Consider the following 112971-nt stretch of genomic DNA (forward strand, 5'->3'; position numbering starts at 1 on the left):
CACGCTCCGCACGGGCAAATCGGGCCTCATCGGCCTCACCGTGACCACGTACGGGGATGAACCTTTCACCTTCACCGAGTTCGCCTACTTCGCCGAGATGGCCAGAGCCGCCACCTCGGCCGCCCTGGCCCGTGGCTACGCCCTGGTCATCCTGCCCGCCACCTCACGCCATGACGTGTGGTCCAACGTCGCCCTCGACGGCACCGTCGTCGTGGACCCCTCCGATCACGACCCGGTCGTCTCCGACCTGGTCCGCCAGGGCATCCCGGTCGTCTCCGACGGCCGACCCGCCGGCACCCTGCCGGTGACCGCCTGGGTGGACAACGACCACGAGGCCGCCGTCCTGGGCATCCTCGACCACCTCGCCGCGGCCGGCGCCCGCCGCATCGGCCTGCTGACGGGCAACACCACCGACACGTACACCCGGCTCTCCACCCACGCCTACCTGCACTGGTGCGAGCGGGTGGGCCAGGACCCGGTCTACGAGAAATACCCCGCGCACGACCCCTGCGCGGGCGCGGTGGCCGCCGACCGCCTCCTCGCCCGGCCCGACCGGCCCGACGCGGTGTACGGCCTGTTCGACCCCAACGGCACGGACCTGCTGGCCGCCGCCCGCCGCTACGGCCTGCGCGTCCCCGACGACCTGCTGCTGGTGTGCTGCAGCGAGTCCATGGTCTACGCCACCACCGAACCGCCGATCACCACCCTCTCCCTGAAGCCGCGGCGCATCGGCACCGCGGTCGTCCAGCTCCTCATCGACGCCATCGAGGGGCTCGACACCGGACGACCGGTCGAACAGGTGATACCGACCGAACTGATCGTCCGGACCTCCTCGCAGCGCCGCCCGCCACGCGTCACGGTGAGCCCGCCGCGCGGCCCGGCGATCTGAGACCCCGGCGAGCCACGGGCCGGCCCGCCCCGGGTCAACCCGCCGTTCCGCACCGTCGTGTCTTCGGCGCGTCCCTCACCAGGTCGCGCGGAGGGCGCACGGGGCGCGGAGACCAGGGGGCGAACGAGTCAATTAGGGAGAAATAACCGCCGTACGCGCCCTCCCGCACCGATTCGCGGCCCCTGGTGCGTCACAAGGCGCGACGGTCATTCCTATGATGGGCGCACGACACCACGGACCGCCGTCGACCAGGCAAGGTCCACAAGGTGCACGGCGGCGCGATGGTGGAGGGGTCGATGACTCAGGGGGCCGGTCAAGGACCCGCGGCACGGCACACGGCGGCGATCCCGCCCTTCCCCGGGTACGCCGCGCCTCCCCCCATGCCTCCTTACGGTCAGGCCGCTCCCCCGGTGCAGCCGCCCATGGAGGCCCCGGAGGGCTACACCCCGACCGAGCGCGACCTTCCGGTGATCGGCCGCCCGGCCGTTCCGGAGGACATGCCGACGGTCGAGCTGACCCCGATCACCGAGCACCACGCCCATGTCCCGGCGCCCCCGCCCGGCCCCGGGCCGCTCTTCGTCGTGGGCGACGTCCACGGCTATCTGGACGAACTGCGGGCCGCGCTCGCCGCCCAGGGGCTCATCGACGCGAACGGCAGCTGGTGCGCGGGCAACACCCGCCTGTGGTTCCTCGGCGACTTCACCGACCGGGGCCCGGACGGCGTGGGCGTGATCGACCTGGTCATGCGGCTGTCCGCCGAGGCCGCGGCCGCCGGGGGCTACTGCAAGGCCCTCATGGGCAACCACGAGCTGCTCCTCATCGGCGCCAAGCGGTTCTCCGACACGCCGGTCAACTCCGGCGCCGGCACCGCCTCCTTCCAGGCGGCCTGGCTGCTCAACGGCGGCCAGCGCACCGACATGGAGCGCCTGGAGGACCACCACCTCCAGTGGATGTCCCGGCTCGACGCCATGGCGCACGAGGACGGGCACCTGCTGGTCCACTCCGACACCACGGCCTACCTCGACTTCGGCGACTCCATCGAGGCCGTCAACGACGCGGTCACCGAGGCCCTCCAGCGCAACGACCCCGACGAGGTCTGGGACCTCTTCAGGAAGTTCACCAAGCGGTTCGCCTTCCGCGACGAGGCGGGCGCGATGGCCGCCCGTGAGCTCCTGGACACCTACGGCGGCGGCCGCCTGGTCCACGGGCACAGCCCGATTCCGTATCTGCTCGGCGAGGTCGGCACCGAGGAAGCGGACGACGAGGAGCGCGGCACACCCGTGATCGACGGCCCGCATCTCTACGCGGACGGGCTCGCCCTGGCGATGGACGGTGGCGTCACGATGGCCGGAAAACTGCTGGTGGTGCAACTTCCGCTGACTGGCTGAGGGTTCAGCGGGCAGACGTCCGGGCAGGTAGGGAGTCCACCGGCGCAGGGGCAATTCGGGAAACACACTGTCACCGTGCGCCGGTACGGCTCTACCATCGGGCTTATCCGTAGCAGGCTCTCCTCCGTTTCCGCCCACTGCCCGGTGCAAGCCGGCAACAAGGCCCTACGGAGCATCGGGGGATGCACATGAACAGCGCTCCGCATCTGCTGGACGAAGACCGCCCGGAATTCGAGCGGGTACTCGACCAGGCGTTGCGTACCGCCGACCATGACCCGGAACTGGCCGCCGCGATAGGACAGCGGCTCAATGCAGAACAGCTGCGCGCCATGGCCAGGAGCGCCATGTCCGCCATCTCGGCCTGCGCGGCAGTCGAATACCAGACCTACGTAAAGGCGCGCGGCGCACTGCGGGCGCTCTCCGCCAACGCCCGGCCCCAGCCGGTGAGCGCCGGGGGCGCGCACGGCGATGAAGGCTCCCTCGAAGAGGGTCCGGATTCGGCCACCGCCGACCATGAGCCCATAGGATCCGCGGGCGCGGGTGCGGGCGCGGTCCTCGCCGTGCTCGCCCCGGTGCTCGCCGGGATCGCCGCGCTCCTCTTCCTCGTGATCGGCTATGTGCTGCGCACGCTCGACACGGAGCCGGCCGTCGCCGACCCGATGGTGACGATCGGCTGGTGGTTCGCCGGCCTCACCGCCGCCGGGGCGTTCGTCGCCATGGTCGGCATGGTCGTCACCGCGTTGCGCAACGGCGTCGGTGAGGGAAGTGATGCGCGAGGCGTCGGTCTGACCGAGGAGGCCGAGCGGGCCCGCGAGGCATGGCGCCAGGCGCTGCTGCACCGCGGCATACTGCCCTTCCTCCGGGAGGCGCTCGCCGATGCCCCGCCCGCCCCACCGGCTCCACCGGCTTCGGTCGTCCCGAGACGCCCCGAGGGCCACAGCCGCACCCCGCAGCTGGGGTACTCCCGCCCCGGTTTCTCCAGCCCCGACAGCGAGTCGACCCCCGGCACCCGCCCCAGCTACACCAGTCCCGACTTCACCAGTCCGGACTACGGCGCGGCGCGGGACCGCCCCGAGTGATCGGAACCGAGTGACGGGAGGCCCCGCGTCCGCCGGGGCCTCCCGGCCGCCCCGGCGTGGATCAGAGGATGCCCGCCCGCCGGGCGGCCGCCATCCAGTCCGGGAACTCCGAGAGCAGCCGGTCGTAGAGCTCCGTGTCCGGGACGGCGCCGATGTCGTCGACGGCGAAGAACCCCACATTGTCGACACGGCGGCCCGGCATGGTGTCGAAGCGCTCCAGTCGGTCGGGCAGCTCGCCCAGCCGCAGGTCCGGCAGCCGGGCCGGGTGCGAGGCGAACGTCCATGCCCGCATCTCGCCGTCGTCGTCGAGCTGGGCGGCGACGCGGGCGGGTAACCCGCCGTCAGGGCCGCGGGCGGCGGGGTCCCGGTGTGCCCGGGGCCCCGCCGCCCGCGCGGCCTCAGTCGGCCAGCGGCAGATAGACGCGGTTGCCCGCGGCCGCGAACTCCTTGGACTTCTCCGCCATGCCCGCGACCGGGTCGAGGGCGAGGTCGCCGCCGTGCTCACGGCGGATGTCCTGGGAGATCTTCATGGAGCAGAGCATGAACAGACAACACATACGCTAGCGTCGTCCTGTCAGCCGGTTCACGGACCCATTGGGGGACTACGTGGCACAGCGAGAAGAGATCGTCAGCAAGCTTCGGGGCACGCCGGAAGGCTTACCTTCAGCCGAAGAAGTACGGGCCATGCTGGCCGCAGACCCCACGCTTCGATGCGTGGTCTGCTACGCCCGGATCTCTTTCGACGGGCGAGTGAAAGACGCTCACGGCGTCGAGGACCAGCACCGGGACATGACCAGCGACGCAGGCAAACTGAACTGGTTGGTCGTCTACCGGTACACGGACAACGACAAGAGCGCCAGCAAAGAGAACGTCATCCGCGACGACTTCGAACAGTTGATCAATGACCTCGGTGCCGGCACCACGCCCGAGGGGTACCCCATCCACGGTGTGATGGCTGCGAACGACGACCGGCTCTACCGGCGGCCCAGTGACTGGGAACGCTACCTGAAGGCGTTCACCAAGCACGAAGGGCGCGTTTATCACGACTCGAACGGCGTCCAGGATCTCTACGCTGAGGGCTTCGAGATCAAAGGACTGGTGGGAGTCGCGATGTCCCTCAGCGAGACACGCAAGAAGCAGCGCCGTAGCAGGAACAGCCACCGCAGCCGCGCGATCCGTGGTCAGTCCGTCTCGGCATGGCGCCCCTTTGGCTGGGAGGACGACAAGGTCGCTCTCAGGACGAAGGAGGCCGATGCGATCCGGAAGGCCGTGGACGACATCCTTGCCGGGGCATCCATCTCCGAGATCACCCGCCAGTGGAAGGAAGCCGAGTTCGTCACGAGTCGCGGCAACGCCTTCCAGTACCAGACAGTGAAGCAGCTGCTCATGAACGCTCGGTTGTGCGGCTACCGCGAGATCAACGGCGAGCTGGTCCGCGACGGAGATGATCAACCCATTGTGGGTGAGTGGGAAGCGATCGTCACACCGAAGAAGTGGTACGCGCTGACTGCCAAGATCCGGGAACGCGGTCGAGGCACGGGCATGCCGCGAGGGGGGCTGGTCCACAAGTACCTACTGACCGGCATCCTTCGGTGCGGCCACGTACTTGACGACGGCACCGTCTGCAACAACAAGATGATCGGCATCAAGGCCAACGACTGGTTGAAGTACCAGCACGCCTACATGTGCAAGAAGACCGTGGATGGTGGGTGCAACAAAACCTACAAACGCGGCGACAAGACAGACAAGCACATCGAGCGACTAGTGATCGCCAAGCTCAAGGCAGAGGCTGAAGCCGCCGCGAGTGAGGTCCCGGAGTGGGGCAAGACCGAGGACCTGGAACGCGCCGTCCAGAGCCGAAAGGCGCTTGAGAAGCGTTGGCAGGACGGCGAGGTAGACGATGAGATGTTCTTCCGCAACCTTCCGGCACTCGAAGGCAAGATCAAGGAGCTGCGCGCCGATCAAGCCCAGCACATGGCGAAGGCAGCAGCCGCCGAAGCCGCGCGGGAGGACATCGCCGCCTCATGGAAGTCCAAGACCCTTGCCCAGCGACGCGAACTGATCAAAAAGGCCGTACACGCGATCACGGCTCTCCCCGGAGGCAAGGGCAACAAAGACTTCGACGTCGAGCTCCTCAAGCCCGTATGGAAGTCTTCTTCGTGAGTCTCAACCCCAGGATCTCACCCATGAGACGTAGTTGATCTGCTGAGAGCGGCGGTGACTCGCGGACGTGACGCTCGATCCACTCCCTCACCGCCGCCTCTTCGCGTCTCTCCCTCTCTTCGTCCGCCCGTCTCGCCTTGGGGTCGATCACACCGGCTCCCCGCGTGCGTAGAACCGGGCCTCACGAGCAATCTCCCGGTTACGGGCCAAGTCCTCTGCTGTGCCGGTGGCGATGAGGGCGGCGCCGGGGGTATGGCCGGAGCCGCTGTAGCGCCAGTACGCATCAGTGGTCGCGGTGTCCGGGTGGACGGTCACAGCCATGCCGAGCTGGTGTTCGGTGCGTTGGGTGCGGAGTGCGGTGTAGGTGGTGGAGTAGGTGCGGGATTTGGTGAGGATGTGGCCGCGGTAGCCGAGGGTGTGGGTCCAGGGGCGGAGGCGGAGGGGTGTGTATTCGGGGAGGCCGCCGAGGTTCCAGCAGGTGCGCATCAGGGTGCGGACGTGGGGTGTGGTCGGGGTGGCTTCGATCTCGGCCCGGGTCTTGATCGGGTGGTCGGTGCCGGCGGTGGTGTCAGCGACACCGTGCCTGCCGCGTTCCCTCCCACCCGTCGAGTACCCCAAGCGCGGCGTCGAGCCGCCGTACCGCAAGGACATCCATCACCGCACCCGCCACTGCCCACGCCTGACCGCCGACACATCCCCGGTACGAACACGCAGCGCGGGCCCGGACGTGAAGACGAGCACGAGGTCCTCCGGACGGCGCTCCTTCCGACGGACGGCCTTCACCTCCCGCATCTCGCCCCGCACCTCCACCACGTCCCCACGCTCGATCCGATCCCTGGACGCGCGCGTCATCGCGTACCCGCCTTGCCGGGAGTGTCGAGGCCGTGGGCGGCGATCTCGCAAAGGTCGAAACGGCAGACCACGGTCTTGCCGCCCCGCTCGTCAGGCGCCCACCACAAGGCGTCGGTCAACCGCTGGACGATCATGAGGCCCCGTCCGCTGTCAGGCAGGACCGCTTCGGGTAAGACGCCTGCGAGCAGCGGGGAGAAGACGTCCCCCATCGGGGTGCCCGGTGCGGTGGAATCCTCGTCGGATACCCCGAGGAAGAGCCACTTCGGCCATTTCGTGAGCCTGATGTCCACGCGACGCGGAGCGCCGGGGAGGGCTAGGTCGGCATCGGGTACCGCGTGGTGGACGACGTTGCCCACGAGCTCGGAGACGACCAGGCAGGCGTCCGGCACGAGCTCGGTGAGCTCCCAGTCCTCCAGGGCGGATCGCACCATGCCGCGCGCGGCATGACCCGTGTCGGGGGACTCCGCGTAGAGCGTCAACGCACGGCAACGCTCCACCATGGGAGCTTTCAGCACGCTGGTGGGGGCGAGAGCGGCGAGGGCTCTCGAAGGCTGTCTGACCCGTGGTCCCACGGCTGACCCTCCTGTACCAGGGGAATCGGACAGCAGTGAAAGTAGGCCCTGAAACGCAGGGAGACCCGGAAAAATCTTCCGGGTCCGTTCCGACGCTTCGGCGGGGGCTGCTACTGGACGGCTCCGAGCTTCATGGCCAGCTCTTCCACGTCGCGGCTGCGGGTGCGCTTGTGCAGTCGGCGGGCCAGGTCGCGCGCGAACTCGTGAGCTCGGATCTGTTCCGGCGCGGTGGTGTACGCGCGCTTCAGCGCGGCCACGGCCTTCTCTGTCTGCCCTGTCTCGGCGTAGGCGCGGGCAACGTCAAGGCGGAGCCTCGCCTTACGTTCGGCCGGTAGGCCGGTGCCCTGGATGCCCGGCACAACGTCCACGGCGCACTGGAAGTCCTCGAACTCCAGGGCCGTCGCCAGGCGGTGGATCTCCACGTTGGCCGGTCCGAAGGCGGTCCACATCTCGTCATGGCCCGCGCCGAGCCGTTCGGCCGCTTGCTTGGCCTGATCCAACATCTCCTTGGTCTGATCGCGATCTCCCGTGCGCGCGGCAGCGACGGCACCGTTGAGGAAGAGCGTCCCGTAAAGCGAGAGAGCCGTTGGTGAGGACTCCCACCAGCCCGGAGCAAGTTCGCCCGCCGCGTCGAGGGTGCCGTTCACCGCTTCCTCCGCGAGGCCGGCGCCGAGCTGGACATGAGCGACGCCCCGCCGCAGCGCGAGGATCACGGTTGGATCCTCTGTCTCGCCGGCGGCGATGTCGCCTTGGTCGACGGCGATCCAGGCCAGGTTGGTCTCACCCAGCTTCCGGAGGTAGACCGCGGCGACGTGCAGGGCCAGCGCGAATTCCCGGAAAGCTCGCCGCCTGTCGTCCCCTGCGCTGTATGTCTGGGTCGCCAACCGTCCATCCGCCAGCAGACCGGGGAGCACTTCTCCGAGCCTCGCGTACTTCGACCCCTGGTAGAGGCGCCACGCCCGGTCGACTTCCGCCGTCAAGCGCTCAAGGCGAGGTGGCTCCCTGTCGTTTACAGCGAACCGGAGAGCCGGCGCGACTGCATCAACGCGTCGCGGATCGCCGGGACGCTCGCCTTGTGGTCGCCCTGGTCCTCAAGAAGCACGGGATTCCCTTGAAGATCCTCAAGGTGGACGCGAAGGGCGTCGGCTAAATCGGCCAGCATCTTGACGGTGTTCACCGGGATGCGGCCGGACTCGACGCGGTACACCCAGTCCTCGGAGCGATTCAGCAGCTCGCCCAGCTGCCACTGGTGCAGTCCCCGCCGTTCCCGGTAGAACCTCACGCGTTTGCCGAAATCCATGTGGTCGGTCATCCCACGCATCGCTGCCTCCGTAGCCGCCGAACCGAGTCTCACACGATGCATCTCCCAACGACAGGGAGACGAGGTGAGTACGGGGCCCGGAGGCTGGATCAGTAGGGTCGGCGCCATGACGGAGACAGAGCAGAACCGGCGCCCGGCCCGCCCGCGCACGGCAGCGGGCGCGTTGTTCTTCAACGACAAGGGACACGTGCTGTTGGTCCGCCCCTCGTACAAGCCCAAGTGGGAGATCCCCGGCGGATACATCGAGGAGGGGGAGTCCCCTCTGGCCGCGTGCCGTCGCGAGGTGGAGGAAGAGCTGGGGATCACGCCGGCTATCGGCGCGCTCCTGGTCGTGGACTGGGCACCGAACGAGGCCGAGGGCGACAAGGTCCTGTACGTCTTCGACGGCGGCGAGCCGCGACCGGAAGACCTGAACGCGCTCAAGCCTGACGGCGACGAGATCCTTGCCGCCGAGTTCCACCCGGCGGAGGCCGTCGATCAGCTACTGATTCCGAGGCTCGCCCGCCGTGTAAAGCAAGCGATCACGGCCCGCGAACAAGACCATCCGCAGTACCTGGAGCACGGCGCCCCACCGTCCCATGGATCACTGACCACGGCGACATCACAGCTACCTTGAGGCGCTCAGCAACACATACTCGAACCGCCGAGCGGCCCAGGCATCAGCCAGAGCCGCTCGGTGGTCGGACGATCTACTGTCAGTCCGCGAGCGGCAGGTAGACCCGGTTGCCTGCGGCTGCGAACTCCTTCGACTTCTGAAGCATCCCTGCTTCTACCTCCTGATCGCTGGCCGAACCGGCCAGGTCAGGGGCGAACTGCTCTGTGATGCTTCTGCTGATTTTCATACTGCAGAACTTCGGGCCGCACATCGAGCAGAAGTGCGCCGTCTTGGCCGGCTCGGCGGGCAGCGTCTCGTCGTGGAAGGCGCGGGCCGTGTCCGGGTCGAGGGCCAGGTTGAACTGGTCCTCCCAGCGGAACTCGAAGCGGGCGTCCGAGAGCGCGTCGTCCCAGTCCTGCGCCCCGGGGTGGCCCTTGGCGAGGTCCGCCGCATGGGCCGCGATCTTGTAGGTGATCACACCGGTCTTGACGTCGTCGCGGTCCGGCAGGCCCAGGTGCTCCTTGGGCGTGACGTAGCAGAGCATGGCCGTGCCCCACCAGGCGATCATCGCCGCGCCGATGCCCGAGGTGATGTGGTCGTACGCGGGTGCGACATCGGTGGTCAGCGGGCCCAGGGTGTAGAACGGGGCCTCCTCGCAGATCTCCTGCTGAAGGTCGATGTTCTCCTTGATCTTGTGCATCGGGACGTGGCCCGGGCCCTCGATCATCGTCTGGACGTTGTGCCGCTTGGCGATGGTGTTGAGCTCGCCGAGCGTCCTCAGCTCGGCGAACTGCGCCTCGTCGTTGGCGTCCGCGATCGAGCCGGGGCGCAGGCCGTCGCCGAGGGAGTACGTGACGTCGTACGAGGCGAGGATCTCGCAGAGCTCCTCGAAGTTCTCGTAGAGGAACGACTCCTTGTGGTGCGCCAGGCACCAGGCGGCCATGATCGAACCGCCGCGCGAGACGATGCCGGTCTTGCGGCGGGCGGTCAGCGGGACGTAGCGCAGCAGCACGCCCGCGTGGACCGTCATGTAGTCGACGCCCTGCTCGGCCTGCTCGATGACCGTGTCCTTGTAGATCTCCCAGGTGAGCTCCTCGGCCTTGCCGTCGACCTTCTCCAGGGCCTGGTAGAGCGGCACGGTGCCGATCGGCACGGGGGAGTTGCGCAGCACCCACTCGCGGGTGGTGTGGATGTTGCGGCCGGTGGAGAGGTCCATCACCGTGTCGGCGCCCCAGCGGGTCGCCCAGGTCATCTTCTCCACCTCCTCCTCGATGGAGGAGGTGACGGCGGAGTTGCCGATGTTGGCGTTCACCTTGACCAGGAACTTCTTGCCGATGATCATCGGCTCGATCTCCGGGTGGTTCACATTCGCCGGGAGCACGGCACGGCCGGCCGCGATCTCCTCCCGGACGGTCTCGGGAGAGACGTTCTCCCGGAGGGCCACGTACTCCATCTCCTGGGTGATCTCGCCACGGCGGGCGTACGCGAGCTGGGTCACGGCGGCGCCGCCCCGGCCCTTGCGGGGCTGGCGCGGACGGCCCGGGAAGACCGCGTCGAGGTTCTTCAGACCCCCGCGCGGAGAGGTGTGCTTGAGGCCGTCGTCCTCCGGGCGCATCGGGCGCCCGGCGTACTCCTCGGTGTCGCCGCGGCCGATGATCCAGTTCTCCCGGAGCGGCTGGAGGCCGCGACGGACGTCCGTCTCCACGGCCGGATCGGTGTACGGGCCCGAGGTGTCGTACAGCTGTACGTCCTGCCCGTTGGTGAGATGCACCCGCCGCACCGGAACCCTGAGGTCCGGCCGCGAGCCGGTCACGTAGTCCTTGTGCCAGCCGATCTGCCGACCGGTTTCGGACGTGCGTGCATCCTGCGAGGTCATGAGACCAGAACTCCCTACGCCGGCATTACCCGGTAACAGGTTCGGCGGTCGACGCAGCGGCTTCCGTAGATCCCTACGGAGGTCAGCGCCCTCTCAGCCCGGTGCTCCGAGCTCCCGCGATTGCAAAGGTGACACAACGCTAGCGCTTCCCCCGACCGGAGTGCCAGAGGGGCTTGCGATGATCGGGGCGTGACCCCCACGGACCCGCAGCCCCATCAGCACGACCGCCCCCACCCGCACGACCACACCCCGCCGCACGGGCAGGTCGCGGCGCACGACCACGGCCCCGCCCCCGACACCGGTCGCGTCCCCCGCCCCGGAAACGGCCACGGGCACGGGCACGGCCGCAGCCACGGCCATGGGCACGGGCACAGCCATGCCCACAGCCACGGGCCGCCCTCCCCCGTCTCCGGCCGGCTGCGCAAGGTGATCGCGGCGGTCCTGATCCCCTTCGCCGTCGCCGTGCTCGCCGGACTCGTCGTGCTGTGGCCGGGTGGCACTCCCCCGCACACCCACACCGGCCTCGGCGTCGACCAGCACACGGAGACCGGCCGGGTGGTGAAGATCGAGGAGCAGGACTGTGTGAAGGCGGGCGGGCAGCCGCAGGGCGGCGGCGGGCTCCCGCAGAGCGGCGGGCCGCCTAAACCGCAGGGCCCCTGCGAGAAATCGGAGATCGAGGTCACCTCGGGCCCCGACAAGGGCCGCACGTTCGTCGAGCTCGTGCAGCCGAACGCCTCGCGCCGCTACGAGGTGGGCCAGAAGCTCGTCCTCTCCTACGCGCCGAAGGCGCCGAAGAACCTCCAGTACGCGGTCGCGGACGTGGACCGGACCCTGCCGATGGCCCTGCTCGCGGGCGTGTTCGCGCTCGCGGTGGTCGTGGTCGGCCGGCTACGCGGACTCTTCGCGCTGGCCGCCCTGGTGATCAGCTTCGGGGTGCTGACGCTGTTCATCCTGCCCGCCATCCTCCAGGGTTCGGATCCCCTGCTGGTCGCCGTGATCGGCGGCAGCGCGATCATGCTGATCGCGCTCTACATGTGCCACGGCCTGAACGCCCGTACGTCCGTGGCGGTCGTGGGCACGCTGACCTCGCTGACGCTGATCGGCCTGCTCGGCTCGCTGTTCACCGACTGGGCCCACCTCACCGGCGACACCGACGACCAGACCGGGCTGGTGCACGGCCTCTATCCGGGGATCGGGATCCAGGGCCTGCTGCTCGCGGGCATCATCATCGGCTCGCTGGGCGTTCTGGACGACGTCACGGTGACGCAGACGTCCGCGGTGTGGGAGCTGAAGGAGGCGGACCCGACGGCGAGTTGGCGCAAGCTCTACGGAGCGGCGATGCGCATCGGCCGGGACCACATCGCCTCGGTGGTGAACACCCTCGTACTCGCCTACGCGGGCGCCTCGCTGCCGCTGCTGCTGCTCTTCTCCATCGCGGACAGCGGGATCACCACGGTCGCGACCAGCGAGATCGTCGCCGAGGAGATCGTCCGGACGCTCGTCGGCAGCATCGGTCTGGTGGCCTCGGTGCCGGTGACGACCGCGCTGGCGGCGCTCGTTGTCAGTGCCGACCGGCACAATGCGAGTACGGCGAAGGCCAGGTCGCGGGGCGGCAGGCGGCGCCGGGCGAAGTGACCGCAGCGGGGGGAGGCGTTCGGTGGTCGGTGAGCTGGGCAGAGTGACGGGCACGGTCGGGCCGGGGCTGGTCGGCGAGGTGATGGTCAAGGTCCGCGGCGGCGCCGAGGCGTTCCTGGCGTACGCGGTGGAGCCGGGCGGCCGGCTGGAGCGGGGCACGGTGGTGGTGATCGTGGAGTATCAACCGCCGCGCACGGTCTACGTGGCGCCCGCCTACGGCTGACGGGAGGGGTGCGCGCGGGCTTTCGCCGCGCGGTGCAGGGGTCTTCTCCGCGCGGTGCGCGGAGGAGCACACTTCTGATCTCGGGTCTCCGGGGGAGGGGCCCGTACCAAAAGGGGGCTGAACGTCATGCTCGTCGGCGTCGTGGCGGGGGTCGTCCTCGCCGCTCTTGCCATCGTGATCACACTGTTCAAGCTGATGTGGCGGGTCGCCGAGCCCAATGAGGCGCTCGTTATCTCCGGTTCCAGACACCGCACCGAGGGTCTGGAGGACGGGATGGGTTTCCGGATCGTCACGGGGCGGGGGACCCTCGTGCTGCCCGGGGTCCAGGCGGTGCGGAAGTTGTCGCTCGATCTCAATGAGGCGGATCTCCATGTCGATTGCGTGACCCAGCAGGGCATCCCGCTCAAGGTGCACGGCGTCGTCATCTTCAAGGTCGGCGACGACTACGTCTCGATCGCCAACGCGGCGCGCCGCTTCCTGGACCAGCAGAAGTTCATGTCGGAGCGGGTGCACAACGTCTTCGCGGGCCACCTGCGCTCGATCGTCGGCGGGTTGACCGTGGAGGACATGATCCGGGACCGCGAGCGGCTCACGGGCGAGACCCGGGCCGCGTCGGGCACGGAGATGGAGAAGCTGGGTCTGATCATCGACTCACTGCAGATCCATGAGATCCAGGACCCCACGGGCTACATCAAGAACCTCTCGGCGCCGCACGCCGCCGCCGTGCAGCGGGACGCGCGCATCGCCCAGGCGGAGGCGGACCGGCGCGCCACCGAGGCCGAGCAGCAGGCCGCGGCCCGGATGTCGGAGGCGACGCGGGACAGCGAGATCCTCCAGGCCGGCTATCAGGCCGAGCGGGACAGCGCGGCGGCCAAGGCCCGGCAGGCCGGGCCGCTGGCGGCGGCCGCCGCGCAGCAGGAGGTCGTGGTCCAGGAGACCAAGGTCGCCGAGCTCGCGGCGCACCGCCGGGAGCAGCAGCTCCAGGCGGACGTCCGCAAGCCGGCGGACGCCGCGGCGTACGAGAAGCGGACGCTGGCGGAGGCCGAGCGGGACGCCCGGATCTCCGCGGCCGAGGCGCAGGCCAAGGAGACGGAGCTGGAGGCCGTCGCCGAGGCGGCGGCGACCCGGGCGACGGGTGAGGCCGAGGCCGCGGCCACCAAGGCGAAGGGGCTGGCGGCGGCCGAGGCGGCGAAGGCGCGGGGGCTGGCGGAGGCCGAGGCCATCAAGGCGCGGGCGGCGGCCCTGGCGGAGAACCAGGAGGCCGTGGTCGCGCAACAACTGGCCGAAAAGTGGCCGGAGATCGTCCGGGCCGGAGCCGCGGCTTTCGGGAACGTGGACCACATGGTGCTGCTGAACGGCGCGGACGGGATGTCGGATCTGTTCGCGAAGGCGCTGACGATGGGGGGTACGGGTCTGGGGCTGGCGCGGCAGCTGCTCGCGAGCATGGGCACGGACGGGCCGGTGTCGCCCGGTCCGGGATCGTCCGGATCGGTGTCGTCGGGGCCGGTGTCGTCGGGGGCCACGGCGGCCGGCCGGGGCTCGGCGGGTCCGGGATCGTCCGGCCGGGGCTCGGTGGCCACGGCCGGGGGCGGCGCGGCCCCGCGTGCCGAGCGGGTGCCCGTCGACACCCAGGACGGGGACGAGGACGGCGGCGAGGACGGCGGAGGCATCCGGGCCCGCTAACCGGCGTTCTGCCCCTCCGTGTTGCCGGCGAGGATGTTGTCGAGCGCGGCCGCGAGGTCGTACTCGAAGTCCGCGACCGAGCGCTCCTCACCGAGGGGGGCGATCCGGTCCGTCCGGTCGAGGAAGGCCACCAGGGGGGCCGCGCCCGCCCGGAACAGTGCCCCTTCGCAGCCCACTTGCAGCCGGATGAAGACGTCCGAGAGGTGCTCGCCGGAGGCGGGGGAGATGTGCACATCTCCTTCGCCGGACGGCTGGCTGAGCCCGTCGAGCAGCAGCTCCCGGGCGAATGCCCAGGTCACCGGCGCGTCACCGGGCAGGTGGAAGGTGAACTTCACCGCGTACGGGTCGCTGCTGTCGTAGTCCAGCCCCACCGGAATCCGGAAGGACAGCTCCTCGGAGACGAGGAAGGTCATGATCACTTCTGCCTGAACCGTTTCACGCATCGCCCAATGCCCCGATTCGTCGTTGTAGCCGGGATTGGCTCTCTATGCCCATATACACCGCCGTACGGCCGCATCCATGGATCACAGGGAGTGATTTTTTGGAGACCAATAGAGATCGAGAGTGAGCTTACGAGCTCTATGACTCTGGAGCGTAGCGACTCGACTACGGGGCGGAGTCGTTCCGCGGGATTCAAGACAGAGAAATCGCCATAAGACGTCAACACCGGCCCTGGGCGTGGGCCGGAATGACGGTGGTGAGGGTGTACGGGCGGTGGGGCGAGGTGACGTACTCCTGTCTTCCGTACACCGGTTGGAGCCCTCGGGGCGGGCGTTCCCGGCTTCGCGGGAGGGTGTTGGGCGGCGTCCGGAGGGCGGGCGGGGCGCCGGGCGGCGGCGTGAGCACCGCGGCGGCCGACGAGAGCTCCGGCACGCCCCGGAGGGCGTCGGCGGCCGCTACCAGTCGCCCTTGGACGAGGAGGACGAGGAGGTGAACTTCTTCACGACGAAGATCAGGCCGCCGACGAGCGCCACCAGGAGCAGCGCCTTGAAGACGAGCGCGATCACGAAGCCGAGCACGCTCATGATCAGTCCACCGAAGACGGCGAGGACGAGGACCGGCACGGCGATCCACTTCACCCACCACGGGAGACCTTCGAGAAACCCCTTCTCAGCCATGTCGTTCGTCCCTGCTTTCCGCTTTCGTGGGCCCGGAGCGCGGATGCCCCGTCCCTGCATTCGATGCTAGAGCGGACAGGTGGGCCGACGGGGGCCTCCCGGCCCCCGCCCGCCCCTGAACGGTCCCCTACGGGTCGGGAGGGTGATCCCTCAGCTCTCAGGCGGAGAGAAGACGACGAGAACCCTCAGATCCTCGCTGATGTGGTGGAACCGGTGGGCGACGCCGGCCGGCACATAGACGACGCTGCCGCGCGCGACCTCCGTGGTCTCCATGCCGACCGTGATCGACGCCCGGCCGCTCACCACCATGTAGACCTCGTCCTGCGCGTGCGGGGTCTGGGGATCCATGGCGCCCGCGTCCAGGGCGTACAGCCCGACGGACATGTTCCGCTCGCGGAGGAACTGCAGGTACGCACCCTCGTTCGCGGCCCGCTCCGCCTCCAGCTCGTCCAGCCGGAATGCCTTCATCGCGTCCTCACCCTCATCCCCCGCCTCCTGTACCGATCCGCGTCCGCCGATCCCGTCTGCAACGATCTCACCATGAAGAATTTCGTAGTCAAGACGATCGCGAACGCGGCGGCCCTGGCGGTCGCCGTCTGGCTGCTCAAGGGCATCACGCTGTCCGGCGAGACCACCGTCGGCAAGGTCGTCACGCTCTTCGTCGTCGCCCTCGTCTTCGGCGCGGTCAACTTCGTCGTCAAGCCGATCGTGAAGCTGCTGTCGTTCCCGCTGTTCATCCTCACCCTCGGTCTGATCACACTGGTGATCAACGCACTGATGCTGCTGCTGACGTCGTGGATCGCGGACCGGCTGGACCTGGCGTTCCACGTCGGGGGCTTCTGGCCGGCGCTGGTGGGCGGCGTGATCATCTCGATCGTGGCCTGGGCGATGCATGTGATCCTGCCGGACGAGCAGGACTGAGGGACCTCGTCAACGGCTGGTTGACGACCACGAAAGGGGCGGGTCGGCAAGGGAGTTGACGGGACGCGGCGGGCGAGCGCCGGACGGCCCCGGAAAGGAGCCCGGTCCATGGGGCCGGGAGGGGCGGGAGGAGGGCCGGCGCACCGGCATCGCACGCGGGGACGGCTCAAAGCCTCCCCCCTCATGGCTTTGAGCCGTCGCGGTTCCCGTCCCGCCCCGGACACGGGGAACCGCGCGACCAAGGCTAGTTGACTGTGCGTCAGTGTCCAATCACGCCGGCGACACAGCCCTATCGACTTATTTATAGTTCGCGTACGACCGGGCGGCGTCGAGCCAGGGGAGACAGCATGGATCTGGCCCTCTTACGCACATTCGTCACGGTGCACCGGGCCGGGTCGTTCACCCGGGCCGCCGCCCTGCTCGGCCTGTCGCAGCCGGCCGTCACCGGCCAGATCCGGACGCTGGAGAAGCAGCTGGGGCGACCGCTGTTCGTGCGGCAGGCGCGCGGGGTCACCCCGACCTCGGTGGGCGACGAGCTCGCGCGGAAGATCGCTCCGCATGTCGACGCGCTGCTGGAGATCACGGAATCGGGGTTCGACGAGCGGAGCGCGGGGCGCACGCTGCACCTCGCGGGGCCACCCGAGTTCACGGCGTTACGGGCGCTGCCCGCACTGACACCGCTGATCACCCAGGGGCTGACGGTGCGCGCGAGCCACGGCACGGCGGAAGAGCTGTTCGAGGGGCTCGCGGTGGGCCACCACGACCTGGCGATCACCACGTCGCGGCCACGCGGCCGGCTGCTGACCGCGACACCGCTGTGCGACGAGGAGCACGTGCTGGTGGCGGCCCCGCGCTGGGCGGCGCGCCTCGGCGGGGCGGCGGTCCTGCGGGACAAGGGCGTGCGCGCCCTGGAGAACCTGCCGGTGGTGGAGGTGCACGAGAGCCTGCCGCTCGTCACGCGCTACTGGGCGGCCGTCTTCGACACCAAGCCGCTCACGTCCGGCAGCGTCATCACGCCCGACCTGCGCGCCGTCCTGACCTGCGTGGCCGCCGGGGCCGGGCTGGGCGTCCTGCCCCGCTATCTCTGCGGGGACGCCCTGGACACCGGTGAGATCGTCGCCCTCCTCGACCCTCCGGTGCCGCCCTTGCGCACCTACTTCCTGGTCGTCCGGACGGGCACGCTCGCCCACCCCCACCTCGCCCGGGCACACGAATGGCTGCTGCGAGCCGCCGTCTCCTGGTGAGGGACCCGAGGGGAAAGGTGACCATCGACGGGTTTCGCCGGGTGCTCTACGCGGCAGATGTCCCCTATGACCGAACGTCCAGTGGTCAAGCGCACCGCACGTGCCATCCTGCTCGACAGCGCCCCTGACGCCGCTCCCGGAACCCCGTCACCGCCCGCCCTCGAAATGATCGTGATCAAGCGGACCAAGCCCGGTGAGGCGCCGTACTGGATCACCCCCGGCGGCGGTATGGAACCCGAGGACACCACCGTCGTCGCCGCGCTCCACCGCGAGGTCGACGAGGAGCTCGGGGCCAAGGTCGTCGATGTGGTGCCCGCCTTCGTCGACACCGTCTCCCACTCCACGCACCACGCGGCCCACGGAGTGAAGATCCAGCACTTCTTCGTCTGCCGTCTCGCCTCCATGGACCTCGGCCGGCGGCACGGCCCCGAGGTCGACGAGCCGTGCGGGACGTACGAGGTGGTGCGCATCCCCTTCACCCGGGCGGGCATCGCCTCGGTCGAGCTCGTCCCGCCGTCGCTGCGGGCGTATCTCGACGCGAACATCGAGGGCGTACGGGCCCTGCTGGCCGACGATCTGGGCTGACGCGCGCCACCACCGGGGGTTCCGCGGCGTCCGCCGCCTCCTCAGCTCGCCATCAGATCGTCGATCGAGTCATGGCGTATTCGGTCCGGCGGTATCCCGACGCGCACCAGCGCGTCGATGCTGCTGCGGATCATCCCGGGCGGCCCGGAGAGATAGGCGTCATAGGCGTTCCAGGGCCCGTACTGACGGACCACCTGCGGGAGTTGACCGCTCAGCCGGCGCGTCGGCCCGTCGGAGACGACCGGCCGCACGGACAGCCAGAGGTGCGAGCGCTGGAGTTGCAGCAGGGTGTCGATGTCATAGAGGTCGTCGTCACGGCGAGCGCCGTAGAAGACCTCCACGGGCCGGCGGCTGCCGTGTTCGGCGACGTCCTCGACGAGGGCCTTGATGGGCGCGATGCCGGTGCCTCCGCCCAGGCACAACAGGCCGTTGTCAGTGCTGTGGTCCACAATCATGGAACCGGTGGGGGGACCGAGGCGCAGCACGTCGCCGGGGCGGGCGCGACGGACCAGCGCGTTGGACACCCATCCCGCGGGCACGGCTTTGACGTGGAAGGAGAGCAGCCCGTCCGGCCGGGGCGCGGCGGAGAAGGAATAGTGCCGCCATGTGCGCGGCCACCAAGGGGTTTCCAGGCTCGCGTACTGCCCGGCGAGGAAGGGATAGGGCTGATCGGGCCGTACGGTCACGACGGCGATGTCCGGCGTGCGGAGTTCATGGGAGACGATCTCCGCCTGCCACCAGGCGGGGGATTCCACCTCGTCCTCGGCCGCCGCGTCGATCATGATTTGGGAGATCGCGGTGTAGACCCTCACCCACGCGGCTTCGGCGGCCTCGTCCCAGCAGGCCGCCGCGTATCGGCCGAGCGCCGCGATCAGGCATTCGCCGACCGCCGGGTAATGCGCGGGGAGCGTCCCGTATTTGCGGTGGCCGCGGCCGAGCCGGGAGAGGTATTCGGTGAGCGTGGCGGCGTCGTCCGCGTGCTCGGCGGCCGTGAGCAGCGCCTTGAAGAGGCGGTCGCGCTGGGTGTCCATCGCCGCCGGGAAAAGGGCGCGAAGATCGGGATTTCTGATGAACAGCAGGGCGTAGAAGTACGAGGTCGCCTTGTCGGCGACGGGGGCGATCTCGGCCAGGGTGCGGCGGATCCGGAGGGTGTCGGGGGAGGGTGGCGGGGCGGGGGCGGGGGCGGGGCGGCCGTAACGCCGTGGGCGGCTGGGGCCGCCGTTCCGGGGGCCATGGTGGCGCGGGTGGCACGGGTGGCGCCGGGCCGTCGTCCGGTCCGGCGCCCGGCCTCTCGCGGGGGCCGAACCAGTTCCGTTCGGCCCCGCCGCCGCCCCCGCCTTTGGCCGGCTTCGTGATCGGAGCGTCCTTCATCGTCTCGCCTCGAACATCTCTCGGTCCGTCCTCGCACGTCCGGGCACACCCGAATGCGCCGACGATTCCCCGCTCTGCCCATGGGTCGCCGTTCCAGTCCGCGAAGCATGCCATCAACGGCGCGGCCGTTGTGCGGTTCGTGGGAAGTCCCCTTGCCGGGCCCCCGGTTGAGGCTAGGCTGAGTCACTTCCGCATGTGCCGGACGCAATGGCCGCGACGGACCTCGGCAAAGCCCTTATGGAGCGGCGGAGTTGGCTGTGCGGGCGGATGCGCGCGCTCGGGCTCCGTCTTGTTCACTTCCCCGGACGCATACGGGAGCCGGGCCGGAACCGCCGATTACCTTACGGCCCCCACCAATGCGTAAGCCTCCCGGAGATCCCTCCCGGCATAGGCGTGCGCGGCGATATCGCGCACATGGTGATCGGCGTTCACCGCCACCGACACGGGCACCACGGAGAAAAGCCGTGCGTCCGACATCGAATCACCGTAGGCAACGCAGTCGGCGCGGGTCAGCCCGTATTCCGCGCACAGTTCGTCGGCGATCCGCACCTTCGCGTCCGCGTCGAGGATCCCCGCGGGGTCCACCGGGTCCCGGAACGGCACCGAAGGCCAGAGCGAACCGTGGGCGGCGTCCGCGCCCCAGGTCAGCAGACGTTCCACGAAGAAGCCGGGCGACAGGGAGATCACCGCGCAGCGCTCGCCCCGGGCACGGATCTCGGCCCATACGTCACGGATGCCGTCCATCCAGGGGGCGCCCTCGAAGGCCGCGGCGACCTGTTCCTCGGTGAGTTCCCGCCATAGTTCGACGGCGAGGGCCGCGAACCGGGCCGGGGTCAGTTCACGGGCGGCGAATGCCCGCTCCAGTTCACCGATCTCGCGTTCGAGCCCGAGCTGCCGGGATATCTCTATCGCCGCCGCGGAACCGTGCATCAGGGTTCCGTCCATATCGAACACATGCAGTCTGGTCACAGGTTCCGAGGGTAAGCGCACTCGTCCCCGAGCGACGAGGTAATACGGCGGGAGCACGGAGGGAGTACCGATGGGGTACTCCCTCCGTGAAACGCCTCGCCGGACCGGGCTCAGCCGCCCAGGACCTCCTGGATCGCCGCGTTCGCGATGCCGTGGTCCTGCTCCGGGGCGCCGCCGCCGATGCCGATCGCGCCGATCAGCCGGCCGTCGCGGTGGAGGGGGACGCCGCCCGCGATGAAGAGGAGCGGGCGGTCGAGGGCGGTGGGCAGGGTGTGGAAGAGGCCGCCGGGCTGGACCGCGTCGACGACGTCGGCGGTCGGCGCGTCGAGCTGGAGCGCGGTGAACGCCTTCCGCGTGCTGGTCTCCCCCGCGATCAGGACGGCCCGGTCGTCGCGGCGGAAGGCCAGCGGGTGGCCGCCCGCGTCGAGGACGCTGACGGCGATCCGTACGCCCTGCTCCTCGGCGGCACGGCGGGCGGCGGAGACGAGGGCGTCCGCGTCGGCGGTGGTGAGGGGGGAGACGAGGGTGCGGGCCTGGGACATGGGTGATGCTCCTGTTGATCGAAATACGGGTGGTGCGGTGGTACTTGTGGGGTGAGGGGCAGCGGTTCGCGTGGGCGGGTTCAGCTGTTGGCGTGGGCGGGTTCAGCGGTTCGCGAGGTGGCCCGGGTACCGGGCAGGCTCACTTGCCGACTGTCAGGACGGCCGTGGCCGGCGTGGTGGTCCCGGCTTCCGCCGAGCCCGCGGCGATCCGGCCGCCCCGGGGCGCCCGGCGCTCCAGCGACGCGGACAGCACGGCGAGCAGGAGCGCGCCTGCGGCCATCAGCGCGCCGACCCAGTTGGGCGCCGCGTAGCCGAACCCGGCCGAGATCACCAGGCCACCGAGCCAGGACGCGATGGCGTTGCCGAGGTTGAAGGCGCCGATGTTGACGGCGGAGGCGAGCGTGGGGGCGGCGGCGGTCTGGTCCAGGACGCGCTTCTGCAGCGGCGGCACGGACGCGAAGCCGAACGCGCCGATCAGGGGGATGGCCACGGCGGCCGCGATCTTGTTGTGCGCGGCGAGCGGCAGCAGGGCGAGCACCAGGGCGAGGGCGCCCAGCGAGACGTAGAGCAGGGGCATGAGCGCGCGGTCCGCGTACCGGCCGCCGACGAGGTTGCCGACCACCATGCCGATGCCGAAGAGGACGAGCAGCCAGGTGACGGAGCCGGGCGCGTAGCCCGTGACCTCGGTCATCATCGGCGTGATGTAGGTGCTCATGGTGAAGACGCCGCCGAAGCCGAGGACGGTCATCGCCATCGCGAGGACGACCTGCGGGTTGCGCAGGGTGCCCAGCTCACCGCTGATCCGGGTCCGCTCGGGGCGCGGCTGCTCGGGCACGAGCGCGGCGATGCCGAGGATCGCGAGGACGCCGAGCCCGGCGATGACGAAGAAGGTGACGCGCCAGCCGAGGTTCTGGCCGATCAGGGTGCCCATCGGCACACCGACCACATTGGCCACGGTGAGGCCGGTGAACATCATCGCGATGGCGCCCGCCTTCTTCTGCGGGGCGACGAGGCCGGCGGCGACGATGGAGCCGATGCCGAAGAACGCGCCGTGGGCGAGCGAGGCGACGATCCGCCCGGCGAGCATCACGCCGAAGGCGGGAGCCAGGGCGGAGAGCGCGTTGCCGACGACGAACAGCCCCATCAGGGCCATCAGCATGCGCTTGCGCGGGACGCGGCTGCCGACGATCGCCAGGATCGGCGCGCCGACGACGACACCGAGGGCGTATCCGGTGGTCAGCAGGCCGGCGGTGGGGACGGAGACGCCGAACTCGTCCGCCACCTCGGGCAGCAGTCCGGACGTCACGAATTCGGTGGTTCCGATTCCGAAGGCGCCGATGGCGAGCGCCAGCAGTGCGAGGGGCATGACGGGGATCCTTCGAGCGGGTCTGGAGGGGCGGGGGACGGGTTGTGTCGCTTCACCCATGTTTCTTGCAGGCGTGCCCTACGAGCGTCGACAATAATTGCAGACGCGGGTTATTTGCAAGCGCGGGCTATTGCGGATGAGAGCTATCCTGTCCGTACGTCCCCACCCGAAGGACTCCGCATCCGAAGGAGCCGCTCATGTCCCGGACCCCGGACCCCGCACTGCTCGGCCTGGCACAGGGCTGGTGCGCGCTGTCGGCGCTGCACGGCCGGATCGAGGCCCATATCGAGCGCGCCCTCCAGTCGGGGCACGGCCTGAGCGTGCGCGAGTTCTCCGTACTGGACGTCCTCAGCCGGCAGCACAGCGGCGAGGGCGGCCACCTGCGGATGAACGAGGTCGCCGACTCCGTCGTCCTCAGCCAGAGCGCGACGACGCGCCTGGTCAACCGCCTGGAGGACCGCGGTCTACTGACCCGCTACCTGTGCCTCACGGACCGCCGCGGCATCTACACGGATGTGACGGAGGCGGGGCTGGCGCTGCTCGGAGAGGCGCGGCCGACGAACGACAGGGCGCTGCGGGAGGCGCTGGGGGAGGCGGCGAAGAGGGCGGAGCTGGCGCCGCTGGTGGCGGCGGTGGAGTCCTTGGCTCCGGTGGGGTGACGGGGTCCGCCTGCGGCGGGCCTGCTCCCTGGGCCGGGGGAAGAATCAGCCCGCCCGGGGACACCCCCCAGCGATAGCTGGGGGAAGAAGCCCCTACCCCCGCGCCCGCACGCGCTCCCGATGCGCCCTCTGCCGGCACGCCCCGCCGCAATACCGCGCCGGCCGGCCCGTCCGCGCGCCCCCCACCGCCGCCCCGCACACCACACAGCCCGTTTCGTTACGCGAAACGCTTCCCACCGGCAGTTTCGTTACGTTTCCGCGCCGCCGCACCCGCAAGCTGTCGCACATCAGTGCTGTCATCCGCCCCGCCGGCGCCCCCGCGCCCCGCCGCCGCTCCATCGACAGACAGCCGAAGAGCAGCGCCATCACGTCCTCCGTGTCCACGTCCTTCCGGACGTCGCCACTTTTCTGAGCCCTCGTCAAAAGGGTGTGCAGGGCTGCCCGGAAGTCCTCCTCGACCTCCGCCGACGGACGGAAACGGCCCTCGGCGCTCGCCTCCAGGGCGTCCTGGAGCGCCTTGTTCCGGGCGGAAAGCCTTACCACGGCGGCGAGATAGCGGAAGAAGACCGCGCCGGGGTCGCTCGCTTCCGCCAACTCCCTCGCGGTGTACGTGAAGAGCCGGATGCGGTCCACCACCGTCGCCCTGAACAGGGCGTCCTTGGAAGGGAAATGGCGATAGACCGTGCCCGGACCGACCCCGGCCCGGCGGGCGATCTCACCGAGCGGAACCGCCAACCCCCGTTCTTCAAAGGCTGATCGGGCCGCTTCGAGCACAAGAGCCCTGTTGCGCCGGGCGTCGGACCGCAGCGACTCCGGGGCGATGGAGGAGGCGGAGGAGACGGGGGAGGCGGGCGCGGAGACGGACCGGCGAGGCGCCGTTTTCTTGCGTGGCGGCATGCGCGGGGCCTCCGAGAGAGCGGGAACAAAACGGGCCGGGCATTCCGATTCTATCCGGGCAGCTGAGCGAGGCTTGTGGCCGATATATGCATATAAAAAGCCCAAAACTCATTAGACCAGCAAAAGGCCGCCGCCGGTGCGCGAAGCACCGGCGGCGGCCCGGAGGGACGTCCGCGGAACGGATCAGTCCACGATCACGGCGTCCCACGCCGCACCCGCGGCCTTCAGGTACACCTCGTCGTCCGCCACCTGCGCGCCCAGCGCGCGCAGCCCCGCCGCGAGCGCCTTCAGCGAGGCCAGGACCGTGTCCCGGTCGGCGGCCAGGCCGTAGTGGTTGACCCGGATCATCTCCTCGGCCAGCGCGCCGCCCGCCGCCTGTACGGGCACCGTGGCGTCGGCCGCGAGGGCCGCCGCGACGATGTCCCGGGCGTCGACGCCGTCGGGGGCGCGCAGGGTCGTCGCGGCGGGGGCGGCGTCCTCGTCGCGGACGACGTAGGGGGCGAGGGCGCCCAGGGCTCGTACGCCCGCCCGCGTGGCCGCGGCGGCACCGCGGTGACGTGCGATGACGCCGTCGAGCCCGGTCGCCTCGAGCCGGTCGACCGACTGCTCCAGCGCGAGCATCTCCAGCTGCGCGGGGGCGTGCGGCAGGACGGCGCGCCCACCGTCGATCCAGCGCTCCTTCCAGTCCAGGAGGGAGAGGTACGAGCGGCGCGGCGCCTGCTCGTTGGCGGCGATGCGCTCCCAGGCGCGAGCGCTGACCGAGACCGCGGAGACGCCCGCCGGGCCCGCCATCGCCTTCTGTCCGCCGATGACGCACAGGTCGACGCCCCACTCGTCGGTGAGCAGCGGCTCGGCTCCGACGGACGCGACCGCGTCCAGCATCAGCAGCGCGCCGTGCGCGCGGACGACGGCGCCGATCTCGGCGACGGGGTTGGTGTTGCCGGTGGCCGCCTCGGCGTGCACCAGGCTCACGAAGTCGATCTCGGGGTGCGCGCGCAGCGCTTCGGCGACCTGCTCGGGGCTGACGGCGCCGCTGAAGGGCGCCGTCACCGTGATGACCTCGGCACCGCAGGAGCGCAGCCAGCCGCCGAAGGTCTCACCGTAAGGGCCGGTGATGATGTTGAGCGCGGTGCTTCCGGGGCGGACGGCGGAGCGGATGCACGCTTCCAGGGGCAGCAGGGCCTCGCCCTGCATGGCGACAACGCTCTCGCGCGTGCGCATCAGCGCGGCGACCTTGTCCTCGATGCGCGCGAAGTGCGCGGCGCCGAGGGGCGCGAGGTCGAGCAGGACCGGTGCGGTGTTCGCAGTCACGGTGGCCTTCCAGGGTGGGATCGCGCCGTGCTGCCGGCGCCCGCCAATCTCTCCCTGACCCTACGTCCGAGGGGCGGGCCGGGCCGAGGGGCGGCCGGTCCCTCTCCGCCTCCTCGGCCCCGCCTCGGACCTTCTCCCCCTCCTCCGCCCCGCCTCGCCTCGATCCCTCTCTCCCTCCCCAGCCCCGCCCCGCCCAAGGACCTTCTCCGCCTCCTCAGCGCCAGCCCGCCTCGTCCACCCCTCCCGGCACCGCGCCACCCTGCTCGTACGGCTCCCGGGTGAAGACGAAGCTGCCCAGGTCCAGGTGGCTCACCGTGCCCTCGCCCGTGCGTACGACCTTCAGCGTCTCCCCCACGTAGTAGCCGTCGAGGCCGGTCCAGGTGCCGTCCTCCTCCGGGCGGAAGCGGGAGGCGCGGCCGTCGCCCGCCAGGGGCGTCAGCTCCAGCGCGCGGCCCGCGCGAAGGCGCAGCGCGAACGTGGCCGCGCCCCAGTACCAGGGCCCGGTCAGGGCCAGCAGCGCGGGATCGACCTCGTCGAGGGGCCGCCAGGGCTCGGGGAAGCGGGGCTCGCGCTCGGCGACGGTGTTCAGCAGGTCCGTCGCGGTGGGCGCCACCTCGAAGCAGGACGTCCGGTTGGCCAGGACGACGGCGGCCAGCCCCTCCCCGGGGCTCACCCACAGCGTCGCCACGAAGCCCGGCAGCGACCCGGTGTGCCCGATGAGGGTCCGGCCGTTCCGGCGCGCGATCTGGAGGCCGAGACCATAGCCGGACGTCCAGCCGGCGTCCGCCGGCCCGGACTCCGGTACCCGCATCTCGGCGACGGACGCCGCGCCGAGCACGCGCTCGTCGCCGTCGAGCAGGAACGCCGCGAAGCGGCAGAGGTCGCCGGCCGTGGACCACAGCTGGCCCGCCGGGGCCATCCGGCCGGTGTCCACGGCGGGCTCCGGAAGGAGGGCGTCCGCCCACGGGTGGACGGCCCAGCCCTCCGCGTAGGGCGCCTCGGGCGCCAGCGAGGTGCGGTGCATGCCGAGCGGGAGCAGCACCTCGCGGCGCAGCACCTCTCCCCAGGGCTCGCCGCGCAGGCGCTCGACGACGGCGCCCAGGAGCGCGTAACCGGGGTTGGAGTAGTGGTGCCTGCGCCCGGCGCGAAGCAGCTGGGAACGGTCTCCGAAGAGGTCGGTGAGCTCCGGGCGCAGGCCGCCGTCCGTGCGCTCCCACCAGGGTCCGGGCGTCTCCGCCGCCAGGCCCGCGGTGTGCGCGAGGAGCTGTGCGACGGTCGCGTCGCCGCCCTCGGGGGCGTCGTCGAGGTAGGTGCGCAGCGGGGCGTCGAGGTCGAGCAGGCCCTCGTCGCGCAGCCGCATGATCAGGACGGCGACGAAGGTCTTGGTGATCGAGCCGACGCGGTACTGCGTGTCCGCGTCGACCGCTTCCCCGGCCGCCGTGCCCCGCCCGCCGGTCCACACCACGCGCCCGTCACGCATCACGGCCCCCGTCATGGAGGGCGTGCGACCTTCCCGCTGGCCGAGGGCGAGCCGGTGCAGCAGGGCGCGCTGGGTGTCGGGCAGCAGTTCCGTGAACTGCTTCTCCTCCGGGCATTCTTCGTGGGTTCCGCGAGAGGTGATCATTCCCGCACCCTAGCCAACGTCCACCGGACGCCGACGCTGGCTTTGACGTCGACGTCAAGGTCTACGGTCATCACCATGCGCATCGGGGAACTGGCCGAACAGGCGGGCACCACCACCCGGACCCTGCGGCACTACGAGTCGCTCGGGCTGCTGCCCGCACGCCGGTCCGGCAACGGTTACCGCACGTACGACGAGGACGATCTGCGGCTCCTCCAGCAGATCCGGACCCTCCAGGACTTCGGCTTCGGCCTGGAGGAGACCCGTCCGTTCGTGGACTGCCTCCGGGCGGGCCACCCGGCCGGGGACGCGTGCCCGGCGTCCCTGGAGGTCTACCGCCGCAAGCTGGCGGAGCTCGACGAGGTCATCGAGCGCCTCCGGCGCGTACGGGAGGAGGTCGGCCTCCAGCTGGCCCGCGCCGAGATGGAGCTGGCGGCGGACCTTCCGGGCGGCCCGCCCCCGCGCTGCGCGTTCAGCCCACCGGATCCCGAACGCGCGTTCAGCCCACCGGACACCGAACAGGAGACGAGCACGCCATGACCACCGCCATCGATGCCACTTCGGACTCGCACACCACATTCGTTCCTTCCGTCACGGACGACACCTTCGCCTCGGAGGTACTCGACTCCGATCTGCCGGTCCTCGTCGACTTCACCGCGTCCTGGTGCCCGCCGTGCCGCATGATCGCGCCCGTGCTCGCGGACATCGCGCGGGAGCAGGCCGGGCGCCTCAGGATCGTCCAGCTCGACGTGGACGCCAACCCCCGTACCCAGGCGGCCTACGGCGTCCTCTCCATGCCGACGCTCCTGCTCTTCCGCGCGGGCGAACCGGTGAAGAGCCTCGTGGGCGCCCACCCCAAGCGCCGTCTCCTCCAGCACCTGGCCACCGAGCTGCCCTGGCTGGAGCCCCGCTGACGGCCCGGAGCCCACCGGGGAAACGTTCCTCCGCGCACGCCGGGAGCTCGGCACCCCCTACGACAGGGCCGGTACGTCCACCGGGCCCGCCTTCTCCGCCTTCTCCCGTTCCCGTTCCCGCACTGCCTCGGCCAGCCGGGTCAGGCCCACGGCCCCCTCGCTGCCCTCCTCGGCACTGAACACATGGACGACCAGTCCCAGTTCGCCCGGCCCGGCCGGAACGTGCAGCGCCTCGAAGTCCAGGGTCAGCAGCCCGGCAGCCGGGTGCCGCAGCCTCTTGCGCCCCGCCCCGCACATCAGCACCTCTCCACTGACCCAAATCCGCCGGAACTCATCGCTCCGAGTGGACAGGTCCATGATGAGCGCGGCCAGTTCCGCGTCGTCGGGGTAACGCCCCGCCGACACCCGCAGCTGGCCAACGGCCTCCGTAGCCCGCTCCGCCCAGTCGGGGTGGACGGCCCGGGAGGCGGGGTCGAGGAAGAGGAAGCGGGCCTGGTTGCGGTCCCGGCCGTCCGGGTCGGCCAGGCCGCCGATCAGCTCGGCGCCCAGGCCGTTCCAGGCGACCACGTCGAGCCGGTGGTCCGTCACGAAGGCCGGGAGGGGGCCCAGGGAGTCCAGGACCCGGCGCAGCGGACGGCTCACCCCGGCCCCGGGCGCGGCGCCCCGGCGGGGCGCGGCCAGGGTGGCGAGGTGCTCGCGCTCCGCCGCGTCGAGGCCGAGCGCCCTGGCGAGCGCGTCGAGGACCTCGTGGGACGGCTGGGTGGCCCGGCCCTGTTCGAGGCGCACGTAGTAGTCCACGCTGATCCCGGCGAGCTGGGCCAACTCCTCTCGGCGCAGCCCGCGCACCCGCCGGCGACCGCCTCCGGCGAGCCCGACATGCTCCGGCGCGACGCGCGCGCGACGGGCGTGCAGAAAGCCCCCGAGCGCCCGGCGGGTGTCGCCGACACCGTCGAGGGGCCCGGCCTGACCGCCGCCCCCCGGGGCCTTGCCGATGTCGTTCCCGATGCGGTTGCCGACCACGTCCATGCGCTCAAGTATGCGTGGCCCTCGCAGTACCAGGACCGCGGTTCCGCTGGTCGGACAGGGTTCTGGCACCCCGGCCGGGCTCGGGGGAACGTGGCGTCATGACCGAAACCACGTCGCCGCGGCCGAAGAAGATCCTCGTCGTCAGCGCCCATCCGGAACCCCGTTCCCTCAACGCCGCCCTCACCGCTTTCGCGGTGGACCACCTGCGCGCGGCGGGTCACGAGGTACGGGTGTCCGACCTCTACGCGATGAAGTGGAAGGCGACGGTGGACGCCGACGACTTCCCCGGCCACACCGCCGACCGGCCGCTACACGTGATGAACGAATCCGAGCGGGCCACACTGGCGGCCCGGCTGTCACCCGACATCGCGGCGGAGCAGGAGAAGGTGCGCTGGTCGGACGCGGTCGTCCTGCAGTTCCCGATGTGGTGGTTCGGCGCGCCCGCGATCCTCAAGGGCTGGATCGACCGGGTGTTCACCGCCGGGTTCGGCTACGGCCCGAAGGTGCCCCCGCCGTACAGCGAGGGCATCCTGGCGGGGCGGCGGGCGCTGGTGTCGGTGACGGCGGGCGCCCGGGAGTCGTCGTTCTCCGACCGGGGCATCCACGGGCGGCTGGCGGACGTCCTCCACCCGTTGCAGCACGGGCTGTTCTGGTTCACCGGCATGGCGCCGCTCGAACCGTTCGCGGTGTTCGGCTCCAACGACCTTCCGGAGGAGCGGTTCGAGGCGGCGAAGCGGGCGTACGCGGGGCGGCTGGACGGGCTCTTCACGGACGAGCCGGTGCCCTTCCGCTCGCTGGTCGGCGGCGACTACGACCACGACATGCGGCTGCTGCCCGGGGTCGAGGCACAGGGGGCGGCGGGTCTCGACCTCCACGTACGGCCGGGCGGCTGACCGGAGGGTGCCGCGCCCGGGGCGCCGCCGCTCTCCCCTGACGGCGCCCCTCCGGGACACGACACCCGTCCCCTCCGCCACTTCGAACAAGATGGGATCTTGTCCGGACCTCCCCGCGGGATCCGCCGAGACACCCTCGCCCGGGTGCTCCCTCTGCCACCCTGTGGTGCCCATGAGCTCCCTGGATCCCGTGAACCGGCGCGTGTCCGTACGGCGCCGGCTGCGTACCGCCGTCGCCGGTGTGGGCGTCCTGTGCGCCGTGGCCGCGTGCGGCGGCGGCCACCCGTACGAGAGCGGCGGGCACCCGCACGGCAGCGGTCCGGCGATCCCGCCCGGCTCCTTCCCGGAAGGCCCGACCGCCACCCTCCAGGGCGCCTGGCCCGCCCCGCCCGCCGAGGGCGGCCCCGCCGGCGTGCTGACGCTGGGCGCGCGCCTCGCCTACGCCTACGACCAGGACGACGTCGGGGTCACCGCCTTCCGGCTGGGCTCCGGCGATGTCGCCTGGCACTCGGCCGTCCCGCACGGCACGGACGTCGCACGCGCACCTCGCCTCACGGGCGACAAGGTGATCGGCGCCTTCGCCACCACGGAAGAAGGCGGCGGGACCCGAGCCGACCGGCGCGGCATCACCGTCACCGCCCTGGACGCGGACAGCGGCGCCACCCTGTGGGCGCGTGGGATCCCCGTCGGAGCGGACGCGGATCCCACGGCCGTCCCCCAGGTCGTCGGCGCCGACGACCGGCACGTCCTGATCGCCTCGGACGCGCCGGGCCACTCGGAGACGCCCCCCATGTCCGCCCTGCTCGACACACGGACCGGCCGGGTGCTCTGGACGGACCCCGATTTCGGGGGCGTGGACCTGGAACGGTCGGTGGCCGTCGGCGTCCGCGACGACGGCGACTTCGCGGGCAGGTCCACGGCCGGCGGCGGGCTGCTCTGGAAGCGGGACCTCCGGCTCGGCGAGGCACGGGCCGCCGACCCCGGCCCCGGGCTGACGTGGGCCGACGGCACCGAGGCGGGCGGCACCCTGCTGATCGACCCCATGACCGGCGCGACCCGCCTGGACTCGGGGGACACCTCGCTGGACGAGTGCCGGCCCGACGGCCGGAACACCACGGTCTGCACCGGATCCGACGGCTCCGGCGGGGCGGCCGTATGGGCCGTGGACACGCGTGACGCACGCGTCCTGTGGCGCCTGCCGGACGGACCGGCGGGCCGCGTCGCACCCGAGGTCACCGCGGTGTGGCACGGCGTGGTCTACGCCCGGGCCGACCGGGCCCTGACGCTCGACGCCCGTACGGGCAGGGACCTCCGCACGGACCTCGGCCCGGTCTCCCCCACGCTGGTCAACGACGACTACGGTCTGGTCTACGACGACGCGTCCCGGGCGTTCGACGTCTACCGATTCAGAGAGTCTTGACGGTGCCACCGTCGATGATGTGATCGGCGCCGGTGATGTTGCCCGCGACGTCGGAAGGGAGGAACGCGATCAAGGCCGCCACTTCTTCGGGTTCGGCGATGCGGCCGGGAGGCCGGGTCAGGCCCCCGCCATGTCCACGAAGCGGGAGTAGTGGCCCTGGAAGGCCACCGTGATCGTGGCCGTCGGGCCGTTACGGTGCTTGCCGACGATGATGTCCGCCTCGCCCGCGCGGGGCGACTCCTTCTCGTAGGCGTCCTCGCGGTGGAGGAGGATGACCATGTCGGCGTCCTGCTCGATGGAGCCGGACTCTCGGAGGTCGGAGACCATCGGCTTCTTGTCCGTGCGCTGCTCGGGGCCACGGTTCAGCTGGGAGAGCGCGATGACCGGCAGCTCCAGCTCCTTGGCCAGCAGCTTCAGGTTTCGCGACATGTCGGAGACCTCCTGCTGACGGCTCTCGGCGCGCTTGGCGCCGCCGGCCTGCATCAGCTGGAGGTAGTCGATGATCACGAGCTTGATGTCGGCGCGCTGCTTCAGGCGGCGGCACTTGGCGCGGATCTCCATCATCGACAGGTTGGGGGAGTCGTCGATGAAGAGCGGGGCGGCCGAGACGTCGGGCATCCGGCGGGCGAGGCGCGTCCAGTCGTCGTCCGTCATGGAACCGGAGCGCATGTGGTGCAGCGCGACGCGGGCCTCGGCGGACAGCAGGCGCATCGCGATCTCGTTACGCCCCATTTCGAGCGAGAAGATCACGCTCGGCATGTTGTGCTTGATCGAACAGGCCCGGGCGAAGTCCAGCGCGAGGGTCGACTTACCCATGGCGGGTCGGGCCGCGATGACGATCATCTGGCCGGGGTGGAGGCCGTTCGTCAGGGAGTCGAGGTCGGTGAAGCCCGTGGGGACGCCGGACATCTGGCCGCTGCGCGAGCCGATGGCCTCGATCTCGTCGAGCGCGCCCTCCATGATGTCGCCCAGCGGGAGGTAGTCCTCGCTGGTGCGCTGCTCGGTGACGGCGTAGACCTCGGCCTGGGCCTTGTTGACGATGTCGTCGACGTCGCCGTCGGCCGCGTATCCCATCTGCGTGATGCGGGTGCCCGCCTCGACCAGGCGGCGCAGCACGGCGCGCTCGTGGACGATCTCGGCGTAGTACTCGGCGTTGGCCGCGGTGGGGACGGTCTGGACGAGGGTGTGCAGATAGGGCGCGCCGCCGACCTTGGTGATCTCGCCGCGCTTGGTGAGCTCCGCCGCCACCGTGATGGGGTCGGCCGGCTCGCCCTTGGCGTAGAGGTCGAGGACGGCCTGGAAGATCGTCTCGTGTGCCGGGCGGTAGAAGTCGTGACCCTTGAGGACCTCGACGACGTCGGCGATGGCGTCCTTGGAGAGCAGCATGCCGCCGAGGACGGACTGCTCGGCGTCGAGGTCCTGCGGCGGCACCCGCTCGAAGCCGCTCGGGGCGGACTGCCCGCCGGAACCGCCGCCCTGGGACCACGAGCCGCCGTCGTCGCCGCCGCGGTCGTGCCGCTCGCCGCGGGACTGGCCGTCGCCCCGGCGGGGGCGGGAGACGGGGAGCCGGTCGCCCGGGCCCGCTTCGGCCCACGGGTCGTCCATGGGCGGTTCGGGGATGCTCATCCCGCCACCTCCTCCCGTCCGCCACGCGGACCTCGCCGTGCTGTTCTTTCTTACGGCACGGCTCTGACAATTACGGCGCCCGACTCCGGTTCCGACGGGTCGAGTTCGTGTCGATCTCGTAAGGTTCTTGAGGCCGGAACAGGCGGCAGGCGCCGGTCCACGGTAGGCCCGCGGGCACCGTCAGCCAATCTGGTTATCCACAGGGCATGTGGATGAGCGGCCCTATCCTGTGGAGAAGCCCGCGGAACCTGTGCACAGGGCGGGGGAAACCGCTGTGGACAAACACACAATCACTCCCCGCCCACGCCTCTGACCTGCGGTTTCGCCATCCACCGGCTGTTGAGGAGAAAAACTTTCCCCATCGGCCGAAGATCGCGACAAACGGGGCGGAGAAGATGACCCGCGCTCGCACGATGTAAGGGTTGCAGATGCATTGCACCAATTACCTGTGGAAGATTGGACGGGGAGCATGACCCAGGCCGGCGGACCCGCGCCGAAGAGCGCCCGACAGCACGACCGCGAGATCGTCGCACTCGCCGTGCCGGCCTTCGGCGCGCTCGTCGCGGAGCCCCTCTTCGTCATCGCCGACAGCGCCGTGGTCGGCCACCTCGGCACGCCCCAGCTGGCGGGCCTCGGCGTCGCCGCGGCCATGCTCACCACCGCCGTCGGCGTCTTCGTCTTCCTCGCCTACGCCACCACGGCGGCCGTCGCCCGGCGGGTCGGCGCGGGCGACCTCCGGGCCGCGATACGCCAGGGCATGGACGGTGTCTGGCTGGCCCTCCTGATAGGCGCCGCCGTCATCGCCGCCGTCATGCCCCTCGCCCCCGCGCTCGTCGAGCTCTTCGGCGCCTCCCCCACGGCCACCCCGTACGCGGTCACCTATCTGCGGATCAGCGCCCTCGGCATTCCCGCCATGCTCGTCGTCCTCGCCGCCACCGGCGTCCTCCGCGGCCTCCAGAACACCCGTACGCCGCTGTACGTGGCCATCGGCGGCTTCACCCTCAATACCGCCCTCAACGTCGCCCTGGTCTACGGCGCCGGCCTCGGCATCGCCGGCTCCGCCTGGGGCACGGTCATCGCACAGTGCGCCATGGCCGCCGTCTACCTCACGGTGGTCGTCCGCGGCGCCCGGCGCCACGGCGCCTCGCTACGACCCGACGCCGCCGGCATCCGGGCCTGCGCCCAGGCCGGCGTGCCACTGCTGGTCCGCACGCTGTCACTGCGCGCCGTCCTCATGATCGCCACCGCGGTCGCCGCCCGGCTCGGGGACGCCTCCATCGCCGCGCACCAGATCGTGCTCACCCTGTGGAACCTGCTCGCCTTCGCCCTGGACGCCATCGCCATAGCCGGCCAGGCGATCATCGCCCGCTACCTGGGCGCGGACGACCCGGCAGGGGCGCGGGCCGTGTGCCGCCGGATGGTGCAGTGGGGCGTCGCCCTGGGCGTGGTGCTGGGGGTGCTGCTGGTGGCCGCGCGTCCGCTGTTTATCCCGCTCTTCACCTCCGACGCAGCGGTGCGGGACGCCCTGCTGCCCGCCCTCCTGGTCGTGGCGCTGAGCCAGCCCGTCGCGGGCGTGGTCTTCGTCCTGGACGGGGTCCTCATGGGCGCCGGGGACGGCCCCTACCTGGCCTGGGCGATGCTGGTGGTGCTCGCCGCCTTCGCGCCCACCGCGCTGCTCGTCCCCGCCCTCGGCGGCGGGCTGACCGCGCTGTGGTGGGCGATGACGCTGATGATGACGGTCCGGTTGATCACCCTGTGGCTGCGGAGCCGCTCGGGCCGCTGGATTGTCACCGGGGCCGTACGAGCCTGAGCCCGGGGCGTCCACCGGGCCGTACGGGCCGGGCACGGGGCGTACACCGGGCCGTACGGGCTTGGGCACGGGGCGTCCACCAGGCCGTACGGACTTGGGCCCGGGCGTCCACCGGGCCGTACGGGCTGGGCCCGGGCGTCCGCGTTCGTACGGACCTGCGCGCGCGGTGCCCACCGACCGCCGTACGGGCCCCGGGGCGCGGCACCCACCGCCCGGGGCGCCCACCAGGCCGTACGGCCTGCCCGGCCCCCGGGCGGCCCGGAGCGCCGATCTCCGACCGGACAACCGCGGAGAAGCCTCCGCGGCCGTGGGACCGCCCGGAAACGGCGGAAGGGCCGCACCCCGAGGGGTGCGGCCCTTCACACGCTACCGATCGCCAGGCGATCAGGCAGCGACGACCTCGATGCCGAGCTTGGCAACGACATCGGCGTGCAGACGCACGGAGATCTGGTGCGAGCCCAGCGTCTTGATGGGCGAGCCCACCTCGACACGACGCTTGTCGACCTTCGGACCACCCGAAGCCTCGATCGCGGCAGCGATGTCGGCGGGGGTCACGGAGCCGAACAGGCGGCCGGCGTCGCCGGCACGGGTCGCGAGGCGCACCTTGGTGCCCTCGAGCTGGCCCTTGACCTCGTTGGCCTGCTCGATCGTGGCGATCTCGCGGATCTTGCGGCCGCGGCGGATCTGCGCCACGTCCTGCTCGCCACCCTTGGTCCAGCGGATCGCGAAACCGCGCGGGACCAGGTAGTTGCGGGCGTAGCCGTCCTTGACGTCGACGACGTCACCGGCGGTGCCGAGGCCGGAGACCTCGTGGGTGAGGATGATCTTCATTTTTCGGTCACCCTTCCCTTATCGCGCGGAGGACGTGTAGGGCAGCAGCGCCATCTCACGGCTGTTCTTCACGGCCGTGGCGACGTCACGCTGGTGCTGGGTGCAGTTGCCGGTCACGCGACGGGCACGGATCTTGCCGCGGTCGGAAATGAACTTCCGCAGCATGTTCGTGTCCTTGTAGTCCACGTAAGCGGTCTTGTCCTTGCAGAACGCGCAGACCTTCTTCTTAGGCTTGCGCGGAGGCGGCTTCGCCATTGTCTCTCTCCTGTGTGATCAAGAAGTTTTTGGTGCTACGCCCTCGGACCCCTGGGGGCCCGGGCCCTTTCGGACCTAGAAGGGCGGCTCGTCCGAGTAGCCGCCGCCGGAGTTGCCGGAGCCGCCGCCCCAGCCGCCTCCGCCGCCCTGCTGGCCGCCGGACGGAGCGCTGGTCGCCCACGGGTCGTCGGCGGGAGCCCCGCCGCCGCCCTGCTGGCCGCCGCTGGGGCCGTTGCCCCAGCCGCCGCCCTGCTGGCCGCCACCGCCGCCACCAAAGCCACCACCCTGGCCACCGCGACCCGCGGTCTTGGTGACCTTCGCCGTGGCGTTCTTCAGGCTGGCGCCGACCTCTTCGACGTCGAGCTCGTAGACCGTGCGCTTGACGCCCTCGCGGTCCTCGTAGGACCGCTGCTTCAGACGGCCCTGCACGATGACGCGCATGCCTCGCTGAAGCGACTCGGCGACGTTCTCCGCCGCCTGCCGCCACACCGAGCACGTGAGGAAGAGGCTTTCGCCGTCCTTCCACTCGTTGGTCTGGCGGTCGAAGGTGCGGGGAGTGGACGCGACGCGGAACTTCGCGACCGCCGCACCGGACGGGGTGAAGCGCAGCTCGGGGTCGTCGACGAGATTGCCGACGACCGTGATGACGGTCTCGCCTGCCATGGATGAACCTCTCGGCGGGTGTGCTGCTGGCTGCTTGCTACTCAGTTGCGATGCAGCCCGATTACCTCTGAACCGCTGGGGTTCAGTGGGTCTCGGGACGGAGGACCTTGGTCCGGAGGACCGACTCGTTCAGGTTCATCTGGCGGTCGAGCTCCTTGACGACCGCAGGCGTGGCCTGCAGGTCGATGACCGAGTAGATGCCCTCGGGCTTCTTCTTAATCTCGTACGAGAGACGACGACGGCCCCAGGTGTCGACCTTCTCGACCTTTCCGTTGCCCTCACGGACGACGGAGAGGAAGTTCTCGATCAGCGGGGAGACAGCGCGCTCCTCGAGATCGGGGTCGAGGATGACCATCACCTCGTAGTGACGCATGTGGAACCCACCTCCTTTGGACTCAGCGGCCACGGTCGTTCCGTGGCAGGAGGGTCGTGATGCGTGAACAACGGTATCGGCGGACACTGACAATCAGCGGAAAGTCCCTGGGTTGCCCCTGGGACCGAAGCTGGGTCCGGGCAGACACCGGTGCAGACCGTACAGAGTACCCGCACTCCGGCGTCCGGTTGAAATCGAACCGTCGGGCCCCCCAATCTGTACGCATCGGGTGTGACCGGCGCTACATTGCGCCTGCCTTCAGGAGGTGGCTCCATGACACAGGCGGTTCGGCAGCCCAGGGGACTGCGCGCGACCCTCGCCGCGGTCCTCAACAGCGACGGCAAGCCCCATCCCGTCGAGAACACCCTCGTGGCCGTGACGGTCGTGCTGGGTGCGCTCGCCGCCGTCTCGTCCCTGTGGACCGAGCTGCACCTGCTCAGTTCCTGGAGCGGGCTCGTGGGCATCCTCACGGGGGCGTGGGGCCAGTTCATCTCCGCCACGACGGGTGAGCGGTTCCTGCTGATCATCGGGCTCGGAGCCGCTGCCCTGGGCTTCTTCCTGGGCATGGCGCACGGGGGGCTCTTCGGCGGTGTGATCGGATAGCGGGTCGTACGCCCGGACGGGCGGCTCCCCGGTCGCAGTAGGCTTCGGCGCGAGAGCCGGAGCCCCGACCCTGGGGACACACCTGCCGAGGAGCGCCCCGCATGAGCCTGACCCTGAGGACAATCAGCCGAGAGCAGCATCTGGCTTACATCCAGAGCCTGCCCGCGGCGAGTCACATGCAGGTTCCGGCGTGGGCGGATGTCAAGGGCGAGTGGCGCTCGGAGAACCTGGGCTGGTTCGACAAGAACGGCCAGCTCGTCGGCGCGGGTCTGGTGCTCTACCGCCAGCTGCCCAAGATCAAGCGCTACCTCGCCTACCTGCCCGAGGGCCCGGTCATCAACTGGTTCTCGCCGAACCTCGAGGACTGGCTGCGCCCGATGCTGGCGCACCTCAAGCAGCAGGGCGCCTTCTCGGTGAAGATGGGCCCGCCCGTGGTGATCCGCCGCTGGGACGCCAACGCCATCAAGACCGGCATCGCCGACCCCGACGTCAAGCGCCTGCGCGACGTCGAGGCGACGCACATCGAGCCGCGCGCCTTCGAGGTCGCCGACCAGCTGCGCCGGATGGGCTGGCAGCAGGGCGAGGAAGAGGGCGCCGGCTTCGGCGACGTCCAGCCGCGCTACGTCTTCCAGGTGCCGCTGTCGAACCGCTCCCTGGAGGACGTCCACAAGGGCTTCAACCAGCTGTGGCGCCGCAACATCAAGAAGGCCGAGAAGGCCGGCGTCGAGGTCGTCCAGGGCGGCTACGAGGACCTGCCCACCTGGCAGCACCTCTACGAGATCACCGCCGAGCGCGACAAGTTCCGCCCGCGCCCGCTGAGCTACTTCCAGCGCATGTGGACGGCCCTCAACACCGAGGACCCGAACCGGATGCGGCTGTACTTCGCCGTGCACGAGGGCGAGGCCGTGGCGGCCGCGACGATGCTGATCGTCGGCGGGCACGTCTGGTACTCCTACGGCGCCTCGGCCAACCACAAGCGCGAGGTCCGCCCGTCGAACGCGATGCAGTGGCGGATGCTCCGCGACGCCTACGCGCTGGGCGCGAGCGTCTACGACCTGCGCGGTATCGGCGACTCCCTCGACGAGAGCGACCACCTCTTCGGCCTGATCCAGTTCAAGGTCGGCACGGGCGGGCAGGCGGCGGAGTACCTCGGCGAGTGGGACTTCCCGCTCAACAAGCTGCTCCACAAGGCCCTCGACATGTACATGTCGCGCCGCTGACCCTTCCGCACGGCCGGCCGCGCGCCGGCCCGTACGGCCATGAAGCAATGCCGCGAGGCATACGAACACGTCACCCAGCAGGCACAGGGAAAGGTTCCGGGACCGGCCATGGCGCTCACGCTCTACGTCGACACCGCGCGTTGGCGGGCACACCAGCAGAGCATCCTCCAGCAGTTCCCCGGGATCGTCCCGGTCTGCAAGGGCAACGGCTACGGCTTCGGCCATGAGCGGCTGTCCGACGAGGCCGCTCGCTTCGGCTCGGACATCCTCGCCGTCGGCACGACCTACGAAGCGGCCCGGATCAAGGACTTCTTCAGCGGCGACCTGCTGGTGCTCACCCCCTTCCGGCTGGGCGAGGAGCCCGTGCCGCTGCCCGACCGGGCCATCCGCTCGGTCTCCTCGGTCGAGGGCGTCCGCGGCCTGGTCGGCGCGCGGGTCGTCGTCGAGGTCATGAGCAGCATGAAGCGGCACGGCATCAGCGAGGAGGACCTCCCCAAGCTGCACGCCGCCATCGAGGACGTGCGCCTGGAGGGCTTCGCGATCCATCTGCCGCTGGACCGCACGGACGGCTCCACCGCCATCCAGGAGGTCGGCGCCTGGATGGAGCGGCTGCACAACGCCCGGCTGCCCCTGCACACCATGTTCGTCAGCCACCTGCGCTCCGACGAACTGGCCCAGCTCCAGCAGCAGTTCCCGCAGACCCGCTTCCGGGCCCGGATCGGCACCCGGCTGTGGCTCGGCGACCCCGACGCCACCCAGTACCGCGGCGCCGTGCTGGACGTGACCCGCGTCGCCAAGGGCGACCGCTTCGGCTACCGGCAGCAGAAGGCCGCCGGGGACGGCTACCTCGTCGTCGTGGCGGGCGGCACCTCGCACGGCGTGGGCCTGGAGGCGCCGAAGGCGCTGCACGGCATGATGCCGCGCGCCAAGGGCGTCGCCCGCGCCGGCCTCGCGACCATGAACCGCAACCTCTCTCCCTTCGTCTGGGCGGGAAAGCAGCGCTGGTTCGCGGAGCCGCCGCACATGCAGGTCTCGATCCTCTTCGTGCCGGGCGAGGTCGCCCCGCCCCAGGTCGGCGACGAGCTGGTGGCCCACCTGCGGAACACCACCACTCAGTTCGACCGTCTGCTCGACCACTGACCCACCCCCTCGGGAAAGGGGCCGGAGAGCCGCTACGACAGCGGGCGGCTCTCGGTCCCCCAACGGACACTTGTGCCGGCGGAGTGCTCCGCGTGCCGGGCACGGCGCGCGGAACCGAGGACGACTATGTCCGCGGCCCCGTCCAGAACGCCGCCCGAGGGGTCGTCGGAACCGTCGCGACGGACGACGTCGTGCTCCGGCAGGAGGATGTCGCGGACGACGACCGCGCACAGATACAGCGTCCCCAGCAGATGCAGGGCGATGGCCAGTTGATAGCCCTCCACGGGCAGGCCCTGGTGTTTGTCGCCACTGCCGGTGTAGGCCAGGTAGGACCAGATGCCGAGGAAGTACATGACCTCGCACGCCTGCCACACCAGGAAGTCGCGCCACTTCGGCCGGGCCAGCACGGCGAGCGGGATCAGCCACAGCACGTACTGCGGTGAATAGACCTTGTTGGTGAGGATGAACAGCGCCACCACCAGGAAGGCCAGCTGGGCGAAGCGCGGGCGCCGCGGGGCGTAGAGCCCCAGGGCGCCGATGGCCAGACAGCCCAGGATCATCAGCAGCGTCACATAGGTGTTGGCGTTCTCCAGCGGATTCCCGGTGCGCTGCGAGACGAGGAGCCAGACCGAGCCGAAGTCGATCGGGCGCTCCTGGCTGAAGGTGTAGAACTTCGCCCAGCCCTCGCGGATGTGGAAGCCCGTCACGTCATGCGTGATCATGACGGGCAGGTTCACCACCAGCCAGGCGGCCACGGCTCCCGCGGCGGTGTCGCGGAATGCCTTGAGGCGCCCGGCCCGCAGGCACAGGATGAGCAGCGGCCCCAGCAGCAGCACCGGATAGAGCTTCGCGGCCGCTGCCAGGCCGATCAGGACGCCCGCCAGGACGGCCCGCTCGCGGGCCCACATGAGCATCGCGAGGGCGGTGAGGGCGACGGCCAGGAGGTCCCAGTTGACCGTGGCCGTCAGGGCGAGGGCCGGGGCCAGGGCGACCAGCAGGCCGTCCCAGGGGCGGCGCCGGTGCGTGCGGGCGGTGCAGACGGCGACGACCGCCGTGCAGGCCATCAGCATCCCGGCGTTGACCAGCCAGTTGAGCTGCTCGCGGTGCTGGAGCGTCCCGCCGCCGAGGGTGAGCCGGGCCGCGACCTCCATGAAGAGGCCGGTGAGGACCGGATACTCCAGATAGTCCATGCCGCCGGAGAGCTCCTGCGGGATCCGGTCGAAGTACGGGATCAGGCCCGCGTCGAAACCGCGCCCGCTGTAGAGGTGCGGGATGTCGGAGTAGCAGGCGTGGGTGTACTGCGTGGTCGCGCCGAAGAACCAGCCGTACTCGTAGCAGGGGAGCTTCTGGACCATGCCGAGCGCGAACATCCCCAGCGCGACGAGCGCGATCACCCGGACCGGTGTCCACCAGCCTCTGCCGGGCAGGGCGCGGCGGCCCGCGGGGCCGCCGATGAGCTCACTGCCGGCGGCCGCCACCTCGTCCTCGACGGTGGGCCGTACAAGCTGGTCGTCCCGGGAGCTCCTCATGCCGACCATCCTGCCGTACCCGCCCAGGAGCCGTCGGAGCCTGTGGATAACTTCGAGGGCCGCCTCGCGCGAACGCGGGACGGCCCTCGGGTCGAACGGCTCGGACGGTTGTCCGAGCCCGGTGTCTCAGCAGGTCAGTCGCGCATCCCGCCGAACAGCCCACCGCCGCCGGGGCGGCCGCGGCTCTGCTCGGGCGTCGGCGAGGCGCCCGGGTCGCCGCCCGGCCCCCCGACGCCGCCCGGACCGCCCGACGTACCGGGGTCGCCACCGCCGCCGTTGTCGCCGCCGTGGTGGCACCGGCGGTCCAGCGGCAGGCAGATCTTGCTCGGCGTCGGGCTGGACGTCGCCGGCTTGGACGGCGACGCCGAGGCCGACTTGGAGGGGCTGGCCGACGGGCTCGTGGACGGCACCGCGCTGGGGGAGGGGCTGGCGCCGTCGCCGAACACCTTCTCGCCGATCGGCTCCGCCCGCTCGAACTGTTCGATCGGCTGGCCCTTGAGCGCCTTGCCCATGTAGTCGGCCCAGATCTCGGCCGGGAAGGACGCGCCGTGGATGGTCGTCTGACCGCCCACACCGCGCATGGAGAGGAACTCCTGCTTCTGGGCGTTGGGGTTGACGCGGTACATGCCGATCGCGGTCGACAGCTGCGGGGTGTAGCCCGCGAACCAGGCGGAGCGGTTGCCGTCGGTCGTACCCGTCTTGCCCGCGGCCGGGCGGTCGCCGAGCTTCGCCGAGGTGCCCGTACCGGCCTCCACCACGGTCTTCAGCACGTCGGTGACGTTGTTGGCCACCCGCGGCGAGAAGGCGAGCTTGCTCGACGCCTCGTGGACGTAGGCCGGCTTGCCGTCCTTCTCCACCTTCTCCACCGAGTACGGGTCCATCTGCTTGCCGCTGGCCGCGAAGGTCGCGTACGCGCCGGCCAGCCGGATCGCGCTGGGCGCCGATGTGCCGAGCGAGAAGGTGGGCGTGGTCGCGGCGAGCTGGTCCTTGTCCAGACCGGCCGCGAGCGCGGCCTCCTTGACCTTGTCGGTGCCGACGTCCATGCCCAGCTGGATGAAGGGGGTGTTCACCGAGAACTGCATGGCCGTGCGGAGGGTGATGGGACCGCGGTCCTCGTCACCGTCGTTCACCTGGCGCCATTCCCCGCCGTCCTGGTCGTGCCAGACCGAGCCGTTGTAGTTGCGCAGCGTCAGCTTGTTGTTGCCGTTGTAGACGCTCTCCGGGGAGACCAGCGTGCGCTGGCTGTCGTCCTGCTGCGCGCCGAGGGAGGGGTCCCGCTTGCCGTGCGTCATCGCGGCGGCGAGCACGAACGGCTTGAAGGTCGAGCCCACCTGCACACCGGTGTAGTCGGCGTTGTTGGTGTAGTGCTCCAGGGCGTTCTCACCGCCGTAGATGGCGACGATCTTCCCCGTCTTCGGGTCCACGGAGGCCCCGCCGAACTGCACGTACTTGTCCTTATCGCGCACGTCGGGCTTGATGTTGGCCTTCCGTACGTCCTCGACCGCCTTCGACAGGGCCTCGACCTTGTCGCGGTCGAAGGTGGTGTGGATCTGGTAGCCACCCCGGTCCAGCTGGTTCTTGCTGATGGTGGAGTGGGCGACGATGTAGTTGTCGGCGAGGTCGGTGAGGTAGCCGATCTGGCCGGCGCGGTTGGTCGCGGGCTTGGGCTTCTGCGGCTGCGGGAACCCCTTCGCGACCCAGGTGTCGCGCTCCGGGGCGGCCAGCCGGCCGACCTCGACCTCACGGTCCAGGGTCCACTTCCAGCGGTCCGTGGAGCGCTTGGTGTTCTTCTCCGGCGTGGCCGCCGGCCCCTGACCGCCATAGGGGTCGTACAGGTTGGGACCGTTCAGCGTCGCCGCGAGATAGGCGCTCTCGCTGGCCGTCAGCTGGGTGCAGTCCTTGTCGTAGTACGCCCGCGCCGCGGCCTGGATGCCGTAGGCGCCGCGCCCGTAGTAGGCGGTGTTGAGGTAGCCCGCGAGGATCTCGTCCTTGTCCTTGGTGGCTCCCACCTTTATGGAGATGAGGAGCTCCGTGGCCTTGCGCTTGAGCGTCTGCTCCTGGCTGAGGTACGTGTTCTTCACGAACTGCTGTGTGATGGTCGAACCGCTCTGCGTCTCACCGCCCTGCGCCATCTTCACGACGGCGCGCGCGATGCCCATCGGGTCCACGCCCCAGTCCTTCTCGAAGCTGGCGTTCTCGGCCGAGATCACCGCGTTCTGCATGGACTTGGGGATCTTGGAGATCGGCACGATCTGACGGTTCAGGGCGCCACCGCCGGCGACGACCATCTGCTTGCCGTCGGACCAGTAGTAGACGTTCTTCTGGACCGCGGCGGCCTTCTGCTCACTGGGTACCTGCACCACGGCCAGGGCGACGCCCACCGTGCCGAGGATCAGCCCTATGAAGGTGAGGCACGCGCCGGCCACCAGCTTCCACGACGGCAGCCAGCGCTTCACGCCCTCTTTGCCCGCGCGCGGATAGTCGATGAAGCGCTTCTTACCGGGGCGCCCGCCGTCCCGGCGCCCTCTCCCTCCTCCAGGGCCGGCGTCGCCGGGGCGTCTGCGCCCGCCGGGCGCGCTCCGCTGGGCGCCCTTGCGGGCTCCGGCCCGGCCTCCGTACTGGTCGCCTCCGCCGGGCGGCGGTGTGGCGGAACTGCTGGGCGGTGCGGCACGGCGGCCGGACGTCGGCTGCTGGGCCGCGCGCCTGGCCGCGGCTCGTCCGCCGCCGCCCTGAGGCTGCGGCGGCGGCTTACGGCGGTGCTCGCTCATCGAACGACTACTCCTAGGGCAGGCGCTATCGCCTGGAAGCGGCAGGTGGCTTGCGTTCCCCCCGATGCGCTGTCCGGCTGCCCCCCTGAGCAACCGGGCGCACTGCATCCAGGACGAGGACGCCGGAAGACGTCACTCGGTTCCCGGTGGTCTGCATGGCGCACAGACTACGCACGGCCAAATCCCGCCCACTGCGGATGTTCACTCCAATTCAGGCAGGTTGTGTCCCACGAATCGGTGATGTGACCTCGTTCACCGTGCCCCCTCTTGTCGCAACAGGGTGGCCGTTCTATCGTCTGGATGTATCGAGTCGATACATCAGCTCGGCATAGCGCGGCATAGGGGACACTAGGGGCGAAGGAGGGCGACATATGAGCAGACGCTCCGGCATCCTCGAGTTCGCCGTTCTCGGGCTGCTCCGTGAGTCCCCGATGCACGGCTATGAACTGCGGAAACGCCTCAACACCTCGCTGGGGGTGTTCCGAGCGTTCAGCTACGGCAGCCTCTACCCCTGCCTCAAGACGCTCGTCGCCAGCGGTTACCTGATCGAGGAACCCGGCAGTGCTCCGGAGGACGCCCGCGCGGCGTCCCTCGCCGGACGCCGGGCCAAGATCGTCTACCGGCTGACGGCGGACGGCAAGGAGCACTTCGAGGAGTTGCTCGCCCACACCGGCCCGGACGCGTGGGAGGACGAGCACTTCGCCGCTCGCTTCGCGTTCTTCGGGCAGACCTCGCGGGACGTCCGGATGCGCGTGCTGGAAGGCCGCCGCAGCCGGCTGGAGGAGCGTCTGGAGAAGATGCGCGCCTCCCTGGCCCGTACCCGCGAGCGGTTGGACGACTACACCCTCGAACTGCAGCGACACGGCATGGAGTCGGTGGAGCGCGAGGTCCGCTGGTTGAACGAGCTGATCGAGAGCGAGCGGACCGGGCGCGATATGCGCAAGGCCGCCGCGCCGCAGGACACATCAGGAGAAACGGGCGGCACACCCCGGGACCGGGGTGGTTCCCGGACGGATCCGTCCGGCGACACCGCCAACTGAGCCCTGCACTCGCAGGGCTTCGTCGAGTACAAACAGGGAGCAACCGGAATGGGTTCGGTTCGCGTAGCCATCGTCGGCGTGGGCAACTGCGCCGCCTCGCTGGTGCAGGGCGTCGAGTACTACAAGGACGCCGACCCGAACGGCCGCGTGCCGGGTCTGATGCACGTGCAGTTCGGCGACTACCACGTGCGCGATGTGGAGTTCGTGGCCGCGTTCGACGTCGACGCGAAGAAGGTCGGCCTCGACCTCGCCGACGCCATCGGCGCCAGCGAGAACAACACCATCAAGATCTGCGACGTGCCGGCGACCGGCGTCACCGTGCAGCGCGGCCACACCCACGACGGCCTGGGCAAGTACTACCGCCAGACCATCGAGGAGTCCGCCGAGGCTCCCGTGGACATCGTCCGGACCCTCAAGGACAAGCAGGTCGACGTCCTCGTCTGCTACCTGCCGGTGGGCTCCGAGGACGCCGCCAAGTTCTACGCGCAGTGCGCCATCGACGCCAAGGTCGCGTTCGTCAACGCCCTCCCGGTCTTCATCGCCGGCACCAAGGAGTGGGCGGACAAGTTCACCGAGGCGGGCGTCCCGATCGTCGGCGACGACATCAAGTCGCAGGTCGGCGCCACCATCACGCACCGCGTGATGGCCAAGCTGTTCGAGGACCGGGGCGTCGTCCTGGACCGCACCATGCAGCTGAACGTCGGCGGCAACATGGACTTCAAGAACATGCTCGAGCGCGAGCGCCTGGAGTCCAAGAAGATCTCCAAGACGCAGGCCGTCACCTCCCAGATCCGCGACCGCGAGCTGGGCGAGGACAACGTCCACATCGGCCCGTCGGACTACGTGGCGTGGCTCGACGACCGCAAGTGGGCCTATGTGCGCCTCGAGGGCCGCGCGTTCGGCGACGTCCCGCTGAACCTGGAGTACAAGCTCGAGGTCTGGGACTCCCCGAACTCCGCCGGTGTCATCATCGACGCCGTGCGCGCCGCGAAGATCGCCAAGGACCGCGGCATCGGCGGCCCGATCCTCTCCGCGTCCTCGTACTTCATGAAGTCGCCGCCGGTGCAGTACTTCGACGACGAGGCCCGTGAGAACGTCGAGAAGTTCATCAAGGGCGAGGTCGAGCGCTGAGCGAGGCCCTCTCCTAGGGTGATGTACAGAGCTTGATCGTGGGCCCCCGGGTTATCCGCCCGAGGGCCCACGCGTTGTGTGAGGCTGGGCGACATGCCCGTAGTGCGCGACCTGCGTGTCCTGCTCCGACTGCGTGACTTCCGCCGCCTGCTCGGCGTACGGCTGCTGTCCCAGGCGGCCGACGGCGTCTATCAGGTCGCGCTCGCCACCTATGTCGTCTTCTCCCCCGAGAAGCAGGCGTCGCCCACGGCCATCGCCTCCGCCATGGCCGTGCTGCTGCTGCCGTACTCGCTCCTCGGCCCCTTCGCCGGGGTGCTGCTGGACCGCTGGCGGCGCCGGCAGGTGCTCCTCCACGGCAACCTCCTGCGTACGGCGCTGGCCACCGTCACCGCCCTGCTGATCGTCGCCCGCGTCCCCGACTGGCTCTTCTACGCCTCGGCGCTGTCCGTCACCGCGGTCAACCGCTTCGTCCTGGCCGCGCTCTCCGCCTCCCTGCCCCGGGTGGTCGACTCCCCCGAGCGCCTGGTCATGGCGAACTCCCTCTCCCCCACCGCCGGCACCCTCGCGGCCACCGCGGGCGGCGGCCTCGCCTTCGCCGTCCGTCTCGTCGCACCCGAGGGCTCCGGGGCCGACGCCGTCGTCGTCCTGCTGGGCGCCGTGCTCTACCTGTGCGCCGGTCTCGTCTCCCTGACCATGCCCACCGGCCTCCTCGGCCCCGATGTCTCGGCACCGCGGTCCCGGCTGCGCACGACCCTCGCCGACACCGTCGGCGGCCTGGCGGCGGGGCTGCGCCACCTGGGGGAGCGCCGTAAGGCCGCCCGCGCGCTGGCCGCGATGACGTCGATGCGCTTCTGCTACGGCGCGCTGCTGGTCACCGTGCTGATGCTCTGCCGGTACGCGTGGACGGGCACCGAGTCCGCGGGCCTGGCCCTGCTGGGCGTCGCGGTGGCGGTGTCGGGGGCAGGGTTCTTCGCGGCCGCCGTGCTCACCCCGTGGGCCGTGGCCCGGCTGGGGCGGCGCGGCTGGATGGTCGTCTGCGCCGCGGTGGCGGCGGTCCTGGAGCCGGCCCTTGGCCTCCCCTTCGCCCGCGCGCCCATGCTGATCGCCGCGTTCGTCCTGGGCCTGTGCACCCAGGGCGCGAAGATCGCCACGGACACGGTGGTCCAGGCGTCGGTCGACGACGCCTTCCGAGGGCGGGTCTTCTCCCTCTACGACGTCCTCTTCAACGTCGCCTTCGTGGGCGCGGCGGCGGTGGCCGCGCTGATGTTGCCGCCCGACGGCCGGTCGGCCGCGCTGGTGGTGACCGTCGCCCTGATCTACGCGACGACCGCGATCGCCTTGGCCCGGCCCGGCCGTCGGTGATCCGGATGTGCCGAGGGGCGGTGTTTCACGTGAAACACCGCCCCTCGGCACATCCACGCGCTGATGTTTCACGTGAAACCACGGAAACCCCGGCGCGCCGCGTCAGCCCTGCGTCGCCCACCACTCCTTGAGCGCGGCGACGGCCGCCTCCGGCTCCATCGGGCCGTTCTCCAGGCGCAGCTCCAGCATGTGCTTGTACGCCTTGCCGATCTGCGGGCCGGGGCCCACCCCGAGGATCTCCATGATCTGGTTGCCGTCCAGATCCGGGCGGATCGAGTCCAGCGCCTCCTGCTCCTGGAGCTGCGCGATGCGCTCCTCCAGGCCGTCGTACGCGCGGGACAGGGCGTTCGCCTTGCGCTTGTTGCGCGTCGTGCAGTCCGAGCGGGTCAGCTTGTGCAGCCGGTCCAGCAGCGGGCCGGCGTCCCTCACGTACCGGCGGACGGCGGAGTCGGTCCACTCGCCCGTTCCGTAACCGTGGAAGCGGAGGTGGAGCTCGACCAGCTTGGAGACGTCCTTCACCAGCTCGTTGGAGTACTTGAGCTTGGTCATCCGCGACTTGGTCATCTTCGCGCCGACCACCTCGTGGTGGTGGAAGGAGACCCGGCCGTCCTTCTCGAAGCGCCGGGTCCTCGGCTTGCCGATGTCGTGCAGCAGCGCGGCGAGGCGCAGCACGAGGTCGGGGCCGTTCTCCTCCAGGTCGACGGCCTGCTCCAGGACGGTGAGCGTGTGCTCGTACACGTCCTTGTGACGGTGGTGCTCGTCACGCTCCAGGCGCAGGGCCGGGAGCTCGGGCAGGACGAGGGTGGCGAGCCCGGTGTCGACGAGGAGCCGCAGGCCCTTGCGGGGGTGGTCGGAGATGATGAGCTTGTTGAGCTCGTCCCGGACCCGCTCGGCCGAAACGATCTCCAGCCGGCCGCTCATCTCCGTCATCGCCTCGACGACCTCGGGGGCGACCTCGAAGTCCAGCTGGGCGGCGAAGCGCGCGGCCCGCATCATGCGCAGCGGGTCGTCGGAGAAGGACTCCTCGGGGGTGCCGGGGGTGCGCAGGATCCGCGCGGCCAGGTCCTCCAGGCCGTTGTGCGGGTCGATGAACTCCTTCTCCGGCAGCGCGACGGCCATCGCGTTGACGGTGAAGTCCCGGCGGACGAGATCCTGCTCGATGGAGTCGCCGTAGGAGACCTCCGGCTTGCGCGAGGTCCGGTCGTACGCTTCCGACCGGTATGTAGTGACCTCAATGTCGAAGTCCGACTTGCGGCACCCCACGGTCCCGAAGGCGATACCGACCTCCCAGACCGCGTCGGCCCAGGGGCGCACGATCTTCAGCACGTCCTCCGGGCGGGCGTCCGTGGTGAAGTCCAGGTCGTTGCCGAGCCGGCCGAGCAGCGCGTCCCGCACCGATCCGCCGACCAGGGCAAGCGAGAACCCGGCCTCCTTGAATCGGCGGGCGAGGTCGTCGGCCACGGGGGAGACCCTCAGGAGCTCGCTCACGGCGCGGCGCTGCACGTGGCTGAGCTCGTTCGTGGACGGCGTGGTGTGGCTGTCATTGTTGGCGTTCGGCACAACAGAAGAGGGTACGTGGCCGCACGCCCGAGGGCCTCTTCGTCAGGGGCGCAAGGCGACAGCACCGGCAAAGCGGGCGCAGTCCGGACAACCATCCCGTGGTGATCTTGCGGAACGGTCCGCGGCACTTAGCCACAGCGGGCCTCGTTACCATTCGTGGACGCACAACCGACGACCACTGACGACGACGAGGGACGGGCGAGCGCGTGGCCGAGGCGGCAGAGTTCCAGGGGACGACGGCCGCTCCTGCCTGCCGGTGGGCCAGGCACCTCATGACGGTGCTGCTCGGGGTGCTGCTCCTCGTCGGCCTGGTGCAGCTGCCCGCGGCGCCCGCGGCCCGTGCCGAGTCGCCCACCTCCAGACCTGTCGGGGTCGCGATCGACACCGTGACGCCCGTCGCACCGACGCAGAACGACACGATCACCCTCTCCGGCACCGTCACCAACAACAGCGGGTCGACGGTCACCGACGCCCACGTCGGACTGCGGGTGGGCCCGCAGATCAGCGGCCGGAGCGACATCGACGACCTCGGCTACCGGGCGGGCTTCTCGCCGGGCACCGACGGCGCGGAGATCGGCAAGCACACCCAGAAGATCGACAAGCTGGCCCCGGGGATCAGCAGGGAATTCAGCATCTCCCTGCCGGCGAAGGACCTCGAACTCGGCCACGACGGCGTCTACCAGCTGGGCGTCTCCCTCTCCGGGCGATCGGCCGACCACCCTTACGAGGGGGTGCTGGGCATCCAGCGGACCCTGCTGCCGTGGCAGCCGTCCGGCGTCGAGGGCAAGAAGACGCAGCTCACGTTCCTGTGGCCGCTGATCTCCGCGACCCACCTCACGGCGCGCACCGAGAAGGACCAGCAGCAGACGCCGATCTTCCCCAATGACGACCTGGCCGCCGAGCTGGCCCCTGGCGGTCGGCTGAACCAGCTCGTGGCCCTGGGCAAGGATCTGAAGATCACCTGGGTGATCGACCCCGACCTGCTCGCCACGGTCGAGGCCATGACCAAGAGCTACCGGGTCGACGGGCCGGACGGGAAGGTCGTCCCGGGCAAGGGGCAGGCGGTCGCCAAGCAGTGGCTCAGCCAGCTCCAGACCGCCGTGGCGGGCCACCAGGTGGTGGCGCTGCCCTTCGGAGACCCGGACCTCGCCTCGCTCGCCCACCGGGGCAAGGACGTCTCCGGGTCCCTCAGCCACCTCCAGTCCGCCACGGAGCTCGCCGCCACCACCGTGGACACCATCCTCGGTGTGAAGCCGCGCACGGACTTCGCCTGGCCGGTCGACGGCGCGGTCGACTCCTCGATCATCGACGTGGCCACCTCCGCGGGCGCCCACAACGTGATCGCCCGCAGCGACAGCATCCGCGAGCCCCGGGCCTCGTACACCCCCAGCGCGGCCCGCCAGATCGGCGGTGGCAACACCGCCGTCGTCGCGGACGCGCGGATGTCCACGGTCTTCCAGGGCGATCTGATCAGGGCGGACAACTCCTCGCTCGCCGTGCAGCGCTTCCTGGCACAGAGCCTCCTGGTGAACCGCCAGGCCCCGGACGACGAGCGCAGCATCGTCGTGGCACCCCAGCGGATGCCCACGACGAGCCAGGCGCAGGCCATGGCCACCGCGATCAACGGGCTGTCGGAAGGCCGCTGGACCCAGCCTCTCGACCTGGGGGACGCGGCCAAGGCCAAGCCAGACGCCTCGGCCAACCAGCAGGTGCCGGGCTCCGGCTCCTACCCCGAGGCGCTGCGGGAGCAGGAACTGCCCACGGAGGCGTTCCAGGAGATCCAGAAGACCCAGAGCACCCTGGACAGCTTCAAGGTCATCCTCACCTCCGAGGACCGGGTGGTCACCCCGTTCGGCAGCGCGATCATGCGGGAGATGTCCACGTCGTGGCGCGGCAACCGCAACGGCGCCGCGGACTTCCGTGACGCGGTGCAGTCGTATCTGTACGAGCTGACCCGCCAGGTGCAGCTCATCAAGAAGTCCGACGCCACCCTCTCCGGGCGGGACGCGACGCTGCCGATCACCGTGCAGAACGGCCTGCTCCAGGGCATCGACGGCCTCCGGCTCGTCCTGGAGTCCAGTCAGCCGAACCGCCTCAAGGTCGACGCCTCCCAGCCGGTCAAGATCGAGGGCGGTCACCGGCAGACGCTGAAGTTCGAGACACGGGCCAACGCCAACGGCCCGGTGAAACTGACGGCCCAGCTGTACACCGACGACGGGCAGCCTTACGGCAAGCCGATGTACTTCACTGTGCATGTCACGTCGATCACCCCTATGGTTCTGCTCGTCATCGCGGGTGGCGTCCTCCTGCTGATCCTCGCGGGGCTCCGTATCTACCTCCAGCGCAAGCGGTCCGCCGCCCGCGGGACGGCGGACGGCGGGGCGCCCGGCGCGGAAGGGGACGGCCCGGGAGACGGCGGCCCGGGTGACGACCGGCCCGCGGTGCCGGGCGACCCGGCGCCGGACACCGGATCGGAAAGCACCGACCCGTCCGGCACAGGTGAGAAAGTGGACCGTTGACGTGTAGTGGGGCCGGCCGGCCGCGGACGATGAGGTGGGGTAGCGATGAACGCGCCGTACGACGGTGACCGCGGGCAGGGCTCGGGTGGTGAACAGCGGGGCCACTACCCGCCGCCTCCGCCTGCCCCGGACTCGCCGCGTCCGGGCCCGTACGCCCAGGACCCCTACCTCCGGGACGCCTACGCCTCCGAGCCCTACCCCGGGCAGGACCCGTCGGCCCAGGACCCGGTGAGCGACGCGCTGTACGACCGCGCCGCGCACCCGCCGCCCGCGCCCGGCACCTACCAGAACACCTTCCCGCTGCACCAGCAGCCGACCGGTCCGCAGCACGGCCCCGACCCGCAGCAGTGGTCGCCGGCGTCGGCGCAGCAGCCCGGCCCCGGCGTCCGCCCGTACGGCGACGAGCCGACGACGCAGTTCGCCGGCATCGGCGCCCAGGCGTCGGCGGACCAGCAGCCCGAGCGGGACGCCTTCGCCCACCTGTACCGGGACCAGCAGCCCTACGAGCCGCAGCGCCCGTCCGGCCAGCCGATCCCGGCACCGGGGCAGTACGCGGCCCAGCCGCCGCAGGGCCCGGCCCAGCCCGGCCCGGAGCCGGAGCCCGCCCAGGTCCCCGAGGCCCCCGCCGCCGCTAAGGGCGGCGGCAAGGCCGCGAGCCTGCTGAAGTCGAGCGCCGTGATGGCGGCGGGCAGCTTCGTCTCCCGCATCCTCGGCTTCGCCCGCAACCTGGTGATGGCCGCCGCCATCGGCGTCGGCACGCTCAACGACAGCTACCAGGTCGCCAACGTCCTGCCGACGATGATCTACATCCTGGTCGGCGGCGGCGCGCTCAACGCCGTGTTCATCCCGCAGCTGGTGCGCGCGATGAAGAACGACGACGACGGCGGCGAGGCGTACGCCAACCGGCTCCTCACCCTGGTCGTCGTCCTGCTGGCGGGCGTCACCACGGTCTGTGTCCTGGGCGCCCCGCTCCTCGTCCGGATGATGATGCCGGACAACGCCGACGACCCGGCCCAGCTGGACGTGGCCGTCGCGTTCGCCCGCTACTGCCTGCCCACCATGTTCTTCATGGGCGTCCACGTCGTGCTCGGGCAGATCCTCAATGCCCGGGGCAAGTTCGGCGCGATGATGTGGACCCCGGTCCTCAACAACATCGTCATCATCGCCACCTTCGGCGCCTTCATCTGGGTGTTCGGCGTCTACAAGGCGGGGGAGATGAGCCCCTCCGCCATCACCCCCGAGGGCATCCGGCTGCTGGGCATCGGCACCCTGCTGGGCCTCACGGTCCAGGCGCTCGCCATGCTCCCGTACCTCCGGGAGACCGGCTTCCGGCTTCGCCTGCGGTTCGACTGGCGCGGCCACGGCCTCGGCAAGGCCGCGGGCCTGGCCAAGTGGACGCTGTTCTTCGTCCTCGCCAACCAGCTCGGCATGGTCGTCGTCACCCAGCTCGCCACCCGGGCGGGCGCGATCGCCGAGAAGTCGAACCACTCCGGCACCGGCATCACCGCCTTCAACTACGCACTCCAGCTCTGGCAGATGCCGCAGGCCATCATCACGGTCTCCGTGATGACCGCGGTCCTCCCCCGGATCTCCCGTGCCGCCCACGACGGCGACGTCTCGGCCGTGCGCGAGGACCTCTCCCACGGTCTGCGCACCTCGGCCGTCGCGATCGTGCCCTGCGCCTTCGCGTTCCTCGCCCTGGGCGTCCCTATGTCCACGCTGATGTTCGGCGCCTCCGGGACCGACAGCGCAGTGAACATCGGTGTCATCCTGATGGCCTTCGGCCTCGGTCTGATCCCGTACTCCGCGCAGTACGTCATCCTCCGCGGCTTCTACGCCTACGAGGACACCCGCACCCCCTTCTACAACACGGTGATCGTCGCCGGCGTCAACGCAGCCGGCGCCGCCGCGAGCTTCGTGGTGCTCCCCGCTCGCTGGGCCGTGGCCGGCATGGCCGCCTCGTACGGTCTCGCCTACGCCGTCGGTGTAGGCGTCGCGTGGCGCCGCCTGCGCACCCGGCTGGGCGGCGAGCTCGACGGGTCCCGCGTCATCCGTACGTACGCCCGTCTCATCGGGGCCTGTATCCCCGCCGCGCTGATCGGCGGTGCCGTCGCTTACGGCATCGGTCAGCTGATCGGCCGGGGTTTCGCCGGATCCATCGCCTCTTTGACCGGCGGTGGTCTGATCCTGATCGCCGTCTTCTACATCGCCGCGAAGCGGATGCGGGTCGAGGAGCTGACCGCCATGGTCGGTATGGTCCGCGGACGGCTCGGACGCTGATCCGAGCACAACCATCGCCCGCCGCCGCGTGTCGTGCATAGCGCCGGACTGTGGGCACAATTGTCTTGGCTGTGGACAGCGCGCAACGGATGGGGAGGCAGGAACGACGGTGGCGGAACGGAGCACAGCTGCCGTCGACGTGGCAGGCACCGGCGGCGACAAGCCGCTGACCGCCGAGGCGGGCAAGGCCACGGCCGACGGGGCGGAGACCGCGATCAAGCCCGAAACGCACAAGGACAGCGAGCCCGCGGAGCGCCCGGACACCGCGCGCGACGCTCGCTCCCCCGAGCTCCACAGCGGCCACAAGCTCGCCGGGCGGTACCGCCTGGAGGAGTGCGTCACCCGTCTGGAGGGATTCAGCAGCTGGCGCGCGGTCGACGAGAAGCTCCGCCGCGCCGTCGGCGTCCACCTGCTCCCGGCGAGCCACCCGCGTTCCCGCCCGGTGCTCGCCGCGGCCCGTTCCGCCGCCCTGCTCGGCGACCCCCGCTTCGTCCAGGTCCTCGACGCCGTCGAGGAGAACGACCTCGTCTACGTCGTCCACGAGTGGCTGCCCGACGCCACCGAGCTGAGCGCCGTCCTGTCCGCCGGCCCCATGGAGCCGCACGACGCCTACCAGCTCGTCAGCCAGGTGTCCCAGGCCATGGCCGCCGCCCACCGCGAGGGCCTGTCCCACCTCCGCCTCAACCCCGGCTCCGTGCTGCGCACCTCGACCGGGCAGTACCGCATCCGCGGCCTCGCCGTCATGGCCGCCCTCCGCGGCATCACCGCGGAGCACCCGCAGCGCACCGACACCGAGGCCATCGGCGCGCTCCTCTACGCCGCCCTCACCCAGCGCTGGCCGTACGAGAACAACGCCTACGGCCTGCCCGGCCTGCCCAAGGGCGTCGGCCTCATCGCCCCCGACCAGGTCCGGGCCGGCATCCACCGCGGCCTCTCCGAGCTCGCTATGCGCGCCCTCGTCAACGACGGGGCCACCGCCTCCCGGCAGGAGCAGCCGTGCGCCACTCCGGAGGAGCTGGCCAAGGCGGTCGCGGCGATGCCGCGCATCCGGCCACCGGAGACGCCTTTCACCACTCCTCCCGGCGGCTACCAGCGCACCAACTACCACCAGGGTGCGTACGGTCAGCCGCCGACGCGCAACGGCATCCCGGTGCCCCCGGCGCCGGTGCCACCGCCCCCGCCGCTCCAGAGCCGCACCGGCCGGGCACTCAAGTGGAGCGTCGCGGCGCTGCTCATCGCGGCGCTGGGCCTCGGCAGCTGGCAGCTGGCGGACACACTCCTGAAGACCGGCGAGCCGGACACCCCTCGCTCCACGTCGGCCAATGACGGCTCCTCGAAGAAGAGCGAGCGGACGCTGGCCATCGAGGGCGCGAAGGAGTACGCGCCGGACAACAAGTACCAGCACGCCGAAGACGTCGAGAAGACCTACGACAAGGACCCTCGCACGGGCTGGTACTCAAGCTCCTTCTACAACGGCCCGGACCTCGACCCCTCCTTCAAACGCGGCGTCGGGATCGTCTACGACCTCGGGTCGAAGCAGAAGTTCAGCGGTGCCGAGGTAAAGCTGCAGTTCGAGGGCAAGCACACCACCATCACGCTCTACGCGGCCGACTCGCTGAACCCCACGACGCCTCTGGAGAGCATGGAGAAGCTGGCGTCCGGGAAGACGGACGACAAGCGGCTCAAGTTCACCGCCAAGAAGCCCACGGAGACCCGGTACATCCTCCTCTGGATCACCGCCATGCCGCACGCCCCGGCACAGAACGGCCCCTACAACTGGAGCGATCCCGGCTACAAGCAGGGCATCAATGACGTGAAGTTCAAGGGGCTGGCACACTAGCGAGGCCAGGGGAGGGGGACCCACATTGGACGACGTCACCCATGACGACCTGAGCGACGCCGACCTCCTCGCGAAGCACGTGGGTGGCGACCCCGATGCCTTCACGGAGCTCGTGCGGCGTCATCGCGACCGCCTCTGGGCCGTCGCGCTCCGCACCCTCGGCGACCGGGAAGAGGCCGCGGACGCCGTGCAGGACGCTCTGGTCTCCGCCTACCGCGCCGCACACACCTTCCGCGGGCAGTCCGCCGTCACCACCTGGCTGCACCGCATCACCGTCAACGCCTGCCTGGACCGGGCCCGCAAGGCCGCCTCCCGGCGCACAGCGCCGCTCGCCGAGACCGAGCGGCTCGAGCAGCTCCTCGAACCCCATGAGTCCGCGGCCGCGCCCGCCGAGCGCGGTGATCTGCACCGTGAGCTGCTCCGGGCGCTGGCCACCCTGCCGCCGGACCAGCGGGCGGCCCTCGTCCTCGTCGATATGCAGGGCTATCCGGTCGCCGAGGCGGCGAGGGTGCTGGACGTCCCCGTCGGCACGGTGAAAAGCAGATGTGCGCGTGGCCGGGCGCGGCTGCTGCCGATGCTCACCCATCTGCGCGCCGATGGTGGGGGTAGTCCGGCCCTCGGCGGGGGAAGGAACCGGTCGCAGAGCGCGTCCGTCCCACCACCGGCAGGACAGAGTGACGCAGATCCAGTGAAGGGTGGAGGTGGGCGAGCGTGACTTCGACGACCGGCACGGATGAGCACCCGGAGGTCGCGGAGATCTCCGCGCTCACCGAGGGGGTGCTCTCCCCGTCCAGGACCTCGGACCTGCGTCGGCACCTGGCCGACTGCGACCTGTGCGAGGACGTGCGGAGCTCGCTGGACGAGATCCGCGGGCTGCTGGGCACGCTGCCCGGACCGCCCCGGATGCCCGCGGACGTGGCGGGTCGTATCGAGGCCGCCCTCGCCGCGGAAGCACTCCTCGATTCGATCTCGCCCGAGGCCGACGCCTGTGTTTCACGTGAAACGGCGAAGCCCGCGCCCGTGCGGGTGTCCCCGGAGCCTGTTTCACGTGAAACAGGCGACCGTCCCGCGGGGCGGCCACATGCACCGACCGGCCCCGGCCGGCAGACACCGGGCACCGGGAAGGCGGGCAGGGCCCGGCGTGCCCGGCGCTGGCCGAGGGTGCTCCTCGGTGGCGCCTGCGCCGCCGCGGTGATCGGAGCGGGCGGCTTCTTCCTCCAGAGCCAGAACGACGGCGGAGCGGGCAAGCAGGAGGGCGCCCAGGAGAACCCCCCGGCTGTCGTCCTCGCCTCCGGTGAACTCGGGACGCGGGTGCAGCACCTCCTGGAAAGGCCGTCCCAGAAGGCCGAGACCCGGGGCAAGAGCTCCGGGAACAGCGCCGCCGAGGAGAAGGGCCAGACCACCCTGAGCGCTCCCGGCGGAGCCCCGACCCCGTCCTGTGTACGTGAGGGGATCGGCCGGCCCGACACCGCACTCGCCGTGGAGCCGGACTCCTACAACGGACAGGACGTTCATCTGGTCGTCCTCCCGCACATGGGCGACACGACGCTGGTCGACGCCTATGTCGTCAGCTCCAGCTGTGTCACGGCTTCCCCGCCGTCTCCCGGGAAGGTGCTGGTGAAGCGCACCCTGCCGCGCTCCTGAGCCCGTCCGGGCCCTCAGCTGTCATGTTTCGGGAATGCTCGCCCCTTAGGATCCGTTGGGTGGGGTGAATACCCCGCAAGGACCCGAGACAGCAGTCGGCAGACAAGGAAGACTCCCGTGAGCGACGTCCGCAACGTGATCATCATCGGCTCCGGGCCCGCCGGCTACACGGCCGCGCTCTACACCGCCCGCGCTTCGCTGAAGCCGCTGGTCTTCGAAGGAGCCGTGACCGCCGGCGGCGCGCTGATGAACACCACCGAGGTGGAGAACTTCCCCGGCTTCCGCGACGGCATCATGGGCCCGGACCTCATGGACAACATGCGCGCCCAGGCCGAGCGCTTCGGTGCCGAGCTGATCCCGGACGACGTCATCGCGGTCGACCTCAGCAATGAGATCAAGACCGTCACCGACTCCGCCGGCACCGTCCACCGCGCCAAGGCCGTGATCGTCACCACCGGCTCCCAGCACCGCAAGCTGGGCCTGCCCCGCGAGGACGAGCTGTCCGGCCGCGGTGTCTCCTGGTGCGCCACCTGTGACGGGTTCTTCTTCAAGGACCAGGACATCGCCGTCATCGGCGGCGGCGACACCGCGATGGAGGAGGCCACCTTCCTCTCCCGGTTCGCCAAGTCCGTCACCGTCGTCCACCGCCGCGACACGCTGCGCGCCAGCAAGGCGATGCAGGAGCGCGCCTTCGCCGACCCGAAGATCTCCTTCGTCTGGGACAGCGAGGTCGCCGAGATCCACGGCGAGAACAAGCTCTCCGGTCTCACCCTGCGCAACCTCAAGACCGACGAGACCTCCGAGCTCCCGGTGACCGGCCTCTTCATCGCGATCGGCCACGACCCGCGGACCGAGCTCTTCAAGGGCCAGCTGGACCTGGACGACGAGGGCTACCTCAAGGTCGAGGCCCCCTCCACGCGTACCAACCTGACCGGTGTCTTCGCCGCCGGCGACGTGGTGGACCACACCTACCGCCAGGCGATCACCGCCGCCGGCACCGGCTGCTCCGCCGCTCTCGATGCCGAGCGCTTCCTCGCGTCCCTCTCGCACAGCGAGCACGTTCGCGAGCCCGAGAAGACCGCCTGACCCACCCCCACCCCATCGCCCCCACGCTGAGAAGACTTAAGGAGACCCCCGTGGCTCTCAAGACCGTGACCGACGCTTCCTTCGACGAGGACGTCCTCAAGAGCGACAAGCCCGTTCTGGTGGACTTCTGGGCCGACTGGTGCGGCCCGTGCCGCCAGATCGCCCCGTCCCTGGAGGCCATCGCCGCCGAGCACGGCGACAAGATCGAGATTGTCAAGCTCAACATCGACCAGAACCCGGACACGGCCGCGAAGTACGGCGTCATGTCGATCCCGACCCTGAACGTCTACCAGGGCGGCGAGGTCGTGAAGACCATCGTCGGTGCCAAGCCCAAGGCCGCCATCGAGCGCGACCTGGACCCGTTCATCGGCGCCTGAGACCCCCTCGCCGTTTCACGTGAAACGGCGAAAGAGACAGGCCCGCCCCTTTGAAGGGGCGGGCCTGTTCCGTATCCATGACCGGGCCGGCGACTAGAGCGGCCGCAGGGCGGGCTCCTTCTGCACCGCTCCCAGCAGCCGGTCCAGAGCCAGTTCGACGTCTTCCTTCCAGGAGAGCGCCGTCCGGAGCTCCAGCCTCAGCCGGGGATAGCGGGGGTGCGGCCGTACGGTCTTGAAGCCCACCGCCAGCAGATGATCGGCGGGCAGAACGCACGCGGGCTCCTTCCAGCGGGCGTCGCCGAACGCCTCGATCGCCTTGAAGCCCCGCCGTAGAACGTCCTTGGCGACGGTCTGCACCATCATCCGGCCCAGCCCCTGCCCCTGATAGGCCGGCGCCAGCCAGGACGTCATCAGCTGAACGGCGTCCGCGGCGACCGGGCTCGTGGAGAAGGTCGCCGAGCGGGGCACATAGGCGGGCGGAGCGTAGAGCACAAAGCCCACCGGGACCTCGTCGACATAGACGACGCGACCGCAGGAACCCCATTCCAGCAGTACGGCAGAGATCCAGGCTTCCTTCTCCAGCCCCGGCCGTCCCGCCCTCAGCGCGGCTTCGCCGCTGACCGGGTCGAGTTCCCAGAAGACGCAGGCACGGCAGCGTGAAGGAAGAGCCGAGAGGTTGTCCAGCGTGAGCGGTACCAGCCGACGCCCCATGGAGCCCATTCCTCACTTCCGTCGTGTGTCACACGCCGGGCGGCGCTCAGCGCACTCCGCTCCCTCAGGAGACCGCCGACGAATCCGCCGACCGCTCCCAGTCCGAAGCCTGTTGCCATCAGTCCGGTCCGGCTCACCGTTCGCATGGGCCCGCCCCTCCGTGAACCATGTCCCACGTGGATGCGCCATAGCCCAACGCATCGTATCCGGACGGGCATTGACCGAGAAGCGGCGCAAGGCAAAGGGCGGGTGGTGTTCCACGTGAAACACCACCCGCCCTCTACGGCTACCGCCGGCAGACCTACTCCGTGTCCTCGTCCTCACCGGAGAGCTTCTGCTCCAGCACCCGGCCCTCGCCCGGGGCGAGCGTGCCGAGGATGCGCTCCAGATCCTCCATCGAGGCGAACTCGACGACGATCTTTCCCTTCTTCTGGCCCAGATCCACCTTCACCCGCGTCTCGAAGCGATCCGAGAGCCGGGTGGCGAGACCGGTGAGCGCAGGGGAGACCCGGGCGCCCGCACGGGGGCCCTTGGCCTTCGTCGCGGTCCGCGTGCCCTTCTTCCACAGGGTGGCGAGCTCCTCCACCGAGCGCACCGACAGTCCCTCGGCCACGATCCGACCGGCCAGCCGGTCCTGCTCGGCGGCGTCGTCGATCGACAGCAGCGCCCGGGCATGGCCGGCGGACAGCACACCGGCCGCCACCCGCTTCTGCACATCCGGCGGCAGCTTCAGCAGCCGGAGGGTGTTGGAGACCATCGAACGCGACCGGCCGATGCGGTCCGCCAGCTGGTCATGGGTGCAGTTGAAGTCCTTGAGCAGCTGATCGTAGGCGGCGGCCTCCTCGAGAGGGTTCAGCTGGACGCGGTGCAGATTCTCCAGCAGCGCGTCCAGCAGAAGCTTCTCGTCCTCGGTCGCCCGGACGATGGACGGGATCGTCTTCAGTCCGGCCGCCCGGCACGCCCGCCAGCGCCGCTCCCCCATGATGAGCTCAAAGCGCTCCGGAGCCAGCTGGCGCACAACCACCGGCTGGAGCAGTCCGACCTCGCTGATGGAGGTGATGAGCTCGGCCAGGGCGTCCCCGTCGAAATCCTCCCTGGGCTGCCTCGGATTAGGGGTGATGGCGTCCAGCGGAAGCTCGGCGAAATACGCCCCCGAGGGCTTCATCTCCTCGCCCTGCGCCGCCGCGACCGGGCTCACCGTCTCCGTTTCACGTGAAACAGGGACCTCGGCCATGGGCCGGGAAGACATCTCACCCACACCGCGCTCGGCCGTCAGTACCGGGACCGCCGTCGGAGACGTCGCACCCGGGCCCACCACCGGCCCGGCATTGTCCGAGGTCTTGGGTGCGGCCGGGATCAGTGCTCCCAGCCCGCGGCCCAGTCCTCTACGTCGCTCGCTCACTGCAGCCCCTCCGACATGCTGTGCTGGTCTTGCTGTTGCTGGCGGCCCACCGTGTGGGCCTTACTACCGTCGTAACGCACGCCGACTCCCCGCAGCGCGATCTCCCGGGCCGCCTCCAGATAGGACAGCGCGCCGGTGGAACCCGGGTCATAGGTGAGGACGGTCTGCCCATAGCTGGGCGCCTCCGAGATACGCACGGACCGGGGAATGCTGGTCCGCAGCACCTCGTGCCCGAAGTGGCTCCGGACCTCGTCGGCGACCTGCGACGCGAGCCGGGTCCGCCCGTCGTACATCGTCAGCAGGATCGTCGACACATGGAGCTCGGGGTTCAGATGCCCTCGCACCAGCTCGACATTGCGGAGCAGCTGCCCCAGCCCCTCCAGTGCGTAGTACTCGCACTGGATCGGGATCAGGACCTCCGCGCCGGCGACGAGGGCGTTGACCGTCAGCAGGCCGAGCGAGGGCGGGCAGTCGATGAGGATGTAGTCCAGCGGCTGCTCATACGCCTTGATCGCCCGGTCCAGCCGGCTCTCCCGGGCCACGAGGGAGACCAGCTCGATCTCGGCACCCGCGAGGTCGATGGTGGCGGGCGCGCAGAAGAGACCCTCCACATCGCGCACCGGCTGCACCACGTCGGAGAGCGCCTTGCTGTCCACAAGGACGTCATAGATCGACGGGACATCGGCATGGTGATCGATGCCCAGCGCCGTGGAGGCGTTCCCCTGGGGGTCCAGGTCGATGACCAGGACGCGGTTGCCGTGCAGAGCCAGCGAGGCCGCGAGGTTCACGGTCGTCGTGGTCTTGCCGACCCCGCCCTTCTGGTTGGCGACCACCATCACCCGGGTCTTGTCCGGCCGGGGCATCGGCTGTGGTGGCGTTTCACGTGAAACGACCTCGCCCGTCGGCAGGTGACCGAGGTCGGCAACCGGCTGGGGGTCGGCGGGACGGGGACCGGGGACCGGGTCGGCCATCGGCCCCGCGATATTGGCGTCGGACCGCAAGGATTCACTCTCCTCGACTTCAGGCTCGCAATAGACAGAGCCTGCCATGGTTTCGGGGTCGTGAACCAGCGAGGCCCGTTCTCCTGTGGATGAATCCACCGGACCTGTGGATGAACCCGGGTTCCGAGCCGTCCGACGGTCGCGCGGCTCGGCATCCGCCCGGCCGCGGCCGATGATTCCCTTGAGCAAGGAGCGACGTTTCACGTGAAACACGATGCACCGGACGCTCCGCTACCAGGTCACGACACTCCGCATTGCATAGGTTTGGCAGCTTGTATGGAGCACTGTCCGGTGACGGGTGGCCCGGCCCATGGCAGGGCCACCCGGTGAGGGCCGCCATGACAGCGGCCCCTTCCTCAGCGGCGGCGGCGCGAGCGGCCGGCGGCCTTCGCCCGCTTGGCCGCGAAACGCACCCCGCCGGGGCTCTCCCCGACCTCGACGCGCACGACCGTGGACATCGGATCCACGATGCCCTCGCCGACCTGGAGCACCGAGGTCCGGACGACACCGAGCTTGCTCAGCGCGGCACGGGCCCCCTTGAGCTCCTCCTCGGCCGTGTCGCCCTTGAGGGCCAGCATCTCGCCGTAGGGACGCAGCAGGGGCACGCCCCAGCCGGCCAGGCGGTCCAGCGGAGCCACGGCCCGCGCCGTCACCACATGCACCGGCTGGACCTTGCCGAGCATCTCCTCGGCGCGGCCACGGACGACCGTGACATGGTCCAGGCCCAGCAGCTCGACGACCTCCTGGAGGAACGTCGTACGACGCAGCAGCGGCTCCAGGAGCGTGATCTGAAGGTCGGGACGCACCAGGGCCAGCGGGATACCGGGCAGCCCGGCGCCCGAGCCCACATCGCACACCGAGACGCCGTCCGGCACCGCCTCCGAGAGCACCGCGCAGTTCAGCAGGTGCCGCTCCCAGAGCCGCGGAACCTCACGGGGCCCGATCAGGCCGCGCCGTACGCCCGCGTCCGCGAGCAGCTCCGCGTACCGAATGGCCTCTGGCAGGCGGTCGCCGAAGACCTCCTGCGCCTCCGGTGGCGCCGGGGGGAGCTCCGCTGCCTCTTCCACGGGGAACCGTCCTTCCGTACGACGTCTCTCTGAAAGTCAGAGTCGAATATCAGGCTGACAAGGATCGGCCCCGCCTGCGAGCAGACGGGGCCGGACACACCTAGAAGCGGGATCTAGAAGGGCTGGATTCAGGCCGGGAGGACGACCACACGGCGCTGCGGCTCCTCGCCCTCGGACTCGCTGCTCAGACCGGCGGCGGCCACGGCGTCATGGACGACCTTGCGCTCGAACGGCGTCATCGGGTCGAGCTTGACCGCCTGACCGCTGCTCTTGGCCTCCTCGGCCGCCTTGGCGCCCACCTGGGCGAGCTCCTCGCGCTTACGGGCGCGGAAGCCGGCGATGTCGAGCATGAGGCGGCTGCGGTCACCGGTCTCCCGGTTCACGGCGAGCCGGGTGAGCTCCTGGAGCGCCTCCAGCACCTCACCGTCCCGGCCGACCAGCTTCTGCAGGTCACGGCTGGTCGAGTCGCTGATGATCGACACCGCCGCACGGTCGGCCTCGACATCCATGTCGATGTCGCCGTCGAGGTCCGCGATGTCCAGCAGCCCCTCGAGGTAGTCGGCCGCGATCTCGCCTTCCTGCTCCAGGCGGGACAGGGTGTCGGTGCCCTCGGCGGCGGCACCGGTCTGAGGCTGCGTGTCCGTCACGGTGGACTCCTTCGTCACTTCTTGGTCGGGTGCTTGGGCCGCTGCGGGCCGCCCTTGCGCTGCCCGGACTTGGCACTGCGGGCGGAGCCGCCGCCGGCCTGCTTGGGCTTGGCGTCCTCGGGCTGCTTCTCCAGCGAGGTCTTCCCGGCCTCGGCGGGCTGGGCGGTGCCGGCGAGCTGGCGCTTGGACTTCGGCTGGCGCTTGGGCTGCTGCCGGTTGGCGCGGGCGACCTCGGCCGCCTTCTTCGCCTCGACCTCCTCCGGGTCCTCCTTCAGCTTGCCCTTGGCCCGCAGCCGCTCCTGGCGCTGGGTGAAGGCGATGCTGCCCGGGGTCGGGTTACGGCGGATGACGAACATCTGCTGGCCCAGGGTCCACACGTTGGTGGTCAGCCAGTAGACGAGGACACCGACCGGGAAGTTGATACCGAAGACGGCGAACATGATCGGGAAGACGTACATCAGCATCTTCTGCTGCTGCATGAACGGCGTCTTCACCGTGAGGTCGACGTTCTTCGTCATCAGCTGGCGCTGGGTGTAGAACTGCGACAGCGACATCAGGACGATCATGATGACCGTGACGACCCGGACGTCGGTCAGCGAGGCGCCGAGCTTCTCGACCTTGGACGCGGTGTCCATGAACTTCACGGAGAGCGGGGCACCGAAGATGTGCGCCGACCGCGCGCTGTCGAGCAGCCCCTTGTCGATGACGCCGACCGTCTTGCCCTGCGCGATGTGGTTCAGGACCTGGTACAGCGAGATGAAGAAGGGCGACTGGGCCAGGATCGGGAGACAGCTCGAGAGAGGGTTGGTGCCCGTCTCCTTGTAGAGCTTCATCATCTCTTCGGACTGGCGCTGCTTGTCGCTCTTGTACCGCTCCTGGATCGCCTTCATCTTCGGCTGGAGCGCCTGCATGTTCCGCGTCGCCTTGATCTGCTTCACGAAGAGCGGGATCAGACAGATGCGGATCAGGACCACCAGCGAAACGATGGACAGACCCCACGCCCAGCCGCTGTCCTTGTCGAAGACCAGGCTGTACAGCGAGTGGAACTGGACGATGATCCAGGAAACTGCGGTATAGAGAGGACCGAGGATCGTGTCCACGAATCAGGCTCCTTGGGCGTTGGGCTGGGTCTCGGGCTGCGCGGCGGGCTCCGCGAGGGGGTGCCCACCCAGTCGGCTCCTCAGCCGCTGGTGCCAGACCGGACGCTTCCGGGGAGGGACGTGGTCGACGCCACCGAGCGACCACGGGTTGCAGCGCAGGATGCGCCAGGCCGTCAGCGCCGTCCCTTTGACCGCGCCGTGCACGGAGATGGCTTTGTAGCCATAGTGCGAGCACGACGGGTAGTACTTGCAGACCGGGCCCAGGAGTGGGCTGATGGTCCACTGGTAGAGCTTGATCAACCACAGCAGCGGGTACTTCACCGTGCGCTCCCTCCCGGGCCTCGGCCAGGGCTCCGGGGGGTGTCCCCCGGGGGACCGGAGCAGCGCGGCGCCCCTCCCAGCAGCCGCTGCAGCGCGGTGTCGAGATCACGGGCCAGCTGATCGTGGTCCGCCTCGCCCGCGCCGGGCAGGGCCCGTACGACCACAAGGCTACCGGCGGGGAGCTGATCCAGCCGGTCACGCATCAGGTGGCGCAGTCTCCGCTTCACCAGATTGCGGATGACGGCGATGCCCACGGCCTTGCTCACGACGAAACCCGCACGCGCCTGGGGAACACTCTCCCCAGGCGTGTGCGGGTCCGTGGAACCTGCGCGTAGGTGGACGACGAGGAGCGGGCGGCCGGCCCGGCGCCCTCGGCGAACCGCGGTCGCAAAGTCCTCGCGCCGCCTCAGCCGAGACTCGGAAGGCAGCACGTCATGGACCTTGACGTCAGGATGATCAGGCCGACAGGCGGGCGCGACCCTTGCCACGGCGGGACGCGAGGATCGCGCGGCCGGCACGGGTGCGCATGCGCAGGCGGAAACCGTGGGTCTTCGCGCGACGACGGTTGTTCGGCTGGAAGGTGCGCTTGCTCACTCGGGGGCTCCAGAAATGAATCGTGTGATGGCGGGACATCGCCTGGCTGTCACCGTGCGCCCACGAGAAGCTCGCAATACGCCCGAGTGCACCGCTTCATGACCACCTCCCCGAAGGGGAAGCGGCCGTTGCCCATCGGAGGCAGGCGGCAGCAGCCATCGACAACTCGACCTGGTCACGGTACGCGCGGCTACGCCATTCGGTCAAACCGGCAGTGCACCAGGGATACACCGTAGCGTCCCGCAGGGCGGTGAGTCGCCACGCCCCACCTCATGGCACATTTGTACACACCCTGTGGACAACGACTTGAACCACGCACCTCGGCCTGACTACCGTGGCTCAACTCCGAATACTTCCCGACCGTCCCGAGAACCACACATTCGTGGGACTCCAGGGTTCCCCCCAGATGACTGAGAGAGCGTGCCCTGTGGCTGACCTGCCCGCCGATCTTGCCGCAGTGTGGCCGCGCGTGCTCGAACAGCTCCTGGGCGAAGGCCGGGGCCAGGGCGTGGAGAGCAAGGACGAGCACTGGATCAAGCGGTGCCAGCCGCTCGCGCTGGTGGCCGACACGGCCCTGCTCGCCGTGCCCAACGAATTCGCCAAGGGCGTCCTGGAGGGCCGGCTCGCGCCGATCGTCAGCGAGACCCTGAGCCGCGAGTGCGGCCGCCCGATCCGGATCGCGATCACCGTCGACGAATCCGCGGGGGAGCCGCCCGCCGAGCGCCCCCAGGCCCCCCAGCAGTCGCGCTACGACGAGCCGGGCGGCGCCCACCAGGGCCAGGGCCGCGACGCCTATGACCAGCGTGACGCACGCGACGGCCGCGACGGCTACGAGACGTACGAGAACCACGGCGGCTACGACGGCCGGGAGAGCTACGGCCGCCAGGCCCCGGGCGACGACCTCCCGTCCGTGCGCCCCGCCTACCCCGACTACCAGCAGTCCCGCGGCGAGCCGGGCGCCTGGCCCCGCCACTCCGGCCCCACGGGGGACCGCGGCGAGCGTGGTGACCGGGGTGACCGGAGCGAGCGCGGTGACCGTGGGGAGCGGGGCGACTACGGCTGGCAGCAGCAGCGCCTCGGCGGCTTCCAGGACGGCGAGCGCGACCCGTACGCGACCCAGCACGGCTCGTCCTACGAGCAGCAGCCGTACGAGCAGTCGCAGCCGGACTACCGCTCCCCGCAGCCGGAGCGCCAGCCGTACGAGCCCCAGCAGCGCCGTGAGCTGCCCGACGGGCGCGGGGGCGGCGGCCAGGGCGGCCGTCCGAAGCCCGGCGGTGCCCCGGGCCCGCTCGGCGCGCAGCCCGCGCCCGCGGCCGGCCCGGGTGAGCCGACGGCCCGGCTGAACCCGAAGTACCTCTTCGACACGTTCGTCATCGGCGCGTCCAACCGCTTCGCGCACGCGGCGGCGGTGGCGGTGGCCGAGGCGCCGGCCAAGGCGTACAACCCCCTCTTCATCTACGGCGAGTCGGGGCTGGGGAAGACCCACCTGCTGCACGCCATCGGGCACTACGCGCGGAGCCTCTACCCGGGCACGCGCGTGCGCTACGTGAGCTCCGAGGAGTTCACCAACGAGTTCATCAACTCCATCCGCGACGGCAAGGCGGACGCGTTCCGCAAGCGCTACCGCGACATGGACATCCTGCTGGTCGACGACATCCAGTTCCTGGCGAGCAAGGAGTCGACGCAGGAGGAGTTCTTCCACACCTTCAATACGCTCCACAACGCCAACAAGCAGATCGTGCTGTCCTCCGACCGGCCGCCCAAGCAGCTGGTGACCCTGGAGGACCGGCTGCGCAACCGCTTCGAGTGGGGCCTGATCACGGACGTCCAGCCGCCCGAGCTGGAGACGCGCATCGCGATCCTGCGCAAGAAGGCGGTCCAGGAGCAGCTGAACGCCCCGCCGGAGGTCCTGGAGTTCATCGCGTCCCGCATCTCGCGCAACATCCGTGAGCTGGAGGGCGCGCTGATCCGGGTGACGGCGTTCGCGAGCCTGAACCGTCAGCCGGTGGACCTGGGCCTCACCGAGATCGTCCTCAAGGACCTCATCCCGGGTGGCGAGGACGCCTCCCCGGAGATCACCGCGCCGGCCATCATGGCGGCGACGGCCGACTACTTCGGGCACACCGTCGAGGACCTGTGCGGAGCCTCGCGCAGCCGGGTGCTGGTGACGGCCCGGCAGATCGCCATGTACCTCTGCCGCGAGCTCACGGACCTGTCGCTGCCGAAGATCGGCGCGCAGTTCGGCGGCCGCGACCACACCACCGTGATGCACGCGGACCGCAAGATCCGTGCGCTGATGGCCGAGCGGCGTTCGATCTACAACCAGGTGACGGAGCTGACCAACCGCATCAAGAACGGCTGACACAGACCGCGGAAGCACCGCTGAGGGCGCTTCGGGAGGCTTCCCGGAGCGCCTTTTCGCGGTTCCGGGGACGGCCGGGACGGCGCCGGGGCCGTGGCCGGGCGGTGGCTCTGTTCGAATACGGAAGCCCGGCCGCCGGTTCTCCACAGATTTCCGGCCGACCGGCTGTCCACACCCTGGGGACGGTGAAGTTGTCCATAGGCTGTCCACAGCCGGGCCTGTTGATAGGCCATCAGGGGAGGTCAGCGGCGTGTGGATTTGTGGTTGACGGGATTCCACAGCCTGTGGACGACGGGATCACCCACAAGGCCCATCGAAAGTTGTCCACCGGCCGCCCACAGGGAAGTGGATGTTGTACACAGCCTGTCCACACCCCTGTCCACTGTTCGGTAACGAAACACCCCCACTCACCGACCCGAGTGAAAGGCGTCACACGAAGTTGCCGGGTTGGGCTGTGGGGAACGTGGGTAAAACTGGGGACAGCCCTGGGGAGAAGTACCCCCTGCCTGTGCACGGGGTGTGCAGAACTTTCCCCGGTCCACAGACCACCCCGTTTTTCCACTGCCTCCGCCCACAGGCCCGGTGGACAAAAAATCCGGCCTGACCTGCGAAAAGGCAGTTTTCCACCGTTTCCACAGGCCCTACTACTACGACCACAGAGATGTAGCGGGGAACTGGTTTCGAAGTGGGTCCTGTGCACAACTCGGCCGCGGGCCGCGCCACGCCCTCCGACCTGACTTGACCCCGAGACGCACGAGCTGTCAGCGGTGTACGTCAGACTGGTCTCCGGCAAGCAGCCGACGAAGAAGCCAGCAGGGCGAGCCAGCAACAAGCAGGAGGCGGTTCCGGTGAAGATCCGGGTGGAGCGCGATGTACTCGCGGAGGCAGTGGCCTGGGCGGCCCGCAGCCTCCCGGCCCGTCCGCCGGTGCCCGTCCTCGCGGGCCTGCTGCTGAAGGCGGAGGACGGCTCCCTGAGCCTCTCCGGCTTCGACTACGAGGTCTCGGCCCGCGTCTCGGTCGACGCCGACGTCGAGGAGGACGGCACCGTCCTCGTCTCCGGCCGGCTCCTCGCCGACATCTGCCGCGCGCTTCCCAACCGGCCTGTGGAGATCTCCACCGACGGCGTGCGCGTCACCGTCGTCTGCGGCTCCTCGCGATTCACACTCCACACCCTTCCTGTGGAGGAATACCCGGCGCTGCCGCAGATGCCGACCGCCACGGGCACCGTCCCGGGCGAGGTCTTCGCCGCCGCCGCCGCGCAGGTCGCCATCGCCGCCGGCCGTGACGACACCCTGCCGGTGCTCACCGGTGTCCGGATCGAGATCGAGGGCGACACCGTCACCCTGGCCTCCACCGACCGCTACCGCTTCGCGGTCCGCGAGTTCATGTGGAAGCCCGAGACCCCGGACATCTCCGCGGTCGCCCTGGTGCCCGCCAAGACGCTCCTGGACACCGCCAAGTCGCTCAGCGGCGGCGACACCGTCTCGATCGCCCTGTCCGGCTCCGGCGCGGGCGAGGGCCTCATCGGCTTCGAGGGCGCCGGCCGCCGCACCACCACCCGGCTGCTCGAAGGCGACCTGCCGAAGTACCGCACGCTCTTCCCGACGGAGTTCAACTCCATCGCGGTGATCGAGACCGCGCCGTTCGTCGAGGCGGTCAAGCGTGTCGCGCTCGTCGCCGAGCGGAACACCCCGGTGCGGCTGAGCTTCGAGCAGGGCGTCCTCATCCTCGAGGCCGGTTCCAGCGACGACGCACAGGCTGTGGAGCGCGTCGACGCCCAGCTCGACGGCGACGACATCTCGATCGCCTTCAACCCCGGCTTCCTGCTGGAGGGCCTCTCCGCGATCGACTCCCCGGTCGCCCAGCTGTCCTTCACGACCTCCACCAAGCCCGCCCTGCTCAGCGGCAAGCCCGCGCTGGACGCCGAGGCGGACGACGCGTACAAGTACCTGATCATGCCGGTGCGCCTGTCGGGCTGAGCCCGTCCGGAGCGCGGGCCGACAGCCGCGAGGAGGAGTGGGTCGACTGTCCACAGTCGGCCCACTCACCCGTTGAGCGGCTGAGCCCACAGCTGTGCACGGACCCTCGGGCGTAGGCTCGGACCCAGGCACGAACGCAATCAAGGCATAGAGGATCACCCATGGAGCTCGGTCTCATCGGTCTCGGCAAGATGGGCGGCAACATGCGCGAGCGCATCCGCCGCGCAGGCCACACCGTCATCGGATACGACCGCAATGCGGACCTCGCGGATGTCCACAGCCTCCAGGAGCTTGTGGATTCCCTGAAGGGCCCGCGCGTCGTCTGGGTCATGGTCCCGGCCGGCGCCGCCACCCAGTCCACGATCGACGAGCTCGCCGAGCTGCTCTCCCCCGGCGATGTCGTGGTGGACGGCGGAAACTCCCGCTGGACGGACGACGAGAAGCACGCCGAGGAGCTCGCGGCCAAGGGCATCGGCTTCGTCGACTGCGGCGTCTCCGGTGGTGTCTGGGGCCTGGAGAACGGCTACGCCCTGATGTACGGCGGCGACGCCGCCGACGTCGCGAAGGTCCAGCCGATCTTCGACGCGCTCAAGCCCGAGGGTGAGTTCGGCTCCGTCCACGCGGGCAAGGTCGGCGCCGGCCACTTCGCCAAGATGGTCCACAACGGCATCGAGTACGCCATGATGCAGGCGTACGCCGAGGGCTGGGAGCTCCTGGAGAAGGTCGACTCCGTCACCGACGTCCGCGAGGTCTTCCGCAGCTGGCAGGAGGGCACGGTCATCCGCTCCTGGCTGCTCGACCTGGCCGTCAACGCCCTGGACGACGACGAGCACCTCGACAAGCTGCGCGGCTACGCGGCCGACTCCGGCGAGGGCCGCTGGACGGTCGAGGCCGCGATCGACAACGCGGTGCCGCTCCCCGCGATCACCGCCTCGCTCTTCGCCCGCTTCGCGTCCCGCCAGGACGACTCCCCCCAGATGAAGATGATCGCCGCGCTGCGGAACCAGTTCGGCGGCCACGCGGTCGAGAACAAGAAGTAAGCACCACTCAGCAGCATCAGCCGGAAGAGGTCGGCGCGCCCCCATGCACGTATCGCATCTGTCGCTGGCCGACTTCCGCTCCTACGCCCGGGTCGAGGTCCCGCTCGACCCGGGCGTCACGGCCTTCGTGGGCCCGAACGGCCAGGGCAAGACCAACCTCGTCGAGGCCGTCGGCTATCTGGCGACGCTCGGCAGCCACCGGGTCTCCTCCGACGCGCCCCTGGTGCGGATGGGCGCCGACCGCGCCATCGTCCGCGCCGCGGTCGTCCAGGGGGAGCGGCAGCAGCTGATAGAGCTGGAGCTGAACCCGGGCCGCGCGAACCGGGCCCGGATCAACCGCTCCTCCCAGGTCAGACCCCGTGACGTCCTCGGCATCGTGCGCACGGTGCTGTTCGCCCCCGAGGACCTGGCCCTGGTCAAGGGCGACCCCGGCGAGCGCCGCCGCTTCCTGGACGAGCTGATCACCGCCCGCTCGCCGCGGATGGCGGGCGTGCGCTCCGACTACGACCGCGTCCTCAAGCAGCGCAACACCCTGCTGAAGAGCGCGGCCATGGCCCGCCGCCACGGCGGCCGCGGCCTGGACCTCTCCACCCTCGACATCTGGGACCAGCACCTCGCCCGGGCCGGCGCGGAGCTGCTGGACCGCCGCCTCGACCTGATCGCCACCCTGCGGCCGCTGGCCGAGAAGGCGTACGAGCAGCTGGCGCCCGGCGGCGGCCCGGTCTCCTTCGAATACCGCGGCCCCGACGCCCTGGCCGGCGCCCGTACCCGCGAGGAGCTCTACGAAGCCCTGCTCACGGCCCTCGCCGAGGTCCGCAAGCAGGAGATCGAGCGCGGGGTGACACTGGTCGGCCCGCACCGCGACGAGCTGCTCCTCCAGCTCGGCCGGCTGCCCGCCAAGGGCTACGCGAGCCACGGCGAGTCCTGGTCGTACGCCCTCGCGCTCCGGCTGGCCTCGTACGAGCTGCTGCGCGCCGAGGGCAACGAGCCGGTCCTGGTGCTCGACGACGTCTTCGCCGAGCTGGACGCCAGGCGCCGGGAGCGGCTGGCCGAGCTGGTCGCCCCCGGCGAGCAGGTGCTGGTGACGGCCGCGGTCGACGACGACGTGCCGGACGCCCTGGTGGGCGCGCGGTACGCGGTCTCGGAAGGCGTGGTGGAGCGGCTGTGAGCGACGGCGGCGAGAAGGACCCGAAGGCGCCCAAGACACCCGAGCCCTCCGGCGTCGACCTGGCCAGGGTGGCGCTGCGGGCCGCCAAGGAGCAGGCGCGGGCGCGCGGCAACGCCGCCCAGCAGAAGAAGCAGGCGCGCCGCGGCGGTCTGCGCTCCGGCGCGCGGGCGGACGGGCGCGACCCCTTGCCGCTGGGCGCCGCCATCAACCGGCTGATCACCGAGCGCGGCTGGGAGACGCCCGCAGCCGTCGGCGGGGTGATGGGCCGCTGGCCGCAGATGGTGGGGCCGGAGGTGGCCCTGCACTGCGAGCCGCAGAAGTACGACGAGGACGCGCGGGTGCTGACCGTGCAGTGCGACTCGACGGCCTGGGCGACCCAGCTGCGGCTGCTGGCCCCCCAGCTGGTGGCCCGGCTCAACGCCGACCTGGGTCAGGGCACGGTCAAGATGATCAAGGTGCTGGGCCCGGGCGGCCCCGCCCGCCGGTACGGGCCCCTGCGCGCGCCCGGGAGCACGGGCCCCGGCGACACCTACGGCTGACCCGGGCGGGCGGCGCCGGCCGCCCCGTCCCGCGCCGGTTCGGTGCCATTTCCATGCCCGTCCCCACCTCTGCCTTCACCCTGTTCACGCGCGCTCCGCGCCGGGCGCCCGCGCGGGATCGCGACACACCGGGGCCGGTGCTCCGCGCACGGTAGCGGGCGGTTGACAGCCCGAAGCGCTGAGTGCCGCTGTGAGCCTCTTAGAGCCCGGGTCCACATATAGGGAGTCGGCTGATGCCGGTTCAGGGCGGCACGTGAGGACTCAGGCACCGCCAAACCCCCATTCATGTCAGTGCTACCGGTAGACTGGTGACAATCCCGCCGGTTCGCGGGACACGTCGACCAACGCAGAACGACGCAGCCGCTCCTGCCTGCTCCGGGTGGGGTCTCCCCGCCGCAGGCAGGGGAGGGCCTGTGCTGTGCCAGAAAGGGCGCTTCGTGGCCGATTCCGGCAACCCCAACGAGAACACCTCCCCCTCCACGGCCGAGGACGCCGTCACCGGCGCCGTCGCCGGCGAGACGTCGTACGACGCCAGTGCGATCACCGTGCTGGAGGGACTGGACGCGGTCCGCAAGCGACCCGGTATGTACATCGGCTCGACCGGTGAGCGCGGCCTCCACCACCTCGTCTACGAGGTCGTGGACAACTCCGTCGACGAGGCCTTGGCGGGCCACGCGGACACCATCGACGTGACGATCCTCCCCGACGGCGGTGTGCGCGTCGTGGACAACGGCCGAGGCATCCCGGTCGGCATCGTCCCCTCCGAGGGCAAGCCCGCCGTCGAGGTCGTCCTCACCGTCCTGCACGCGGGCGGCAAGTTCGGCGGCGGCGGCTACGCCGTCTCCGGTGGTCTGCACGGTGTCGGCGTCTCGGTCGTCAACGCCCTGTCGACGCGCGTCGCGGTCGAGGTCAGGACCGACGGCTACCGCTGGACGCAGGACTACAAGCTCGGCGTCCCCACGGCCCCCCTCCAGAAGAACGAGGCGACCGACGAGACGGGCACCTCGGTCACCTTCTGGGCCGACGGCGACATCTTCGAGACCACCGAGTACTCCTTCGAGACGCTCTCGCGGCGCTTCCAGGAGATGGCGTTCCTCAACAAGGGACTGCGGATCTCGCTGACGGACACCCGCGTCGACCACGTCGACGAAGAGGGCAAGCCGCTCATGGTGGACTACCACTACGAGGGCGGCATCGTCGACTTCGTGAAGTACCTCAACTCGCGCAAGGGCGAGCTGATCCACCCGACCGTCATCGACATCGAGGCCGAGGACAAGGAGCGCATGCTCTCGGTCGAGATCGCGATGCAGTGGAACAGCCAGTACAGCGAAGGTGTCTACAGCTTCGCCAACACCATCCACACCCATGAGGGCGGTACGCACGAGGAGGGCTTCCGCGCGGCCCTGACCGGTCTGATCAACCGGTACGCCCGCGACAAGAAGCTGCTCCGCGAGAAGGACGACAACCTCACGGGCGAGGACATCCGCGAGGGTCTGACCGCGATCATCTCCGTCAAGCTCGGCGAGCCGCAGTTCGAGGGCCAGACGAAGACGAAGCTCGGCAACACCGAGGCGAAGACCTTTGTGCAGAAGGTCGCCCACGAGCACCTCACGGACTGGCTGGACCGCAACCCCAACGAGGCCGCGGACATCATCCGCAAGTCCATCCAGGCGGCGACGGCCCGCGTCGCGGCCCGCAAGGCCCGTGACCTCACCCGCCGCAAGGGCCTGCTGGAGTCGGCGTCGCTGCCGGGCAAGCTCAGCGACTGCCAGTCCAACGACCCGACGAAGTGCGAGATCTTCATCGTCGAGGGTGACTCCGCCGGTGGCTCGGCCAAGTCCGGCCGTAACCCGCAGTACCAGGCGATCCTCCCGATCCGAGGCAAGATCCTCAACGTCGAGAAGGCGCGGATCGACAAGATCCTGCAGAACACCGAGGTCCAGGCCCTGATCTCGGCCTTCGGCACCGGTGTGCACGAGGACTTCGACATCGCGAAGCTCCGCTATCACAAGATCATCCTGATGGCGGACGCCGACGTCGACGGCCAGCACATCAACACCCTGCTGCTCACCTTCCTCTTCCGCTTTATGCGGCCGCTGGTCGAGGCCGGGCACGTCTACCTCTCCCGCCCCCCGCTGTACAAGATCAAGTGGGGCCGGGACGACTTCGAGTACGCGTACTCCGACCGCGAGCGCGACGCCCTGATCCAGCTCGGCCGGGAGAACGGCAAGCGGATCAAGGACGACTCGGTCCAGCGCTTCAAGGGTCTCGGCGAGATGAACGCCGAGGAGCTGCGCGTCACCACGATGGACGTCGACCACCGCGTGCTCGGCCAGGTCACCCTGGACGACGCCGCGCAGGCGGACGACCTGTTCTCGGTGCTCATGGGCGAGGACGTCGAAGCACGGCGCTCCTTCATCCAGCGCAACGCCAAGGACGTCCGCTTCCTCGACATCTGAGCCTGTCGGCCCACGAGAAACAGCCGCAGCGCGAAAGGACTTTGAACAGCAATGGCCGACGAGACCCCTGAGACTCCCACTGCCCCCGTGCCCGAGGTGACCCCCGAGGGCGCGCCCGCCCCGCTGGAGGGCGTCGGGATGCGCGTCGAGCCCGTCGGGCTCGAGACGGAGATGCAGCGCTCGTACCTCGACTACGCGATGAGCGTGATCGTCTCGCGTGCGCTGCCCGATGTGCGGGACGGCCTCAAGCCCGTGCACCGCCGCGTGCTCTACGCGATGTACGACGGTGGCTACCGCCCCGAGAAGGGCTTCTACAAGTGCGCCCGCGTCGTCGGTGACGTCATGGGTACGTACCACCCGCACGGTGACGCCTCGATCTACGACGCCCTGGTGCGCCTCGCCCAGCACTGGTCGATGCGCATGCCGCTCGTCGACTCCAACGGCAACTTCGGTTCCCCGGGCAACGACCCGGCCGCCGCCATGCGGTACACCGAGTGCAAGATGATGCCGCTGTCGATGGAGATGCTCCGGGACATCGACGAGGAGACCGTCGACTTCCAGGACAACTACGACGGCCGTAACCAGGAGCCGACGGTCCTGCCGGCGCGCTTCCCGAACCTGCTGATCAACGGCTCGGCCGGTATCGCGGTCGGCATGGCCACCAACATCCCGCCGCACAACCTCCGCGAGGTCGCCGAGGGTGCGCAGTGGTACCTGGCCAACCCGGAGGCGACGCCCGAGGAGCTCCTCGAGGCGCTGATCGAGCGGATCAAGGGCCCCGACTTCCCGACCGGCGCCCTCGTGGTCGGCCGCAAGGGCATCGAGGAGGCGTACCGCACCGGCCGCGGCTCGATCACCATGCGCGCGGTGGTCGAGGTCGAGGAGATCCAGAACCGCCAGTGCCTGGTGGTCACCGAGCTGCCCTACCAGGTCAACCCGGACAACCTCGCCCAGAAGATTGCCGACCTGGTCAAGGACGGCAAGATCGGCGGCATCGCCGACGTCCGTGACGAGACCTCCTCGCGCACGGGTCAGCGCCTGGTCGTCGTGCTCAAGCGCGACGCCGTCGCCAAGGTCGTGCTGAACAACCTCTACAAGCACACCGACCTCCAGACGAACTTCGGCGCGAACATGCTGGCGCTCGTCGACGGGGTGCCGCGCACCCTCTCCATCGACGCCTTCATCCGCAACTGGGTGACCCACCAGGTCGAGGTCATCGTCCGGCGCACCCGCTTCCGGCTGCGCAAGGCCGAGGAGCGCGCCCACATCCTGCGCGGTCTGCTCAAGGCGCTCGACGCCATCGACGAGGTCATCGCGCTGATCCGGCGCAGCGACACGGTCGAGATCGCCCGTGAGGGCCTGATGGGCCTGCTGGCGATCGACGAGATCCAGGCCAACGCCATCCTGGAGATGCAGCTGCGGCGCCTCGCGGCCCTGGAGCACCAGAAGATCACCGCCGAGCACGACGAGCTCCAGGCGAAGATCAACGAGTACAACGCGATCCTGGCCTCGCCCGAGCGGCAGCGCATGATCATCAGCGAGGAACTGACCGCGATCGTCGAGAAGTTCGGCGACGACCGGCGCTCCAAGCTGATCCCCTTCGACGGTGACATGTCCATCGAGGACCTGATCGCCGAGGAGGACATCGTCGTCACCATCACCAACGGTGGCTACGTCAAGCGCACCAAGACCGAGGACTACCGCTCGCAGAAGCGCGGCGGCAAGGGCGTGCGCGGCACCAAGCTGAAGCAGGACGACATCGTCGACCACTTCTTTGTGTCCACCACGCACCACTGGTTGCTCTTCTTCACCAACAAGGGCCGGGTCTACCGGGCCAAGGCGTACGAGCTGCCGGACGCCGGCCGGGACGCCCGCGGCCAGCACGTGGCCAACCTGCTGGCCTTCCAGCCGGACGAGAAGATCGCCCAGATCCTCGCCATCCGGGACTACGAGGCGGCTCCGTACCTGGTGCTCGCCACCAAGTCCGGCCTGGTGAAGAAGACCCCCCTGAAGGACTACGACTCGCCGCGCTCCGGCGGTGTCATCGCGATCAACCTCCGGGAGACGGACTCCGGCGCGGAGGACGAGCTGATCGGCGCCGAGCTGGTGTCGGCCGAGGACGACCTGCTGCTGGTCAGCAAGAAGGCCCAGTCGATCCGGTTCACCGCAACGGATGAAGCTCTGCGCCCCATGGGCCGGGCGACCTCCGGCGTCAAGGGCATGAGCTTCCGCGAGGGCGACGAGCTGCTCTCGATGAACGTCGTCCGTGCCGGTACGTTCGTCTTCACCGCCACCGACGGTGGATACGCCAAGCGGACGAACGTCGACGAGTACCGCGTCCAGGGCCGCGGCGGCCTCGGTATCAAGGCGGCCAAGATCGTGGAGGATCGTGGCTCGCTGGTCGGTGCGCTGGTGGTCGAGGAGACCGACGAGATCCTCGCCATCACGCTCGGGGGCGGGGTGATCCGCACCCGGGTCAACGAGGTCAGGGAGACGGGCCGTGACACCATGGGCGTCCAGCTGATCAACTTGGGCAAGCGGGATGCCGTCGTGGGCATCGCACGCAATGCCGAGGCCGGTCGCGAGGCGGAAGAGGTCGACGAGTTGGTCGACGCAGCCGAGGGCGACGGGACTCAGATGGCCGAGGGCGAGGCGCCCTCGGTCGAGGACACCGAGGAGTAAGTCGTGAGTCGAACCACGGGCGCCGCGGCAAGCGGTGCGGGTGCCAAGCGGCGCAGCCCCGCCGGCCCTGCGGCCGAGGATTCCGGCGCCCGTGGTTCAGGCGCTGACGGCGTCGACTCCCAAGGGGGGACCGTGACGGATACCCGAGACCCGAAGCCCTACCACCCGCCGCAGGCGTACGCGCCGCCGGCGGAGCGTTCCGCTTCGGGTTCCGGTTCCACAGACTCCAAGGGCGCGAAGGCCGGCGAGCCGGCCGACGCCTCCGGAGCGAGGACGACGGAGAAGGCCGCCGGGAAGGGGTCGGACCAGGCCGTGGACCAAGCCGCGGACAAGGCTGCGGAGAAGACTCCCGAGAAGGCCGGGAAGGCCGCCGGTAAGACGGCCGGGAAGGCCGCGGAGGACGAGCCCGCGCGGAAGCCGGCCGCCAAGGCCGACGCCGCCGCCAAGGCGGGCAAGGCCGGGAAGCCCGATCCGCGTCAGCCCGCCCCGGTGGCCCGGCCCGCGGGCAAGTCCGCGCCCGAGCTCACCAAGGCCGCCGCGCGCTCCGGGGCCGCCCAGAGCGCCCCGGAGGCCGCCCAGCGGGCCGTGGAGCAGCCCCGGGTCCCCGGGCCCCGCCCGGAGCCGCGTGCGGCCCAGGCGGCCGCGTCGGCCCCCCGTACGCGCAAGGCGCGGCTGCGGGTGGCCAAGGTCGACCCGTGGTCGGTGATGAAGGTCAGCTTCCTGCTGGCGATCGCCGTGGGCGTGTGCACGATCGTGGCCGCCGCGGTGCTGTGGACGGTCATGGACGCCATGGGCGTCTTCTCGGCCGTCGGCGGCACGGTGAGCGACGCCGCGGGCAGCGAGGGCGGCGGCTTCGACCTGGAGTCCTTCCTGTCGCTGCCGAACGTCCTGCTCTTCACGTCGCTCATCGCGGTGATCGACGTGGTGCTGGCGACGGCGCTGGCGACCCTGGGCGCCTTCGTCTACAACCTCTCCGCCGGCTTCGTGGGCGGCGTGGAGCTGACGCTCGCCGAGGACGAATAGCCGTCCTCGGCGGCCGGGGCCCGGACGATTTTGGGACTGGGCCCCAAGTGCGCTAATCTTTCGGTGCAGCGCGGGGCTATAGCTCAGACGGTTAGAGCGCTTCCCTGATAAGGAAGAGGCCACAGGTTCAAGTCCTGTTAGCCCCACCGGCCAGATCGGCCCGGACGGAGAATTCTCCGCCCGGGCCGATCTGTTTTGCGTGGCGGGGAAGTTGGGGTCGTGTCCGGGGTGTGTCACGGTGCGGGAAGCGGAACCCGCCAGGTCACCGATCGGTATCGGCCGGTGTGTATCATCGGCCACCAGAGGTCCCCTTACGTCAAGGAAAGACGAGGTCGCGCGGTGAAGAAGCTCCTCCTGGTCGCACTGGCCGCCATCGGCGGGCTCCTCGTGTACCGCCAGATCCAGGCGGATCGCGCCGAGCAGGACCTGTGGACGGAGGCGACCGACTCCGTGCCCGCAGGTTCGGGTGTGTGAGACAACAAGTCCTGAAGCAGAGCCCCGGCCGCCGAAGCGGCCGGGGCTCTGTCGTTCCCGGCGGCCCTTCCGGGGCCCGCTCCGGGGCGGGCGTGCCCCGGACGGCCGGAATTCACTCTTGCAAATAAAATGATTGCGAAAGTGAATCAGCTGACGGACAGCGCCCAGATGCCCACCGCCAGGAAGACGAGGGCCACCAGCAGCACCGGGACGGCCACCTTCGCGGGCGGTCCCTGGCGCTTCACCGGCGTGGGCGGGGCGGGACTTCCGGGCGGCCCGCCGAGCGGGCCGGGTGCCGTGTACGGGCGCGTGGGCGGGTAGGCGGGCGCGGGCGGCCGGGGTGGCGCCGCGGGCGTGGGAGGGGTGCCGCCCGGCGCGTACCCGGGCATGGGCGCCACCGGGTGGGCCGGCACCTCCGCGGCCGCTTCCGCCCGGGCTTCCGGTTGTGCCTCCGGCCCCGGCCGGGGCCCGTCGGGGCCGAACCCCGGAGGCAGCGGGCCCAGCTGGTCGAAGACCTCGATCGGCTCCTCGTCCGTACCGGGGGTGTCCATCAGCTCGACGGCCGCCGCGAGCGCCTTGCGCGCCCCGGAGGCCGTACGGAAGCGCATGCAGGGATCCGGCTGGAGCAGGCCCGCGATCACCTGCCAGAGCGGCTCGGGAACCCCTTCGGGGGCGTTGGGGGTGCCGTTCTCCACGAACCGGCGCACCAGGGCCTCGGCATCGGGCTTGGCGCCCGTGAGGAGGTACAGGGCCATCAGACCGACGGCGAAGAGATCCGCGGGGAAGTCCGGTTCGTCCCCCAGCATTTGCTCGGGCGCGAAATAACCGGGCGTACCCATCACATAGTTGGTGTCCGTCAACCGGGGCTCGCCCTTGCGCATGGCGATCCCGAAATCCGAGAGGCGGACGTGGGGGCGGCCCGTTCCGGTCGCCTCCAGCAGGACGTTGGCGGGCTTGATGTCCCGGTGCACCACGCCCTCCGCGTGTACCGCGGTGAGCCCGGCCAGCAGCTGTTCCAGCAGGACGCACACATAGTGCGGCGGCAAGGGCCCGTAGTCGCCGATGAGATGGGCCAGCGAGCCGCCGCGCACCACGTCCATGGTGAACAGCACCTTGTCGTCGTCGGCCGCCCAGCTCATCGGCGCCAGCACATGGGGGTGGTCGATGCGCAGCCCCTGTTCGCGGACGAACCTCAGCAGGGTGTGCGCGTCGCTCTGCTGGAGGACCTTCGCCGCCACATAGCGCTTCCGGCGCCGGTCCCACGCCCGCCAGACGGCTCCCACCCCGCCGCGCCCGATCGGGTCCACCAGCTCGTACCGCCCGGCGAAGACCTCTCCCATGGCGCTCGTATCACCCCCGCGTCGGCCGTTCCCGGCCCCACCCCGGCACGGTCAGCTCTGGTGCGCCTCGTAGTGCGCGACCGCCTCGGCGGTCCGCCCGGCGCCGTACACCCGCAGGAACTCGGCCAGTTCGGGGTGGGTCGGGGCGAGGGCGCGGGCCGCGTCGATGATGTCGCCGGCGCCCGCCACGGAGCGCAGCAGCGACTGGATCTCGCGGACCACCCGGCGTACGGTCGGCGCGCCGCTGCTGGCCGTCGTCTGGGTGGAGTTGAGGACCGAGCCGCCCGAGCTCTTCTTGACCTCCTCCATCCGGTCGGCGGCCTCCGCGGCGCTCACGCTGCCGTCCGCGACCTGGCTGGAGAGCTCCTGGAGGGCCTGCACCCGCTGGACCACCGCGGGGTTGCCGATCTTGGCTCGCTGACCGCTCATCAGCTGGGAGAGCATGGGCGCGGACAGCCCCAGAACGGACGCGAGACGGGCCTGGTTGAGGCCGAGGTCGTCGATGAGACGGCGGAAGAGCGCGCCCAAGGGCTCCCCGTACCAGCTCCGCTGGAGCTCCCGTGCGCGGGCGGTGGCTTCCTGCTGTGCTGCGTCCATCTCGCTCTCCCCTTCGCTTCGCTGCCGCGAATCTTGCGGTGCATCCTACGGAGAGTGCTGTGCCCCGGCGATACCCGGTCGGGAAAGAGCGCCGCTACCGGGTATCCTGATCGGCGAAGGGGCCTTAGCTCAGTTGGTAGAGCGCCGTCTTTGCATGGCGGATGTCAGGAGTTCGACTCTCCTAGGCTCCACAGCCCACACGCCGCGAGGCGGGAGACCCTCAGGGTCTCCCGCCTCGCGGCTTTTTCCATGGATTATGGCGTCACCGCAGGTCAGCGCTGTTCGCCGCGCTCCTCGATCTCGTCCTCCACCCGGTCCTCGCGGTCCTGCTTGGCCTGCACCTCGGGGTCCAGCGAGGCTTCGGCGCTGCCGTCCACGGAGGTCAGCGGGGTGCGGTCGGCGACCTCGGTGGGGGCGGGCGGCTCGACGAGCCAGTCGGGGTTGGCCTGCTTGTCCCACCACTTCCAGGCGGCGTACGCCCCGCCGGCCAGCAGTCCGAGGAGGGCGAACCGCTTGGCGACCCGCCCGGAGCGGCAGCGGCGGTCGCGGCGCTTCACCAGCTTGTCGATCTCGTCGGCGGAGACATGGCCGCGGAGCGCGGCGAGGGCGGCGGCGGACCGGGCGACGGCCTCGTCGCGCACCGGCTCGGCGACGGCGCGGGCCCGCGCGGCGGCCTGGTCGACCTTCGGCGGGAGGGAGCCGCGGACGTGCTCCAGGTGGGGTGCCACCCGGGTGTGGTACTGCTCCCCGGCGGTGCTGCGGACCTGGCGCGCCGCCGTGGACACCTTGGGGGCGAGCTGGACGCGGGCTTCGTGCGCGTAGTGCACGGCGGCGTCCTTGGCCGTGCCGGCGTAGGGCGCCACCACTTCCGCGGCGTGCCGCACGCTGTCCTTCGCCGTGCCGGCCGCGGCGCGCACGCTGTCTTTGCGGGTCACGAGAACCTCCTCCTCGGTGGCGTATGTTTTGTCGCCTTTCCACCCAGTGGAAAATCATGCCTGCCGTCGGGCGGTCCGGCACGTGCGAGCGGGCATCCGGGTCATCGGGAGAGCATCGGATTTCCGGGGAGCTTCGGTCGACAATGCCACGATTCCGCGCCGCGCGCGGGCGTTTGCCCGCTACTCGACGCGAACCGGCACGTGCGAGGATCGTTAGCCGTCAGTGCAGACTATGGAAGGTAGATCGTGGCCGAGCAGCTCTACGCCACCCTGAAGACCAACCAGGGCGACATCGAGATCCGGCTTCTGCCGGACCACGCGCCCAAGACGGTCAAGAACTTCGTCGAGCTCGCTCAGGGCGAGCGGGAGTGGGTCAATCCCGAGACGGGGCAGAAGACCACGGACCGGCTCTACGACGGCACGGTCTTCCACCGCGTCATCGAGGGCTTCATGATCCAGGGCGGCGACCCCCTGGGGAACGGCACCGGTGGCCCGGGGTACAAGTTCAAGGACGAGTTCCACCCGGACCTGGCCTTCACCAAGTCCTACCTGCTGGCCATGGCCAACGCGGGACCGGGCACCAACGGTTCGCAGTTCTTCATCACGGTCTCGCCGACCGCCTGGCTGACCGGCAAGCACACGATCTTCGGCGAGGTCGTGAGCGACGCGAGCAAGAAGGTCGTGGACGCCATCGCGACCACCGAGACCAACCCGCGCACCGACCGTCCGGTGAACGACGTCGTGATCGAGTCGGTCGTCGTCGAGACCCGCTGACCCGGCGTTCCGGGAACCCGGCGCCTCGCCCGTCCGTATGACGGGCGAGGCCGCGCGGCATGCACAGGCCCGCCCGCGACAGGCGCAAGGGGAACGCATGAACGATCAGGCCGTCGGCTGCTACCGGCATCCGGACCGGGAGACGGGCATCCGCTGCACCCGCTGCGACCGCCCGATCTGTCCGGACTGCATGGTCAGCGCCTCCGTCGGATTCCAGTGCCCGGACTGCGCGAGCGGCCGTACGGACGCCGGCGGTGCCGGGACGCGGCGGGCCGCCCCCGCGCGGGACACCACGCCCCTCACGATCGCGGGCGCCACCGCCCGTACGGCCGATCCCCGGCTGGTGACCAAGGTCCTCCTGGGGCTGAACGTCGCCCTGTGGATCGCCGTGATGTCCGTGGGCGACGAGCTGGTCTTTGACCTCGACCTGTTCACCCGGCTCGGCCCTTACGGCGTGGCGGAAGGCGAGTGGTACCGCCTGCTGACCTCGACGTTCCTGCACCAGGCGCCGATGCACCTGGCGTTCAACATGCTCTCGCTCTGGTGGCTCGGCCCGCCCCTGGAGGCGGCGCTCGGCCGGGTCCGCTTCCTGGCCCTGTATCTGCTGTCCGGCCTGGGCGGCAGCGCGCTGACCTATCTGGTCACCGGCCCCTACGAACCCTCGCTCGGCGCGTCCGGGGCGATCTTCGGTCTGCTGGGCGCGACGGCGGTGCTGATGCGGCGCCTCAACTACGACATGCGCCCCGTGATCGCGCTGCTCGTACTCAATCTGATCTTCACCTTCACCTGGCACAACATCGCCTGGCAGGCGCACATCGGCGGACTGGTGCTGGGCACGGCGGTGGCGTACGGCCTGGTGCACGCCCCTCGGGAGAAGCGCGCGCTGGTGCAGCGGCTCACCTGCGGTGCGGCGCTCCTGGCGGTGGTCGTCGCGGTGGTCGCGCGGACGCTCCAGCTCGGGGTCTGAGCCGGTCGGCCCAGGGGCCGGGCCGGGTTCCGGGCCCGGGCCGAGAGGGCCGGAGCCCTTGTGGCGCAAGCCCTCCGGGGAGCTTTTCGAGGAGTTATCCACACCCTCGTCCACAGTGGGGAAAAACTCAGAAGATCTGTGGATAACTTCCCCGGCGTTGACGCCGGTGTGACTGATCACAAGCGCTGCGTATCGACCACCGCAGCGCCGCACCCAGCGGAAACGTAGCTCTGTGCGAGGGCGGACAGCTGTTCCCCACGACATGCACAAGATTCTGTACGCGCTGTGGACAACCGGCGTGGACAACCCGTGCGCACACCCCCCGGAGGCAGCCCGGGACAACCGCCCGGACGGCCCCGCCGACCTACGGAAGCGCTACTTCCACTGGGTGGAGACCACGAACCCCGCCGCGATGAAGCCGAAGCCGACCACGATGTTCCAGTTGTGCAGGGACTCCACGGGCATGTCGCCACTGGTCACATAGAAGATGACGATCCAGGCCAGCCCGATGAGGAACATCGCCAGCATCAGCGGCGCCACCCAGCGGCGCCCGCTGTTCAGCTTGATGCTCTGCTGCTTCGCCGGCGGCGGCGTGAAGTCGTCCTTCTTGCGGATCCGTGACTTCGGCACGAGGAACTCTCCTGTCGATGCGCTGCGTGACCGCGCTGGGGATACAAAGGGCTGTCCGCCGAGTCGGCGAGCGACGGGACGCCACCTTCCCTCGGGCGTCCGTTAGCGTAGTGCTTCCGCGGCGTCGGAGAGGATAAGGGTACGTTGAGCAATTCTGCGGACTCCACCAGCACGCCCTTCCGGCGATTCCGGCCGGTCCGGCTGCTGACCGGCGGGGTGTTCGCACTGGCCGGCCTCATCTTCTGGATGAGTTTCAACACCGCTCACGGCACCAACATCCGCACCGACGACTCCATGCTCCGGCTCTCCGACCTCATCCAGGAGCGCAGCCGCAAGAACGCGGCCCTGGACGAGAGCGCCGGCACCGTCCGCTCCGAGGTCGACGCCCTCGCCCGGCGCGACAGCGGCAACACCGCAGCCCAGAACCGCAAGCTCGCCGAGCTGGAGGGCGGCGTGGGCACCCGGGAGCTCAAGGGCACGGCCCTGACCGTCACCCTCACCGACGCCCCGCCCAACGCCACCCCCAGGATCCCCGGCATCCCCGACCCCCAGCCGAACGACCTGGTCATCCATCAGCAGGACCTCCAGGCCGTCGTGAACGCCCTGTGGCAGGGCGGCGCCAAGGGCATCCAGGTCATGGACCAGCGGCTGATCTCCACCAGCGCGGTCCGCTGCGTCGGCAACACCCTCCTTCTCCAGGGCCGCGTCTACTCCCCGCCGTACAAGGTGACCGCCGTCGGCGACCGCGGCGCCCTGCGCAAGGCCCTCGACACCTCCCCCGCGATCCAGAACTACCTCCAGTACGTCACCGCCTACGGCCTCGGCTGGAAAATCGACCAGCACGACGCGGTGACTCTGCCCGGCTACTCCGGCACAGTGGATCTCCACTACGCGAAGCCCACGGGGTAACCGAGGAGAGGAGCGCCGGTGCGCGCGCGACTCGTCGTCCGGACACTCAGCGAACTCTGCGTCACCGCCGGCGCCCTGATCGTCCTCCTGGTGGTCTACGTCCTGTACTGGACCGGCGTCCGGGCGGACAGCGCCATGGACGGCGCGATCGACCGCCTCCAGGACCAGTGGTCCGCGGGCCCGGTGGAACAGCCGCTCCCGGCCGCCGGCGCCGCCGGGAGCGCGCCCCCGGCGCGCGGTGACGGCGAGGCCCGCGCCGCCGCACCCCGGCGCGCGGCGGCGACGGTGCCCGCGCCGCCGGAGCCGCCCCCGGCGCCTACCGCGACGGCCGCGCCTTCGCCGTCATGTACATCCCCCGGCTCGGCTCCGGCTGGGCCAAGCCCGTCCTCCAGGGCACCGGCACCGAGGTGCTCAAGAAGGGCCTCGGCCACTACGACCGCACCGCGCCCCTCGGCGGCACCGGCAACTTCGCCGTGGCCGGCCACCGCCGCACCTACGGCGACCCGTTCAAGGACCTCCCCGAGCTGCGCCCCGGCGACGCCGTCGTGCTGACCGACGGGACCACCTGGTACACCTACCGCGTCACCCGCGAGCCCTACCGGACCCGGCCCGAGGACATCGGCGTGATCGACCCCGTACCGGCCGCCTCCGGCTTCCGCGGGCCCGGCCGCTATCTGACCCTGACCACCTGCGAGCCCGAGTGGGGACACAGCCACCGGCTGATCGTCTGGGCGCGCCTGGACGCCACCCGGCCGGTCGCCGACGGCAGGCCCGGGGCTTTGTCCGGCTGACCCCCGCGGCCGCCGTCGGCCCCTTACCCTGGTGCTGCAATCCAACGTCATCGGCAAATGGGGACAGCATGTACGGCTGGATCTGGCGGCGGCTGCCGGGCAACGCGTGGGTGCGGGCGCTGATCTCGCTGGTGCTCGTGCTGGCGATCGTCTACGCCCTCTTCCAGTACGTCTTCCCCTGGGCGGAACCGCTGCTGCCGTTCAACGACGTCACGGTCGACAACGGAATGGCGGTCAGTCGGTGAGCGCGCGCATCCTCGTCGTGGACAACTACGACAGCTTCGTCTTCAACCTCGTCCAATACCTCTACCAGCTGGGCGCCGAGTGCGAGGTGCTGCGCAACGACGAGGTCGAGCTCGACCACGCCCAGGACGGCTTCGACGGCGTGCTGCTGTCGCCCGGCCCCGGCGCGCCCGAGCAGGCCGGCGTCTGCATCGACATGGTCCGGCACTGCGCCGGGACCGGCGTGCCCGTCTTCGGCGTCTGCCTGGGCATGCAGTCGATGGCCGTCGCCTACGGCGGCGTCGTCGGCCGGGCACCCGAGCTGCTGCACGGCAAGACCTCGCTGGTGACGCACGAGGGCCGGGGCGTCTTCCACGGCCTGCCCTCGCCCTTCACCGCCACCCGCTACCACTCGCTCGCGGTGGAGCGGGACAGCTGGCCCGACGAGCTGGAGATCACCGCCTGGACCGACTCGGGCATCGCGATGGGCCTCCGCCACCGCGACCTGCCTGTCGAGGGCGTGCAGTTCCACCCCGAGTCGGTGCTCACCGAGTGGGGCCACCGGATGCTCGCCAACTGGCTGGTGACCTGCGGTGACGCCGGAGCCGTGGAGCGATCGGCGGGGCTCGCCCCGGTGGTGGGCAAGGCCGGGGCGTGACCACGGGCCCGCGCGTCGTGTCGCAGCCCCTGCCGCCCGAGGACCGGGCGACGATGGTGCTGCGCAGGGTGCCGGGGGAGGCCACCGGGGCCGCTCCGGCGCCCGTACGGCCGGGCGGGCGGGCGGCACGCCGCAAGGCGGCGCGGAAGGCGCGCAGGGGGAGCCTGGGGGTGCTCCTGTGCCGCCTGGTGGGCGAGCTGTTCATCACCCTGGGCGCGGTGATGCTGCTCTTCGTCGCCTACCAGCTGTGGTGGACCAATGTGATCGCCCATCAGCAGGCGGGCGGGGCCGCGAAGGACCTGCGGAAGACCTGGGAGAAGGGCGCGGGCGAGGACCGGGACGCGGGGGCGTTCTCGCCGGGCGAGGGCTTCGCCATCCTCTACATCCCCTCGCTGGACGTGAAGGCGCCGATCGCCGAGGGCATCGGCAAGCAGAAGGTCCTGGACCGCGGCATGGTCGGCCACTACGCCGAGGGCCCGCTCCGCACGGCCATGCCCTGGGACGAGCAGGGGAACTTCGCGCTCGCCGGCCACCGCAACACCCATGGCGAGCCCTTCCGCTACGTCAACCGGCTGAAGCCCGGTGACAAGATCGTCGTGGAGACCCGTAGCGCCTTCTACACCTATGAGATGACCACCCGTCTGGAACAGACGTCCCCGGCGAATGTCACGGTCATCCGGCCCGTCCCCCCGGGATCGGGCTTCACCCGGCCCGGTCGCTACATCACACTCACCACCTGCACTCCGGAATTCACCAGTACGTATCGTCTGATCGTCTGGGGCAAGATGGTCGACGAGCGGCCCCGGAGCAAGGGCAGGCCGGACGCTCTCGTCGGATGAACCACTTACCGGACAGCAGAGCGAATCGGGGTACGACGCGGTGGCACGGAACGACGGCGACGCACCCGACCGGCCGGCCTCCGCGCGCGGCCGGATCGCCGCCACCGTGGGCGTGATCGGCGAGCTGCTGATCACCGCGGGCGTGCTGATGGCCCTCTTCGTCGTCTACTCCCTGTGGTGGACGAACGTCCTCGCCGACCGCGAGGCCAAGCGCCAGAGCGGCCAGGTGCGCGAGAACTGGGCCCAGAAGGGGCCGGGCGCCCTCGACACCAAGGACGGCATCGGCTTCCTCCATGTCCCGGCCATGCGGAACGGCGAGGTCCTGGTCAAGGGCGGCACCGGCAGCGACATCCTCAACGAGGGCGTCGCCGGCTTCTACCGCACCCCGGTGAAGGCCGCGATGCCCTGGGACAAGCAGGGGAACTTCACCCTGGCGGCCCACCGCGACGGCCACGGCGCCAGGTTCCACAACATCGACAAGATCAAGACCGGTGACGCGGTCGTCTTCGAGACGCGCGACGTCTGGTACGTCTACAAGGTCTACGCGGAGCTGAAGCAGACCTCGAAGTACAACGTCGACGTCATCGACCAGGTCCCCAAGGAGTCCGGGAAGACGAAGCCGGGCCGCTATCTGACCCTCACGACCTGCACCCCGGTCTACACCTCCGACTACCGCTACATCGTCTGGGCGGAGCTGGAGCGCACGGAGCAGGTCGACAGCGCGCGCACCGAGCCGAAGGAACTGCGCTAGGCGGCCCGTACGACGCGAGGGCCCGGCACCCCCTGGGTGCCGGGCCCTCCGCCGTCGTGAAGCGCGCGGATCAGTTCCTGCGGCCGCCGATCCAGTTGCCGCCGAAGAAGCCGCCGTCGGTGCCCGCACCCGTGGTGCCGGTGTTGGCGCCGCCGGGACCGCCGACGTCACCGCCGGTGGTGGCGGGGACGCCCTGCTGCGTGAAGATGCTGATCGGGGTGTTCTTGTCGACCTGGGCGCCGGGGCCCGGGTTGGTGTTGATGACCACCGCGTTGTCGTCCTGCGGGCCGTTGATCGGGCCCACCTGGAGGCCGAGGTCGGTCAGGGCCTTCTTGGCGTCCTTCAGCTTGGTGTTGGCCGTGGCCGGGACGGTCACCTTCTGACCGGCCTTGGCCACGGTCAGCGTCACCGTGGAGTTGGGCTTGGCCGCGGTGTTGCCGTCGGGGCTCTGCCGGATGACGGTGCCCGGAGCCGACGTCGACTCCTCCTCCTGCTTCTCCACCTTGAAGCCGAGGTCCGTCAGCTGCTTCTTGGCCGCCTCGAACGGCTGGTTGACCACCGAGGGCACCTGCTTGGTCTGCGCGGCCTCCGCGACGGTCAGGGTGACCTCGGAGCCCTTCGTGGCCTTCGAGAGACCCGCGGGGTCCTGCGAGAGGACCGTACCGGCGGACGCCTCGTCGGTGACCTTCTGCTTCACCTTGACGACGAAGCCCTTGTCCTCGAGCACCTTGCGGGCGTTGTCGACCTGCTTCTCGGTGACGTCCGGGACCTCGATCTTCGGCGCCCCCTCGGACACCGTCACCTTGATCTCGGCGCCCCGGTCGACCTTGGAGTCGGGCTGCGGATTCTGCTCGCAGACCTTGCCCTTGTCCTGGTCGCAGGCTTTCGTACCGCCCTCGACGACCTTGAGGTCGACGTTCTCGCCCATCTTCTTGGCGTCCGCCAGCGTCTGGCCGATCAGCCGCGGCACGGTCACATCGCCGTTGTTGGCGCCGCCGCCGAAGAGCGACTTGCCGATGAAGATCGCGCCGACCAGCACCAGGACGCCCGCGACGATCAGCAGGATCGTCGACAGGTTGCTCTTCTTGCCGCCGCCACCGGCGCGCCGGTGGCCGCTGCCGTCGTCGTAGCCGCCGTAACCGCCGTCGTCGTGGCGGACCGGCGGGAGCATCGACGTCTGGCCGGCCCCGTGGTCCTGCGAGCGCAGCATGGTGGTCGGCTGGTCCTCGCCGTAGCCCACCGCGCCCAGGGACTGGGTCGCCGCCACGGGCTGGCCCTCCAGGGCCGCCTCGATGTCGGCGCGCATCTCGTCCGCCGACTGATAGCGGTAGTCCGGGTCCTTGGTCAGTGCCTTGAGGACGATCGCGTCCATCTCGGGCGTGATCTCGGGGTCGAACGTGCTCGGCGGGTTGGGCTCCTCCCGCACGTGCTGGTACGCGACGGCCACCGGCGAGTCGCCCACGAACGGCGGACGGACCGTCAGCAGCTCGTACAGCAGACAGCCGGTGGAGTAGAGGTCCGACCGCGCGTCGACCTGCTCGCCCTTGGCCTGCTCGGGGGAGAGGTACTGCGCCGTGCCGATGACGGCCGCCGTCTGAGTCATCGTCATACCGGAGTCGCCCATCGCGCGGGCGATGCCGAAGTCCATGACCTTGACCTGGCCGGTGCGTGTCAGCATGACGTTGGCCGGCTTGATGTCACGGTGGACGATGCCGGCCCGGTGGGAGTACTCCAGCGCCTGGAGAACGCCCGTGGTCATCTCCAGCGACCGCTCCGGCAGCAGCTTGCGGCCGGAGTGCAGCAGCTCGCGCAGGGTCGACCCGTCGACGTACTCCATGACGATGTACGGGATCGAGACCCCGTCCACATAGTCCTCGCCGGTGTCGTACACGGCGACGATCGACGGGTGGTTCAGCGAGGCGGCGGACTGGGCCTCACGGCGGAACCGGGCCTGGAAGGACGGGTCGCGGGCGAGATCCACCCGCAGCGTCTTCACGGCGACGGTGCGGCCGAGCCGGGTGTCGTGCGCGAGGTAGACCTCGGCCATGCCACCGCGGCCGAGCACCGAGCCCAGCTCGTACCGGCCGCCGAGGCGACGCGGCTCTTCCATAGCTCCAGCCCTTCCGTTTTCCTGACCGCACCGGCGTGGGTCCGGCGGTGTGCTGTCCGGCATACCGTACCCGGCACGCCGCACGCCTTCCGGTCGCGACGGTCACCTGATACACGACCGGTACCGTCACCTGCGGCGCGTCGATGCGGAGGTGAACGGCGTCACTTCGACGTCTTGAGCACCGCCTCCATGACGTTCTTCGCGATCGGCGCGGCGAGCGCGCCACCGGCGATCTCCTCGCGGTCGGTGTCCGAACCCTCGATCACCACGGCCACGGCAACCGGCGAGCCGTTGTCCGTCTTGGCGTAGGAGATGAACCAGGCGTACGGGTTCGCGGAGTTGTCCACGCCGTGCTGGGCCGTTCCGGTCTTGCCGCCGACCGTGACGTTCCCGATCTTCGCGTTCTTGCCGGTGCCGTCCTGGACCACGGTCTCCATGATCGACTGGAGCTGCTGCGCCGTCTGCTTGGAGAACGGCTGCGACATCTCCTTCGGCTGGTGCGTCTCGATCACGTTGAGGTTGGGCGCCCGCACCTTGTCGACCATGTACGGCTCCATCAGCTTGCCGTTGTTGGCGACCGCGGAGGCCACCATGGCCATCTGGAGCGGCGTGGCGCGGTTGGACGCCTGACCGATGCCCGCCATGGCGTTCTGCGGGCGGTTGTCCTTGGGGTAGACGCTCTGCTCGACGCGGACCGGGGTGAAGATCTGCTTGTTGTTGAAGCCGAACTTCTCCGCCATGGCCATCATCTTCTTGTTGCCGAGGTCGGCGCTGACCTTGCCGAAGACGGTGTTGCAGGAGATCCGCAGCGCCTCGCGCAGCGTGCCGTCCTTGCAGGTGGGGAGGTTGCCCTCGTTGCTCAGCGGGAGGACCGTGTCCGGCAGGGTCCACGGCAGCGGCGAGTTCGTCTTGGAGTCGACGTCCTTGTACAGGCCGTTCTCCAGCGCCGCGGCGGCCGTGACGACCTTGAAGGTGGAACCCGGCGGGTAGGTCTGCCGCAGGGCCCGGTTGAGCATCGGCTGGTTCTTGTCCTTGTCCAGCGCCGTCCAGTTCTCGCCGTCGTTGGCGCCCGCGATCTTCGACGGGTCGTACGAGGGGGTGGACGCGAGGGCGAGGATCTTGCCGGTGCGCGGGTCGAGGGCGGCGACGGCGCCCTTCTTGTCCCCGAGGCCCTTGAAGGCGGCCTCCTGGGCCTTGGAGTTCAGGGTGGTGATGACGTCACCGCCCTTCTTGCCCTTGCCCGTGATCATGTCGACGGTGCGGTTGAAGAACAGGCGGTCGTCGTCGCCGATGAGCACCCGGTCGTAGATGTTCTCCAGCTGCGACGAGCCGAAGACCTGCGAGGAGCGGCCGGTGACCGGCGCCCACATCTCGCCGTTCTTGTACGTCCGCTTGTACTTGAAGTCGACGCCGCCGGTCTCCTGGGAGCCGGTGATCGCCTGGCCGTCCACGATGATGTTGCCGCGCGGCTGGCTGTAGCGGGCGATGTCGACGCGGCGGTTCTTCTTGTGGGTCTTCAGCTCGTCCGCCTGGACGAACTGGAGCCAGTTGTCGCGGATCAGCAGGGCCAGCACCAGCAGCCCGCAGAAGATCGCGATCCGGCGCACGGGCTTGTTCACGGGCGGACCACCTGGGTCATCTCGGCGTCGGTGGACGGTGCGGGTGCCGGTGCGGGACGGCGCGCCGTGTCACTGATCTTGATCAGGATGGCGATGAGCGCCCAGTTGGCGATGACGGACGAACCACCCTGCGCGAGGAACGGCATGGTCATACCGGTCAGCGGGATGAGGCCCATGACACCGCCGGCCACGACGAAGACCTGGATGCCGAAACCGGCGGACAGGCCCGTGGCCAGAAGCTTTCCGAAGGGGTCGCGGGCGGCCAGCGCCGTCCGCATGCCGCGCTCGACGATCAGACCGTAGATCAGCAGCAGCCCCATGGCGCCGGCCAGGCCGAGCTCCTCGCCGAAGGAGGCGAAGATGAAGTCGGAGTTGGCGGCGAACTGGATGAGGTCCGAGGCGCCCTGGCCCCAGCCGGTGCCGAAGACGCCGCCGGACCCGAAGGCGAACAGCGCCTGGGCGATCTGCTCGGTGGTGGCCCAGGACGGGCGCGGCGTGTCGTACACCGCGAAGGGGTGCAGCCAGGCCATCACACGGACCTTCACGTGCGGCTCGACCGAGCCGACCACGGCCGCGCCGCCCGCGGACATCAGCAGACCGAAGACGATCCAGCTGGTGCGTTCGGTGGCGACGTACAGCATCACGACGAACATGCCGAAGAACAGCAGCGACGAACCCAGGTCGGTCTCGAAGACCAGGATCATCAGGCTGAGCGCCCAGACCACGAGGATCGGGCCGAGGTCACGCCCACGGGGCAGGTACAGCCCCATGAAGCGGCGGCTGGCCAGGGCGAGCGCGTCGCGCTTCACCATCAGATAGCCGGCGAAGAAGATCGCGATGATGATCTTCGCGAACTCCCCGGGCTGGATGGAGCCGAGGCCGGGGACGGTGATCCAGATCTTGGCGCCGAACTTGCCGGGGAAGAAGACCGGGGCGACCAGCAGGACCAGCGCCACCACCATCGAGATGTAGGTGTAGCGCTGCAGGATGCGGTGGTCCTTGAGGAAGATCACCACAGCGACGAACAGGGCGATGCCCATCGCCGAGAACAGCAGCTGGTTGGGCGCCGACGCCTGGAAGGTGAAGCCCTGCGCCTTGGCCAGCCGGGCGAGCCGCTCCGACTGGTCCAGCCGCCAGATCATGACCAGGCCCAGGCCGTTGAGCAGGGTGGCCAGCGGCAGCAGCAGCGGGTCGGCGTACTTGGCGAACTTACGGACCACCAGATGGCCGACGCCGGCCAGCAGGCCGAGGCCCAGGCCGTAGCCGAGCATGCCCGAGGGCATCTTGCCGTCGAGGGCGAGACCGACGTTGGCGTACGCGAAGCACGGCAGGATCACCGCGAAGGCGAGCAGTGCCAGCTCGGTGTTGCGCCGGCTGGGCGGGCCCACGGTGCTGATCGTGGTCGTGGTGGTGGTACTCGGCGTGGATGGCATGGTCGACATGAGTTGATGGCCCCCTACGGCTTCACTGCTGAGCGCTGCACTGCGGGACCAACTTCTGCTCTTCCTCGGTGAGGGTGGGGCCCGGCGCGGGCGTCGGGGTGGCCTGGACGGGGTTCGGCTTGGCGTCTGCCCGGTTGGGGTCGCGTGCGGCGTCGCCCAGGGCGCCGCCGGCCTTGTCGCCGCTCTGCTTCTCCGCCTCCCGCTGCTTCTGCTCGGCCTTGCGCCGCTCGTCCTCCTTCTTGCAGGTGCCTGCGAGGAGGCCGAGGTCCTTGACCTTCTGGACGGCCTTGGCCCGGCTGTCGAGCGGGATCGTCTCCTCGACGCGGGTGCGCTGGTCGACCGGGAGGTACTTGAGTTCGATCTCGGGGTGGTCCTCGTACAGCTTGCTGAGGCCGACCCAGGCGAGGTCCTGGTTGATGCCCTGGTAGACGGCCACGTGGTTGTTGTCCTTGGCGCCCACGAAGTACTGCGTCTGGGTCCAGCTGTAGCCCCCGTAGAGGCCGCCGGCGACCACGCCGAGCACGATCGCGCCGATCACCGACCGCTTGATCCACTTGCCTCGGCGGGCGGGCTTGACGAAGTCCTCGTCCATGAACGCGCCGAACGAGCCGTCGGGCGCGCCGCCCATGCCCGGCTCACCGCTGCCGGGCGGGCCGAAGCCGCCCGCCGGGGCCTGCGGGGGCACGGGCCGGTTGGCGCGGGCGTGCTCGGCGGCACGGCCGGCCGGGGTCTGCATGGCGCCGTCGTCGCCCAGCTGGAGCTGGTTCTCCGCGACCGCGCCGACGATCACCGGCGTGTCGTTGAACTGGGCGGTCAGGGTGTCGTTGCCGTCGACGTCGAGGACGTCGGCGACGATGCAGGTGATGTTGTCGGGGCCGCCGCCGCGCAGGGCGAGCTGGATGAGCTCCTGGATCGTCTCGTGCGGGCCCTGGTAGCTGGCGAGCGTCTCCTCCATCGTCTGATGGCTGACGACGCCGGAGAGACCGTCCGAGCAGATCAGATAGCGGTCGCCGGCCCGCACCTCGCGGATCGACAGGTCCGGCTCCACGTGGTCGCCACTGCCCAGCGCGCGCATCAGCAGGGAGCGCTGCGGGTGGGTGGTGGCCTCCTCCTCCGTGATCCGGCCCTCGTCGACCAGCCGCTGCACCCAGGTGTGGTCCTGGGTGATCTGGGTGAGCACGCCGTCGCGCAGCAGGTACGCGCGCGAGTCGCCGACGTGCACCAGGCCGAGCCGCTGACCGGTCCACAGCAGGGCGGTGAGCGTGGTGCCCATGCCCTCCAGCTGGGGGTCCTCCTCGACCATGACGCGCAGCTGCTCGTTGGCGCGCTGCACGGCGGAGCCGAGCGAGGTGAGGATGTCGGAGCCCGGGACGTCGTCGTCGAGCGTGACCAGGGTGGAGATCACCTCGGAGGAGGCGACCTCGCCCGCGGCCTGGCCGCCCATGCCGTCGGCGATGGCGAGCAGGCGCGGGCCGGCGTAACCGGAGTCCTCGTTGCCCTCCCGGATCATGCCCTTGTGCGATCCGGCGGCGAAGCGCAGTGACAGACTCATGCGCACCTCGCCCGTCGGCTCCGGGTACATCCGCACGGTGCCCACCCTCCGGTCGTCATGGTCCTACTACTTCCGCAGCTCGATGACGGTCTTGCCGATGCGGATCGGCGCACCGAGCGGGATCGGGGTCGGGGTGGTCAGCCGGGTCCGGTCGAGGTACGTGCCGTTGGTCGAACCGAGGTCCTCGACGATCCACTGGCCGTCGCGGTCCGGATAGATCCTGGCATGCCTGCTGGAGGCGTAGTCGTCGTCCAGCACGATCGTGGAGTCGTGCGCGCGGCCGAGGGAGATGGTCTGTCCCTGGAGGGCCACCGTGGTGCCGGTGAGGGTCCCCTCGGAGACCACCAGCTTGGTGGGCGCGCCACGGCGCCCGCGGTCGGCCCGGCGGCCGCCGCCCTGCTGCTGGCGCTGCTGCGGCGGTGCGGTCTGCTGCGCGCGCTGGGGCTGCCGGTCGGAGCCGCCGCGGCGGGAGCCGCGCTGGGTCACGCGCGTGCCGAAGAGGTCGCTGCGGATGACCTGGACGGCCACGATGACGAACAGCCACAAGACGGCGAGGAAACCCAACCGCATGACCGTGAGGGTCAGCTCTGACATTGCCCCCGCTTCACCCTTCGGCTTGCCGATAAACGATGGTGGTGCTGCCCACGACGATGCGTGAGCCGTCGCGGAGCGTAGCGCGCGTGGTGTGCTGTCCGTCCACCACGATGCCGTTCGTCGACCCCAGATCCTGGATCGTCGCGGGGGTGCCGACCCGGATTTCACAGTGCCGGCGGGATACGCCGGGGTCGTCGATGCGTACGTCCGCCTCGGTGCTGCGGCCCAGTACGAGGGTGGGCCGCGAGATCTGGTGGCGGGTGCCGTTGATCTCGATCCAGCGCCTGGTCTGGCCGCCGGAGGCGGCCCCGGCCGCGGGACCGGCCGCACGGGGCGCGGGGCGTCCCGGGGGCGTGGCGCCGGGCGGCGGGGACGCGGGCATGGGCGGCAGACCGGCCGGCGGGGCCGGATAGCCGCCGCCACCCTGGGTGACGGCGCCGCCGGTGCCGGGCCGCGGGGCGGCCGGGCGGGCGCCCGGCTCCTGCGACTCGCTGGCGGCGAGGGTGCGGCTGCGCACCCGGTAGAGCCCGGTGTCGAGGTCGTCCGCCTTCTCCAGGTGGACCTTGATGGTCCCCATGAAGGTGTACCGCTGCTGCTTGGCGTAGTCGCGGACCATGCCGGAGAGCTCGTCGCCGAGCTGCCCGGAATAGGGGCTGAGCCGCTCGAAGTCCGGGGCGCTCAGTTCCACGATGAAGTCGTTGGGGACGACGGTGCGGTCACGGTTCCAGATGGTGGCGTTGTTGTCGCACTCACGCTGGAGCGCGCCCGCGATCTCCACCGGCTGCACCTCGGACTTGAACACCTTGGCGAAGGTGCCGTTCACGAGACCCTCGAGTCGCTGCTCGAAGCGCTTCAGTACTCCCACGGGGCACCTCCTTCCCTCAGTGACGTTCCTGATGCTCAGTGTCGTTCCTGATACTGCTTACTGATCGTATCCACGCGTCGGGAAAACGGCTGGTTCCCCTTCGGCGCCAGGAGTGACGAGTGTCGCCTTCACTAGGGATCGTAGAGGCGGCCGCGAGTCAGTGTCCCGCAACCGGTGGGGTACCCCGTGGGGGCCGCCGCCATGACCCGGGTTCCGGGGCGGCCGCCGCCGGCCGGGGCGGGCGCGGGGGTGGCCGCCGGAGCGGGCGCTGGAGCGGTCGCCGGGGAGAAGCCGGGAGAAGCCGGGAGAGGCCGAGAGGGCCGGGGCCGTCCGGTGGGGCGGCGGGGGCTTCATGGGTGGTGCGTGGTGCGTGGTGCGCGGTGCGGGAGCGGCGGTGGGGCGGGCGGTCGCGGAGCGGGCGGTCCGCGGGGCGGTGCAGGCCGGAGGCGGGGTTGCGGCAGGTCGCCGTGGCAGGTCGGTGCCGGGACGGGCGCGTGATGGGCGCGGGGCGGGCGCGGGCGATGGGGCGGTGTCCGCGTCGGCCCGAGTGCGGGCCGTGTGGCGCGGGCCACCGCAAACGCGTGTGAAGAGACCCTCCACAGCGTGCTAATGTTCTCGATGTCGGAAGGCGAACGCACAAGACCCGGACGGATGAGTCCGAAGAAGGTGCGGGGTAACGAAGACAACACCCATGCGCGGGTGGCGGAATAGGCAGACGCGCTGGATTCAGGTTCCAGTGCCCGAAAGGGCGTGGGGGTTCAACTCCCCCCTCGCGCACCATACGAGAAGGACCCCTCCGAGTGACTCCGGTCACCTGGAGGGGTCCTTCTCGTCGTACCCGCTTGCCGGTGCGTTCCCCCCTTCCGTGCGCCTCCGCTCCGTGCACCTCTGCGGTTCCTGTGCGCTTCCTGTGTTTCCCGTGCGCTTCCGCGCGGATGTCCCGGGGCTCGTCTGTTCGGGTTCTTGCCCTGATCTTTGCCCGACGGCCGCTGTGATGGCGCGAATTCGGCTGTGACGGGAGAGCTTGGCCGGATCATTGCCCGCGCGAGTGGCCGCGGTGGGAACATCATTCTGTAGTCGCGCTGGGGCGCTGTGTGAAGGGCGTCGAGTCCGGTGTCGTCGGGGGGCGTCGTCTGCAACCGGAATGGGGGACGAGGTGGCGTGGGACCAGACCTCCGTGCTGTCCGAGTGGGTGCTGCCCGCCGCCATCTGCGCGCCGGTGACCTGGGTGTGCCTGGTCTGGCGCTTCCGTGAGGACGGGCGGCTGCTCGGTACGGTCCGCTCGGCGGCGTCGGCGGTCGCCGTGGTGCTGTGGACGGCCGTCATGGCGGCCCTGGCCAGCGGGCTGCTGCTGCCGCACGCGTCGAGCGTGCCGCCCGCGGCGGTCGGCGTGGTGGCGGGCCTGGGGCTGGTGCCCAAGCGGAAGCTGGAGCAGTCCGGCGAGCACCCGCTGATGGCGATCGTCACCCTCGGCGACTCCCTGCTGCTGAACAGCCTCGCGCTGCGGTTGCAGACGGACCGCGCCGAGTGGTCGTACCGCATGGCCGGCGGCTTTCAGGACTGCTGGGACCTCGACACCTTCGCGGACCGGGTCAGGCAGCATCTGTTGTCGCGGGTCGACGCCCCGGGGCGTACGGGCCGGATCCGCACCCACCTGCGGAAGGAGATCGTGGAGCGGCACAGGGACGTGCGGATCGCCGCCCAGAAGTGGATCACCATCGAGACGCGGATCGAGAAGGCGTGCCAGCAGCAGCGCCGTGAGCGCACGCGCGAGGAACTGCGGCAGGTGCGGAGGGCTTTCGGTGAGGCCGAGCAGTACTGCGCGTACCTGCTCGACCTGGCGCACGCCCATGGCAAGCGCAGTGACGACAGGAGGCTCCGCGAGCTGCGGGACCGTCCTGAGGCTGTGGCCCCGGGAGGAACACCGGCCGGCTGAGCCGGCCGGGCGAGGGCACGTCGGCCGGGTGGGGCCGGAGAGACGGCGGCACGGGGCGGGACGTCAGCGGTGGGCGTGAGTTAAGGGGCGGTGGTGCGGAGCGCGCGCGCTCTCGACGGGCTCGCGGTGCTCGGCGGCCGGCCTTTCGCTGAAGGAGATCTCCACGCGTAGGTCGAGGGCTTCGGCGACGGCCGCCAAGGACCGCATGGTCAAATTCTCGTCACCGGAGAGGATTTGACTGACCCTTCCGGGTGACACGCCCATGGTGTCCGCCAAGTCCTTGCGGGACATGCCTTGTTCGGCGAGCACGCCCGCGAGCGAGGCCGTCGCGTGGCGTGCGAGGCGGGCGCCGGCCGCGTCGGCCGTCCTGCCGCCCTCGGTATGTGTGCGCCAGGCCATGCTCTACCCCCAGGACTTGTCAGTGCCGCCAGGCGGCTCCCTAGGAGAGGATGCCACCTTTAGGCTTAGCTAAAAGCCTTGATTCGGCTAAAGATTGGCCCACGGGCGCGATCGGCCGTTCTTGGGCACGGGGTGACCAGGGACGACGCGGCAAACGGTCGAATTCGGCCAACTCCTGGGATTGCCCTGGGGGTCGCGTCGCCCTGGCCCCGGGACGCGGACCCCGTGGGCGGGTGCGGTGCTCAGGCGGCGAGGCGCGCGGCGAGGGCCTTGCCCTTGGCGGCGGCGTCCGCGTCGGCCCGGGCGCGGGAGGCGTCCGCCTTGTCGATCAGGCCGGCCATCGCGGGTACGGCCCGGGCGAGCGTCAGCTCGGGAACGATGAAGTCGACCTCCATGCCGAGCGCGACGCCCAGGACCTTCTCCAGATACGTGGTCACGAAGTCGAAGCCCTCGCGCGGGGTGCCGGGCCCGTAGGCGCCGCCGCGGCTGGCGACGACGGTGACCGGGGTGCCCGCGTTGGGGAGGTTCTCGGTCCCGGTGGTGCGGCCCGTGATGAGCACGTGGTCCAGCCACGCCTTGAGCGTGGAGGGGATCGTGAAGTTGTACATCGGCGCGCCGATCAGGACCGCGTCCGCGCGCTCCAGCTCGTCGGCCAGCGCGTGCCGCCGCGCGGAGCCCGCCCGCTGCTCCTCGGTGCGGTCGGCCGGGTCGGTGAACTCGGCGGTGACGGCCGCGGCGTCCAGGTGCGGCAGCGGGTCGGCGGCCAGGTCGCGGTAGACGACCGTGCCGTCGGGGTGCTGCTCCTCCCATGCCTTGCGGAAGGCGGCGGTGACCTCACGGGAGGCCGAGCCCTGGGGGAGCGCGGAGGAGTCGAGGTGCAGCAGCGTGGCCATGGGGATCTCCAAGGGACGGGCGGGGCGCCGGGCGGGGCGTGGAGCGCCGGGACGGGCGGAGCGCCGTGATTACCTGACGTACGGAGCTGAAGTTCCGTGTGGAACTATTAATAGCACAGCAGCTTACTTTTCCGCAGTGCCTAAGAATGGCGCAGTACCCTAGGGCTCATGGCGGACCACGGGGAACAGGCGTGCAAGAGCGTCGACGTAGGCATGACGCGGGTCTTCGAGCTGTTCGGTAAGCGCTGGACGGGGCTGATCGTGGCCACGCTGATGCCCGGCCGGGTGCACTTCGCCGACCTGCGGCGGGCGATCCCGGGGATCAGTGAGCGCATGCTGTCGGACCGGCTCACGGAGCTGGCCGCGGCCGGTCTGGTCGTACGCGAGGTGTGCCCCGGTCCGCCGCTGCGCGTGGCGTACCGGCTGACGGAGGCGGGGCAGGCGATGGAGCCCGCGCTCAAGGAGCTCGGCGCGTGGGCCGCGAAGTACCTCCAGCGCGATCCCTACTGTCCCGGCGGCCTCAGCTGAGTCGTTCGGCCGCCTCGTTGTAGCGCAGCAGATAGGCGGCGAACCGGCTGAGGTCGGCCTCGTTCCAGCCGGTCAGGCGCTCCTCGAAGGCCGTCCGGCGGGTGGCGGCGACCTGGGCGAGGGTCGCGACGCCGCGTTCCGTGAGGTGCAGCACCTGTACGCGGTGGTCGTCGGGGTCGACCCGGCGCTCGACCAGGTCCAGCCGCTCCAGGGCGGCGACCTGCCGGCTGACCGTGGACTTGTCGAGCAGGTAGTGCGCGGCGAGGTCGGTGGCCCGGCAGCCTCCCCGGTCCTCCAGGTGCGACAGCAGGGTGAAGGAGACCAGGGAGAGCTCGGGATGCGTCCGGGCGGCGGTCGCCCGCGCGCGGCGCGCGAAGGCGGTCATCTCGCGCTGGATGGTCTCGACGGACTGGTCTCGGTGCGGCACGGAGGCTCCCTTTCGGCTCCCTTTTCCGGGTGTAGTTGTACAGTACAACTTGGAGTAAGAGTTGTATAAGCCAACTATCTGTTCCGGGAGGCGGCCCGAGGCGGCGGCCCGAGGGACTGGAGGGACCGTCCATGAGTTCCGCTTCCGCGCAGGGGGCCCACGGGGCCCACGCGGCCCCTACGCCGCACGGGGCCGCCCGTACGGCCGGACTGCGCCATGTCCTGATCCATCTCCTCACCCCCCTGCTGATGTGCGTCGGGATGGGGCTCGCCTACCTGGGCGCGTTCGCGACCCCGACGCCGCACGAGCTGCCCGTCGCGGTCGTCGGCAGCGGTGCCGCCCCGCAGGAGCTGGCGCGGAGCCTCGGCGAGAAGGCGGACGGCGCCCTGGACGTCCGTACCGTGGCCGGCCGGGACGAGGCGGTGCGGCGGCTCCGGAGCCAGGACGTCTTCGGCGCGTACGTGCCCGGTGACCGGGGGCGGGCGCCGGAGCTGCTGGTCGCCACCGCCGGCTCCGACACCACCGCCACGGCCGTGGAGAAGGTCTTCACCCGGGTCGCGGCGGCGCAGGGCGCCCCGCTGAAGGTGACGGACGTGGTGCCGGCCTCGAAGGACGACCCGACCGGGCAGGGCATCTTCTTCCTCCTGGTCGCGCTGAGCATCGGTTCGTACGCCTCGGTCGCGGTGCTCGGCGGGGCGGGGGCGGTGCTGCCGATGCGGCTGCGCGCCCTGCTGGCGGCCGGGACGTCTCTGGTGGTCAGCCTGATCGGGGTGGCCTTCGCGGGGCCCGTCTTCCATCTGGTCGACCACGGGCTGGCCGGGCTGTGGGGGCTGGCCTGGGTCTATTCGGCGGGCGTCCTGTTCGTCGGCGTCGGGCTGCACACCTTCCTCAAGCGGTGGACGACGCTCGGTGTGATGGTCCTCTTCGTGATGCTCAACTTCACGAGCTCCGGCGGCGTCTTCCGGCCCGAGTTGCAGAACGGGTTCTTCGCGGGGCTGCACGCCTTCTGGAACGGCGCCGGGTTCGTGGAGGGCACGCGCAGCCTCGTCTACTTCGGCAGCGAGGGGCTGGGCGGGCACGTGACCACGCTGGTGCTGTGGCTGGTGCTCGGCGCGGCGGTCGTGGCCGTGGCGTGGGCCGTCGAGGCCGCGCGGGCACGGCGCGCTTCGGGCTCCGGGGCCGAGTCCGGCTCTGCGTCTGTCCCCGGGTCCGGCTCCGGGGCTGGTTCCGGGGTCGGTTCCGCTTCCGGTTCCGCCGAAGTCGGGCGGCGCGGAGGGGACATGGAGGAGGAGATGGAGGAAGCGGTCGGGGTCTGACCGCTGTCAGTGGCGGGCGGTAGCTTCGGAGAAGTCCGCGTGGGTGTGGAGGGGGAGGGGGAGCGCCATGTCGCGACTGCCGTACGTGCCGGGGTTCGCGAGGCCGTCGGGGGGCGGCCTGCCGGAAGTTCCGGGAGTTTCAGGGCCTGCGGGAGCTCCGGGGGGCACGGGAGTCGAGGGGCTCACGGTTCCGGGGCTCACGGGGCTCGCGGGCGCGGGGTCCGCCGGGGCGGGCCTGTCGCCGAAGGCGGTGGGCAAGGCCCTGCGGGCCGCGGTGCCGCGCGCCGGGCACGCCGAGTGGGAGGCGGACGCGGGCCGGCCCGGGGCGGTCGAGATGGTCGAGGCGTCGAACGCCGGCCGGCTGCCGCGGCTGACGCCGATACGGGTGGGGCGGATGGCCGCCTCCCCCTTCGCCTTCCTGCGCGGCTCGGCCGGGCTGATGGGGCACGACCTGGTGCGCACGGCGGTGACCGGGATCGGCGCGCAGATATGCGGCGACGCCCACGCCGCGAACTTCGGGCTCTACGGCGACGCCCGCGGCGGCATGGTCATCGACCTCAACGACTTCGACGAGACGCTGCACGGCCCCTGGGAGTGGGACCTGAAGCGGCTCGCGACCTCGCTGGTGCTCGCGGGGCGGGAGGCGGGCGCGGGCGAGGACACCTGCCGGGCGGCCGCCCGGGACGCCGTGGGCGCCTACCGGCGCACCATGCGGCTGCTGGCCCGGATGCCGGTGGCCGACGCGTGGAACGCCATCGCCGACGAGCGGCTCGTCACGCACGCCGACGCCCGGGAGCTGGTCGGCACGCTGGAGCGGGTCGAACAGAAGGCCCGCCGCAACACCAGCGCCCGCTTCGCCGCGAAGGCCACCGAGCAGGCGGACGGCGGGCTGCGGTTCCTGGACGCGCCGCCGGTGCTGAGCCGGGTGCCGGACGAGGAGGCGACGGCCGTCGCGATGGCCCTCCCCGGCTATCTGCGCACGCTGCCGGAGGAACTGCTGCCGCTGCTCGGGCGCTATGAGGTGCAGGACGTGGCGTTCCGGGTGGTGGGCACGGGGAGCGTGGGGCTGCGCTCGTATGTGGTGCTGCTCCTCGACCACCGGGGGGAGCCGCTGGTCCTCCAGGTGAAGGAGGCCCGGCCGTCGGTCCTGCTGCCCTACGCGGAGAAGGCCGGTTTCCCGCCTCCGGAGGCGGGTCACGAGGGGCGGCGCGTGGTCCTCGGGCAGAAGCGGATGCAGGTCGTCAGCGATGTGCTGCTCGGCTGGGCGACGGTCGAGGGGCGGCCGTACCAGGTGCGGCAGTTCCGTAACCGCAAGGGCAGCGTCGACCCGGCGGCCCTGGCCACCGACGAGCTCGACGACTACGGGCGGATGACGGGCGCGCTGCTCGCCCGCGCGCACGCGCACAGCGCGGACCCCCGGGTGATAGCGGGGTACTGCGGGAAGTCGGCGGAGCTGGACGAGGCGGTCGCGAGGTTCGCGGCGGCCTACGCGGACCGGACGGAGAAGGACCACGGGGAGCTGGTGTCGGCGGTCCGGGGCGGGCGGCTGGCGGCGGAGGCGGGGGTCTAGGGCAGGGGCGGGGAGGCCAGGCTGCGGGGGCTGGGGCGCGGGGTTCGGGATCCGGGGGCTCGGGTCCAGGGGCTCGGATCGGGGGCGGATCTGGGGTGGGCGGATCGCGGGCGCTGGGGCGCGGGCCTTGGACCGGCAGGCCGAGATCCCGGGGGCGGACCGCGAGGTCTGGATCCGCCCCGGGCCGGTGGTGGCAACGGCGGCAGGACGGGGCGGGGCCCCGTGGGGGTGTGCCGTCGGGGTGCTGTCCGGCCCGGGGCGGGCGGGCGACGGCCGGAATGCGTGGGTCGGCGGTGCGGGTGGGAGCGGGGCGTGCCCGTGGGGCGCTCGGGAGCTCGTACGCTGGGCGGGTGATGACACCCGATGCCGAGCAGAGCCCGCCCGCGCGCGAACCGGGTACCGAACGCCTGGAACAGGCGGTGCGGACGGCCGAGCAGGCGCTGATCGAGTTCGAGATCGCCGTGGAGACCTTCCGGGTGGAGGTGGAGAACTTCTCCCGCCTGCACCACCAGCGCCTCGGTCCGATGTACGCGCACCTGGACGAGCTGGAGGCCCGGATCGCGGAGGCCGTGGCGGCCCGCACCCAGGACCCGGAGGATCTCCGGAAGGCGCGGGAGGCGCGCGCCATGGCGCAGCCGCTGCCCGGGGTGGAGGAGCTGTTCGGCGGCTGGCTGGACTCGGACGGGCTGTCGCCCGAGGCCCAGGCGATGCTCACCGAGCAGCCGGTCCGGCCGCCGGAGCGGGTGCGGCCGAGCGACGAGGCCCGCCGGGTGTTCCGCGAGCTGGTCCGCAAGGCCCATCCGGACCTGGCGCGGGACGAGGCGGAGCGGGTGCGCCGCGACGAGTTCATCGTGCGGGTCAACGCCGCGTACGCGGCCGGGAACGAGAAGCTGCTCCTGGAGCTGGCCGAGGAGTGGGCGGCGGGCCCGGTGCCCGCGGCGCTCCGCCCGAGCCGTGCCGAGGAGCTGTACGCCCGGCTGGAGTGGCTGGCCCGGCGCAAGGAAATGCTGTCGGCGCTGGCCGCGGAGCTGGAGGGCTCGGCGATCGGCTCGATGATCAAGATGGCGCCGGACGACCCGGACGGCCTGCTGGCGGAGATCGCCGACGGGCTGCGTGCCCAGGTCGCCGAACGGGAGGCCCATCTGGCCTCGCTGTTCGGGTAGCGTCGGGGACATGCATTTCGGTTCTGGGGTTCCCACGGTCGGCGTCGACGCGCTCTCCTCCGACGACTTTCTGCTTGACGTCCGCGAGCAGGACGAGTGGACGGCGGGGCATGCGGAGGGCGCGCTCCACATCCCGATGAGCGACTTCGTCGCCCGCTACGGCTCGCTGACGGAGCAGGCCCCCGAGGGCGGCCGGATCAACGTCATCTGCCGCTCGGGCGGCCGCTCCGCGCAGGTGACGGCCTACCTCGTCCAGCAGGGCCTGGACGCGGCGAACGTCGACGGCGGCATGCAGGCATGGGAGGCCCTGGGCCGCCCGGTCGTGGACGCCGAGGGCGCTCCCGGCACGGTGATCTAGCCGGGGCCGGTGATCTGGCCGGGGTTCCGGCCGGATCGTCGGCCGGGACGCCGGATGCGGTCGATCCCGGCCGGAGTTCCGGGCGGGGCTTCGGCCGGTGATCGGCCGGTTTCCCGGCCCGGTCCCTAGCCGAGGGGGTGGGCGGCGAGCAGGTCGCCCAGGGCCTCCTCGTGTGCCCCGGCGGAGCCCAGCGAGAGCTCCAACTGCTTGGCCCAGGCGTGGTACCGGTGCAGGGCGTAGGTGGTGTCCGCGCCGAAGCCGCCGTGCAGATGCTGTGCGGTCTGGACGATGCGGCGGACGCCTTCCGAAGCCCAGACCTTGGCGACGGCCAGGTCGGCGGCGACCGGGAGCGCACCGTCGGCCCCGGACTCCAGCCGCCACGCGGCCTGCCAGAGCGTGGCCTCCATCGCGCGCAGGTCGATGTAACGGTCGGCGGCCTGGACGGCCACGGCCTGGAACGTGGCGATCGGGAAGCCGAACTGCTCACGCTTGGCGGTGTACGCGCCCGTCATCCGTGAGACCGCCGTGCCGACGCCCAGGGCCAGGGCGCAGGTGCCGATGGTGAGCAGGCCGCGCAGCCGCTCCCAGGCCCCCGCAGTGGTGATCACCTCCTCGCCGGTGAGGCGTACGGAGTCGAGGTGGAGCTCGCCGTAGCGCTCGCCGTTGGTGGAGACCTGGTCGGCGAGGGTGACTCCGGGACGGTCGCGGGAAACGAACGCCAGGAGGGGGCCCTCCCCCCCTCCCCCACCCCTCCCCGCCCCACCTGCCGTATTCGGTTGTTCGTGCGCCGGTTCGGCGGGCTGCTCGAGCGTGCGCGCGGGCAGCAGTATCAGGTCGGTGCCTGCCGCCCAGGGCACTGCGGTCTGTACCCCGTCCAGGAGCCAGCCGCCGGGCTCGCCGGGTACCGGGCGGGCTGTGACGGCCAGTTCGGCCGGGTCGTGGCCGGTGCGGCCGCTGGAGGCGGCGGTGACGGTCAGCTCGCCACGGCCGATCAGGGGCAGCAGCCGGGCGGCCACCGGGCCACCTACCGCCGTCAGGGTGAGGGCGGCGGCGCCGGTCTCCAGCAACGGCACCCGGGCGAGGACCTGCCCGGCCTCCCTCAGCACCAGACACAGGGCGAGCGGGCCGAGACCCGCGCCCCCCTGCTCCGCCGGGCCGTACAGGCTCAGCAGATCCGCCGCGGCGAGCCGGCCCCACAGGGCCCGGTCGAAGTCCTCGGCCACCGCGCCACCGGTGAGGGCCGGGCTGGGGACGTCGTCGGGAGAGACCCCCGCGAAGACCGCCCCGGCCGCTTCCTCGGCGGCCCGCTGCTCCTCGGTGAAGGTGAAGTCCACTGCCGTCCTCCTGCGAGCCGCTGCCCGGACTGCCGACGCTTGAACTGATGGAGCGTCAACTTAGAACAGGTTGCAGGAATTTGGAACAGGTGGCGGCTCGGTGAAGAGCGGTACGTCGGAGGCGGAGGGTGGCCGGACGGCAGGCGCCGGCCTTCGTTCAGCGGTCGAAGTCCAGCTCCACCTCTTCCGTCGTCGGGTGCGACTGGCAGGCCAGCACATATCCGGCCGCCACTTCCTCCGGCTCCAGGGCGAAATTCCGCTCCATCCGCACCTCGCCCTTGACCAGATAGGCCCGGCAGGTGCCACAGACGCCGCCCTTGCAGGCGTACGGCGCGTCGGCGCGGTTGCGCAGGACCGCCTCCAGCAGCGACTCCCCTTCCCGGACCGGCCAGCTGCCACCGCGCCCGTCCAGCTGCGCCGTCACCGTGCTGTGGGCCGGCGCGGGCACCGTTGCCATGGGTGCCTCGGCCGCGGGGGCCGTGGACTCGACGTGGAAGATCTCCTGGTGCACCCGGTCCCGGGGGACGCCCAGAGCGCTCAGCGCCCGCTCGGCCCCCTGCACCAGCCCGTGCGGGCCGCACAGATACCAGCCGTCGATCGCCTCCACCGGCAGCAGCGCCGGCAGCAGCCGCGTCAGCCGCTCCTCGTCCAGCCGGCCGGACGGCAGGCCCGCCTGCTGCTCCTCCCGGGAGAGGGTGTGCACCAGCTGGAAGCGTTCGGGGTAGCGGTCCTTGAGATCGGCCACCTCCTCCAGGAACATCGCGGAAGCCGTGGTGCGGTCGCTGCGTATCAGGCAGAACCGGGCGTCCGGGATCCGGGCGAGCAGGGTCGAGGCGAGGGACAGGACGGGGGTGATCCCGCTGCCGCCGACGATCGCCGCGAAGTGCCCCGCACGGGGCTCCAGCACGAACCGGCCGACCGGCGTCATCACCTCCACGGTGTCCCCGACCGCCAGCTCCTTCAGGGCGTACGTGGAGAACACCCCGCCGTCGACCAGCCGCACCCCGACCCGCAGCTCCGCCACCCCGGCGTCCTCAGGGGCGGGCGCGGGGCCGCAGAGGGAGTAGGTGCGCCGGATCTCGCCGTCCTGGGTACTGCGGCGGACCGAGATGTGCTGGCCCGGGGCGTAGCGATAGAGCTCACGGAGCTCCGGGGGCACGGCGAAGGTCAGGGCGACGGAGTCGTCGGTGAGGGCGTCGACGGCGGTCACCCGCAGCGGGTGGAAGGCGCCATGGCGGGCCGCTGCCATCTACAACTCCTTGAAGTGGTCGAACGGTTCGCGGCATGCCTCGCAGCGGCGCAGGGCCTTGCAGGCGGTGGAGGAGAAGCGGCTGAGGAGGGTGGTGTCGGTGGATCCGCAGTGCGGGCAGCGGATGCCGAGGGACACCGGGACCGGGCCGCCCGGGTCGCTGACGCGCGGCGGCGCCACCCCGAACTCGGCCAGCTTGCGGCGGCCTTCGGGCGTGATGTCGTCCGTGGACCAGGCGGGGGCGAGGACCGTGCGGACCTCGACCTCGGGAATGCCCTCGTCACGCAGCACCCGCTCGATGTCCGCGGCCATCGCCTCGACGGCCGGACAGCCGGTGTACGTGGGGGTGAGCTCCACCTCGACCCGGCCGGGGCCGGACATCTGGAGGCCGCGCAGGACGCCCAGCTCCGCGAGGGTCACCACCGGGAGCTCCGGGTCGGGGACGGCGCCCGCCAGCTCCAGGAGCCTCTCCTCCAGGGGAGTGGGCAGCGGGGTCCGGGCCGTCACCATGACGCCCCCGGGTGGCTGCGGTGCAGGTGCTGCATCTCGGCGATCATCCGGCCGAACGGCTCGGTGTGCAGGCCCTGGCGCCCGGCCCCGGCCGTCCACGCACCCGCCTGAGGGCCGGTGGGGAGCTCCAGGGTGGCCTGCCGGACCGTCTTGGTGATCAAGGTCAGCCAGGCGTCGCGCAGGGCCGTGACATCCACCTCCAGGCCCTCGACCGGCTCGAAGAGCTCGCCGGTGTAGCGCCACAGGGCGTCAAGGGCGGTCTGCATCCGGCGATGGCTCTCCTCGGTCCCGTCACCGAGCCGAAGCGTCCAGTGCTCGGCGTGGTCGCGGTGGTAGGTGACCTCCTTGACGGCCTTGCCGGCCAGCGGGGCGAACGGGCCGTCCCCGGCGGCCAACCGGCCGAAGAGCAGCTCCTGGTACGTCGAGAAGAAGAGCTGGCGGGCGATGGTGTGGGCGAAGTCGCCATTGGGCTGCTCGACCAACTGGACGTTCCGGAAGGCGCGCTCCTCCCTGAGGTACGCAAGCTCGTCCTCGTCGCCGACGAGGGAGAGGAGGAAACGGGCCTGGCCGAGGAGGTCCAGCGCGATATTGGTGAGCGCGACCTCCTCCTCCAGGACCGGGGCGTTCCCGGCCCACTCGGCCAGGCGGTGGGAGAGCACCAGGGCGTCGTCGCCGAGGGCCAGCGCCGCGGCCGCGGGGACCGCGCCGGCGGTGGCCGGGACGTGTGCGGGGGCCTGCTTCACAGGTGCCGCACCCCCTCCGGGATGTCGTAGAACGTGGGGTGGCGGTAGGGCTTGTCGGCGGCCGGCTCGAAGAAGGGGTCCTTCTCGTCCGGCGAGGAGGCGGTGATCGAGGCGGAGGGCACCACCCAGATCGAGACGCCTTCGGAGCGCCGGGTGTAGAGGTCCCGGGCGTTCCGCAGGGCCATCTCGGCGTCCGGTGCGTGCAGGCTTCCCGCGTGGGTGTGCGACAGACCTCGCCTGCTGCGCACGAACACCTCCCACAGCGGCCAATCGGTGCTGGTCATGCCCTTGCCTCCCCCTGGGTGTCACGGTGCTTCCCGGCGTATGCGGCGGCGGCCTCGCGCACCCACGCGCCGTCCTCGTGGGCCTGCCGCCGGCGGTTGATCCGCTGGTCGTTGCACGGGCCGTTGCCACGCAGGACCGCGTGGAACTCGGCCCAGTCGATGGGGCCGAAGTCGTGGTGGCCGCGCTCCTCGTTCCACCGGAGGTCCGGGTCGGGGAGCGTGAGTCCGAGGGACTCCGCCTGCGGCACACAGATGTCCACGAACCGCTGGCGCAGTTCGTCGTTGGAGTGGCGCTTGATCTTCCAGGCCATGGACTGGGCCGAGTGGGCCGACTCGTCGTCGGGCGGGCCGAACATCATCAGCGACGGCCACCACCAGCGGTCCACGGCGTCCTGCGCCATCGCGTGCTGTGCCTCGGTGCCCCGGCTCAGGGTGAGCAGCAGCTCGTAACCCTGGCGCTGGTGGAAGGACTCCTCCTTGCAGACCCGGACCATCGCACGGGCGTAGGGGCCGTAGGAGCAGCGGCACAGCGGGACCTGGTTGGTGATGGCCGCGCCGTCCACGAGCCAGCCGATGGCGCCGACGTCCGCCCAGGTCAGCGTGGGGTAGTTGAAGATCGAGGAGTACTTCTGGCGGCCCGAGTGGAGCTTGTCGAGGAGCTCGTCGCGGCCGGTGCCCAGGGTCTCGGCGGCGCTGTAGAGATAGAGGCCGTGGCCCGCCTCGTCCTGCACCTTGGCCATCAGGATGGCCTTGCGCCGCAGCGAGGGGGCCCGGGTGATCCAGTTGGCCTCGGGCTGCATGCCGATGATCTCGCTGTGGGCGTGCTGCGCTATCTGCCGGACGAGTGAGGCGCGGTAGGCGTCGGGCATCCAGTCGCGTGGCTCGATGCGCTCGTCGGCGGCCACGGCGGCGTCGAACACCGCTTCGTACGACTCCGTGTCCGGCGCCATCGTCGTCATGGCATGCCCCTGCCTCTCGATTGCTCCCGACCGACCGATCGTTCGGTTCAATGGTGGGCCGCTGCCTCCGAGGGTGTCAAGCCTGTGGATAACCCCGGTGCGCTGTGCCGGGCCGGACGGCATCGGTACGGTTCGGGGTGCACGACGACAGGTGGGAAGACTGGTGACACGCAGGATCGGGGCGGGGTATGGGGCCGGATGACGAGCGCGACGGGCCCGGCGGTGGCGGCGCCGGGGCGACCCGACCGTCGCTTCCCGCGCGCGTCGCCGTGGCCGCCGGGGCCGCGGTGGTGGCGGTCGCGGCGGCCGTGCACCTGACGATGGTGTTCCTGCATGTGGCGCCGTCGAACACGGTCAGTAAGCAGCACGCCAAGGCCATTGGCGACTACATCTATCCCGAGTTCGAACAGAACTGGAAGTTCTTCGCCCCCAACCCCCTCCAGCAGAACGTCGCCGTCCAGGCGCGCGCCGAGCTGCGGGGACCGGACGGCCGCACCACCCTCACCCGCTGGACCGATCTCTCCGCGCAGGACGGTGCCGCCATCCACCACAACCTTCTCCCCAGCCACGCCCAGCAGAACCTGCTGCGCCGCGCCTGGGACTTCTACACGGGCACGCACGACGTGCGGGAGCGCCCCAACGGGCTCCGCGGCAGCCTGTCCGAGGAGTACATACGCCGGATCGCCGTGGCCCGGCTGAGCGGCCAGGAGGGCCGCCCGGTCCAGCGCGTACAGGTGCGGTCCGTGACGACGGTCGTCGCACCGCCGCCCTGGAGCGACGAGAAGGGCGGCGGCAAGCCGTCCTACCGGACCCTGGCCTGGTGGCCCGTGGCGACCGCGGACCTCCCGGAGGCGAACCGGTGAGCACGCTCAGGACACCCCTCGCCGCCCTCACGCGCGGCTTCGACCGCGTCACCGGCACCTCGCTCGGCCGCTACCAGACGGCCGTCATCCGGATCGGGCTCTCCTTCACCTGGCTCTGCTTCCTGCTCCGCGAATGGCCCGACCGCCATGAGCTGTACGGGCCCGACGGGCCCTGGAGCTGGGACATGGCCCGCCGGCTGATCGCCGACAACCACTCCTTCACCGTCCTGATGTGGTCCGACAGCACGTTCTGGTTCGAGTGCGTCTACGCCGGCGCCCTGGTCTCCAGCGCCCTGCTGATGCTCGGCTGGCGCACCCGGACCATGTCGGTGCTCTCCATGATCGGCGTGCTGTCCCTGCAGAACCGCAGCGTCTTCCTCGGGGACGGCGGCGACAACGTCATCCATCTGATGGCCCTCTACACCGTCCTCACCCGTTGCGGCCTGGTGTGGTCCCTCGACGCCCGCCGCGCCCGGCGCCGCGGCCAGGACCCGGCCGCGGGCCCGGACGTCACCGGCATCGTGCTGTGGGCGCTCTGCGGTCTCGCGCTGATCGCCGCGCAGCTCTTCGGCGGTACGGGGCTGTCCTGGACCACCGACGGCCCGCTGCCCGGCCTCGGCTGGGCGACCGCGCTGTGGGGGCTGTGGCTCGTCCAGGGCGTGTGGTGGGCCGTGTGCCGCTACGCGCCGGGCGAGCCCCGCACCGTCCTCGACGCCTTCGCCCAGCTGGCCCACAACGCCGCCCTGTTGGTGATCATGGTCGAGGTCTGCCTGATCTACGCCACGGCCGGCTGGTACAAGATCCAGGGCTCGCGCTGGCAGGACGGCACCGCGCTCTACTACCCGCTGCACCTCGACTACTTCTCGCCCTGGCCCGAGCTCTCGCACGCCCTCGCCGGCAACGGCCTCATGGTGCTGCTGCTCAGCTACGGCACGGTCGCCGTGCAGGTCGCCTTCCCCTTCACCCTGCTCAACCGGCGGGTCAAGAACGTCCTGCTCGCGCTGATGATGGCCGAGCACCTGGGCATCGCCGTCACCCTCGGCCTGCCCTTCTTCTCCCTCGCGATGATCGTGGCGGACGCGGTCTTCCTGCCCACCGGCTTCCTGCGCCGCGTGGGCGAGCTCACCGGCCGCGCCCGGGACCGGGTGCTCCCCGCCCGGAGGAAGACCCTCCCGCCCCAGCGGGAGGACGAGACCGCCTCCCGCACTCTCGTAGGCTGAGGGCATGACCGAGGACGAAGCCGTGGCCGCCGTGCGGCAGTGGGGCGAGGCCGCCCCCGACGCCGTACTGCTCGACGGCTTCCACGCCCTGAAGCACGCCCTGCGCTTCGGCGCGGACGTGCGCCTGGCGGTCACCGCGGACAAGAAGGCGGCGCTGGCCCTCGCTGAACAGCTCGCCGACGACCTCACCGGGACGCTCGACGAGCGGCTGGTCGAGATCCCCGCACGGACCCTGCGGGAGCTGCTGCCCCGTGTGCACCCCACC

108 protein-coding genes, 3 tRNA genes and 5 pseudogenes (2 of these 116 cut by a window edge) are annotated in these 112971 nt (G+C 70.6%); 59 read left to right on the forward strand and 57 right to left on the reverse strand.

What is annotated here, in order from left to right:
* The 3 genes from AF335_RS12850 to AF335_RS12860 form a co-directional block, all read left to right on the forward strand.
* Positions 1–889: the 3' portion of a LacI family DNA-binding transcriptional regulator gene (locus AF335_RS12850; protein WP_102918453.1), read on the forward strand. The gene continues 209 nt to the left of window position 1, outside the view; only the last 889 of its 1098 coding nucleotides appear in the window; its start codon lies off the left edge, out of view; it ends in the stop codon at positions 887–889.
* Positions 890–1170: 281 nt separating this feature from the next.
* A complete protein-coding gene (locus AF335_RS12855; protein WP_184743462.1) occupies positions 1171–2277 on the forward strand; it encodes a metallophosphoesterase in 1107 nt (368 codons plus the stop codon).
* Between the two features lie 182 nt (positions 2278–2459).
* Positions 2460–3356, forward strand: coding sequence for a hypothetical protein (locus AF335_RS12860; RefSeq protein ID WP_102918454.1), 897 nt, complete (start codon positions 2460–2462; stop codon positions 3354–3356).
* 61 nt (positions 3357–3417) lie between these two features.
* Here the strand turns inward: AF335_RS12860 and AF335_RS12865 are convergent.
* Together AF335_RS12865 and AF335_RS35065 are read right to left on the reverse strand one after the other, a co-directional pair.
* A pseudogene (locus tag AF335_RS12865) lies at positions 3418–3684 on the reverse strand (VWA domain-containing protein); the annotation flags it as partial.
* 70 nt (positions 3685–3754) lie between these two features.
* Positions 3755–3886: a thiamine biosynthesis protein ThiC gene (locus AF335_RS35065; protein ID WP_184743465.1), complete on the reverse strand. Its 132-nt coding sequence runs from the start codon at positions 3884–3886 to the stop codon at positions 3755–3757.
* 154 nt (positions 3887–4040) lie between these two features.
* Here AF335_RS35065 and AF335_RS12870 point away from each other — a divergent pair, with 154 nt between their 5' ends.
* On the forward strand, positions 4041–5519 hold the full coding sequence (locus AF335_RS12870) for a recombinase family protein (RefSeq protein ID WP_102918455.1): 1479 nt from the start codon (positions 4041–4043) through the stop codon (positions 5517–5519).
* On the opposite strand, the gene AF335_RS34070 is transcribed toward AF335_RS12870, so the two are convergent.
* The 6 genes from AF335_RS34070 to AF335_RS35570 form a co-directional block, all read right to left on the reverse strand.
* A complete protein-coding gene (locus AF335_RS34070) occupies positions 5491–5670 on the reverse strand; it encodes a hypothetical protein (RefSeq protein WP_146045509.1) in 180 nt (59 codons plus the stop codon). The genes AF335_RS12870 and AF335_RS34070 overlap by 29 nt on opposite strands.
* Positions 5667–6170 carry a replication initiator gene (locus AF335_RS12875; RefSeq protein WP_184743438.1) on the reverse strand — a complete coding sequence of 168 codons (504 nt, stop codon included), beginning with the start codon at positions 6168–6170 and terminating at the stop codon, positions 5667–5669. The genes AF335_RS34070 and AF335_RS12875 overlap by 4 nt, the downstream gene beginning before the upstream one ends.
* Before the next feature lie 3 nt (positions 6171–6173).
* Positions 6174–6371 (reverse strand): hypothetical protein, encoded by a 198-nt coding sequence (locus AF335_RS12880; RefSeq protein ID WP_102918456.1) that lies wholly within the window; start codon positions 6369–6371, stop codon positions 6174–6176.
* Positions 6368–6850 carry an ATP-binding protein gene (locus AF335_RS12885; RefSeq protein ID WP_324187909.1) on the reverse strand — a complete coding sequence of 161 codons (483 nt, stop codon included), beginning with the start codon at positions 6848–6850 and terminating at the stop codon, positions 6368–6370. Before AF335_RS12885 ends, AF335_RS12880 begins: the two co-directional genes overlap by 4 nt.
* A 203-nt stretch (positions 6851–7053) precedes the next feature.
* Positions 7054–7923: a tetratricopeptide repeat protein gene (locus tag AF335_RS12890; RefSeq protein WP_228772915.1), complete on the reverse strand. Its 870-nt coding sequence runs from the start codon at positions 7921–7923 to the stop codon at positions 7054–7056.
* Positions 7924–7952: 29 nt separating this feature from the next.
* On the reverse strand, positions 7953–8255 hold the full coding sequence (locus AF335_RS35570; RefSeq protein WP_228772916.1) for a helix-turn-helix domain-containing protein: 303 nt from the start codon (positions 8253–8255) through the stop codon (positions 7953–7955).
* Positions 8256–8370: 115 nt separating this feature from the next.
* On the opposite strand from AF335_RS35570, the gene AF335_RS12895 reads away from it, so the two are divergent.
* Positions 8371–8880 carry an NUDIX domain-containing protein gene (locus AF335_RS12895; RefSeq protein ID WP_102918458.1) on the forward strand — a complete coding sequence of 170 codons (510 nt, stop codon included), beginning with the start codon at positions 8371–8373 and terminating at the stop codon, positions 8878–8880.
* 79 nt (positions 8881–8959) lie between these two features.
* Here AF335_RS12895 and thiC read toward each other — a convergent pair whose 3' ends face one another.
* The gene (gene thiC, locus AF335_RS12900; protein ID WP_102918459.1) at positions 8960–10735 is read right to left on the reverse strand and encodes a phosphomethylpyrimidine synthase ThiC; all 1776 of its coding nucleotides are present in this window, start codon (positions 10733–10735) and stop codon (positions 8960–8962) included.
* Positions 10736–10924: 189 nt separating this feature from the next.
* Here thiC and AF335_RS12905 point away from each other — a divergent pair, with 189 nt between their 5' ends.
* The 3 genes from AF335_RS12905 (at position 10925) to AF335_RS12915 (ending at position 14276) form a co-directional block, all read left to right on the forward strand.
* The gene (locus tag AF335_RS12905; RefSeq protein ID WP_102918460.1) at positions 10925–12370 is read left to right on the forward strand and encodes a YibE/F family protein; all 1446 of its coding nucleotides are present in this window, start codon (positions 10925–10927) and stop codon (positions 12368–12370) included.
* 22 nt (positions 12371–12392) lie between these two features.
* Entirely contained in the window at positions 12393–12593 is a 201-nt protein-coding gene (locus AF335_RS12910) for a hypothetical protein (RefSeq protein WP_102918461.1), read from the forward strand.
* Positions 12594–12719: 126 nt separating this feature from the next.
* Positions 12720–14276, forward strand: coding sequence for an SPFH domain-containing protein (locus AF335_RS12915; protein ID WP_102918462.1), 1557 nt, complete (start codon positions 12720–12722; stop codon positions 14274–14276).
* Here the strand turns inward: AF335_RS12915 and AF335_RS12920 are convergent.
* From AF335_RS12920 to AF335_RS12930, 3 genes are all read right to left on the reverse strand, one after another.
* Positions 14273–14719: an SsgA family sporulation/cell division regulator gene (locus tag AF335_RS12920; RefSeq protein ID WP_087927208.1), complete on the reverse strand. Its 447-nt coding sequence runs from the start codon at positions 14717–14719 to the stop codon at positions 14273–14275. The genes AF335_RS12915 and AF335_RS12920 overlap by 4 nt on opposite strands.
* 453 nt (positions 14720–15172) lie before the next feature.
* The gene (locus AF335_RS12925; RefSeq protein ID WP_102918463.1) at positions 15173–15394 is read right to left on the reverse strand and encodes a DUF5326 family protein; all 222 of its coding nucleotides are present in this window, start codon (positions 15392–15394) and stop codon (positions 15173–15175) included.
* Positions 15395–15544: 150 nt separating this feature from the next.
* Positions 15545–15862 (reverse strand): cupin domain-containing protein, encoded by a 318-nt coding sequence (locus tag AF335_RS12930; RefSeq protein ID WP_102918464.1) that lies wholly within the window; start codon positions 15860–15862, stop codon positions 15545–15547.
* A 72-nt stretch (positions 15863–15934) separates the two neighbouring features.
* Between AF335_RS12930 and AF335_RS12935 the strand changes: the two genes are divergently transcribed.
* The 3 genes from AF335_RS12935 (at position 15935) to AF335_RS12945 (ending at position 18144) form a co-directional block, all read left to right on the forward strand.
* A complete protein-coding gene (locus AF335_RS12935; RefSeq protein ID WP_102918465.1) occupies positions 15935–16315 on the forward strand; it encodes a phage holin family protein in 381 nt (126 codons plus the stop codon).
* Positions 16316–16662: 347 nt separating this feature from the next.
* Entirely contained in the window at positions 16663–17559 is an 897-nt protein-coding gene (locus tag AF335_RS12940; protein WP_102918466.1) for a LysR family transcriptional regulator, read from the forward strand.
* 66 nt (positions 17560–17625) lie between these two features.
* Positions 17626–18144 (forward strand): NUDIX domain-containing protein, encoded by a 519-nt coding sequence (locus tag AF335_RS12945; RefSeq protein ID WP_102918467.1) that lies wholly within the window; start codon positions 17626–17628, stop codon positions 18142–18144.
* 41 nt (positions 18145–18185) lie between these two features.
* Here AF335_RS12945 and AF335_RS12950 read toward each other — a convergent pair whose 3' ends face one another.
* The 4 genes from AF335_RS12950 to AF335_RS12965 form a co-directional block, all read right to left on the reverse strand.
* Positions 18186–19175: a globin domain-containing protein gene (locus AF335_RS12950; RefSeq protein WP_425329113.1), complete on the reverse strand. Its 990-nt coding sequence runs from the start codon at positions 19173–19175 to the stop codon at positions 18186–18188.
* Between the two features lie 676 nt (positions 19176–19851).
* Positions 19852–20484 (reverse strand): HAD family hydrolase, encoded by a 633-nt coding sequence (locus tag AF335_RS12955; RefSeq protein WP_184743444.1) that lies wholly within the window; start codon positions 20482–20484, stop codon positions 19852–19854.
* Positions 20485–20594: 110 nt separating this feature from the next.
* On the reverse strand, positions 20595–21026 hold the full coding sequence (locus AF335_RS12960; RefSeq protein WP_102918470.1) for a GlcG/HbpS family heme-binding protein: 432 nt from the start codon (positions 21024–21026) through the stop codon (positions 20595–20597).
* Positions 21027–21165: 139 nt separating this feature from the next.
* Positions 21166–22392, reverse strand: coding sequence for an MFS transporter (locus AF335_RS12965; protein WP_102918471.1), 1227 nt, complete (start codon positions 22390–22392; stop codon positions 21166–21168).
* 197 nt (positions 22393–22589) lie between these two features.
* Between AF335_RS12965 and AF335_RS12970 the strand changes: the two genes are divergently transcribed.
* Complete coding sequence (locus AF335_RS12970) at positions 22590–23051, forward strand: MarR family winged helix-turn-helix transcriptional regulator (RefSeq protein WP_102918472.1); 462 nt, start codon at positions 22590–22592, stop codon at positions 23049–23051.
* Positions 23052–23144: 93 nt separating this feature from the next.
* On the opposite strand, the gene AF335_RS12975 is transcribed toward AF335_RS12970, so the two are convergent.
* The 3 genes from AF335_RS12975 to AF335_RS12985 all read right to left on the reverse strand — a co-directional run bounded on the left by AF335_RS12975 (position 23145) and on the right by AF335_RS12985 (position 26883).
* Positions 23145–23825 (reverse strand): TetR/AcrR family transcriptional regulator, encoded by a 681-nt coding sequence (locus AF335_RS12975; RefSeq protein ID WP_244927008.1) that lies wholly within the window; start codon positions 23823–23825, stop codon positions 23145–23147.
* A 306-nt stretch (positions 23826–24131) separates the two neighbouring features.
* Positions 24132–25259, reverse strand: coding sequence for a pyridoxal-phosphate-dependent aminotransferase family protein (locus AF335_RS12980; RefSeq protein ID WP_102918474.1), 1128 nt, complete (start codon positions 25257–25259; stop codon positions 24132–24134).
* A gap of 214 nt (positions 25260–25473) precedes the next feature.
* Entirely contained in the window at positions 25474–26883 is a 1410-nt protein-coding gene (locus tag AF335_RS12985; RefSeq protein ID WP_102918475.1) for a serine hydrolase domain-containing protein, read from the reverse strand.
* Between the two features lie 75 nt (positions 26884–26958).
* Here AF335_RS12985 and AF335_RS12990 point away from each other — a divergent pair, with 75 nt between their 5' ends.
* Positions 26959–27420, forward strand: coding sequence for a MerR family transcriptional regulator (locus AF335_RS12990; protein ID WP_102918476.1), 462 nt, complete (start codon positions 26959–26961; stop codon positions 27418–27420).
* On the forward strand, positions 27417–27794 hold the full coding sequence (gene trxA, locus AF335_RS12995) for a thioredoxin (RefSeq protein WP_102918477.1): 378 nt from the start codon (positions 27417–27419) through the stop codon (positions 27792–27794). The genes AF335_RS12990 and trxA (AF335_RS12995) overlap by 4 nt, the downstream gene beginning before the upstream one ends.
* A gap of 57 nt (positions 27795–27851) precedes the next feature.
* Here the strand turns inward: trxA (AF335_RS12995) and AF335_RS13000 are convergent, their stop codons facing one another.
* Entirely contained in the window at positions 27852–28820 is a 969-nt protein-coding gene (locus tag AF335_RS13000; RefSeq protein ID WP_102918478.1) for a helix-turn-helix domain-containing protein, read from the reverse strand.
* 98 nt (positions 28821–28918) lie between these two features.
* Between AF335_RS13000 and AF335_RS13005 the strand changes: the two genes are divergently transcribed.
* Both AF335_RS13005 and AF335_RS13010 read left to right on the forward strand, forming a co-directional pair.
* Complete coding sequence (locus AF335_RS13005) at positions 28919–29713, forward strand: NAD(P)H-dependent oxidoreductase (RefSeq protein WP_102918479.1); 795 nt, start codon at positions 28919–28921, stop codon at positions 29711–29713.
* Positions 29714–29885: 172 nt separating this feature from the next.
* Positions 29886–31133 carry an outer membrane protein assembly factor BamB family protein gene (locus tag AF335_RS13010; RefSeq protein ID WP_102918480.1) on the forward strand — a complete coding sequence of 416 codons (1248 nt, stop codon included), beginning with the start codon at positions 29886–29888 and terminating at the stop codon, positions 31131–31133.
* On the opposite strand, the pseudogene AF335_RS13015 reads toward AF335_RS13010, so the two are convergent.
* Both AF335_RS13015 and dnaB read right to left on the reverse strand, forming a co-directional pair.
* Positions 31120–31239, reverse strand: a pseudogene (locus AF335_RS13015) (SDR family oxidoreductase); the annotation flags it as partial. The gene AF335_RS13010 and the pseudogene AF335_RS13015 overlap by 14 nt on opposite strands.
* Before the next feature lie 11 nt (positions 31240–31250).
* The gene (gene dnaB, locus AF335_RS13020) at positions 31251–32759 is read right to left on the reverse strand and encodes a replicative DNA helicase (protein ID WP_102918481.1); all 1509 of its coding nucleotides are present in this window, start codon (positions 32757–32759) and stop codon (positions 31251–31253) included.
* 469 nt (positions 32760–33228) lie between these two features.
* Here dnaB and AF335_RS13030 point away from each other — a divergent pair, with 469 nt between their 5' ends.
* Positions 33229–34569, forward strand: a complete 1341-nt coding sequence (locus tag AF335_RS13030) for an MATE family efflux transporter (protein WP_102918482.1) — start codon at positions 33229–33231, stop codon at positions 34567–34569.
* A 384-nt stretch (positions 34570–34953) separates the two neighbouring features.
* On the opposite strand, the gene rplI is transcribed toward AF335_RS13030, so the two are convergent.
* The 4 genes from rplI to rpsF all read right to left on the reverse strand — a co-directional run bounded on the left by rplI (position 34954) and on the right by rpsF (position 36691).
* On the reverse strand, positions 34954–35400 hold the full coding sequence (gene rplI / locus AF335_RS13035; RefSeq protein ID WP_102918483.1) for a 50S ribosomal protein L9: 447 nt from the start codon (positions 35398–35400) through the stop codon (positions 34954–34956).
* A gap of 18 nt (positions 35401–35418) precedes the next feature.
* Complete coding sequence (rpsR, locus tag AF335_RS13040) at positions 35419–35655, reverse strand: 30S ribosomal protein S18 (protein ID WP_004950692.1); 237 nt, start codon at positions 35653–35655, stop codon at positions 35419–35421.
* Between the two features lie 75 nt (positions 35656–35730).
* On the reverse strand, positions 35731–36318 hold the full coding sequence (locus AF335_RS13045) for a single-stranded DNA-binding protein (protein WP_102918484.1): 588 nt from the start codon (positions 36316–36318) through the stop codon (positions 35731–35733).
* Between the two features lie 82 nt (positions 36319–36400).
* Complete coding sequence (rpsF, locus tag AF335_RS13050; RefSeq protein WP_058045341.1) at positions 36401–36691, reverse strand: 30S ribosomal protein S6; 291 nt, start codon at positions 36689–36691, stop codon at positions 36401–36403.
* A gap of 273 nt (positions 36692–36964) precedes the next feature.
* Between rpsF and AF335_RS13055 the strand changes: the two genes are divergently transcribed.
* The 3 genes from AF335_RS13055 to AF335_RS13065 all read left to right on the forward strand — a co-directional run bounded on the left by AF335_RS13055 (position 36965) and on the right by AF335_RS13065 (position 39654).
* The gene (locus AF335_RS13055; RefSeq protein ID WP_102918485.1) at positions 36965–37294 is read left to right on the forward strand and encodes a hypothetical protein; all 330 of its coding nucleotides are present in this window, start codon (positions 36965–36967) and stop codon (positions 37292–37294) included.
* A gap of 101 nt (positions 37295–37395) precedes the next feature.
* On the forward strand, positions 37396–38514 hold the full coding sequence (locus AF335_RS13060; RefSeq protein WP_087927234.1) for a lipid II:glycine glycyltransferase FemX: 1119 nt from the start codon (positions 37396–37398) through the stop codon (positions 38512–38514).
* A 108-nt stretch (positions 38515–38622) separates the two neighbouring features.
* Complete coding sequence (locus AF335_RS13065; protein WP_102918486.1) at positions 38623–39654, forward strand: alanine racemase; 1032 nt, start codon at positions 38623–38625, stop codon at positions 39652–39654.
* Positions 39655–39686: 32 nt separating this feature from the next.
* Here AF335_RS13065 and AF335_RS13070 read toward each other — a convergent pair whose 3' ends face one another.
* Positions 39687–41183, reverse strand: coding sequence for a glycosyltransferase family 87 protein (locus AF335_RS13070; RefSeq protein WP_102918487.1), 1497 nt, complete (start codon positions 41181–41183; stop codon positions 39687–39689).
* Between the two features lie 134 nt (positions 41184–41317).
* Entirely contained in the window at positions 41318–43951 is a 2634-nt protein-coding gene (locus AF335_RS13075; RefSeq protein WP_102918488.1) for a transglycosylase domain-containing protein, read from the reverse strand.
* Positions 43952–44322: 371 nt separating this feature from the next.
* Here AF335_RS13075 and AF335_RS13080 point away from each other — a divergent pair, with 371 nt between their 5' ends.
* The 3 genes from AF335_RS13080 to AF335_RS13090 all read left to right on the forward strand — a co-directional run bounded on the left by AF335_RS13080 (position 44323) and on the right by AF335_RS13090 (position 47484).
* Positions 44323–44991: a PadR family transcriptional regulator gene (locus AF335_RS13080; RefSeq protein ID WP_102918489.1), complete on the forward strand. Its 669-nt coding sequence runs from the start codon at positions 44323–44325 to the stop codon at positions 44989–44991.
* A 48-nt stretch (positions 44992–45039) separates the two neighbouring features.
* Positions 45040–46122: an inositol-3-phosphate synthase gene (locus AF335_RS13085; protein ID WP_102918490.1), complete on the forward strand. Its 1083-nt coding sequence runs from the start codon at positions 45040–45042 to the stop codon at positions 46120–46122.
* A gap of 93 nt (positions 46123–46215) precedes the next feature.
* Positions 46216–47484 (forward strand): MFS transporter, encoded by a 1269-nt coding sequence (locus AF335_RS13090; RefSeq protein ID WP_102918491.1) that lies wholly within the window; start codon positions 46216–46218, stop codon positions 47482–47484.
* 102 nt (positions 47485–47586) lie between these two features.
* Here the strand turns inward: AF335_RS13090 and AF335_RS13095 are convergent, their stop codons facing one another.
* Complete coding sequence (locus tag AF335_RS13095; protein ID WP_102918492.1) at positions 47587–49044, reverse strand: CCA tRNA nucleotidyltransferase; 1458 nt, start codon at positions 49042–49044, stop codon at positions 47587–47589.
* Between the two features lie 206 nt (positions 49045–49250).
* On the opposite strand from AF335_RS13095, the gene AF335_RS13100 reads away from it, so the two are divergent.
* From AF335_RS13100 to trxA (AF335_RS13130), 7 genes are all read left to right on the forward strand, one after another.
* On the forward strand, positions 49251–51563 hold the full coding sequence (locus tag AF335_RS13100; protein ID WP_102918493.1) for a DUF6049 family protein: 2313 nt from the start codon (positions 49251–49253) through the stop codon (positions 51561–51563).
* 45 nt (positions 51564–51608) lie between these two features.
* Complete coding sequence (gene murJ, locus AF335_RS13105; RefSeq protein ID WP_102918494.1) at positions 51609–53843, forward strand: murein biosynthesis integral membrane protein MurJ; 2235 nt, start codon at positions 51609–51611, stop codon at positions 53841–53843.
* 109 nt (positions 53844–53952) lie between these two features.
* A complete protein-coding gene (locus tag AF335_RS13110) occupies positions 53953–55683 on the forward strand; it encodes a protein kinase family protein (protein WP_102918495.1) in 1731 nt (576 codons plus the stop codon).
* 25 nt (positions 55684–55708) lie between these two features.
* Positions 55709–56398 (forward strand): RNA polymerase sigma factor SigM, encoded by a 690-nt coding sequence (sigM, locus tag AF335_RS13115; protein ID WP_102918496.1) that lies wholly within the window; start codon positions 55709–55711, stop codon positions 56396–56398.
* Positions 56395–57327, forward strand: coding sequence for an anti-sigma factor (locus tag AF335_RS13120; RefSeq protein ID WP_102918497.1), 933 nt, complete (start codon positions 56395–56397; stop codon positions 57325–57327). Before sigM ends, AF335_RS13120 begins: the two co-directional genes overlap by 4 nt.
* A 117-nt stretch (positions 57328–57444) precedes the next feature.
* Entirely contained in the window at positions 57445–58413 is a 969-nt protein-coding gene (gene trxB, locus AF335_RS13125; protein ID WP_102918498.1) for a thioredoxin-disulfide reductase, read from the forward strand.
* Positions 58414–58463: 50 nt separating this feature from the next.
* Complete coding sequence (gene trxA / locus AF335_RS13130; RefSeq protein ID WP_102918499.1) at positions 58464–58790, forward strand: thioredoxin; 327 nt, start codon at positions 58464–58466, stop codon at positions 58788–58790.
* A 93-nt stretch (positions 58791–58883) separates the two neighbouring features.
* On the opposite strand, the gene AF335_RS13135 is transcribed toward trxA (AF335_RS13130), so the two are convergent.
* From AF335_RS13135 to rpmH, 9 genes and pseudogenes are all read right to left on the reverse strand, one after another.
* Positions 58884–59501 carry a GNAT family N-acetyltransferase gene (locus tag AF335_RS13135; protein ID WP_102918766.1) on the reverse strand — a complete coding sequence of 206 codons (618 nt, stop codon included), beginning with the start codon at positions 59499–59501 and terminating at the stop codon, positions 58884–58886.
* A gap of 301 nt (positions 59502–59802) precedes the next feature.
* Entirely contained in the window at positions 59803–60903 is a 1101-nt protein-coding gene (locus AF335_RS13140; protein WP_102918500.1) for a ParB/RepB/Spo0J family partition protein, read from the reverse strand.
* Positions 60900–61952, reverse strand: coding sequence for a ParA family protein (locus AF335_RS13145; RefSeq protein WP_102918501.1), 1053 nt, complete (start codon positions 61950–61952; stop codon positions 60900–60902). Before AF335_RS13145 ends, AF335_RS13140 begins: the two co-directional genes overlap by 4 nt.
* Positions 61953–62260: 308 nt before the next feature.
* Complete coding sequence (gene rsmG / locus AF335_RS13150) at positions 62261–62971, reverse strand: 16S rRNA (guanine(527)-N(7))-methyltransferase RsmG (protein WP_087927251.1); 711 nt, start codon at positions 62969–62971, stop codon at positions 62261–62263.
* Between the two features lie 128 nt (positions 62972–63099).
* Positions 63100–63618 (reverse strand): Jag family protein, encoded by a 519-nt coding sequence (locus AF335_RS13155; protein ID WP_102918767.1) that lies wholly within the window; start codon positions 63616–63618, stop codon positions 63100–63102.
* A 14-nt stretch (positions 63619–63632) separates the two neighbouring features.
* Complete coding sequence (gene yidC / locus AF335_RS13160) at positions 63633–64718, reverse strand: membrane protein insertase YidC (RefSeq protein ID WP_102918502.1); 1086 nt, start codon at positions 64716–64718, stop codon at positions 63633–63635.
* 3 nt (positions 64719–64721) lie between these two features.
* Positions 64722–65039: a membrane protein insertion efficiency factor YidD gene (yidD, locus tag AF335_RS13165; RefSeq protein WP_087927253.1), complete on the reverse strand. Its 318-nt coding sequence runs from the start codon at positions 65037–65039 to the stop codon at positions 64722–64724.
* 62 nt (positions 65040–65101) lie between these two features.
* A pseudogene (gene rnpA, locus AF335_RS13170) lies at positions 65102–65470 on the reverse strand (ribonuclease P protein component); the annotation flags it as partial.
* 25 nt (positions 65471–65495) lie between these two features.
* Complete coding sequence (gene rpmH / locus AF335_RS13175) at positions 65496–65633, reverse strand: 50S ribosomal protein L34 (protein ID WP_003949374.1); 138 nt, start codon at positions 65631–65633, stop codon at positions 65496–65498.
* Between the two features lie 427 nt (positions 65634–66060).
* On the opposite strand from rpmH, the gene dnaA reads away from it, so the two are divergent.
* The 10 genes from dnaA to AF335_RS35070 all read left to right on the forward strand — a co-directional run bounded on the left by dnaA (position 66061) and on the right by AF335_RS35070 (position 79359).
* On the forward strand, positions 66061–67995 hold the full coding sequence (gene dnaA / locus AF335_RS13180) for a chromosomal replication initiator protein DnaA (protein ID WP_102918504.1): 1935 nt from the start codon (positions 66061–66063) through the stop codon (positions 67993–67995).
* Between the two features lie 848 nt (positions 67996–68843).
* Positions 68844–69974, forward strand: a complete 1131-nt coding sequence (dnaN, locus tag AF335_RS13190; protein ID WP_087927256.1) for a DNA polymerase III subunit beta — start codon at positions 68844–68846, stop codon at positions 69972–69974.
* 161 nt (positions 69975–70135) lie between these two features.
* The gene (gene gnd / locus AF335_RS13195) at positions 70136–71014 is read left to right on the forward strand and encodes a phosphogluconate dehydrogenase (NAD(+)-dependent, decarboxylating) (RefSeq protein WP_102918505.1); all 879 of its coding nucleotides are present in this window, start codon (positions 70136–70138) and stop codon (positions 71012–71014) included.
* Between the two features lie 43 nt (positions 71015–71057).
* On the forward strand, positions 71058–72182 hold the full coding sequence (recF, locus tag AF335_RS13200) for a DNA replication/repair protein RecF (protein WP_102918506.1): 1125 nt from the start codon (positions 71058–71060) through the stop codon (positions 72180–72182).
* Entirely contained in the window at positions 72179–72721 is a 543-nt protein-coding gene (locus AF335_RS13205; protein WP_102918507.1) for a DciA family protein, read from the forward strand. The genes recF and AF335_RS13205 overlap by 4 nt, the downstream gene beginning before the upstream one ends.
* A gap of 413 nt (positions 72722–73134) precedes the next feature.
* The gene (gyrB, locus tag AF335_RS13210) at positions 73135–75180 is read left to right on the forward strand and encodes a DNA topoisomerase (ATP-hydrolyzing) subunit B (RefSeq protein WP_102918508.1); all 2046 of its coding nucleotides are present in this window, start codon (positions 73135–73137) and stop codon (positions 75178–75180) included.
* A gap of 51 nt (positions 75181–75231) precedes the next feature.
* Positions 75232–77862, forward strand: a complete 2631-nt coding sequence (gyrA, locus tag AF335_RS13215; RefSeq protein WP_102918509.1) for a DNA gyrase subunit A — start codon at positions 75232–75234, stop codon at positions 77860–77862.
* Positions 77863–77994: 132 nt separating this feature from the next.
* Entirely contained in the window at positions 77995–78885 is an 891-nt protein-coding gene (locus AF335_RS34600) for a DUF3566 domain-containing protein (protein ID WP_170127679.1), read from the forward strand.
* Between the two features lie 72 nt (positions 78886–78957).
* A tRNA-Ile gene (locus tag AF335_RS13225) sits at positions 78958–79031 on the forward strand.
* Positions 79032–79224: 193 nt separating this feature from the next.
* Entirely contained in the window at positions 79225–79359 is a 135-nt protein-coding gene (locus tag AF335_RS35070) for a DLW-39 family protein (RefSeq protein ID WP_003958712.1), read from the forward strand.
* A gap of 146 nt (positions 79360–79505) precedes the next feature.
* On the opposite strand, the gene AF335_RS13235 is transcribed toward AF335_RS35070, so the two are convergent.
* Positions 79506–80699, reverse strand: a complete 1194-nt coding sequence (locus AF335_RS13235; RefSeq protein WP_102918510.1) for a serine/threonine-protein kinase — start codon at positions 80697–80699, stop codon at positions 79506–79508.
* A gap of 51 nt (positions 80700–80750) precedes the next feature.
* Complete coding sequence (locus AF335_RS13240) at positions 80751–81296, reverse strand: helix-turn-helix domain-containing protein (protein ID WP_087927265.1); 546 nt, start codon at positions 81294–81296, stop codon at positions 80751–80753.
* A gap of 118 nt (positions 81297–81414) precedes the next feature.
* Here AF335_RS13240 and AF335_RS13245 point away from each other — a divergent pair.
* Positions 81415–81487 (forward strand) — tRNA-Ala (locus tag AF335_RS13245).
* 81 nt (positions 81488–81568) lie between these two features.
* On the opposite strand, the gene AF335_RS13250 is transcribed toward AF335_RS13245, so the two are convergent.
* Positions 81569–82231 (reverse strand): DUF5324 family protein, encoded by a 663-nt coding sequence (locus tag AF335_RS13250; RefSeq protein ID WP_102918511.1) that lies wholly within the window; start codon positions 82229–82231, stop codon positions 81569–81571.
* A gap of 246 nt (positions 82232–82477) precedes the next feature.
* Between AF335_RS13250 and AF335_RS13255 the strand changes: the two genes are divergently transcribed.
* Positions 82478–83005 (forward strand): peptidylprolyl isomerase, encoded by a 528-nt coding sequence (locus AF335_RS13255; RefSeq protein ID WP_102918512.1) that lies wholly within the window; start codon positions 82478–82480, stop codon positions 83003–83005.
* Positions 83006–83102: 97 nt separating this feature from the next.
* Positions 83103–83972 (forward strand): rhomboid family intramembrane serine protease, encoded by an 870-nt coding sequence (locus AF335_RS13260; protein ID WP_102918513.1) that lies wholly within the window; start codon positions 83103–83105, stop codon positions 83970–83972.
* Positions 83973–84347: 375 nt separating this feature from the next.
* Here the strand turns inward: AF335_RS13260 and crgA are convergent, their stop codons facing one another.
* Positions 84348–84602 (reverse strand): cell division protein CrgA, encoded by a 255-nt coding sequence (gene crgA / locus AF335_RS13265; protein ID WP_102918514.1) that lies wholly within the window; start codon positions 84600–84602, stop codon positions 84348–84350.
* A 144-nt stretch (positions 84603–84746) separates the two neighbouring features.
* On the opposite strand from crgA, the gene AF335_RS13270 reads away from it, so the two are divergent.
* The 6 genes and pseudogenes from AF335_RS13270 (at position 84747) to AF335_RS13295 (ending at position 88772) form a co-directional block, all read left to right on the forward strand.
* Positions 84747–85511, forward strand: coding sequence for a DUF881 domain-containing protein (locus AF335_RS13270; protein ID WP_184743447.1), 765 nt, complete (start codon positions 84747–84749; stop codon positions 85509–85511).
* Between the two features lie 18 nt (positions 85512–85529).
* A pseudogene (locus tag AF335_RS13275) lies at positions 85530–86302 on the forward strand (class E sortase).
* Between the two features lie 68 nt (positions 86303–86370).
* The gene (locus AF335_RS13280) at positions 86371–86547 is read left to right on the forward strand and encodes a hypothetical protein (RefSeq protein WP_102918515.1); all 177 of its coding nucleotides are present in this window, start codon (positions 86371–86373) and stop codon (positions 86545–86547) included.
* Positions 86544–87182, forward strand: a complete 639-nt coding sequence (locus tag AF335_RS13285) for an aminodeoxychorismate/anthranilate synthase component II (protein ID WP_102918516.1) — start codon at positions 86544–86546, stop codon at positions 87180–87182. The genes AF335_RS13280 and AF335_RS13285 overlap by 4 nt, the downstream gene beginning before the upstream one ends.
* A pseudogene (locus AF335_RS13290) lies at positions 87131–88021 on the forward strand (class E sortase); the annotation flags it as partial. The gene AF335_RS13285 and the pseudogene AF335_RS13290, both read left to right, overlap by 52 nt.
* Before the next feature lie 40 nt (positions 88022–88061).
* Positions 88062–88772: a class E sortase gene (locus AF335_RS13295; protein WP_102918517.1), complete on the forward strand. Its 711-nt coding sequence runs from the start codon at positions 88062–88064 to the stop codon at positions 88770–88772.
* A 70-nt stretch (positions 88773–88842) separates the two neighbouring features.
* On the opposite strand, the gene pknB is transcribed toward AF335_RS13295, so the two are convergent.
* The 6 genes from pknB to AF335_RS13325 form a co-directional block, all read right to left on the reverse strand.
* Positions 88843–90882: a Stk1 family PASTA domain-containing Ser/Thr kinase gene (gene pknB, locus AF335_RS13300; protein ID WP_102918518.1), complete on the reverse strand. Its 2040-nt coding sequence runs from the start codon at positions 90880–90882 to the stop codon at positions 88843–88845.
* A 161-nt stretch (positions 90883–91043) separates the two neighbouring features.
* Positions 91044–92501, reverse strand: coding sequence for a peptidoglycan D,D-transpeptidase FtsI family protein (locus AF335_RS13305; protein WP_102918519.1), 1458 nt, complete (start codon positions 92499–92501; stop codon positions 91044–91046).
* Complete coding sequence (locus AF335_RS13310) at positions 92498–93943, reverse strand: FtsW/RodA/SpoVE family cell cycle protein (RefSeq protein ID WP_102918520.1); 1446 nt, start codon at positions 93941–93943, stop codon at positions 92498–92500. Before AF335_RS13310 ends, AF335_RS13305 begins: the two co-directional genes overlap by 4 nt.
* 22 nt (positions 93944–93965) lie before the next feature.
* Positions 93966–95495 carry a PP2C family protein-serine/threonine phosphatase gene (locus AF335_RS13315; RefSeq protein ID WP_102918771.1) on the reverse strand — a complete coding sequence of 510 codons (1530 nt, stop codon included), beginning with the start codon at positions 95493–95495 and terminating at the stop codon, positions 93966–93968.
* Positions 95496–95561: 66 nt separating this feature from the next.
* Positions 95562–96089 (reverse strand): FHA domain-containing protein FhaB/FipA, encoded by a 528-nt coding sequence (locus tag AF335_RS13320; protein ID WP_087927277.1) that lies wholly within the window; start codon positions 96087–96089, stop codon positions 95562–95564.
* Positions 96090–96099: 10 nt separating this feature from the next.
* Positions 96100–96954 carry an FHA domain-containing protein gene (locus tag AF335_RS13325; RefSeq protein ID WP_102918521.1) on the reverse strand — a complete coding sequence of 285 codons (855 nt, stop codon included), beginning with the start codon at positions 96952–96954 and terminating at the stop codon, positions 96100–96102.
* Between the two features lie 693 nt (positions 96955–97647).
* On the opposite strand from AF335_RS13325, the gene AF335_RS13330 reads away from it, so the two are divergent.
* Positions 97648–97734, forward strand: a tRNA-Leu gene (locus AF335_RS13330).
* A 376-nt stretch (positions 97735–98110) separates the two neighbouring features.
* On the forward strand, positions 98111–98890 hold the full coding sequence (locus AF335_RS13335; protein WP_146045510.1) for a hypothetical protein: 780 nt from the start codon (positions 98111–98113) through the stop codon (positions 98888–98890).
* 63 nt (positions 98891–98953) lie between these two features.
* On the opposite strand, the gene AF335_RS13340 is transcribed toward AF335_RS13335, so the two are convergent.
* Together AF335_RS13340 and AF335_RS13345 are read right to left on the reverse strand one after the other, a co-directional pair.
* Complete coding sequence (locus tag AF335_RS13340) at positions 98954–99289, reverse strand: helix-turn-helix domain-containing protein (protein WP_102918523.1); 336 nt, start codon at positions 99287–99289, stop codon at positions 98954–98956.
* A 242-nt stretch (positions 99290–99531) separates the two neighbouring features.
* A complete protein-coding gene (locus AF335_RS13345) occupies positions 99532–100182 on the reverse strand; it encodes an FMN-dependent NADH-azoreductase (protein ID WP_102918524.1) in 651 nt (216 codons plus the stop codon).
* A 168-nt stretch (positions 100183–100350) separates the two neighbouring features.
* On the opposite strand from AF335_RS13345, the gene AF335_RS13350 reads away from it, so the two are divergent.
* The gene (locus tag AF335_RS13350; RefSeq protein WP_102918525.1) at positions 100351–100710 is read left to right on the forward strand and encodes a winged helix-turn-helix transcriptional regulator; all 360 of its coding nucleotides are present in this window, start codon (positions 100351–100353) and stop codon (positions 100708–100710) included.
* Here the strand turns inward: AF335_RS13350 and AF335_RS13355 are convergent.
* Positions 100703–101137: a MarR family winged helix-turn-helix transcriptional regulator gene (locus AF335_RS13355; RefSeq protein ID WP_244927009.1), complete on the reverse strand. Its 435-nt coding sequence runs from the start codon at positions 101135–101137 to the stop codon at positions 100703–100705. The genes AF335_RS13350 and AF335_RS13355 overlap by 8 nt on opposite strands.
* 131 nt (positions 101138–101268) lie before the next feature.
* On the opposite strand from AF335_RS13355, the gene AF335_RS13360 reads away from it, so the two are divergent.
* The 4 genes from AF335_RS13360 (at position 101269) to AF335_RS13375 (ending at position 105544) form a co-directional block, all read left to right on the forward strand.
* Complete coding sequence (locus AF335_RS13360) at positions 101269–102453, forward strand: hypothetical protein (RefSeq protein WP_376697814.1); 1185 nt, start codon at positions 101269–101271, stop codon at positions 102451–102453.
* A 67-nt stretch (positions 102454–102520) separates the two neighbouring features.
* Positions 102521–104023 carry a DUF2252 domain-containing protein gene (locus AF335_RS13365; RefSeq protein WP_102918526.1) on the forward strand — a complete coding sequence of 501 codons (1503 nt, stop codon included), beginning with the start codon at positions 102521–102523 and terminating at the stop codon, positions 104021–104023.
* Positions 104024–104376: 353 nt separating this feature from the next.
* Positions 104377–105186 carry a hypothetical protein gene (locus AF335_RS13370; protein WP_102918527.1) on the forward strand — a complete coding sequence of 270 codons (810 nt, stop codon included), beginning with the start codon at positions 104377–104379 and terminating at the stop codon, positions 105184–105186.
* A gap of 10 nt (positions 105187–105196) precedes the next feature.
* Positions 105197–105544: a rhodanese-like domain-containing protein gene (locus tag AF335_RS13375; protein ID WP_102918528.1), complete on the forward strand. Its 348-nt coding sequence runs from the start codon at positions 105197–105199 to the stop codon at positions 105542–105544.
* Between the two features lie 125 nt (positions 105545–105669).
* Here the strand turns inward: AF335_RS13375 and AF335_RS13380 are convergent, their stop codons facing one another.
* The 6 genes from AF335_RS13380 to paaA all read right to left on the reverse strand — a co-directional run bounded on the left by AF335_RS13380 (position 105670) and on the right by paaA (position 110623).
* A complete protein-coding gene (locus AF335_RS13380) occupies positions 105670–106878 on the reverse strand; it encodes an acyl-CoA dehydrogenase family protein (RefSeq protein WP_102918529.1) in 1209 nt (402 codons plus the stop codon).
* A gap of 157 nt (positions 106879–107035) precedes the next feature.
* Complete coding sequence (locus AF335_RS13385) at positions 107036–108127, reverse strand: 2Fe-2S iron-sulfur cluster-binding protein (RefSeq protein WP_102918530.1); 1092 nt, start codon at positions 108125–108127, stop codon at positions 107036–107038.
* Positions 108128–108637 (reverse strand): 1,2-phenylacetyl-CoA epoxidase subunit PaaD, encoded by a 510-nt coding sequence (paaD, locus tag AF335_RS13390; RefSeq protein WP_102918531.1) that lies wholly within the window; start codon positions 108635–108637, stop codon positions 108128–108130.
* Entirely contained in the window at positions 108631–109380 is a 750-nt protein-coding gene (gene paaC / locus AF335_RS13395; RefSeq protein ID WP_102918532.1) for a 1,2-phenylacetyl-CoA epoxidase subunit PaaC, read from the reverse strand. The genes paaD and paaC overlap by 7 nt, the downstream gene beginning before the upstream one ends.
* Positions 109377–109664: a 1,2-phenylacetyl-CoA epoxidase subunit PaaB gene (paaB, locus tag AF335_RS13400; protein ID WP_095584687.1), complete on the reverse strand. Its 288-nt coding sequence runs from the start codon at positions 109662–109664 to the stop codon at positions 109377–109379. Before paaB ends, paaC begins: the two co-directional genes overlap by 4 nt.
* A complete protein-coding gene (gene paaA / locus AF335_RS13405) occupies positions 109661–110623 on the reverse strand; it encodes a 1,2-phenylacetyl-CoA epoxidase subunit PaaA (RefSeq protein WP_102918533.1) in 963 nt (320 codons plus the stop codon). The genes paaB and paaA overlap by 4 nt, the downstream gene beginning before the upstream one ends.
* A gap of 188 nt (positions 110624–110811) precedes the next feature.
* On the opposite strand from paaA, the gene AF335_RS13410 reads away from it, so the two are divergent.
* The 3 genes in view from AF335_RS13410 to AF335_RS13420 are tightly spaced (at most 4 nt apart) and all read left to right on the forward strand, a layout consistent with a single transcriptional unit that may run on beyond the window.
* Positions 110812–111486 (forward strand): DUF5819 family protein, encoded by a 675-nt coding sequence (locus AF335_RS13410; protein ID WP_102918534.1) that lies wholly within the window; start codon positions 110812–110814, stop codon positions 111484–111486.
* Entirely contained in the window at positions 111483–112706 is a 1224-nt protein-coding gene (locus tag AF335_RS13415; protein WP_102918535.1) for an HTTM domain-containing protein, read from the forward strand. Before AF335_RS13410 ends, AF335_RS13415 begins: the two co-directional genes overlap by 4 nt.
* Before the next feature lie 4 nt (positions 112707–112710).
* On the forward strand, positions 112711–112971 hold the 5' portion of the coding sequence (locus tag AF335_RS13420) for a TrmH family RNA methyltransferase (protein WP_102918536.1). The gene runs 498 nt beyond the window's last position; only the first 261 of its 759 coding nucleotides appear in the window; the start codon lies at positions 112711–112713; its stop codon lies off the right edge, out of view.

The sequence above is a fragment of the Streptomyces eurocidicus genome (genome assembly GCF_002891295.1).
Taxonomy (GTDB): Bacteria; Actinomycetota; Actinomycetes; order Streptomycetales; family Streptomycetaceae; genus Streptomyces; species Streptomyces eurocidicus.

Excerpts from the sequence above, each read along its gene's own strand:
- AF335_RS12855 (WP_184743462.1), top strand. The coding sequence starts at position 1,171 with ATGGTGGAGGGGTCGATGACTCAGGGGGCCGGTCAAGGACCCGCGGCA.
- AF335_RS12860 (WP_102918454.1), top strand. The coding sequence starts at position 2,460 with ATGCACATGAACAGCGCTCCGCATCTGCTGGACGAAGACCGCCCGGAA.
- AF335_RS35065 (WP_184743465.1), bottom strand. The coding sequence starts at position 3,886 with ATGAAGATCTCCCAGGACATCCGCCGTGAGCACGGCGGCGACCTCGCC.
- AF335_RS12870 (WP_102918455.1), top strand. The coding sequence starts at position 4,041 with ATGCTGGCCGCAGACCCCACGCTTCGATGCGTGGTCTGCTACGCCCGG.
- AF335_RS12875 (WP_184743438.1), bottom strand. The coding sequence starts at position 6,170 with ATGTCCTTGCGGTACGGCGGCTCGACGCCGCGCTTGGGGTACTCGACG.
- AF335_RS12880 (WP_102918456.1), bottom strand. The coding sequence starts at position 6,371 with ATGACGCGCGCGTCCAGGGATCGGATCGAGCGTGGGGACGTGGTGGAG.
- AF335_RS35570 (WP_228772916.1), bottom strand. The coding sequence starts at position 8,255 with ATGACCGACCACATGGATTTCGGCAAACGCGTGAGGTTCTACCGGGAA.
- AF335_RS12895 (WP_102918458.1), top strand. The coding sequence starts at position 8,371 with ATGACGGAGACAGAGCAGAACCGGCGCCCGGCCCGCCCGCGCACGGCA.
- thiC (WP_102918459.1), bottom strand. The coding sequence starts at position 10,735 with ATGACCTCGCAGGATGCACGCACGTCCGAAACCGGTCGGCAGATCGGC.
- AF335_RS12915 (WP_102918462.1), top strand. The coding sequence starts at position 12,720 with ATGCTCGTCGGCGTCGTGGCGGGGGTCGTCCTCGCCGCTCTTGCCATC.
- AF335_RS12920 (WP_087927208.1), bottom strand. The coding sequence starts at position 14,719 with ATGCGTGAAACGGTTCAGGCAGAAGTGATCATGACCTTCCTCGTCTCC.
- AF335_RS12925 (WP_102918463.1), bottom strand. The coding sequence starts at position 15,394 with ATGGCTGAGAAGGGGTTTCTCGAAGGTCTCCCGTGGTGGGTGAAGTGG.
- AF335_RS12930 (WP_102918464.1), bottom strand. The coding sequence starts at position 15,862 with ATGAAGGCATTCCGGCTGGACGAGCTGGAGGCGGAGCGGGCCGCGAAC.
- AF335_RS12935 (WP_102918465.1), top strand. The coding sequence starts at position 15,935 with ATGAAGAATTTCGTAGTCAAGACGATCGCGAACGCGGCGGCCCTGGCG.
- AF335_RS12940 (WP_102918466.1), top strand. The coding sequence starts at position 16,663 with ATGGATCTGGCCCTCTTACGCACATTCGTCACGGTGCACCGGGCCGGG.
- AF335_RS12945 (WP_102918467.1), top strand. The coding sequence starts at position 17,626 with ATGACCGAACGTCCAGTGGTCAAGCGCACCGCACGTGCCATCCTGCTC.
- AF335_RS12950 (WP_425329113.1), bottom strand. The coding sequence starts at position 19,175 with ATGGACACCCAGCGCGACCGCCTCTTCAAGGCGCTGCTCACGGCCGCC.
- AF335_RS12960 (WP_102918470.1), bottom strand. The coding sequence starts at position 21,026 with ATGTCCCAGGCCCGCACCCTCGTCTCCCCCCTCACCACCGCCGACGCG.
- AF335_RS12965 (WP_102918471.1), bottom strand. The coding sequence starts at position 22,392 with ATGCCCCTCGCACTGCTGGCGCTCGCCATCGGCGCCTTCGGAATCGGA.
- AF335_RS12970 (WP_102918472.1), top strand. The coding sequence starts at position 22,590 with ATGTCCCGGACCCCGGACCCCGCACTGCTCGGCCTGGCACAGGGCTGG.
- AF335_RS12985 (WP_102918475.1), bottom strand. The coding sequence starts at position 26,883 with ATGATCACCTCTCGCGGAACCCACGAAGAATGCCCGGAGGAGAAGCAG.
- AF335_RS12990 (WP_102918476.1), top strand. The coding sequence starts at position 26,959 with ATGCGCATCGGGGAACTGGCCGAACAGGCGGGCACCACCACCCGGACC.
- trxA (WP_102918477.1), top strand. The coding sequence starts at position 27,417 with ATGACCACCGCCATCGATGCCACTTCGGACTCGCACACCACATTCGTT.
- AF335_RS13000 (WP_102918478.1), bottom strand. The coding sequence starts at position 28,820 with ATGGACGTGGTCGGCAACCGCATCGGGAACGACATCGGCAAGGCCCCG.
- AF335_RS13005 (WP_102918479.1), top strand. The coding sequence starts at position 28,919 with ATGACCGAAACCACGTCGCCGCGGCCGAAGAAGATCCTCGTCGTCAGC.
- AF335_RS13010 (WP_102918480.1), top strand. The coding sequence starts at position 29,886 with ATGAGCTCCCTGGATCCCGTGAACCGGCGCGTGTCCGTACGGCGCCGG.
- dnaB (WP_102918481.1), bottom strand. The coding sequence starts at position 32,759 with ATGAGCATCCCCGAACCGCCCATGGACGACCCGTGGGCCGAAGCGGGC.
- AF335_RS13030 (WP_102918482.1), top strand. The coding sequence starts at position 33,229 with ATGACCCAGGCCGGCGGACCCGCGCCGAAGAGCGCCCGACAGCACGAC.
- rplI (WP_102918483.1), bottom strand. The coding sequence starts at position 35,400 with ATGAAGATCATCCTCACCCACGAGGTCTCCGGCCTCGGCACCGCCGGT.
- rpsR (WP_004950692.1), bottom strand. The coding sequence starts at position 35,655 with ATGGCGAAGCCGCCTCCGCGCAAGCCTAAGAAGAAGGTCTGCGCGTTC.
- AF335_RS13045 (WP_102918484.1), bottom strand. The coding sequence starts at position 36,318 with ATGGCAGGCGAGACCGTCATCACGGTCGTCGGCAATCTCGTCGACGAC.
- rpsF (WP_058045341.1), bottom strand. The coding sequence starts at position 36,691 with ATGCGTCACTACGAGGTGATGGTCATCCTCGACCCCGATCTCGAGGAG.
- AF335_RS13055 (WP_102918485.1), top strand. The coding sequence starts at position 36,965 with ATGACACAGGCGGTTCGGCAGCCCAGGGGACTGCGCGCGACCCTCGCC.
- AF335_RS13060 (WP_087927234.1), top strand. The coding sequence starts at position 37,396 with ATGAGCCTGACCCTGAGGACAATCAGCCGAGAGCAGCATCTGGCTTAC.
- AF335_RS13065 (WP_102918486.1), top strand. The coding sequence starts at position 38,623 with ATGGCGCTCACGCTCTACGTCGACACCGCGCGTTGGCGGGCACACCAG.
- AF335_RS13070 (WP_102918487.1), bottom strand. The coding sequence starts at position 41,183 with ATGAGGAGCTCCCGGGACGACCAGCTTGTACGGCCCACCGTCGAGGAC.
- AF335_RS13075 (WP_102918488.1), bottom strand. The coding sequence starts at position 43,951 with ATGAGCGAGCACCGCCGTAAGCCGCCGCCGCAGCCTCAGGGCGGCGGC.
- AF335_RS13080 (WP_102918489.1), top strand. The coding sequence starts at position 44,323 with ATGAGCAGACGCTCCGGCATCCTCGAGTTCGCCGTTCTCGGGCTGCTC.
- AF335_RS13085 (WP_102918490.1), top strand. The coding sequence starts at position 45,040 with ATGGGTTCGGTTCGCGTAGCCATCGTCGGCGTGGGCAACTGCGCCGCC.
- AF335_RS13090 (WP_102918491.1), top strand. The coding sequence starts at position 46,216 with ATGCCCGTAGTGCGCGACCTGCGTGTCCTGCTCCGACTGCGTGACTTC.
- murJ (WP_102918494.1), top strand. The coding sequence starts at position 51,609 with ATGAACGCGCCGTACGACGGTGACCGCGGGCAGGGCTCGGGTGGTGAA.
- AF335_RS13135 (WP_102918766.1), bottom strand. The coding sequence starts at position 59,501 with ATGGGGCGTCGGCTGGTACCGCTCACGCTGGACAACCTCTCGGCTCTT.
- AF335_RS13145 (WP_102918501.1), bottom strand. The coding sequence starts at position 61,952 with ATGGCAGGCTCTGTCTATTGCGAGCCTGAAGTCGAGGAGAGTGAATCC.
- gnd (WP_102918505.1), top strand. The coding sequence starts at position 70,136 with ATGGAGCTCGGTCTCATCGGTCTCGGCAAGATGGGCGGCAACATGCGC.
- recF (WP_102918506.1), top strand. The coding sequence starts at position 71,058 with ATGCACGTATCGCATCTGTCGCTGGCCGACTTCCGCTCCTACGCCCGG.
- gyrA (WP_102918509.1), top strand. The coding sequence starts at position 75,232 with ATGGCCGACGAGACCCCTGAGACTCCCACTGCCCCCGTGCCCGAGGTG.
- AF335_RS13235 (WP_102918510.1), bottom strand. The coding sequence starts at position 80,699 with ATGGGAGAGGTCTTCGCCGGGCGGTACGAGCTGGTGGACCCGATCGGG.
- AF335_RS13240 (WP_087927265.1), bottom strand. The coding sequence starts at position 81,296 with ATGGACGCAGCACAGCAGGAAGCCACCGCCCGCGCACGGGAGCTCCAG.
- AF335_RS13260 (WP_102918513.1), top strand. The coding sequence starts at position 83,103 with ATGAACGATCAGGCCGTCGGCTGCTACCGGCATCCGGACCGGGAGACG.
- AF335_RS13280 (WP_102918515.1), top strand. The coding sequence starts at position 86,371 with ATGTACGGCTGGATCTGGCGGCGGCTGCCGGGCAACGCGTGGGTGCGG.
- pknB (WP_102918518.1), bottom strand. The coding sequence starts at position 90,882 with ATGGAAGAGCCGCGTCGCCTCGGCGGCCGGTACGAGCTGGGCTCGGTG.
- AF335_RS13310 (WP_102918520.1), bottom strand. The coding sequence starts at position 93,943 with ATGTCGACCATGCCATCCACGCCGAGTACCACCACCACGACCACGATC.
- AF335_RS13315 (WP_102918771.1), bottom strand. The coding sequence starts at position 95,495 with ATGAGTCTGTCACTGCGCTTCGCCGCCGGATCGCACAAGGGCATGATC.
- AF335_RS13320 (WP_087927277.1), bottom strand. The coding sequence starts at position 96,089 with ATGTCAGAGCTGACCCTCACGGTCATGCGGTTGGGTTTCCTCGCCGTC.
- AF335_RS13340 (WP_102918523.1), bottom strand. The coding sequence starts at position 99,289 with ATGGCCTGGCGCACACATACCGAGGGCGGCAGGACGGCCGACGCGGCC.
- AF335_RS13345 (WP_102918524.1), bottom strand. The coding sequence starts at position 100,182 with ATGGCCACGCTGCTGCACCTCGACTCCTCCGCGCTCCCCCAGGGCTCG.
- AF335_RS13350 (WP_102918525.1), top strand. The coding sequence starts at position 100,351 with ATGGCGGACCACGGGGAACAGGCGTGCAAGAGCGTCGACGTAGGCATG.
- AF335_RS13360 (WP_376697814.1), top strand. The coding sequence starts at position 101,269 with ATGAGTTCCGCTTCCGCGCAGGGGGCCCACGGGGCCCACGCGGCCCCT.
- AF335_RS13365 (WP_102918526.1), top strand. The coding sequence starts at position 102,521 with ATGTCGCGACTGCCGTACGTGCCGGGGTTCGCGAGGCCGTCGGGGGGC.
- AF335_RS13370 (WP_102918527.1), top strand. The coding sequence starts at position 104,377 with ATGACACCCGATGCCGAGCAGAGCCCGCCCGCGCGCGAACCGGGTACC.
- AF335_RS13375 (WP_102918528.1), top strand. The coding sequence starts at position 105,197 with ATGCATTTCGGTTCTGGGGTTCCCACGGTCGGCGTCGACGCGCTCTCC.
- AF335_RS13385 (WP_102918530.1), bottom strand. The coding sequence starts at position 108,127 with ATGGCAGCGGCCCGCCATGGCGCCTTCCACCCGCTGCGGGTGACCGCC.
- paaD (WP_102918531.1), bottom strand. The coding sequence starts at position 108,637 with ATGGTGACGGCCCGGACCCCGCTGCCCACTCCCCTGGAGGAGAGGCTC.
- paaB (WP_095584687.1), bottom strand. The coding sequence starts at position 109,664 with ATGACCAGCACCGATTGGCCGCTGTGGGAGGTGTTCGTGCGCAGCAGG.
- paaA (WP_102918533.1), bottom strand. The coding sequence starts at position 110,623 with ATGACGACGATGGCGCCGGACACGGAGTCGTACGAAGCGGTGTTCGAC.
- AF335_RS13410 (WP_102918534.1), top strand. The coding sequence starts at position 110,812 with ATGGGGCCGGATGACGAGCGCGACGGGCCCGGCGGTGGCGGCGCCGGG.